We start from the raw sequence: 110963 nt of genomic DNA, 5'->3' as shown, positions 1-110963 counted from the left end.
GGTCGTACGGCGGGGTGCCCTCGACGGCGGCGTACAGGAGTCCGCCCAGCGACCACAGGTCGGCGGCCGGACCCGGCTTGTGGCCGCGGGCCCGCTCGGGGGAGATGTAGGAGGGGGCGCCGACGAGCATGCCGGTGGAGGTGATGGAGGGGTCGCCCTCGACCTGGGCGATGCCGAAGTCGGTGAGCACGACCCGGCCGTCCTCGGCGATCAGCACGTTCGACGGCTTCACGTCGCGGTGCAGGATGCCCTCGCGGTGCGCAGACCGCAGCACGTCCAGGACGGCCAGGCCGACCTCGGCGGCGCGCCGGGGCTCCAGCAGGCCGTCCTCACGGATGACCTCGGCGAGCGACTTGCCCTCGACGAGCTCCATCACGATCCACGGCCGGTCGTCCTCCTCGACCACGTCGTAGACCGTGACCGCGCTGTTGTTGCGGATCCGCGCGATCGCCTTGGCCTCGCGCAGCGTGCGCGTGATCAGGCGCCGCTTCTCCTCCTCGTCGATGTTCCCCGGGAACCGCAGCTCCTTGACGGCGACCGTGCGTCCGAGGGTCTCGTCCTCCGCGCGCCACACCGTCCCCATGCCGCCGCGGCCGAGCACGTCTCCCAGCCGGTACCGCCCGGCGAGGAGACGTGCGCTCTTGTCCGTACGGGATGCTCCCGCCCGCTCCGCCTCCGACATGCGTCCCCTCATGCAACCCGCCCTGACAGAGCCTTCATTGTCCCTCACCCGACAAGTGCTCGACGCCCAGGGTGCCCGGAGGGTTCCCGGCCGCCCCCCTCTACCGTGCCACGATGTCCGGCGCCCCCAGCCGGGCCGCGTCGGCCGTCAGGTCGTCGGGCTGGCGCTGCGACTCCCGCTCGGCCTCGACACGCTTCTCGTAGTGCTCGATCTCCCGTTCCACCTGGCCCTTGTCCCAGCCGAGCACCGGCGCCATCAACTCGGCGGCCTCGCGGGCGCAGCGCGTACCGCGGTCGAAGGTCTCGATGGAGATGCGGGTGCGCCGGGTGAGGACGTCGTCCAGGTGCCGCGCGCCCTCGTGCGAGGCGGCGTAAACGACTTCGGCGCGCAGGTAGTCGTCGGCTCCGGTGAGCGGCTCGCCCAGGGAGGGGTCGGCGGCGACGAGTTCGAGCAGCTCCTCCGTCAGCGAGCCGTAGCGGTTGAGCAGATGCTCCACCCGCACGGCGTGCAGTCCGGTGCGCGCGGCGATCCGGGCCCGCGCGTTCCACAGCGCGTGGTACCCCTCGGCGCCGAGCAGCGGGGTCTCCTCGGTGACGCAGTCGGCGACCCGCAGGTCGAGGGCGTGCACGGCCTCGTCCACGGCGTCCTTGGCCATCACCCGGTACGTGGTGTACTTGCCGCCCGCCACGACGACCAGGCCGGGCACCGGGTGGGCGACGGTGTGTTCGCGCGACAGCTTGCTGGTGGCGTCCGACTCGCCGGCCAGCAGCGGGCGCAGGCCGGCGTACACGCCCTCGACGTCGTCGCGGGTGAGCGGCACCGACAGCACCGAGTTGACGTGCTCCAGCAGGTAGTCGATGTCGGCGCTGGAGGCGGCCGGGTGGGCCTTGTCCAGGTCCCAGTCGGTGTCCGTGGTGCCGATGATCCAGTGCCGGCCCCAGGGGATGACGAACAGCACGGACTTCTCGGTGCGCAGGATCAGGCCGGTGCTGGAGTGGATGCGGTCCTTCGGCACGACCAGGTGGATGCCCTTGGAGGCCCGCACGTGGAACTGGCCGCGCTCGCCCACCATCGCCTGGGTGTCGTCGGTCCACACCCCCGTCGCGTTCACCACCTGCTGGGCGCGGACCTCGTACTCGCCGCCCGCCTCGACGTCCTGCACCCGTGCGCCGACCACCCGTTCGCCCTCGCGCAGGAACGAGGTCACCCGCGCCCGGTTGGCGACCTTGGCGCCGTACGCCGCGGCGGTGCGCACCAGCGTGGCCACGAAGCGGGCGTCGTCCATCTGGGCGTCGTAGTACTGCAGCGCGCCGACCAGCGCGTCCTTCTTGAGGGCGGGCGCCACGCGCAGGGCGTGACGGCGGCTCAGGTGCCGGTGCAGGGGCAGGCCGCGGCCGTGACCGCGGGCCATGGACATGGCGTCGTACAGCGCGACGCCCGAGCCCGCGTACAGCCGCTCCCAGCCCTTGTGCTGGAGCGGGTACAGGAACGGCACCGGCTTCACCAGGTGCGGCGCCAGCCGTTCGAGCAGCAGCCCGCGCTCCTTCAGCGCCTCCCGGACGAGGACGAAGTCGAGCATCTCCAGATAGCGCAGGCCGCCGTGGATCAGCTTGCTGGACCGGCTGGAGGTCCCCGAGGCCCAGTCCCGCGCCTCGACCAGGCCCACCGACAGGCCGCGCGTCACGGCGTCGAGCGCGGTGCCCGCACCGACCACACCGGCGCCCACCACCAGCACGTCGAGCTCGCGCTCGGCCATGGCCGCGAGTGACTCGGCGCGCTGCGCCGGCCCAAGGGTCGCTGTCCTCACTGCTGCCTCCCGCTGTCGGTCGCGTCGGCCGCACCCGTCGGGCGGGCCCGGTTCCTGGTACCCACCATGCCCAGATTCTGACCGTCCTGCCCGACTTCGGCAGCCGCGGGCCTCAGCCTGTGGACAAGCGGGGATCCGACCGGCTCCACCCTGTGGACGAGAAGAGGGCCCGACGGCTCCCCCCTGTGGACAACGCCCCCACCGTCCGACGCCCGCCCCGCCCCGCCCGGTCGACACGGGTCGAAACGCGCCGAAACTCCGCAGATCAATCCCGCAAATCGGTCATATTTACTCCTAGTCTGACGTTGTGCTCGCCCATCCTGTCCACCGGGCTTGCGCACCTGTCCCGCTTCGGCTACTGGGAAGGACGGCCCACGCCATGCCCGCAGATCTCGCCGTCATCGGACTCGGCCCGTACGGCCTGCCCCTGGCCCAGGCCGCCGTCGCCGCCGGCATCCCCACCCTCGGCTACCGCACCGGCCCCGAGGCCGACCCGCTCACCCCCGCCGAGGTGCGGCGGATGCTCGCCACGGGCTTCCGCACCCCGGCCGGACCGGCCGAGCTGGGCCGCGTCCGCACCGCCGTGATCTGCGCGCCCACCCCGCCCTCCCCCGGCGGCGGCCTGGACCTCGGGCAGGTGGAGGCCGCGGCCCGCACCCTCGCCGCGCACATGCGCCCGCACACCACGGTGATCCTGGAGTCGCCGGTGCGGCCCGGGACGACGGAGGAGTTCCTGCGCCCGCTCCTGGAGCAGGGCTCCGGGCTGCGCGCCGGCCGGGACTTCCACCTCGCCTACTCCCCCAGCCGCGTGGACCCCGGCAACCGCGACTTCACCCCGGCCAACACCCCGAAGGTCATCGGCGGCCTCACCCCCGCCTGCACCGAGTCGGCCGCCGCCTTCTACAGCCGCCTCACCGACAAGGTGGTCCGGGCCCGGGGACCGAGGGAGGCGGAGACGGTCCAGCTCCTGGAGACCAACTTCCGGCACGTGAACATCGCCCTGGTCAACGAGATGGCCGTGCTCTGCGACGATCTCGGCGTCGACCTGTGGGACGTCCTGCGCTGCGCGGAGACCAAGCCCTTCGGCTTCCAGGCCTTCCGCCCCGGACCCGGCGTCGGCGGCCACTCCGTCGCCCAGGACCTGACCGGCCGGGCCCCGCACAGCCTGCGCATGGTGGAGCTGGCCCAGCAGGTCAACGCCCAGATGCCCCGCTACGTCGTCCAGCGCGGCGCCGCCCTCCTCAACGAGCACGGCAAGTCCGCCCGCGGCGCCCGGATCCTGCTCCTCGGCGTCACCTACAAGGCCGACCTCGCCGACCAGCAGGCCACCCCGGCCGAGGAGATCGCGACCCGTCTGATGTCGATGGGCGCCGCCGTCAGCTACCACGACCCGCACGTCCCGTCCTGGAACGTCGCCGACCGCCCCGTCCCGCGCGCCGACTCCCTCTACGAGGCCGCGGCCGACGCCGACCTCACGATCCTGCTCCAGCAGCACCGCACGTACGACCTCCAGGGCCTGTCGGTCAAGGCCCAGCTTCTCCTGGACACCAGGGGGGCCACGCCGACGGGGGCGGCGCACCGGCTCTGACCGCGCAGAACGGACACGCGGACACGCCGAGGGGCCCGGAGCGGACGCTCCGGGCCCCTCGGCGTGGCGTACGGGTGACTACCGCCGGTGCTGCGAGTCCGCGACCGTCACCTCGACGCGCTGGAACTCCTTCAGCTCGCTGTAGCCGGTGGTGGCCATGGCGCGGCGCAGGGCGCCGAAGAAGTTCATCGAGCCGTCCGGGGTGCGGGACGGTCCGGTGAGGACCTCCTCGATGGTGCCGACCGTGCCGAGGTCCACCTTCTGGCCGCGCGGCAGCTCCTCGTTGACGGCCTCCATGCCCCAGTGGTGGCCCTTGCCCGGCGCGTCGGTCGCGCGGGCCAGCGGGGAGCCCATCATCACCGAGTCCGCGCCGCAGGCGATCGCCTTGGGGAGGTCGCCGGACCAGCCGACGCCGCCGTCGGCGATGACGTGGACGTACCGGCCGCCGGACTCGTCCATGTAGTCGCGGCGGGCCGCCGCCACGTCCGCGACCGCGGTGGCCATGGGCACCTGGATGCCGAGCACGTTGCGCGTGGTGTGGGCGGCGCCGCCGCCGAAGCCGACGAGGACGCCCGCGGCGCCGGTGCGCATCAGGTGCAGGGCGGCGGTGTACGTGGCGCAGCCGCCGACGATCACCGGGACGTCCAGCTCGTAGATGAACTGCTTCAGGTTCAGCGGCTCGTGCGAACCCGAGACGTGCTCCGCGGAGACGGTGGTGCCGCGGATGACGAAGATGTCCACGCCCGCGTCCACGACGGCCTTGGAGAACTGGGCGGTGCGCTGCGGGGAGAGCGCGGCTGCGGTGACCACGCCCGAGTCGCGCACCTCCTTGATGCGCTGCCCGATCAGCTCCTCCTTGATGGGAGCCGCGTAGATCTCCTGGAGGCGGCGGGTCGCGGTCTCCGCGTCGAGGCCGACGACCTCGTCGAGCAGCGGCTGCGGGTCCTCGTGGCGGGTCCACAGACCTTCCAGGTTGAGGACGCCGAGGCCGCCCAGCTCGCCGATGCGGATGGCGGTGGCCGGGGAGACGACCGAGTCCATGGGAGCGGCCAGGAACGGCAGCTCGAAGCGGTAGGCGTCGATCTGCCAGGCGATCGAGACCTCCTTCGGGTCCCGCGTACGGCGGCTGGGGACGACGGCGATGTCGTCGAAGGCGTACGCCCGGCGGCCGCGCTTGCCGCGCCCGATCTCGATCTCAGTCACGTCTGTGGCCTTTCCCTGATGCGTTGCAGCGCCTCCCAGTATCCCCGACGGGCTCGCCGGGGCACCGCAGAGGGCGGCCCCGGATGGTCCGGAGCCGCCCTCGGGAGGCTGCTGCCTGCTCTGCTTACTTGCTGCGGCTGTAGTTCGGCGCCTCGACCGTCATCTGGATGTCGTGCGGGTGGCTCTCCTTGAGGCCCGCGGAGGTGATCCGGACGAAGCGGCCCTTGGACTCCATCTCCTCGATGGTGGCGGCGCCCACGTAGCCCATGGTCTGGCGCAGACCGCCGACGAGCTGGTGCAGGACGTTGGCCAGTGGACCCCGGTAGGGGACCTGGCCCTCGATGCCCTCGGGCACGAGCTTGTCGTCGGAGGCGACCTCGGCCTGGAAGTACCGGTCCTTCGAGTACGACCGGCCCTGGCCGCGGGACTGCATGGCGCCCAGCGAGCCCATGCCGCGGTAGGACTTGAACTGCTTGCCGTTGATGAACTGCAGCTCGCCCGGCGACTCCTCGCAGCCCGCCAGGAGGCTGCCCAGCATCACGGTGTCGGCACCGGCGGCGAGCGCCTTGCCGATGTCGCCGGAGTACTGCAGGCCGCCGTCGCCGATCAGGGGCACCCCGGCGGCGCGGGCGGCGAGGGAGGCCTCGTAGATCGCGGTGACCTGCGGGACGCCGATGCCGGCGACGACGCGGGTCGTACAGATGGAGCCGGGGCCGACGCCGACCTTGATGCCGTCGACGCCCGCGTCGATCAGGGCCTGGGCGCCGTCACGGGTGGCGACGTTGCCGCCGACGACGTCGACGCCGACGCTCGACTTGATCTTCGACATCCAGCTCAGCGCGTTGCTGTTGTGGCCGTGCGAGGTGTCGACGACGAGGAAGTCCACCCCGGCCTCGGCCAGGGCCTGGGCGCGGTCGAGGGCCTCGGGGCTGGCGCCCACGGCGGCACCGACGAGCAGGCGGCCCTTCCCGTCCTTCGCGGCGTGCGGGTACTGCTCGGCCTTCACGAAGTCCTTGACCGTGATCAGGCCCTTGAGGATGCCGTCGCCGTCGACCAGCGGCAGCTTCTCGATCTTGTGGCGGCGCAGCAGCTCCATGGCGTCCACGCCGGAGATGCCGACCTGGCCGGTGACCAGCGGCATCGGCGTCATGACCTCGCGCACCTGCCGGGAGCGGTCGGTCTCGAAGGCCATGTCGCGGTTGGTGACGATGCCGAGCAGCTTGCCGGCGCCGTCGGTGACCGGGACACCGCTGATGCGGAACTTGGCGCACAGCGCGTCGGCCTCGTCGAGGGTGGCGTCCGGGTGGATGGTGATGGGGTTGGCCACCATGCCGGACTCGGAGCGCTTCACCAGGTCGACCTGGTTGGCCTGGTCCTCGATGGACAGGTTGCGGTGCAGGACGCCGACGCCGCCCTGGCGGGCCATGGAGATGGCCATCCGGGACTCGGTCACCTTGTCCATGGCCGCGGAGAGCAGCGGGATGTTGACCCGCACGTTGCGGGAGATGCGGGACGAGGTGTCGACCGCGTTCGGAAGCACCGCGGAGGCGCCCGGCAGCAGCAGCACGTCGTCGTAGGTCAGCCCGAGTGTCGCGAATTTCTCGGGCACTCCGTCGACGTTGGCAGTCATGACACCTTCCCCAAATGGCCTTGATCGGTGCGGATGTCCATGCTAACGGGAAGTGGAGGTAGGTCATTCCACGATCAAGGAAGCGTGCGACCTTCGTACTTTCGTACGAGGAGGACCGTGGCGCCGACTGCCGGGAGGACGGCCCGGACTACTGCTCCGCCAGCGCCCGCAGCCGGCTCAGCGCCCGGTGCTGGGCGACCCGGACGGCTCCCGGTGACATTCCCAACATCTGCCCCGTCTCCTCGGCCGTGAGCCCGACGGCGATGCGCAGCAGGAGCAGCTCGCGCTGGTTCTCGGGCAGGTTGGCCAGCAGTTTCTTGGCCCATGCGGCGTCACTGTTGAGCAGCGCCCGCTCCTCGGGACCCAGGGAGTCGTCCGGCCGCTCGGGCATCTCGTCGGAGGGGACGGCCGTGGACCCGGGGTGGCGCATCGCGGCGCGCTGCAGGTCGGCGACCTTGTGGGCGGCGATGGCGAAGACGAACGCCTCGAAGGGGCGTCCGGTGTCCTTGTAGCGGGGCAGGGCGAGCAGCACCGCGACGCAGACCTCCTGGGCGAGGTCCTCGACGAAGTGCCGGGCGTCGCCGGGCAGCCGGGACAGCCGCGTGCGGCAGTAGCGCAGCGCCAGCGGATGGACATGGGCGAGCAGGTCGTGCGTGGCCTGCTCGTCCCCGTCCACGGCGCGGTGGACGAGCCCACCGACCGTCCCCTGGTCCGGGGGCGCCTCGTCGTCACGCATCGGTCCATGGTGCCTTGCGGCCGTCCGATCCGTGGCTCCGTGCCCGTTGTTGTGCACCGAAGCGTTATGAGCAGGTGCGCCGGAACTCATCCCCTGCGCCCTCCCCTTCCGCTCGACCGACTCGTCCCCGAGGAACTCCACACCTCAAGGATGCGTCATCGGCGCCGAAACGAGCAGCGGGCACCCGGCGGGTCGCCTTGTCACCCCCGCTCACCTCGCGATAAGCGGGGATCGTCACCTCCCCGACGGGCCTCGTCAGCCTCCCTCGCACGGGGTGCTCTTAGCGGACCAGGCCCCACCGGAAGCCGAGCGCCACCGCGTGCGCCCGGTCCGAGGCGCCGAGCTTCTTGAAGAGCCGACGGGCGTGGGTCTTGACGGTGTCCTCGGAGAGGAACAGCTCACGGCCGATCTCCGCGTTGGAGCGGCCGTGGCTCATGCCCTCCAGGACCTGGATCTCCCGCGCGGTGAGCGTGGGCGCGGCGCCCATCTCGGCCGAACGCAGCCGGCGCGGGGCGAGCCGCCAGGTCGGGTCGGCGAGCGCCTGGGTCACGGTGGCGCGCAGCTCGGCGCGCGAGGCGTCCTTGTGCAGATAGCCGCGGGCGCCGGCGGCGACGGCCAGGGCCACGCCGTCCAGGTCCTCGGCGACGGTGAGCATGATGATGCGCGCGCCGGGGTCGGCGGACAGCAGCCGCCGGACGGTCTCGACGCCGCCCAGGCCGGGCATGCGCACGTCCATCAGAATCAGGTCCGAGCGGTCGGCTCCCCAGCGGCGGAGGACTTCCTCGCCGTTGGCGGCGGTCGTCACGCGCTCGACGCCGGGCACGGTCGCGACCGCGCGGCGGAGCGCCTCTCGGGCAAGCGGGGAGTCGTCGCAGACGAGGACGGAAGTCATGGCCGTCCTCCGCAGCTCTTGCGCGTCACGTTGAGCCTCCAGGCTGGTACGAAATCGTCACCTGTGCGGTCGACCGTCCCGGACGCCCGCCCGAGCACTTGTTCCTTCAACCGCCTCCGCACTCTCAACGACGGTCACTCGAAAGAGTTACGGGGCTGTGTGTCGTCTTCGGCACTCTACGTGAGGGGGCGGCCACGCAGCAGACATGCGCGTGCCACTCACGCCGTTTCCCCACAAGCCATGCCCCATTTAGCCGCTTTTCTTCCGCTTCGCTGGTGTCTGCGGCTAGATTCGCAATGAGTCATATTTTCATCTCCTTAGATCGTAGTTGTACGGTCGTGGACACCGTATCCACCCAGAACGGCTACAAGGGGTCACGCAATGGCAGATTTCTCCCGCCTTCCCGGACCGAACGCGGACCTGTGGGACTGGCAGCTCCTGGCTGCGTGCCGCGGGGTGGACAGTTCGCTCTTCTTCCATCCGGAGGGCGAACGCGGTGCGGCGCGGAGTGCCCGCGAGAACTCGGCCAAGGAGGTCTGCATGAGGTGCCCGGTCCGCGCCGAGTGCGCGGCGCACGCGCTGGCGGTGCGGGAACCGTACGGCGTCTGGGGCGGACTGACCGAGGACGAGCGCGAGGAGCTCATGGGACGGGCCCGCAACCGCCTGGTGGCGACGGCATCGGCGTCGGCCGGCGGGGAGGCGTCCGCACCTCACTGAAGGAACGTTTCTCTGGAAAACGCCTGCCCCGGGGCCACCCCGAGGCGGCAGGTCTTCCGACCCCGCGTCGGCGGGTCTTCGGCCCCGGTCAGCGCGCCGCCGACAGGCGCGCGCCCGCTCGGGCCAGCTCGTCGAGGGTGGCCGTCACCGCCGGAACCTGCGCCAGGTCCGGCAGCGTGAGCGCGACGATCTCCCGCCGCACGGACGGCTCGAGGGAGACCGCCCGTACCCCCCTGGGCCGTACGGACTCGACGGCGAGCTGGGGCAGGACCGCGACGCCCAGACCGGCACCGACCAGGCCGACCACCGCCGGGTAGTCGTCGGTCGCGAAGTCGATGCGCGGGCTGAAACCGGCCCCTTCGCACACCTCGACCAGCTGGCCGCGGCAGCGCGGGCAGCCCGCGATCCAGGACTCCCGGGCCAGCTCCCCGATGGCCACGGCCCCTTCGGCACGGGCGAGCCGGTGCCCCTCCGGGACCAGCGCCACCAGCCGGTCGGTGAGCAGCGGCCGTACGACGAGGTCGTCCCACTCCTCGGCGCCGGCCGCACCCTCGTAGCGGAAGGCCAGCGCCACGTCGCAGTCGCCCTCGCGCAGCAGCTCCACGGACTTCGGCGGCTCGGCCTCCTCCAGGGAGACCCGGGTGCCGGGATGCGCGGCGCGCAGCGCGGCCAGGGCGGTCGGTACGAGGGTCGAGCTGCCGCTGGGGAAGGAGACCAGCCGCACCCGCCCGGCGCGCAGCCCGGCGATCGCGGCGACCTCCTCCTCGGCCGCGGTCAGCCCGGCGATGATGCCGGCCGCGTGCCGCACCAGCGCCTCTCCGGCCTGGGTCAGCCGCATCTCGCGGCCGGTGCGTACGAGCAGCGGGGTGCCGACGGACGACTCCAGGGCCTTCATCTGCTGACTGACGGCGGGCTGGGTGCAGCCCAGCTCGCGCCCGGCGGCGGAGAAGGAACCGGTCGATGCCACGGCGCGCAGCACGCGGAGATGACGAGCCTCGATCACACCGTCGAGGATAAGCGACCCTTTGACCGGACGCCGAATAATGCGTCGCCGCTTTGACGGCGGATGACCTACCGTGCCTCCATGCGTCTTCCCGCCATGAGGCTTCTGTCCGTGAACCTGGGCCGCGCCGAGGCCGTGCCGTACACGGACCAGCCCGAGGGCCGCACCGGCATCGGCAAGCGCCCCACCGACGGTCCCGTGCGCGTGGCGGACCCCGGCCCGAAGGGCGTCGGGGCGAGCGGCCTGGCCGGCGACACCGTGTGCGACATGCGCCACCACGGCGGCGAGGACCAGGCGGTGTACGCGATGGCGCGCGAGGACATGGACGACTGGGCGCGCGAACTGGGCCGCGAGCTGCCGAACGGCTCGTTCGGCGAGAACCTCACCACCACGGGCCTGGACCTCACCGGCGCCCTCATCGGGGAGCGCTGGCGGGTCGGTCCCGAGCTGCTCCTCGAGGTGACGTCCGGGCGCATCCCCTGCCGCACCTTCCAGGGCCACCTGGACGAGCGGCGCTGGGTGAAGCGCTTCACGGAGAAGGGCGCGCCGGGCGCCTACCTCCGGGTCCTCGAACCGGGTGAGATCCGCGCGGGCGACCCGGTGCGGATCGTGCACCGGCCCGCCCACGAGGTGACGGTGGCCCTGCAGTTCCGCGCGGTGACGACTCAGCGGGAGCTGCTTCCGCGGCTGCTCGCGGCGGGCCCGGCGCTGCACCCGGAGTCGCTGGCGGCGGCGCGGAAGTACGTGGCGCAGTACGGCGCCTGAGCGAAGCGGACGTGCTCGGTCCGCACCGGTGATCGCGAGCCCTAACCTTGCGCCATGACAACGGCATTGATTACGGGCTCGACGGCGGGCCTCGGCGCCGCGTTCGCGCGTCGGCTGGCGGCCGACGGACATGACCTGGTGCTGGTGGCCCGGGACACCAAGCGGCTGCGCGAGCAGGCCACCGAACTGCACGACCTGCACGGCATCGAGGCGGAGGTGCTGACCGCCGACCTCTCGACGGACACCGGCATCGAGGCGGTGACCGACCGGCTCGGCTCCCGCAGGAACCCGGTCGACCTGCTGATCAACAACGCCGGTTTCGGCAACAAGGGCCGCTTCCTCGACGTCCCCATGGCCGACGAGCTGACCATGCTCAAGGTGCACTGCGAGGCGGTGCTCCGGCTGACCTCGGCGGCGGTGGAGCCGATGCGGGAACGGGGCCGCGGTGGCGTCGTCAACGTCGCCTCGGTCGCCGCCTTCGTCCCGCGCGGCACCTACGGCGCCTCCAAGGCGTGGGTCGTGCAGTTCACCCAGGGCGTGGCGAAGGACCTGGCGGGCAGCGGCGTACGCCTGATGGCCCTGGCGCCCGGCTTCGTGCGCACCGAGTTCCACCAGCGCGCCGGGATGGGCACGGACAACATCCCGAACTGGATGTGGCTCGACGCGGACAACGTCGTCGCCGCCGCCCTCGCCGACCTCTCCCGCGGCAAGACCCTGTCGATCCCGGACCCCCGCTACAAGACCCTGATGGGCGCGGCGAAGCTGGTACCGCGGGGCCTGCTGGGCGGGCTCACCTCGCGGACGGGACGGAAGTACGGGCCGCAGTGAGGACCGGGGCAGCGCCGCTGGTCCCGGAGTCAGCGCCATGCCCCCGGCTCATGGACCCGCAGGCGGGCCCGGGTCGGGCCCGACCGCTCCAGCTGGGTGGGTGCAGATCGTCGTGGGGGTCTCCGTGAACGCCGCGGTCAGGCCGGCCGCGGCACGGATGTCCGGGTTCCCGGCCGCTGGACCACGTGTGACGACGGCCCGGCGGTTCGCGTCGGGCGGCCTGCCCGGCGTCTTCGCGCCGCGCACCGCCCTGTTCCGTATGCCTGCCCCGGCCTGAGGACAGCACCGCCCCGGTGACCCCGCCCGGATCACCGCATCCGCCTCGCCGCGCGCCCGAGGTCCTCACCTCGGCCGTCCGCTCGCCGCACGGCGCGAGCACCACGGGCGTCACTCGAACGTGTGGTCTATCCCCGTCTGTCCCTTGCCGGGTGCCGAGGCGACTTAGCGTCGGGTGGCTGCGCCCGCAGCGGGCGGGGGTCGCAGATTTCGGCGAGGGAGAGGGCGGCGGCGCGTGAACGCGGGCACTGGTGACCGGGACGGAGAGTTCGTCGACGGCACGGACAGGGGACGTACGGACCGGCTGAAGACGGGCCGGGGGCCGGTGACCGGGGGCGGGGCGGTGCTGTTCTCCGATGCTCCCGGCGGCGGGGTGCCGTCGGGAGCGTCGGACCCGGCCTCCGCCCGCCGCGGTGCCGCCGGGGCCGGGGCTGCCTCCGTCCCGGCCGCCCGGCCCGCCCCGTCCTTCCGGCCCGGCGGTGTCCCCGCCCGGGCTCGGAAGGCGGGGCGATGGACGAAGGTCGCGCAGCGGATCGTGCCGGACGACCTCCAGCCCGAGGTGCTGCGCCTGGAGCTGACCGAACTCGGGGACGCGTTCCGTGCGTACCAGCGGCGGCCCGAACCGGACCTCGCCGTCCTCGCCGGACTCCACGACCGCAAGGCCCGCGCCTTCGCACGGTGGGCCGACGTCACCGGCGACGCGTCCCTGCGCGAGGAGGCGGACCGGGCCGCGGCGGCCGCGCGGACCACCCGCGAGATGGACGCCAACCGGCGCGGCCTCCTGGTGGACGGGGAGGGGCCCGCGATCGAGCGGTTGCTGACCCGGGGGCAGGGAGTCCAGGCCCGCAACGTACTGGAGCACGTCCAGACCCGCTCCCCGCTCCCCGGGGCGGATGCGCGGCTCGCGGTGCTGATGCTCACCCTGCGGGCCGCGCGTACGGGCTCCGGGAACGTCACCGGGCAGGACCTCGGCGGCTGGTTGGCGTCGGACGCCGAGCAGGTGCTCCAGGAGCTGGTCGAGGCCGGCTGGCTGGTGCTGCCGGAGGGGGTCACCGCCGAGGACGTCCTGATGTCCCGGTCCGAGGAACCCACCCAGGTCACGGTGCCCTCGCTGATTCCCACCCAGCCCCGCTCGTTCTTCTTCGGCAAGGTCACCCGGGCCCGGCTCTCGGGGTGGGCGCAGAAGGTGGTGGGCGACCGGAAGCTGCGGAAGAAGAAGGCGGGGCCCGCCACGCGGCTCCTCGCCGTGTACACCGCCGCCCACAGCCGTCCCGACGGGAGCCTCGCAGGTGCGGGCGAGGGCGCGGACGGGCTCGCGCTGGACGTGGTCGCCTCGTTCTGCGGCCTGCGGCCCGAGGACGTCGCCGAGCACGCCGGTCTGCTGGTCGCCGCGGACTGGCTCGTGGGGGACGTCGACACCGCCGGGGAGCGGCTGCGGGGACGGCTCGCCGAGCGGGTACTGCCGCTGAGCGGGCTGCTGTGACGGCGCCTGTCCGAGGTTCGTCAGGTGCAGCGCCCTGAGGGGCACGGGGAACCGCGCGACCGGCCGCAACGGCGCCGCACGCGGCAACGAACCCGACGGGGCGGACGGGATCCCGGCGCCGGCGCCCCGAAGCAACGGCGCCTCGAAACAACGGTGCCCGGCCCCCCGCAGGGGACCGGGCACCGTTCGGTTCAGCTCAGCGCAGCGCTCAGTGGGAGTGGCCGTGGCCGTGGCCCGCGGCGGCCGGCTCTTCCTCTTCCTTCTTCTCGACGACCAGGGTCTCGGTCGTCAGGAGGAGGGAGGCGATGGACGCGGCGTTCTCCAGGGCGGAGCGGGTGACCTTCACCGGGTCGATGACGCCGGCCTTGACCAGGTCGCCGTACTCGCCGGTGGCGGCGTTGAAGCCCTGGCCCTTGTCGAGGTCGGCGACCTTGGAGGTGATGACGTAGCCCTCCAGGCCGGCGTTCTCGGCGATCCAGCGCAGCGGCTCGACGGCGGCGCGGCGGACGACCGCGACACCGGTGGCCTCGTCGCCGGTCTTGCCGAGGTTGCCCTCGAGGACCTTGACGGCGTGGACCAGCGCGGAGCCACCACCGGAGACGATGCCCTCCTCGACCGCGGCGCGGGTCGCGGAGATGGCGTCCTCCAGACGGTGCTTGCGCTCCTTCAGCTCCACCTCGGTGGCGGCGCCGACCTTGATCACGCACACGCCGCCGGCCAGCTTCGCGAGGCGCTCCTGGAGCTTCTCGCGGTCCCAGTCGGAGTCGGTGTTCTCGATCTCGGCCTTGATCTGGTTGATGCGGCCCTCGACCTCGTCGCGCTTGCCGGCACCGTCGACGATCGTGGTGTCGTCCTTGGTGACGGTGATGCGGCGGGCGGTGCCGAGCACGTCCAGGCCGACCTGGTCGAGCTTGAGGCCGACCTCCTCGGAGATGACCGTGGCGCCGGTGAGGACGGCCATGTCCTGGAGCATCGCCTTGCGGCGGTCACCGAAGCCGGGGGCCTTCACGGCGACCGCGTTGAAGGTGCCGCGGATCTTGTTGACGACGAGGGTGGAGAGCGCCTCGCCCTCCAGGTCCTCGGCGATGATCAGCAGCGGCTTCGAGGCGCCCGCCTGGATGACCTTCTCCAGCAGCGGCAGCAGGTCCGCGATGGAGGAGATCTTGCCCTGGTTGATCAGGATGTACGGGTCGTCGAGGACGGCCTCCATACGCTCCTGGTCGGTCACGAAGTACGGCGACAGGTAGCCCTTGTCGAAGGCCATGCCCTCGGTGAAGTCCAGCTCGAGGCCGAAGGTGTTGGACTCCTCGACGGTGATGACGCCGTCCTTGCCGACCTTGTCCATCGCCTCGGCGATCAGCTCGCCGACCTGCTGGTCCTGGGCGGACAGCGCGGCCACGGCGGCGATGTCGGACTTCTCGTCGATCGGGCGGGCGGTGGCGAGGAGGTCCTCGGACACGGCCTTGACGGCCGCGTCGATGCCCTTCTTGAGCAGCGCCGGGGAGGCACCCGCGGCGACGTTCTTCAGGCCCTCGCGCACCAGCGCCTGGGCGAGCACGGTGGCGGTGGTGGTGCCGTCACCCGCGATGTCGTTGGTCTTGGTCGCCACCTCCTTCACCAGCTGGGCGCCGAGGTTCTCGTACGGGTCCTCGACCTCGACCTCGCGGGCGATGGTGACACCGTCGTTGGTGATGGTGGGGGCGCCGAACTTCTTGTCGATGACGACGTTGCGGCCCTTGGGGCCGATCGTCACCTTCACCGTGTCGGCAAGCTTGTTGACGCCGCGCTCGAGGGCGCGACGGGCGTCCTCGTCGAACTTCAGGATCTTCGCCATGGGAGCGTGAGCCCTCTTCCGGAAATCTCGGGGTTATACGGCAACTGCGCCCCCGACGCCCGGCTTTTTATGGTCGCGGGAGCCAGGGGCGCAGCTGGAAAGCAAGGTGCTTCGGTGAAGCGAAGTACTGCTTCTACTTCTCGACGATCGCGAGCACGTCGCGGGCCGAGAGGACGAGGTACTCCTCGCCGTTGTACTTCACCTCGGTGCCGCCGTACTTGCTGTAGAGCACGACGTCGCCGACGCTGACGTCGAGCGGAAGACGGTTGCCGTCCTCGAAGCGGCCCGGGCCCACGGCCAGGACGACGCCCTCCTGGGGCTTCTCCTTGGCGGTGTCCGGAATGACCAGGCCCGAAGCCGTGGTCTGCTCGGCGTCGAGCGGCTGGACCACGATGCGGTCCTCGAGCGGCTTGATGGCAACCTTGGAGCTGGTGGTCGTCACGATCCGACCTCCCCCTTCGGAGATCTCACGGGGTTAACTGTCTGAGGTGGCGACCAGGTGGATCCGTCGTCGCGGGTGCCGGACCTGCCCGTCGCGTAGTTGGCACTCTCCAGTGGGGAGTGCCAGAGCCGAGACTATGACTGTGATTAGCACTCGGTCAAGCGGAGTGCCAATGCCGACGGCGCGTCGGCGGGGTTCCGGGGTGAACGCCGGTGCGTTTCGCACCCTGCGTGGGTGTGGGCGTCGCTGGGAACTGCCGCCCCCGGACCCCCGCTCCGGCCCTGAACGGGCCTCGTCCTCAAACGCCGGACGGGCTGGATGATGCCGGCCGGCGGCAGGAAGGACGGCCACCGGGGGTCAGAGGTAGTCGTCCAGTTCGCCCACGCTCAGCCCCTGCTGCTCGATCGTCCTCAGCAGGCGTTCCGTGCGCGCCGTCAGGTTAGTGGCGCCCGGGTGGTCCGGGTCGACGGCCACGATGTCGCCGGGGCGGAGGCGGTGGGCGCCGCGGGTGTAGGTGAGATCGCCGCCCGGGGCGAGGGCGGCGCGCCACAGGACCAGGGCCGTGACGCCGCAGTCGGCGGCGGCGCGCAGGGTCGTGGTGTCGTACGTGCCGTGCGGCGGACGCAGGAGGTGGGCGCGGACCCCGAAGCGGGACCTGAGCTTGGTCTGCTGGCCGCAGATCTCGGCGCGCTGGCCTGCGCGGGGCAGGCCTCGCAGGGAGCGGTGGTCCAGGGTGTGGTTCTGCAGGCTCGCGCCGAACGGGCGCAGCCGGGCGAGGTCGCCGTACGCCGGTCCGGTGACGGTGTCGGTGAGGAACAGGGTGACCGGCAGGCGCCGTTCGCGCACCAGGCCGGCGAAAGCGGGGTCGCGCTCGGCGCCGTCGTCGTAGGTGAGGAAGACGACCCGGTCGGTGGTGCGGACGTGGTCCACGACGGGTGGCAGGGTCTGACCCCGGCCGCTGTCCCCGCCGGGGGCGCGGCCACCGTCCCCGCGTGCGCTCCGGTCCGTGTCCCGGTCGCCGCCCCCGCCTGCGTTCCGGTCCGCGTCCCGGTTGCCGCCTCCGGCAGGGTCTCCCACCGCCGCGTGGCCGGTGGGGGCGGCGGGTGGGTCGCAGCCGGTGAGCGGCAGCAGGAGGGCGGTGAGGGCGGCCAGGGCGGCGCCGGCCGGGCGGGGCCGCCCTCGCCTCACAGGTAGTCCTCCAGGCGGGCCACCGCGTACCCGTCGGCGGTGATCCGGTTCAGGAACCGGCGGACCATGTCGGTCATCGTGCCGTCCCAGTCGTCGGTGCCCCGGAAGTGGGTGAGGACGATGTCGCCGGGGTGCAGGTCCTGGTCCCACTCGCGGTACTCCCAGTGGTCGACGTACACCTCCTCGCTCCAGATGGGCGCGTACTCGATGCCGCAGGACTTGGCGGCGCGCAGGGTGTCGCGGTTGTAGTTGCCGAAGGGCGGGCGGAAGAGGACGGGGCGCTTGCCGTAGTGCTTCTCCATCACGTCCTGCATGCCGCAGATCTCCTCCTTCTGCTCCTCGTAGGAGAGCGCGGGGAGGTAGGGGTGGCTCAGGGTGTGGTTGTTGAGCGTGACGCCGCGGGCCTGCATCTTCCTGAAGTAGCCGTAGTCGTCCTCGATCTCCTCGTCGGTGAGGAAGACGGTGTACGGGATCTTCAGTTCGCTCATCATCCGCAGGAACGCCGGGTCCTTCTCGGCGCCGTCGTCGATGGTGAGGAAGACGATCTTCTCCTTGGTGGGGATCGTGGTGAAGACCGGCGGGAGGCCGTCCTCCTCCTGGCCGTCGACCTCGAAGCCCTCCCGGGCCTTGATCTGCGGTTTCCTCGCGGGAGGCGCGGGAGCCGCCAGCGGGACCTTCTTGAGCTTCCAGCGCTCGGCGGCGGCGACCAGGGCGGCCCGGGCCTCGCGCGCCTTGGCCGCGCCGTCGACCGCGCGGGCCGGGGCCGCCTCCGGGCCGGCGGCGCCCCGCGCTCCGTGGCCGTCGCCCTGCGCACAGCCGCCGGCGAGGGCGGCGACGGCGAGGACCGCGGCGGCGGTCGCCGCGCGCCTGCCGAGGGCTCTGCGCAGCGCTCCGCGGTGTGCGGGACCGGACGCCCGGGACACGCGACGCGACGCCCGACTTTTGTCATTTTGTACGACTTCTCGCATGGTGCCGGATCCTCGCAGCCACCGGTCGTCGACCCCGGTCCGACACCGCGCCGGAAGCGCACCATCCACCGACTGGCCCACAATGAGGCGGTGAACGACCTCGACTCCCTCCTCACCCTGCTCACCCCCGAAGGCCGCGCGCTCCTCGACGAGGTGCGCGACACCGACCCCGCGCGGGAGTTGGCGGTCGCGACCCGGCTGCGGCGCACGCACCCCGCCGGGCTGGTGTCGGCCGCGCTGGGGCAGGCCCGGCTGCGGCAGCGGGCGGTGGCGAAGTTCGGGGCGGAGGACGCCGGACGGATGCTCTTCACGCCGAACGGGGTCGAGCAGTCGACGCGGGCGAGCGTGGCGGCGTACCGGGCCGGGCGGCTCGCGGCGCTGGGCGTCGGCTCGGTCGCCGACCTGTGCTGCGGGATCGGAGGCGACGCGATCGCGCTGGCCCGGGCCGGGATCCGGGTGCTCGCCGTCGACCGCGACCCGGCGACGGCCGCAGCGGCCCGCGCCAACGCCGACGCGCTGGGGCTGTCCGGCCTGATCGAGGTGCGCGAGGCGGATGTGACGGAGGTGGACACGGGTGCCTACGACGCCGTGTTCGTCGACCCGGCACGGCGCGGCGGACGGGGCAGGATCTTCGACCCGGAGGCGTACTCGCCCCCGCTGTCCTGGGCCGTCGAGGCGGCCCGTACGGCCTCCCGCGCCGCCGCGCTGAAGGTCGCGCCCGGCATTCCGCACGAGGCGATGCCCGAGGACGCCGAGGCCGAGTGGATCTCCGACGGCGGGGACGTCAAGGAGGCCGTGCTGTGGTTCGGCACCGGTGCCTCGGCGGGGGCGGTGCGGGCCACGCTGCTGCCGGGCCCCCGCACCCTGCCCGGCAGCGGCCTGCCCGACCCGGCGGTCCGCACTCCCGGCCGGTACCTGTACGAGCCGGACGGCGCCGTCATCCGCGCCCACCTGGTCGCCGAGGTCGCCGAACAGGTCGGCGGCGGGCTGCTGGACGCCACGATCGCCTACGTCACCGCCGACGAGCTGCGTCCGACGCCGTACGCCACGGCGTACGAGATCACCGACCGGATGCCGTTCAACGTCAAGAAGCTGAAGGCGTTGCTGCGCGAGCGCGGGGTGGGCACGCTGACCGTGAAGAAGCGGGGCTCGGCGGTCGAGCCGGAGGAGCTGCGGCGCAAGGTGAAGCCCCAGGGGCCGAACGCGGCGACGGTGTTCATGACCCGGGTCGCCGGGGCGCCGACGATGCTGATCGGGCACCCCGCGCGTTAGGGGGCCCCGGTCTCCCGTCCCCGGCGCGGCAGGAGAGCACCCCTCAGCGCAGTGATTTCCACAGGTCACCGGCGTCCGGCTGGTCCGCCACCACTCGGTTGGGGTCGAGGGGCGCGGGCCGCACCGGCATCGTCAGGGTGCGTACGTCGTCCGCCGCCAGGTCCCCGAGGCTGCGGCCCAGGTCCGTCAGCTCGCCCAGGGAGTCCAGGCCGGTGTCGGTGGTGAGGCTGCCGGTGAGGGCGTCGGCGACCTGGTAGAGACGTGCGGGGTCGGTGAGCAGGTCGGTGGCGGAGATCTGCTCCAGCAGCGCCTTGACGAGCGTGTGCTGGAGCTCTATCCGGGCGAGGTCGCTGCCGCCCTCGAGGCCGTACCGGGTCCGGGCCAGGCCGAGGGCCTCGGTGCCGTCCAGGTGGTGGGTGCCCGCGTCCAGGTGCAGGTGGCTCTTGTCGTCGTCGATGTCCGCGTCCGTGGTGACGGTGACCCCGCCGAGCGCGTCGACCAGGTCGGCGAAGCCGGAGAAGTCGACCTCGACGTAGTGGTCCATGCGGACCCCGGTGAGGGTCTCGACGGTCTTCACGGCGCAGACCGGCCCGCCCAGTTCGTAGGCGGTGTTGAACATGGCGCTGCTCGCCGCCCTGGTCGTGCCGCCGGACGGCAGCGGGCAGGAGGGCCGCTCGACGAGGGTGTCGCGGGGGATGCTGACCACGGTGGCGGCGCTGCGGCCCGCGTCGAGGTGGACGACCATCGCCGTGTCGGACCGGGCGCCCCCGCTGTCGCCGCCGCCGAGTTCCCGGTTCTCCTCGCCGTCGCGCGAGTCGGAGCCGAGGACGAGGAGGTTCAGGGCGCCGGTGGGCACCGGGGCCGCGGAGGCCGAGGCGGAGGGGCCGGTGACGGGGCGGGCGGGGCGGTCGTCGCCGAGCGCGCTGTCGATGTCGACGCTCGTGATGTTGCCGTTGAGGTGCCAGTAGGCCCAGCCTGCCGCCCCGGCGCCGAGCAGCAGCGCGCCGGTCAGGGCCAGACCGGCCGCCTTCAGCCCTCTCCGGCGGCCGTCCCGGCCGTTCTGACCGTCCCGCGCCGCCATGCGTCAGCCCCCGCCCCGGCCGTCCCGTTCGCGTTCCACCCGAATGCCCCGCCGGAAGGAACGTAAGTCCGAATTATTGAAACTGGAACAGGTGAGTCGGACTTCTGCGGAAATTCTCAGACTGGCGGCTCATCCCTCCCGGGGCGGCGCGGTACTGCTGCGCACCTCCAGGCTGGTGGCCAGCTCGACGCGGGTCGCCGTCGAGGACCCCTCGTCCCGCCCGAGGTCCAGGACCAGCCGGGCCGCCGCCTCGGCCATCTCCATCAGCGGCTGCCGTACGGTCGTCAGCGGCGGTCCCACCCAGCGGGCCACCGGCAGGTCGTCGAAGCCGACCACGCTCAGGTCCTGCGGGATGCGCAGCCCCAGCTCGCGCGCGGCCTCGTACAGGCCGAGCGCCTGGAGGTCGTTGCCGGCGAAGACGGCGGTCGGGCGGTCCGGGCGGCGCAGCAGCTCCAGGCCCTGCCGGTAGCCGGCCTCGTGGTGGAAGTCGCCGGTCACGATCAGGTCCGGGTCGACCGGCAGCCCGGCCGTCTCCAGCGCGGCCCGGTAGCCGTCGATGCGGGCGCGGCTGCACATCATGCGGGTCGGTCCGCTGATCGCGCCGATGCGGGTGTGCCCGAGGTCGACCAGGTGCCGGGTGGCGGCGAGTCCGCCCTGCCAGTTGGTGGCACCGATGGACGGCACGTCGGCGCCCGGGTCGCCGGCCGGGTCCATCACCACGAACGGGATGGACCGGCTGGTGAGCAGGGCGCGCTGGGACTCGTCGAGGCCGGACAGGACGAGGATCACGCCGTGCGGACGGCGGGCGGCGACCTGGTCGGCCCAGGTCCGGCCGGGGGTGAGGCGGCCCGCGCTCTCGGAGAGCACGACGCTCAGGCCGGTGTCCCGGGCCACGTTCTCCACGCCCCGGATGACCTCCATCGCCCAGGCGCTCTCCAGCTCGTGGAAGACCAGGTCGATCAGGGGCGAGCGGGTCGACTCGGCACGCCTGCGCCGGTATCCGTGGGCGCGCAGCAGTTCCTCGACCCGGGACCTGGTCGACGGGGCGACGTCGGCGCGGCCGTTGAGCACCTTCGAAACAGTCGGCGCCGACACACCGGCCTCTCGCGCGATCTCGGCGAGGGTCGCGGTCTGCGCGGACCGCTTTCGCGTGGGGGTCTCAGCAGGCTGCGGGGATGTCATGGCGGCGATCGTAACCCCAGGGGGCCGCCTGGCGAAGGGGACGGTGACGGGCACTCGTCGGAACATTCGACGCGGATACCGAATCATTCGCCCAGGGCGTCGCCGTTCCCGGCCCGGCCGACCGCCCTCGGCTACGTCCCGGCCGCCGACACCGCCGGCTCCGTCACCGCCCGTGTCACCGCCCGCCGACGCCGTCGGCTCCGTCGTCGCCGACCGACTCGAACCGCCACCGGTGCACCGCCCGCGCCACCAGCCGCTCGTCCGGTTCGGGCAGCTCCGGGAGGTCGGCGTCGTAGGCGGCGTCCCACCAGGTGACGACGAGGACCCGGTCCTGCGGGGCCCGCAGGGTCTCCCGGCGGACCGGGTCGGCCGGGAGCCGCTGTGCGCGCGCCCAGGCCAGCAGCTCCTCGCCGCGGCCGGGCAGCGCCCGCGCCTCCCACATCAGCGCGACGGTCACGAGTACAGGTTCTCCTTGCTGACCTCGTGGACGTGGTCGTGGTCGTGCGTATGACCGTGACCGTGGCCGTGGCCCAGCCCCGGTACGTGCGGGTCCGTCACCGGCAGGGAGGAGTCGGCCGAGAGGTCCCAGTCGGAGGCGTCGCGGCCCCGGGCCACCATCTCGGCGCCGAGCGCGGCCACCATCGCGCCGTTGTCCGTGCACAGCTTGGGACGGGGGACGCGCAGCCGGATGCCGGCCGCCTCGCAGCGCTCCTGGGCCAGCGCCCGCAGCCGGGAGTTGGCGGCCACGCCGCCGCCGATCATCAGGTGGTCGACGCCCTCGTCCTTGCAGGCTCGCACCGCCTTGCGGGTCAGCACGTCCACGACCGCCTCCTGGAAGGAGGCCGACACGTCGCGCACCGGCACCTCCTCCCCCGCCGCCCGCTTCGCCTCGATCCAGCGCGCCACGGCCGTCTTGAGACCGGAGAAGGAGAAGTCGTAGGCCGCGTCGCGCGGGCCGGTCAGTCCGCGCGGGAAGGCGATCGCGTCCGGGTCGCCCTCGCGCGCGTACCGGTCGATGACCGGGCCGCCGGGGAAGCCCAGGTTCAGCACCCGGGCGACCTTGTCGAAGGCCTCGCCGGCCGCGTCGTCGATGGTGGCGCCCAGCGGACGGACGTCGGAGGTGATGTCCGTCGACAGCAGCAGGGAGGAGTGTCCGCCGGAGACCAGCAGCGCCATCGTCGGCTCGGGCAGAGCGCCGTGTTCGAGCTGGTCGACGCAGATGTGCGAGGCGAGGTGATTGACGCCGTACAGGGGCTTGCCGAGCGCGTAGGCGTACGCCTTGGCCGCCGAGACGCCGACCAGCAGGGCGCCCGCGAGGCCGGGTCCCGCGGTGACCGCGATGCCGTCGAGGTCGCGCGCGCTCACCCCCGCCTCCTCGAGGGCGCGCTGGATGGTCGGCACCATCGCCTCCAGGTGGGCGCGGCTGGCCACCTCCGGGACGACGCCGCCGAAGCGGGCGTGCTCGTCGACGCTGGACGCGACGGCGTCGGCCAGCAGGGTGGTGCCGCGCACGACACCGACGCCGGTCTCGTCGCAGGAGGTCTCGATCCCGAGGACGAGGGGCTCGTCGCGTGAGTCAGCCATGGTTGTCGGTTCCTCGTTCGGTTCCCGGTACGGAGGTGGAAGGGTCGGTCAGGCGCATCACCAGGGCGTCCACGTTGCCCGGCTGGTAGTAGCCGCGCCTGAAGCCGATGGGCTCGAAGCCGAAGCGCTCGTACAGCCGCTGGGCGCGGGTGTTGTCCACCCGGCACTCGAGCAGCACCTCGGCGGACTCGAAGTCGGTCGCCGCGCGCAGCAGCTCGGTCAGCAGCCGCGCTCCGAGGCCGGTGCCCCAGTGGTCGCGGGCGACGGCGATGGTCTGCACGTCGGCCTGCTCCCCGGCGGTGACCAGGCCCGCGTAGCCGACGATCCGGCCGTCCTCCTCGGCGACCAGGTAGCGCCGGCTCGCGCCGGGTCCGCGCGCGTGCGCCAGCTCGGACCAGAACATCCCCCGCGACCAGGCGTCCTCCGGGAACAGCTCGCGTTCCATGAGCAGCACGGGGTCGATGTCCCACCAGCGCATCTCGCGCAGTACGGCGGGTGCCCTCTCGGCGGTGGCTGACTCGGTCACTTGGGGGTGACCACCTTGTAGTTCTTGGGGACCTGGGCGTCGGGCCGGCGCAGGTACAGCGGGCGGGGCGCGGGCAGCTCCTCCCCCGCCGCCAGCTTCCCGGCGGCCAGCCGGGCCAGGGCGGCGGCGGACACGTGCTCGGGCTCGTGCGCCCGGGGGAAGGTGTCCGGGTACAGCAGCGCGCCCGCGCCGACGGCCGGGAGTCCCGCGACCTGCTCGGCGATCTCGGCGGGCCGGTCGACGGCCGGGTCGGTGAGCCGGGTGCGGGAGTCGGCGTACCGCGCCCAGTAGACCTCCTTGCGGCGGGCGTCGGTCGCCACCACGAAGGGTTCCTCCAGGTCGGCGGCGAAGGCGAGGCCGTCCAGCGTGCACACGCCGTGCACGGGCACGCCGAGCGCGAGCCCGAAGGCGTCCGCGGTCATCAGTCCGACGCGCAGCCCCGTGTACGGACCGGGGCCGGTGCCGGCGACGACGGCGGTGACGTCGTCGAGCCGCAGGCCGGCCTCGGCGAGCACCCGGTCGACGGCGGGCAGCAGCAGCTCACCGTGCCGGCGTGCGTCCACCTGGCTCGACGAGGCGATGACGTCCGTACCGTCGTGCAGCGCGACGGTCACGGCGGGCGTGGCGGTATCCAGAGCGAGCAAGAGCACGCAAACAGCCTACGGCGCCGCGGGCCTCCCGTCGGACGCCCTGTGGACAACCCAGGCGCGCCCGGCCGCCCGGGACCGGCCACCCCGTGTCGCGCACCGCGTCCATCCGGTCACGTACTGCTACCGTCGCCCCGGGGGTACGGCGCGCGGGACGCGCGAGGACGAGGACGAGGTGGTCGCCAGTGCCAAGCAGCAGCGCCGGTATCGTCACCGGCCTCGTCACGGCGGCCCTCGTGACGATCGGCGTCCTGGCCCACCAGGCGTCCGACGGCGTTCCGGGCGACCTCGGCCGGACCCGGGCGACCACCAGCCCCGCCCCGGGCGCCACCAAGGCCCCGCGCGACCGGCGCCACCCCGACGCACTGCCCGCGGGGTCCGGTACGGGTGAACGGGTGGTGTACTCGGTGGACGACGACCGCGTGTGGCTGGTCGGCCCCGGCAACGGGGTGCGGCGCACCTTCGGGGTCTCGCCCGGCACGGTCGACCCGGCGCCGGGCGTCTACACGGTCACGTCCCGCTCCAACCAGGTCACCGGGTCCGACGGCGTCCCGATCGAGCACGTGGTGCGGTTCACCGGGGCCGAGGGGGTGGCCGTCGGGTTCAGCGCGGCGGTCGACGGCTCCACCTCGAAGCCCGACCCGGACCGGCGCACCGGCGGCATCCGCGAGTCACGCGCGGACGGCGACGCGATGTGGGAGTTCGCGACGATCGGACGGCAGGTCGTCGTCGTCCCCTGACCGCGCGCGGGCCACGCGGGGCGCCGCGCGGGGCACGCGGGGCGCCGCGCGGGGCACGCGGGGCGTCAGGCGGCCTCGCGGTGGCCGGGCCGGTCGTGGACCGGTCGGCACGCCTGCGGCTCGGGCGCGCGCGGCGGCGTCGAGACCGCCGTCGCGGCGGCGCAGGAGGCGAGCAGGTCACGCATCGACACCCCGGCCGGCGCGGACGCCCGGGGCGTCGGACGGCCCTGCGGCTGGGCCTGGGACATGGACGACATGGACGCCTCCTGGAACTCGGGGGCGGGCGCAGTAAGGCATGCCTAACTACGAGCTGAGTACCATGTGACCACGCGCAAGTCCCCGAACGCAATCTTTTGCCGACGACTTGTCGGATCCCTGGCCGGAATTCCCGCGTACGGGGCGCCGGAGCCGCGGATGCGGCCGCAGGGCGGCCACGGAGCCGTGCCGGAGCCACGAACGGGGTGGCGTTCCAGCCGCGCACGGGGCGCCGCGGGGCGGCGTCGAGGCTCCGAAGCGCCTTCCGGACCCGCAGGCCGGGCGCCGCCGCCCGGGGGAACGCCGCCCGGGGGGACGCCGGAGCCGCGGCGAAGGGGTGCGCTGCCGCGGGCGATGCGCCGCCGGCGGTGGCTCAGCCGGTGAGGACGGTCACGTCGGTCCGGGCCCACCGCTCGCCGACTCCCGTCACCGTCACGTGCCGTACCTCGTCGGTGGTGTCGCCGACCGCCCGGTCGATGCGGACCCGCAGCCGGTCCTCGGTCAGCTCCTCGACCTTGCCCTCGCCCCACTCGACCACGATCACCGAGTCGGACAGCGAGACGTCGAGGTCGAGGTCCTCCATCTCGTCCAGCCCGCCGGACAGCCGGTAGGCGTCCACGTGGACGAGCGGCGGGCCGTCGCCGAGCGAGGGGTGCACGCGGGCGATCACGAAGGTCGGGGAGGTGACGGCACCGCGCACGCCGAGGCTCTCGCCGAGGCCCCGGGTCAGCGTCGTCTTGCCCGCGCCCAGCTCCCCGCTGAGCATCACCAGGTCACCGGCGCGCAGCAGCTTGGCGAGTCTGCGGCCCAGCTCGCGCATCTGCTCGGGGGAGGTGACGGTGATCTCGACGTCGGAGGACGGTCCGGCGGAGGGACCGGAGGGGCCGGAGGGCTCAGCCGGGCCCTGCGCTGCTGCTGGTGCTTCCATAGCCGTCCACGGTAGCCGCTGCCGGCAGCGCGCCCGCGCGGGCGAGCAGATCGGCGAGGCGGTCGGTGACCAGCTCCGGGTGCTCCAGCATCACGAGGTGCCCCGCGTCGGGGACCAGCACCAGCTCCGCGTCCGGCAGCAGGTCGGCGATGGCCTCACTGTGCTCGCTGGGCGTCACCAGGTCCCGCACCCCGGCCAGCACGAGGACCGGAAGGCCGGCGAAGTGGGCGAGGGCCTCGGTCTTGTCGTGGTCGTTGAAGGCGGGGTAGTACTCGGCGACGACGTCGATGGGCGTCGACTCGATCATCCGCTCGGCGAACCGGGCCACGGCCGGGTCGACGTCCCGGGACGCGAACGAGTACCGCTTGATGATCCCGGCGAACAGGTCGGCCGTCGCCCGCCGTCCCCGCTCCACCAGCTCGGCCCGCTGCCCCAGCGCCCTGAGCACACCCGGAAGCACCCGCCGCACCGCGTTGACGCCGGCCACCGGCAGCCCGAAGTTGACCTCGCCGAGCCGCCCGGACGACGTACCGACGAGGGCGACGCCGACGACGCGCTCGCGGACCAGGTCGGGGAAGGCGTCGGCCAGGGCCATCACGGTCATGCCCCCCATGGAGTGGCCGACCAGCACGATCGGGCCCTCGGGTGCGGCCGCGTCGACGACGGCCTTGAGGTCGCGGCCCAGCTCCTCGATGGTGACCGGCAGGTCGTCCCGTGTCTGGGCCACGCCCCGCCCGGACCTGCCGTGGCTGCGCTGGTCCCAGTAGACGGTGCGGACGACGCCCCTGAGGGCCGCCCGCTGGAAGTGCCAGGAGTCCTGGTTGAGGCAGTAGCCGTGACTGAAGACGACGGTGACGGGCGCGGGCGCCTTGCGTCCGAACAGCCGCCTGCGGCGCCGGGCTCGGTCGGACTCGGCGTCCGGGTCGAGGTCGTCGACCTCGTAGTACAGCTCGGTGCCGTCCTCGGCGTACGCCCTGCCGGGGGTGCCGCGCAGGCCGCCGTACGGGCCCGCGGAGTCGAGGGCGAGCCGGGCCTTCTGGCGCATGCCGCGGCCGACGGTGAGCCGCTCTATCGCCACGCCGGCCGCGGCGCCCGCCGCGACCACGCCTATCGCGAGCCCGGCTATGCCGGTCGTCCGGCGCCAGCCGCCGACGGCGACCTCTGCGGCGGCCTCGGCCGCGGCCTCCGTGGCGGAGACGACGGCCGCGACGGCCTCCCCGTTGCTCTCGCTCACGTACACCGCTCCTCTTCGCCGGGCCGCTGTGCGGATGCGGATACCCGCTGCCGATCGCTGTCTCACCCGGACGCGGGTCCGGAGGGACCTGCTGTCACTCGTCGAGGTAGACGCGCGGGACGCGGCTTCCGATCCGGGTGACGATCTCGTATCCGATGGTGCCGGCGGCCTGGGCCCAGTCCTCGGCCGTGGGCTCACCGCGGTCGCCGGGGCCGAACAGCACCGCCTCCGCGCCCGGTTCGGGCCGGTCCCCGTTCAGGTCGACGACGAACTGGTCCATCGCGATCCGGCCCGCGACCGTGCGCCACTTGCCGCCGACCAGGACGGGTCCGGTGGAGGAGGCGTGGCGCGGGACGCCGTCGGCGTAGCCGAGCGGGACGAGGCCGAGGGTGGTCTCGCCGGGGGTCGTGTAGTGGTGCCCGTAGCTGACGCCGTGCCCGCCGGGGACCTGCTTGACCAGGGCCAGGGAGGCGGCCAGCGTCATCACGGGGCGCAGTCCGAAGTCGGCGGGGACGCCGATCTCGGGGCTCGGCGAGACGCCGTACATCGCGATACCGGGGCGTACGAGGTCGAAGTGGGTCTCGGGGAGGGTGAGGGTGGCCGGGGAGTTGGCGATGTGCCGTACCTCGGGGCGCAGGCCCCGGCGCTCGGCGTAGGCCGTCATCTCCCGGAACCGGGTGAGCTGGGCGGCGATGGAGGGGTGGCCGGGCTCGTCGGCGCAGGCGAAGTGGGACCAGAGCCCGGTGACCCGCAGCGCCCCTTCCGCCTCGGCCCGCAGCGCGGCCCCGACCAGTTCCTCCCAGTCCGCGCCGGGCTGGCAGCCGCCCCGCCCGAGCCCGGTGTCGGCCTTGAGCTGCACGCGCGCGGGGATCCCGGCCGCCCGCGCCGCCGCGGTGACCTCCTCCAGGGCCCACAGGGCGCTGACGGACACGTCGAGACGGGCCTCGACGGCCTCCCGCCAGGGCCCGCCGGGCGTCCACAGCCAGCACATGATCCGCAGGTCGTCCGGCAGTCCGGCCTCCGCCGACCGCAGGGCGAGGGCTTCCTGCGGGGTGGCGGTGCCGACCCAGCTCGCGCCCGCTTCGACGGCGGCGCGGGCGCAGCGGAGCGCGCCGTGGCCGTAACCGTCCGCCTTGACGACGGCCATGAGAGCCGCCCCGGGGGCCCGTTCGCGCAGCGCGCGGACGTTGGCCCGCAGGGCGGCCAGGTCGATCTCGGCCCGGGCGCGCAGTGCCGCGTCCGCGTCCCGCCGAGCAGTTGTCTCGCTCATCGTGCCCCCAGTCTCTCAGAGCGCCCCGTGGCTCCCGCCGCACGGCGCCCGGCGGTGGCCAGGCCCTAGGGTTCTCCGCATGAGCATCATCGGGGTCGGGATCGACGTGGCCGAGGTCGAGCGGTTCGGGGCGTCGCTGGAGCGCACGCCGGCCCTGGCGGGCCGGCTCTTCCTGGAGAGCGAGTTGCTGCTGCCGAGCGGTGGGCGCCGGGGTGTCGCCTCGCTCGCCGCCCGCTTCGCGGCGAAGGAGGCGCTGGCCAAGGCGCTGGGCGCGCCGGCGGGACTGCTCTGGACGGACGCCGAGGTGTACGTCGAGGACAGCGGGCAGCCGCGGCTGCGGGTCACGGGGACGGTGGCGGCGCGGGCGGCGGAGCTGGGCGTGGCGTCGTGGCACGTGTCGCTGAGCCACGACGCGGGCATCGCGTCGGCGGTGGTGATCGCGGAGGGCTAGGGGGTGTCGTTCGGATCGTGCCGCGGTCGCGGGGTCCGGCATGTGCTCCCCCACTGCCTGAAGGGCGTGGGAGGTGCCCCCAGCGGCGTTGTCGTCGGTTGCCAGGGGTCGGTGCCCCGGCCGGGTGGTCAGTCGCCGGTCGGCCGGACCCGGATGTGCATGCGTTCGCCCTGTGCTCCGTACAGGGCGAGCCACTCGACGGGCTGGTCCCCGGCGTTGGCGATGCCGTGCGGGACGCGGGTGTCGAACTCGGCGGTCTCCCCGGCCGCCAGGACCAGGTCGTGCTCCCCCAGGGCGAGGAGCAGCCGGCCGGAGAGCACGTAGAGCCATTCGTGCCCCTCGTGCGAGCCCTGTTCGGGGCGGGGGGTCCACTCGGTCCTGGGGGTGGCCGGGGCGGGGAGGATCTGCTTGTAGGCGTGCAGGCCGTCGTTCGGGTTCCGGGTGAGCGGGACCCAGGTCTGTCCGTGCCGGGTGAAGGGGCGGGGGTGCACGCGGGGGTCGCCGGTGCGCGAGCCGACGAGTTCGTCCAGGGGCAGCCGGTGTGCCCGGGCCAGCGGCAGCAGGTGCCGCAGCCCCGGCTCGCGCTGCCCCGACTCCAGCCGGGACAGGGTGCTCACGGAGATCCCGGTGTGGGCGGCGAGCCGGGCCAGGGTGAGCCCGCGGGCCTGCCGGATGGCGCGCAGGCGGGACCCGAGCGAACCCATCACCTGCGCCGTCTCGTCGTCACCGCCGCTCATGGGACAACTGTCCCCCATCCCGCGCACCACGGGACGCCGGGCCGGGACGACCGCACGCGCCCCGGCGTGCACGCCCCAGGCCCCGCGCGCCGGGGCGGGCGCGACCCGTACGCCGGCGCACGTCTCGGGACCCGGTGATGCCCCGTACGCAGGTGCCCCCCTCCGCAGCGGGTGCTCCCGGCGTGAACGGGTCACGGACCGTACGAGTCCTGAACCGTGCTCTCCCCGCACCGTGCGTGTCCCGGACCGTACGGGGGTCCCGGACCGTGCGTGTTCCCGGTCCACGGGGAAGACTCGACGGCATGCGGACTGCGTACAGCGTGGAAACGGTCAGGAGCGCCGAGCGGGAGCTGATGGCACGGCTCCCGGAGGGGGCGTTGATGCAGCGGGCGGCGGCCGGGCTGGCCGCCGCCTGCGCCGAGGTGCTGGGGCGGGTGGCCGGGCGGGTCTACGGCAGCCGGGTGGTGGTGCTGGCGGGCAGCGGCGACAACGGGGGCGACGCCCTGTACGCGGGTGCGCGGCTGGCCCGGCGGGGCGCGGGCGTGACGGCGGTGCTGCTCGCTCCGGAGCGGGTGCACGGCGGGGGGCTGGCGGCGTTGCGGCGAGCGGGCGGGCGCGTCGCCGGCGCCGCCGTGGAGGAGTCGATCGCGCGGGCCGACCTCGTCCTCGACGGCATCGTCGGGATCGGCGGCAAGGGCGGGTTGCGCGAGGAGGCCGTACCGCTGGCCGGTGCGGCGGCGCGGTCGGGGGCCGCCGTCGTCGCCGTGGACCTGCCGAGCGGGGTCGACGCGGACACCGGTCAGGTGCCGGGGGACGCGGTCCGCGCCGACCTGACGGTGACGTTCGGGGCGCACAAGCCGGGTCTGCTGATCGATCCGGGGCGTGAGTACGCGGGGTCGGTGCGACTGGTGGACATCGGCCTGCCGCTGCCCGCCGAGGCGGCCGAACTGGAGGCGTTGCAGCACGCGGACGTGGCGCGGCTGCTGCCGGTCCCGTCGGCCGAGAGCGACAAGTACCGGCGCGGAGTCGTCGGCATCGCCGCCGGTTCGGCCCGCTACCCGGGCGCGGCCGTGCTGGCCGTCGCGGGCGCGCTGCGGGGCGGGGCCGGGGCGGTGCGCTACGTGGGTCCGGCAGCGGACGCGGTGATCGCCCGGTTCCCGGAGACGCTCGTGTCCGACCGGGGGCCGCGGCGGGCGGGCCGGGTCCAGGCGTGGGTGGTCGGACCGGGCGCCGGTGACGACGCGGCGACGGTGGCGGAGGTGCTGGCGGCCGAGGTGCCGGTGCTGATCGACGCGGACGGGCTGCGGCTGGCCGACGTGGAGGCGGTACGGGCCCGCTCGGCACCGACGTTGATGACCCCGCACGCCGGTGAGGCCGCGGCGCTGCTCGGGGTGGGCCGCGAGGAGGTCGAGGGCGCACGGCTGGCCTCGGTGCGCGAACTGGCGGCGCGGTACGGGGCGACGGTGCTCCTGAAGGGCTCGACGACGCTGGTGGCCGGTGCGCGGGGCGGCCCCGTCCGGGTCAACGCGACGGGGACGTCGTGGCTCGCCACGGCCGGAAGCGGGGATGTGCTGTCCGGCCTGGCGGGGTCGCTGCTGGCGGCCGGGCTGTCGGCGCGGGACGCCGGGAGCGTGGGCGCGTACCTGCACGGCCTGGCGGGCCGCTTCGCGACGCGGGGCGCCCCGGCGGGGGCACACGACGTCGCCGAAGCGGTCCCGCGGGCCTGGCGCGACGTGCGGGGGGTCTGAACGGGCCGGGGGCGGGTCTCTCCGTACGGTGATCACCGGCCGCCCGGGGCCGGCCGCACCGTTCGCTGATCGGTCCTGGAACGCTCCCGGGCCGTCACCGTGCTCCCCGGGCACCGGCCCCGTCCCGCCCTCGGCACCGGCCCCGCCCCGGGCCGCGCCCGACACCGCCCTCGGCCGCGCCCGGCACCGCCCGGCACCGCCCCCGCCTACTCCACCGTCACCGACTTGGCCAGGTTCCGCGGCTGGTCCACCTCGTTGCCCCGGGCGGTCGCCAGTTCGCAGGCGAAGACCTGCAACGGCACCGTGGCCACGAGCGGCTGGAGCAGCGTCGGGGTGGCCGGGACGCGGACGACGTGGTCGGCGTAGGGGACCACCGCCTCGTCGCCCTCCTCCGCGATGACGATGGTGCGGGCGCCGCGGGCGCGGATCTCCTGGATGTTGGACACGATCTTGTCGTGGAGGACGGAGCGCCCGCGCGGGGACGGCACCACCACGACGACCGGCAGGTCCTCCTCGATCAGCGCGATCGGCCCGTGCTTCAGCTCGCCCGCCGCGAAGCCCTCGGCGTGCATGTACGCCAGCTCCTTCAGCTTGAGCGCGCCTTCGAGGGCGACGGGGTGGCCGACGTGGCGGCCGAGGAAGAGCACCGTGTCCTTGTGGGCGAGCGAACGGGCCAGTTCCCGCACCGGCTCCATGGTCCTGAGGACCTGGTCCACGGCGCCTGCGATGCCGGACAGGTCACGGACGACGTCGCGGATCTCGTCGCCGTACTTGTCGCCCCGCACCTGGCCCAGGTAGAGGGCGACCAGGTAGCAGGCCACGAGCTGGGTGAGGAAGGCCTTGGTGGAGGCGACGGCGACCTCGGGACCCGCGTGGGTGTAGAGGACGGCGTCGGACTCGCGGGGGATCGTCGAGCCGTTGGTGTTGCAGATGGCGAGGACCCTGGCGCCCTGTTCGCGGGCGTGGCGCAGGGCCATGAGGGTGTCCATGGTCTCGCCGGACTGGGAGATCGCGACGACCAGGGTCTGCTGGTCGAGGATCGGGTCGCGGTAGCGGAACTCGCTGGCCAGCTCCACCTCGCAGGGGATCCGCGTCCAGTGCTCGATGGCGTACTTGGCGATCAGCCCGGCGTGGAAGGCGGTGCCGCAGGCGACGATGACGACCTTGTCCAGCTCGCGGAGGACTTCCGGCGGGATGCGCACCTCGTCCAGGCTCAGCGTGCCGGAGCCGTCGATGCGGCCGAGGAGGGTGTCGGCGACGGCCTTGGGCTGCTCGGCGATCTCTTTGAGCATGAAGGAGGCGTATCCGGCCTTCTCGGCGGCCGAGGCGTCCCAGTCGACGTGGTAGGAGCGCACGTCGGCCGGGGTGCCGTCGAAGCCGGTGACCCGCACGCCGTCCCGGCGCAGCTCGACGACCTGGTCCTGGCCCAGCTCGACGGCGTCCCGGGTGTGCGCGATGAAGGCCGCGACGTCCGAGGCGAGGAAGTACTCGCCCTCCCCCACGCCCACCACGAGCGGCGAGTTGCGGCGGGCGCCCACCACCACGTCCGGGGCGTCCGCGTGCACCGCGACCAGCGTGAACGCGCCTTCGAGCCGTCGGCACACCAGCCGCATCGCCTCGGCGAGGTCGGCGCAGGCCGAGTACTCCTCGGCGAGCAGGTGGGCGACGACCTCGGTGTCGGTCTCGGAGGGCAGCTCGTGGCCGCGCTCGGCCAGCTCGGTCCGCAGCGGCGCGAAGTTCTCGATGATGCCGTTGTGCACCACGGCCACCCGGCCCGCGTTGTCGAGGTGCGGGTGGGCGTTGGCGTCGGTGGGGCCGCCGTGGGTGGCCCAGCGGGTGTGGCCGATGCCGGTCGCGGCGGCCGGCAGCGGATGTTCGGACAGTTCCTTGTCGAGGTTGACGAGCTTGCCGGCCCGCTTGGCGCTGGCGAGGCCACCGTCCGCGAGCACGGCGACGCCCGCCGAGTCGTACCCCCGGTATTCGAGCCGCTTCAGACCGGCCATCACGACATCGAGTGCCGACTGAGACCCTACGTATCCCACGATTCCGCACATAAGCGGCAGCCTACGAGCAGGAGCGTCCGCGCGGCGGCCGCACGGCGGGCTTCCCGTGCCCGAAATCGGAAATTCCCACCGGGGTACGAACGTCCCCGGTGGGACCGGTGTCAGCCGAGCTTGGCGAGCTGGGCGTCGGAGATCTCCGTGGGGAAGGGGAAGTCCTTGCCGGTGCCGGCGGAGGCCAGGTTCAGCACGGTGAACGAGGCGACGGTGGAGCCCTTGCGGGTGACGTAGACCTTCACCGGGAACGCGTCGCCGTCGTCCCCGGTCATCGTCATCGTCATCGCGACCGCCTCGTCGGCACCGCCGGGCGCCGTCTCCTCGGCCACCTTGGCGACGCGGGCCTTCTCACCCATCGCGGTGAAGGTGAAACCGCCCGCGCACGCGCCGGCCGCCTCCTTCACGTCCTTCAGGACGGCCTCGGCGCCGCCGTCCTCGTACGTCGCCAGCGTCACGAGGGCCTTGTCCAGGTCGAACGCGGCGCCGATCTCCTCCTCGGTGCTCGCGTCCCCGGACGGCTTCTTCGGCCCCTCCGTCCAGCTGCGCTTGACGGACGCGGCGGGCTCGCCGAGCGGCACGCCCGCCTCGGCGAGGGCGAGCGGCTCGCACGCGGCCTTCTCGCCCTTCACCTTGTCCTTGGCGACGTCGTCCGTCGCCGACACCTTGGTGACCTTGCCGCTCTTGACGTCCGCCTGCGCGAGGACGGCCTTCTCCAGTTCGGCGGCGGTGAGCGCCTTGGCCGCCGGGGCGGCACTGCCGCTCTCGCCCTTGCCGTCACCTGCCGCCTTGTCACCGTCGTCCTGCGAGGAGCCGCACGCGGTGGCGAGCAGGGCCAGGGTAGCGACGGACGAGGCGAGGGCAATACGGCGCACAGCGGACAGTCTCACGTCGGCTCTTTCTTCCAGATGTTTTCCAGATGGCGGATACTCCGCACAAACGTGCGAAGACTGTAAGCACAGCCGCCACACAGTTGATCAAGACCGCACCACCCGGTATCCGACCGTGACGCCCGCGTGACCTCCGGGCCCCGCGGCCGGGCGGGCGTGACGCACCCCACCTGCCGCCCCGTTCGTACTCCGTTAACAATGGACTGTGATCTCTCCGGTCCCCTCGATTCCCCGGAGCGCCCACCGGCAGCGGCCGGAGGCGACTCCCTACGTCGACCTCACCCGCCCCGAGTGGAGCGCGCTGCGCGACAAGACGCCGCTGCCGCTGACCGCCGAGGAGGTCGAGAAGCTGCGCGGCCTCGGCGACGTCATCGACCTCGACGAGGTGCGGGACATCTACCTCCCGCTCTCCCGGCTGCTCAACCTCTACGTCGGCGCCACCGACGGCCTGCGCGGCGCGCTCAACACGTTCCTCGGCGAGCAGGGCTCCCAGTCCGGCACCCCCTTCGTCATAGGGGTCGCCGGCTCGGTGGCGGTCGGCAAGTCCACGGTCGCCCGGCTCCTCCAGGCGCTGCTGTCCCGCTGGCCCGAGCACCCGCGCGTGGAGCTGGTCACCACCGACGGCTTCCTGCTGCCGACGCGGGAGCTGGAGGCGCGGGGCCTGATGTCGCGCAAGGGCTTCCCCGAGTCGTACGACCGCCGGGCCCTGACCCGGTTCGTCGCCGACATCAAGGCGGGCAAGGCGGAGGTGACCGCGCCGGTCTACTCCCACCTCATCTACGACATCGTCCCGGACGAGCGGCTCGTCGTCCGCCGCCCCGACATCCTGATCGTCGAGGGCCTCAACGTGCTCCAGCCCGCGCTGCCCGGCAAGGACGGCCGCACCAGGGTCGGCCTCGCGGACTACTTCGACTTCAGCGTGTACGTCGACGCGCGTACCGAGGACATCGAGCGCTGGTACCTCAACCGCTTCCGCAAGCTGCGCGCGACCGCCTTCCAGAACCCGTCCTCGTACTTCCGCAAGTACACGCAGGTGTCGGAGGAGGAGGCCCTCGACTACGCCCGCACCACCTGGCGCACCATCAACAAGCCCAACCTGGTGGAGAACGTCGCCCCCACCCGGAGCCGGGCGACCCTGGTCCTGCGCAAGGGCCCCGACCACAAGGTGCAGCGCCTGAGTCTGCGCAAGCTGTGAGACGGGCGGGGCGCGTGGGGCGGGCGGCACGGTAGAAAGACCGGATGCTGCATCTGCGCCTGATCACTCCGGCCGACCGCACCGACGAGGTGGTCCGCCTGATCGACCGTACGGTCGGCACCACCCACCTCGTCGTCCTGCCGGGCGCCGCCCGCGAACCCGAGGGCGACGTCGTCATGTGCGACGTGGCCCGCGAGGCGGGTGACGAACTCATCAACCGCCTGCGGGCGTTGGGCCTCGACAGCAGCGGCGCCATCACCGCCGAGAACATCGACCTGTCCCTGTCCGAGCGTGCCGACAAGGCGGAACGGGACACACCCGGCGAGGGCGCCGACGCGGTGCTGTGGGAACAGCTGGAGGAGGCGACGCACGAGGAGTCGACGCTCTCCGTCACCTACCTCGCCTTCATCACCCTGGCCACGATGATCGCGGCCTGCGGTGTCGTCCTCGACAACGCGATCCTGATCGTCGGCGCGATGGCCGTCGGCCCGGAGTTCGGTCCGCTCGCCGGGATCTGCACGGCGATCGTCCAGCGCGCCCCGCGGCTGGCCCTGCGCTCGCTGACCGCCCTGCTGGTGGGCTTCGCGGTGGCGATGGCGGTGACGGTGGGCTTCAGCTGGGTCATGGCCGCCCTCGGCCTGTTCACCGAGGGCAAGCTGGAGGGCGACCGGCCCAACACCGGCTTCGTCTACGCCCCGGACGCCTTCTCCTTCGTGGTGGCGGTCCTCGCCGGCATCGCGGGCACGCTGTCCCTGACGTCGGCGAAGTCCGGCGCCCTGGTGGGCGTCGCCATCTCGGTCACCACGGTCCCGGCCGCCGCGAACGCCGCCGTCGCCCTGAGCTTCGGCGACACCACCCAGACGGTGGGCTCCTCCGAACAGCTCCTGCTCAACCTGGCGGGCATCGTGGTGGCCGGAACCCTCACCCTCCTGACCCAGAAGGCGTTGTGGTCGACTCAGCGCAACCGGCTGACCAAACCCGACAACGCCGGATGAGGAGACTCACCTGAGGGGCGCGGGGAACTGCGCGACAAGCCACAGCGAAACCCGCAGCCCGCAACGCGCAGAACCCCCACCCCGAACCCGTCAACGGCTCTTAACCCAGCGCAGACTTCACCACATCGGCCAACCGCCCGGCGACAGACCGGGCCTGCTCGATGTCGGCGGCCTCCACCATCACCCGAACGAGCGGCTCCGTCCCGGAGGGACGCAGCAGCACCCGCCCCGTGCTCCCCAGCTCCCGCTCCGCCTCGGACACCGCGGCGGCCAGCTCGGCGGAGGTCGTCACCCGCGACTTGTCCACGTCCGGCACGTTCACCAGCACCTGCGGCAGCCGCTCCATCACCGACGCGAGGTCCCGCAGCGTACGGCCGGTCTGCGCGACCCGCGCCGCCAGCATCAGGCCGGTCAGCGTGCCGTCGCCGGTGGTGGCGTGGTCGAGGATGATGACGTGGCCGGACTGCTCGCCGCCCAGGGCGTAGCCGTGCTGCTTCATCTCCTCCAGCACGTACCGGTCGCCGACGCCGGTCTGCGCGAACCGGATGCCCTCGCGCTCCATGGCGAGCCTGAAGCCCAGGTTGGACATGACGGTCGCGACGACGGTGTCCGAGCGCAGCGCGTCCCGCTCCCGCATCGCGAGCGCCAGCACGGCGAGGATCTGGTCGCCGTCCACCTCCGCGCCGGTGTGGTCCACGGCCAGGCAGCGGTCGGCGTCGCCGTCGTGGGCGATGCCGAGGTCGGCGCCGTGCTCGACGACGGCGGCCTTGAGCAGGTCGAGGTGGGTGGAGCCGCAGCCGTCGTTGATGTTGAGGCCGTCGGGCACCGCGCCGATGGTGACCAGCTCGGCCCCGGCCCGTGCGAACGCCTCCGGGGAGACCCGGGAGGCCGCGCCGTGCGCCTCGTCGAGGACGATCTTCAGCCCGTCGAGACGGTTCGGCAGGACACCGACGAGGTGGGCGACGTACTGGTCGAGCCCCTCGTCGTAGTCGCGGACGCGGCCCACGCCGGCGCCGGTCGGGCGGTCCCAGGGGGCGCCGGTGCGGTGCTCGGCGTAGACGGACTCGATGCGGTCCTCCAGCTCGTCGGCGAGCTTGTGGCCGCCGCGGGCGAAGAACTTGATGCCGTTGTCGGGCATGGCGTTGTGGCTGGCGGACAGCATCACGCCGAGGTCGGCGCCGAGCGCGCCGGTCAGGTGGGCCACCGCGGGCGTCGGCAGCACGCCGACCCGCAGCACGTCCACGCCGGCGCTGGCCAGACCCGCGACCACCGCCGCCTCCAGGAACTCCCCGGAGGCGCGCGGGTCCCGGCCGACCACCGCGGTCGCCCGGTGCCCGGCGAAGGTGCCCGCCTCGGCCAGTACGTGCGCCGCGGCGACGGAGAGGCCCAGCGCCAGCTCGGCCGTCAGATCCGCGTTGGCGACACCGCGCACGCCGTCCGTGCCGAAGAGTCGTCCCACTTGTCCTCCTGAGGAAACGTCAATTCCGGGAGCGGCTGCCGATGAGCGCGACCCACGCAGCCGGCGCTCCCGAAGACCCGGGCGCACAGCACCCGACCAACGATCACATAAGCCTTAGAACGTCTTGTGCCGTTATACGCCCAACGGCTGGGATAAACGAATGCCCCGACAGCACAGTGGCGTGCCGCCGGGGCGTTCGGAGTACAGGCAGCGAAGCTTAGCGCTTGCTGTACTGCGGGGCCTTGCGGGCCTTCTTCAGACCGGCCTTCTTCCGCTCGACCGCACGGTCGTCGCGCTTGAGGTAACCGGCCTTCTTGAGCGCGCCGCGGTTGTTGTCCACGTCGGCCTCGTTCAGCGCGCGGGCGACACCGAGACGGAGCGCACCGGCCTGACCGGAGACGCCGCCACCCGAGATGCGGGCGATGACGTCGTAGCGGTTGTCGAGCTCGAGCACCTTGAAGGGCTCGTTGACTTCCTGCTGGTGCACCTTGTTCGGGAAGTAGTCCTCGAGCGTGCGCCCGTTGACCTTCCACTTGCCGGTGCCCGGGACGATCCGGACGCGGGCGATGGCGTTCTTGCGGCGGCCCAGGCCGGCGGCCGGCTGGGGCTCGCCGAACGCGGAGGCCATGGACTCCGAGGTGTAGTCACCCTCGACGGGGACCTCGGACTCGGTGGTGTAGCTGTCGATGTCGATCTCTTCGAGCGGCTGCTCGGGAGTGGTCTCGGCCACGATGCTCCTCAGATTCTCTTCAGTCTTAAAGGGTGGCCGGAACTACTGCGCGACCTGGGTGATCTCGAACGGCTGCGGCTGCTGCGCGCCGTGCGGGTGCTGGTCACCCTTGTAGACCTTCAGCTTCGAGAGCATCTGACGGCCCAGGGAGTTCTTCGGGAGCATGCCCTTGACGGCCTTCTCGATGGCCTTCTCCGGGTTCTTGTCCAGCAGCTCGTCATAGCGCACGGAGCGCAGACCGCCCGGGTAGCCGGAGTGGCGGTACGCCATCTTCTGGGTCCGCTTGTTGCCGGAGAGGTGCACCTTGTCGGCGTTGATGATGATGACGAAGTCACCGGTGTCGACGTGGGGCGCGTAGATCGGCTTGTGCTTGCCGCGCAGGATGGAGGCGGCAGTGGTGGCCAGACGACCCAGGACGACGTCCTGAGCGTCGATGACGTGCCACTGGCGCGTCACATCGCCGGGCTTGGGGCTGTACGTACGCACGGTTCGTAGCCTTCGCTTCTTCAGTGAGTGGTCCTGACATGGTCACCGAAGACGATCACGACAGCCCTGACCGCACCGCGGTGACGCAAACCGCGTGCAGATCGCTGGTCATCGGTCCCGGTGGACCGGTGTAAGGGCCCCTCACGTGAGAATGAGCAAGCCAATACACATACAGCTGTGCAGAATACCCGGGCCCCGGCGGCCCGGTCAAAACGGAGCCGCGGGGGCCCGCTCCGGCTCCGGCGCCCGCCCCGGGGGCACACGCTCCCCGGCGCCCGCCGGGGCGGTCCCGGCCTGCCGGGCCACCGTCACCGCGAGGACGCACAGCGTGAACGCGTCCCGGAAGGCCCGCCGCCGCTCCCCCTCCAGCCAGGGCCAGGTCAGCCCCGGTGCCTGGGGCACCAGTGCGACCCAGAACCACACCCCGCGGGCCACCGACCCGGCGTACGGCAGGCCGGCGAGCAGCAGCGGCAGGGCGACCAGGAGGTAGTGGTCGTAGGACGGCCTGGAGATCAGGAACGCCGAGAGCATCAGCCCCGCGCCGGTCTCCGCGAGCCGCAGCGGACCGGGGTCGGCGCGCCTCCAGCGCCGGTACGCGCACAGCACCCCGGCGCAGGCCGCCGCCACCGCGAGCCCCTGCGCGAGCGCCGGAGGCACCCCGAGCCGGGGCAGCACGGCCGCCGGGGAGGCCTCGTAGAGCCGTACGAAGCCGTCGTCGCCGTGCAGCAGGAAGGGCAGGGTGCGGGTGAAGAAGCCCGCCGGGTCGGGCATCGCCAGCGCCGCCGCGGCGGAGGCCAGCGCGGGCACCAGGACGGCCGCGGCCAGCGCCCGCCACCGGCCGGCGAAAAGGAAGAGCAGGACGACCGGCGCGAGCAGCGGCTTGAGCGCCACGGCCGCGCCGATGACCGCGCCCGCGCCCGTCCAGCGTCCCCGGCTCGCCATCAGCAGGGCCAGCGGCAGCGCCACCGTCGCCGTCACCGTCCAGTTGCCGAGCCGCACCAGGTGCCCGAACGGCGCGAAGCCCAGCGCCAGCCCGGTCAGCCCGAGGGCCGCGAGCCGGCTGCCGAGCGGCACCCGGTGCAGGAGCAGCGCGCAGGCCCAGGCCAGCGCCAGCAGGACGGTCACCGCGCACGGCACCAGCACCCGCAGCACCGCCCCGGGCAGCAGGGCCTGCGGCACGGCGGCCAGCACGGCGCTCGGCAGGTAGAGGAAGTGCGGATCGTCGTACGGGGAGCCGCCGTCCAGCCAGGTGCGGGCGGCCCGCACGACGATCGCGTTGTCCATCCCGCCGTCCGGGGTCACCCGCGCCGCGTGCGCGGCGGACGCCGCCAGCACCGTCACGAGCACCGCCCACAGATGCCGTCCCGCCGGTCGCACCAACCACCCGGAGATGTCGCTTTTGCCCGTCCGCATGAACGGAACGCTAGGCCCTGAGGCCCTCAAGTACGCGCACCAGCACGCCCGTCGGCACGTCTAAGATGCGGCCCATGAGCTATGGGCAAGGGGGACCTCAGTCGCAGTGGGATCCCTGGAAACCGCAATCGCAGCAGCCGCAGCAGCAGTCGCAGCCGCAGCAGCCCTGGAACAGCGGCAACGGTGACAACACGCCGGACTGGGCCGCCCTCGCCGAGGCCTCCGAGGCCCGCGCCAAGCGCCGCCGGCTGCTCTTCATAGGCGGCGGGGCGCTGGCCACCGTGGCGATAGCCGGTGCCGTCGCCGTGGCCGTCGTCTCCGCGAACGGCTCCGGCCAGGCCTCCGACAGCCCCTCCTCGCAGCTCCCCTCGACGGCGGACATACCCAGCGCCACGGCCACCCAGCCGTCCTTCGCCCCGACCAGCGCGCCGCCGCCGCTGGACCCGAAGGACTTCGTCTCCAGCGTCAAGAAGGACAAGGCACCGCTCAGCCCGGACCTGCTCTTCCCCGGCACCCAGCTGACCATGGGCGAGACGGTCTACAAGAAGGGCCCGACGGCCGACACCCGCACCTGCGGCTCCGCCGCCCAGGGCACCCTGCCGAAGGTCCTCGACACCAACAGGTGCACGCGTCTGATCCGCGTCACCTACACCAACGGCGACACCGCCGTCACCGTCGGCGTGGCCGTCTTCGACACCGAGGCGCAGGCCGCGAAGGCGAAGAAGGAAGCCGACAAGAAGAGCATCGTGCGCTCCGTGTCCGGTGGCGGCGTCAAGTCCTTCTGCACCGGTGCGGTCTGCCGCTCCACCACCAACTCCTACGGCCGCTACGCCTACTTCACCGTCGCCGGTTTCACGAACGGCAAGGACGTCACGGAGAAGTCCACCGGCGTCTTCCGCGCCGGTGACGACCTGGCCGAGTTCGCCTTCCGGCAGATCCGCCGACGCGGCGAGGCCCAGGCGTCGGCGGCGGCAGAGGGCTGACGCCGCCCCTCAGCAGCAGCCGGCTCCCGGCAGCGACCGCTTGTTGCGCGCCTCCTTGTTCCGGGCCGCCAGCAGCTCGTCGGCCGGGTAGCCGACCTCCTCGAGCGTCAGCCCGTGCGGCCGTACGACGTGCACGGCCGAGTCCCGTACGCCCGCGGCGAGCACCTTCGCCGGCCAGTCCGGCGCCCGGTGGCCGTCTCCGACGAACAGCAGGGCGCCGATCAGGGAACGCACCATGTTGTGGCAGAAGGCGTCGGCCCGCACGGTGGCGGTGACGATCCCGTCCTCCTCGCCCCGCACCAGGCTCAGCTCCTGCAGCGTCCGGATGGTGGTCGCCCCCTCGCGCTTCTTGCAGTAGGCGGCGAAGTCGTGCTCGCCCAGCAGTCCGCGGGCGGCCTCGTTCATGGCGTCCACGTCGAGCGGCCAGTCGTGCCACAGCACGTGCCCGCGCAGCAGCGGGTCGACACCGCCGGGGTTGTCGGTGACCCGGTAGGCGTAGCGCCGCCAGACCGCCGAGAACCGGGCGTTGAACCCGCTCGGCGCCTCCCTGAGCGCCCAGACCCGCACGTCCCTCGGCAGCCGCCCGGCGAGCCGCTTGAGCAGCTTCACGTGGTGCTCGGCCCACACCTCGCGCGGCAGATCGACGTGGGCGACCTGTCCCCGCGCGTGCACGCCCGCGTCGGTCCGCCCGGCGACCGTCAGCTCGTACGTCTCCCGCGACCGGGTGACCGTCCGCAGCGCGTCCTCGATCTCCCCCTGCACGGTCCGCCGCCCCCCGGCCTGCTTGGCCCACCCGGAGAACTCGCTCCCGTCGTAGGAGAGATCCAGCCGCACCCGCACGAACCCGGCCTCAACTTCGTCACTCACCCGCAGATCCTCTCACCCACACGAAAGCGGGCCCGCTCCTGAAAGGAACGGACCCGCCAACACCCTCACGGGGCTGTGCTCGATATGCGGCTCCGCCGCGTGGGCGCGACAAGCGACCACGAACCCGCAGCCGCGGTCACACAGCCCCCGGCGGACGCTTACGCGTCCTTCGACTCCTCGGCCGCGGCCTCGTCGTCGGCCTTGGCCGTGTCGACCTTGGTCTCGGCGGCCTCGGTGCCCTCGGCGTCCTTGGCGGCACGCTTCGTCGCGGCCTCGGCCTCGCCGGTGGCCTGCTGCGCCACGGTCAGCGCCTCGACCAGCTCGATGACGGCCATGGGCGCGTTGTCGCCGCGGCGGTTACCGATCTTGGTGATCCGGGTGTAGCCACCGGGACGGTTCTCGTAGCGCGGGCCGATCTCGGTGAAGAGCGTGTGGACGATGCTCTTGTCCGTGATCACCTGGAGCACCTGACGGCGGTTGTGAAGGTCGCCCTTCTTCGCCTTGGTGACCAGACGCTCGGCGTACGGACGCAGCTTGCGCGCCTTCGCCTCGGTGGTCGTGATCTTGCCGTGCTCGAAGAGCGACTTCGCGAGGTTCGCGAGGAGCAGCTTCTCGTGCGCGGCGCTGCCGCCCAGACGGGCACCCTTGGTGGGCTTCGGCATGGTGTTTCTCCTAGGTGTCTGCCCCGGCCGTATCAGGTACCGGAGTCAGTATCTGAGCAGACGGTTGTCTGTCAGAGATCCGGAGGCGGCCCCGAAGGGGCGTCTCCGGAGTGGGCGCGGGGCGGTTTCGATGTGCGACTCCGTCGCGTGGGCGCGACCAGCCACAGCCCGCCCGCACCCGCACCCGCAGTACGGCCCTCCTCGCGGAGCGCTCAGTACTGCTCGGTCTCCACGAACCCGGCGTCCGCGTCGTCGTCGGCGCCGAAGGCGTCCGCGGCGGCGGTCGGGTCGAACCCGGGAGGCGAGTCCTTCAGCGCCAGGCCCATGCCCGCGAGCTTGGCCTTGACCTCGTCGATCGACTTCGCACCGAAGTTGCGGATGTCGAGCAGGTCCGCCTCGGAACGGGCCACGAGCTCACCCACGGAGTGGATGCCCTCGCGCTTGAGGCAGTTGTACGACCGAACGGTGAGCTCCAGCTCCTCGATCGGCAGCGCCAGATCGGCGGCGAGCGCGGCGTCCGTCGGGGACGGACCCATGTCGATGCCCTCGGCGTCGATGTTCAGCTCGCGCGCGAGACCGAACAGCTCGACCAGCGTCTTGCCCGCGGAGGCCATGGCGTCACGCGGACGCATCGCCTGCTTGGTCTCGACGTCGACGATCAGCTTGTCGAAGTCGGTGCGCTGCTCGACACGCGTGGCCTCGACCTTGTACGTGACCTTGAGGACCGGCGAGTAGATCGAGTCGACCGGGATGCGCCCGATCTCCTGACCGACCTGCTTGTTCTGCACGGCGGAGACGTAGCCGCGACCGCGCTCGACGGTCAGCTCCATCTCCAGCTTGCCCTTGCCGTTGAGCGTGGCGAGGACGAGGTCGGGGTTGTGCACCTCGACACCGGCCGGCGGCGCGATGTCGGCGGCGGTGACCAGACCCGGGCCCTGCTTGCGCAGGTACATCACGACGGGCTCGTCGTGCTCCGAGGAGACGACCAGCTGCTTGATGTTGAGGATCAGGTCGGTGACGTCCTCCTTGACGCCCGGCACGGTGGTGAACTCGTGCAGGACACCGTCGATGCGGATGCTGGTGACAGCAGCGCCGGGGATCGACGAGAGGAGGGTGCGGCGGAGCGAGTTGCCGAGGGTGTAGCCGAAGCCCGGCTCCAGCGGCTCGATGACGAACCGGGAGCGGAACTCGTCGACGACCTCTTCGGTCAACGAGGGACGCTGAGCGATCAGCATGTGGTGATCCTTCAGTCAGGGGCGCCCGCTATTTGACGCCCGACTCTGTGATGCAAGGGTACGGGCGGCACGACCCGAAGGAGCCGTACCGCCCGCGAAACCCTGGTGAAGCGTCGTACCGATGCCGCCGTGAGGCGAGATCAGACGCGACGGCGCTTCGGCGGACGGCAGCCGTTGTGCGGGGTGGGCGTGACGTCCTGGATGGAGCCGACCTCGAGGCCGGTCGCCTGCAGGGAGCGGATGGCGGTCTCACGACCGGAACCCGGGCCCTTGACGAACACGTCGACCTTGCGCATGCCGTGCTCCTGCGCGCGGCGGGCAGCCGACTCGGCGGCCATCTGCGCGGCGAACGGCGTGGACTTCCGGGAGCCCTTGAAGCCGACGTGGCCGGCGGAGGCCCAGGAGATCACGTTGCCGGTCGGGTCCGTGATGGACACGATCGTGTTGTTGAACGTGCTCTTGATGTGCGCGTGGCCGTGAGCGACGTTCTTCTTTTCCTTGCGGCGCACCTTCTTGGTCGCGCCCTGACGTCCCTTGGGGGGCATGTCGTTCTCCTACGGGAGGTGGTCGGTCCTACAGCGAAGACCGCTGGACGGCGAGTCCGCTGCGGACTACTTCTTGCCCGGCTTCTTCTTGCCGGCGATGGCGCGACGCGGGCCCTTGCGGGTGCGGGCGTTCGTGCTGGTGCGCTGACCGCGGACGGGCAGACCGCGACGGTGACGGAGACCCTGGTAGGTACCGATCTCGACCTTGCGGCGGATGTCGGCCTGGACCTCGCGACGGAGGTCACCCTCGGTCTTGATGTTGTTGTCGACGTACTCGCGGATCGCGACGAGCTGCTCCTCGGAGAGGTCCCGAACACGGGTGTTCGGGTCCACGCCGGTCGCGGCGAGCGTCTGCTGCGAGAGGGTCCGGCCGATGCCGAACACGTAGGTGAGGGCGATCTCCACGCGCTTTTCGCGCGGGATGTCAACACCGGAAACGCGTGCCATTCAATGGCTCCAGTTGGTTGTCGGAGGTCTTCCACAGGACCGGTCCCCGGCCGCCGTATGAGGTACGGATCGGGTCCCCGGCCTCCGAACCGGGGGTGTCGGGCATGAGAGCGCCCGGGTCCTGCGTATGAACATGTTCAGCTCGCGTCGCGCGAAGTCCTGCGAATCGCGGAGGGAACGGTCAGGCGTCAGCCCTGGCGCTGCTTGTGGCGCGGGTTGTCGCAGATGACCATGACCCGACCGTGACGGCGGATCACCCTGCACTTGTCGCAGATCTTCTTGACGCTCGGCTTGACCTTCATGGGTGTGAGGTTCTCCGGGTCAGTTGCCGGCGGGCCCGTGCGCGGGGCACACGGGACGTGGGCAAGATCTACTTGTACCGGTAGACGATCCGGCCACGCGTCAGGTCGTACGGAGACAGCTCCACCACGACCCGGTCGTCAGGGAGGATGCGGATGTAGTGCATGCGCATCTTGCCGCTGATGTGTGCCAGGACCTGGTGGCCGTTCTGGAGCTCGACCTTGAACATGGCGTTCGGAAGAGACTCGACGACAGTGCCCTCGATCTCGATGGCACCTTGCTTCTTGGCCACGCTTCGCCCTTCGAATCGACTACCTTGATCGACTCAGCCTGTATCCCGCAGACATGCGGGCACACGTGAGCCGACGAGTCAGTCTACGTCAGGGGACCCGGAAAGGCGAAACGAGGAAGTCTGCCCCGCCTGCGAGATCGTTATGCCAGGGGGTCCGGCGCCGCCGTCACGCCCAGCTCCGCCAGCTTCACCCGGCCGCCGTCCGGCGCCGTCAGGACCAGCGGACCCTGCTCCGTCAGGGCCACCGAGTGCTCCCAGTGGGAGGACCAGGTGCCGTCGGTGGTGATGACCGTCCAGTCGACCGAATTCCTCACGCCCCTCTCGCGGGCTCGGCGCCAGGGGCGCCTCACAAGCTTCGAGCGGCTGCGCCGGCCTCCGACCGGCGGCCGTGGCCCGGGCAGACGTCACGCCAGGGGGTCCGGCGCCGCCGTCACGCCCAGCTCCGCCAGCTTCGCCCGGCCGCCGTCCGGCGCCGTCAGGACCAGCGGACCCTGCTCCGTCAGAGCCACCGAGTGCTCCCAGTGGGAGGACCAGGTGCCGTCGGTGGTGATGACCGTCCAGTCGTCGGAGAGGACCTCGGTGCGCGGGGTGCCCAGGGAGACCATCGGCTCGATGGCGAGGCAGAAGCCGGGGACCAGCTTCGGGCCCTTGCCGCGGCGCCGGTCGACGTAGTTCAGCAGGTGCGGGTCCATGTGCATCTCGGTGCCGATGCCGTGGCCGCCGTAGTCCTCGATGATCCCGTACTTGCCGCCGCCGGGCTTGGGCTGGCGGCGGATGTAGGTCTCGATGGCGCGCGAGACGTCGACGAGTCGGTTGCCCTGCTTCATCGCCGCGATGCCGGCCCACATCGACTCCTCGGTCACCCGGGACAGCTCGACCAGCTCCGGGGAGTGACCCGACCCGACGAAGGCCGTGTAGGCGGCGTCGCCGTGCCAGCCGTCGATGATCGCGCCGCAGTCGATGGAGATGACGTCGCCGTCCTTGAGGACCACGTCGTCGGACGGGATGCCGTGGACGACGACCTCGTTGACCGAGGTGCAGATCGTGGCGGGGAAACCGCCGTACCCGAGGAAGTTCGGCTTGGCGTCGTGCTCCGCGAGGACCTTGCGGGCGACCTGGTCCAGGTCCTTGGTGGTCGCTCCGGGCACGGCGGCCTCGCGGGTGGCCGCGTGGATGGCGGCGACGACCAGCCCCGCCTCGCGCATCTTGGCGATCTGCTCGGGGTTCTTGATCTGCACCATGGGGGCTGCGGCCTTTCTGGACGGGACGGGACCGGTGAGGAGGGGCGGAGGGGGACGGTTCCCACGATACGGGGCCTGGCCGTCCCACCCCACAGCACAGCCGCGGCCCCCTGAGCGAGGGACCGCGGCTGCGAGCCGTGCGGATGACTACTGGTCGTCGCGCTTGAGCGCCTCCAGCGCGCGGCGGGTGACCTCGTCCACGGGTCCCGTCGCGGCGATGGTGGCGACCAGGCCCTGCGCCTTGTAGTAGTCGATGATCGGCTCGGTCTGCGTGTGGTAGACCTCCAGCCGCTTGCGGACCGTCTCCTCGGAGTCGTCGTCCCGCTGGTACAGCTCGCCGCCGCAGACGTCGCAGACGCCTTCCTTCTTCGGCGGGGTGTACGTCACGTGGAAGACGTGGGCCGAGTCGTTGCGGCAGACGCGCCGGCCGGCGATCCGCTTGACGACCTCGTCCTCCGGGGCCTCCAGGTCCAGCACCGCGTCGAGCCTCATGTCCTCGGTCTCGAGCAGCTCGTCCAGCGCCTCGGCCTGGGAGACGTTGCGCGGGAAACCGTCCAGCAGGAAGCCGCCCTCGGCGTCGGGCTGCTCCATGCGGTCCTTCGCCATGGCGATGGTGACCTCGTCCGGCACCAGGTTGCCGGCGTCCATGTAGGACTTCGCGAGCTTGCCCAGTTCGGTCTGCTGGCTGATGTTCGCGCGGAACAGGTCGCCCGTGGAGATGTGCGGAATCTGCAGCGTCTCGGCAAGGCGGGTGGCCTGCGTTCCCTTTCCGGCGCCCGGAGGCCCGACGAGGACGATTCGCATCAGCGGAGGAACCCTTCGTAATTGCGCTGCTGGAGCTGGCTCTCGATCTGCTTCACCGTCTCGAGACCGACACCCACGATGATCAGGATGCTGGTGCCACCGAACGGGAAGTTCTGGTTTGCCCCGAAACCAGCCAACGCCATTGTCGGGACGAGAGCGATCAGGCCCAAGTACAGCGAACCCGGCCAGGTGATCCGGTTGAGTACGTAGCTCAGGTACTCAGCGGTCGGTCGGCCAGCCCGGATGCCCGGGATGAAGCCACCATACTTCTTCATGTTGTCCGCGACTTCCTCGGGGTTGAACGAGATGGCCACGTAGAAGAAGGCGAAGAACACGATCAGGAAGAAGTACAGGATGATGTGCGGCGTCGCCGCGGTGTCCGCGAGGTTCTTCGTGATCCAGGTGGCCCAGCCCGCCGTCGAGTTCGAGAACTGGACGATCAGCGCCGGGATGTAGAGCAGCGACGAGGCGAAGATGACGGGGATGACACCCGCCTGGTTCACCTTGAGCGGGATGTACGTCGACGTGCCGCCGTAGGAGCGGCGGCCGATCATGCGCTTCGCGTACTGGACCGGGATGCGGCGCTGGGCCTGCTCGACGAAGACCACGAGACCGACCATCACCAGGCCGACCAGGATCACCGTGCCGAACTCGATCCAGCCGTCCGCCAGGTCGCCCGACGTCTTGATCGCCCACATCGCGGACGGGAAGGTCGCGGCGATCGAGATGAACATCAGGATCGACATGCCGTTGCCGATGCCGCGGTCGGTGATCAGCTCGCCGAGCCACATGACGACGGCCGTACCGGCGGTCATGGTGATGACCATGACGATCGTGGTGAAGATCGCCTGGTCGGGCACGATCTGGCCGGCGACGGTGCAGCCGGAGAAGAGGGCGCCGCTGCGGGCGGTGGCCACCAGGCCGGTGCCCTGCAGGATGGCGAGCGCGATGGTCAGGTAGCGGGTGTACTGCGTGATCTTCGCCGTACCGGCCTGGCCCTCCTTCTTGAGGGCTTCCAGACGCGGGATGACGACGGTCAGCAGCTGCAGAATGATGCTCGCCGTGATGTACGGCATGATGCCGAGCGCGAAGACCGTGATCTGCAGCAGGGCGCCACCGCTGAACATGTTGACCAGGCCGAACAGGCCCTGGTTGCCGGACGCCTGGTCCACGCACTCCTGGACGTTCTTGTAGTCGACACCTGGAATGGGGATGTGGGTACCGAGGCGGTACACCACGATGATGCCGAGCGTGAAGAGCAGCTTCTTGCGCAGGTCGGGCGTCTTGAACGCCCGGGCGAACGCGGTGAGCACGGTGCCTCCTGCGACCCCCGCGCTACTGCGTCAAGGGTGACGGTCTTGAGGTTCGACGACTGATAAGTGGACGGCTAAGTGACTAACGCTGAGCCGCCGCCCAGAGTGCCTCATGTGACGCACCCGTGAAAGAGGGCAGCGCTGGCCACCTTACCGGCGGGAGTACTCCCCTTGGAACGACCAACCGGGGATACCCCATTTGTGGGGCATCCCCGGTCGGGATCGCTCAAGTCATCGAGACGCCTGAAGGATTCAGACGAGCTCGGTGACGGTACCGCCGGCGGCGGTGATCTTCTCCTTGGCGGAGCCGGAGACGGCGTCGACCGTCACCTGCAGCGCCACGGAGATCTCGCCCTGGCCGAGGACCTTGACGAGGCTGTTCTTGCGAACGGCACCCTTGGCCACGAGGCCCTCGACGGTGACCTCGCCACCCTCGGGGTACAGCGCGGACAGCTTGTCGAGGTTCACGACCTGGAACTCGGTCTTGAACGGGTTCTTGAAGCCCTTCAGCTTCGGAAGACGCATGTGGAGGGGCATCTGGCCACCCTCGAAGCGCTCCGGAACCTGGTAACGGGCCTTCGTGCCCTTGGTACCACGACCGGCCGTCTTACCCTTCGACGCCTCACCACGACCGACACGGGTCTTGGCGGTCTTGGCGCCCGGGGCGGGACGGAGGTTGTGGATCTTGAGCGGGTTGTTTTCCGCCATGATCAGTCGACCTCCTCGACCGACACGAGGTGGCGGACGGTGTGCACCATGCCGCGGAACTCGGGGCGGTCCTCCTTGACGACCTGCGTGTTGATCCCCTTGAGACCAAGGGAACGCAGGGTGTCACGGTGGTTCTGCTTGCTGCCGATGTAGGACTTGACCTGCGTAATCTTGAGCTGCGCCATGATTACGCACCCGCCCCGGCACGCGCACGGAGAAGAGCCGCGGGGGCGACGTCCTCGAGCGGCAGACCACGGCGGGCCGCGATCTCCTCGGGACGCTGCAGGCCCTTGAGGGCCTCCACGGTCGCGTGCACGATGTTGATCTGGTTGTCGGAGCCGAGCGACTTCGACAGCACGTCGTGGATACCGGCGCACTCGAGCACGGCGCGCACCGGACCACCGGCGATAACACCGGTACCGGGGGACGCGGGCTTGAGCAGCACGACGCCGGCAGCCTTCTCACCCTGGATGGGGTGCGGGATGGTGCCCTGGATGCGGGGGACCTTGAAGAAGTGCTTCTTGGCCTCCTCAACGCCCTTGGCGATGGCGGCCGGCACCTCCTTGGCCTTGCCGTATCCGACACCCACGGTGCCGTCACCGTCGCCCACCACGACCAGCGCGGTGAAGCTGAAGCGACGACCACCCTTCACAACCTTGGCGACGCGGTTGATCGCGACGACGCGCTCAACGTAAGCGGTCTTCTCGGCGGCACCTGCGCCACCGTCACGGCCCTTCCGGTCCCGCCGCTCGCCGCCACCGGCACCGCCACCGCGGCGCTGGGGTCCAGCCATTGGAATTACCTCTCTCTGTTTCCGCTAGCGATACGGAACCGGCTCAGAACTTCAGTCCGGCTTCGCGGGCGGCGTCCGCCAGGGCGGCGATGCGCCCGGCGTACTGGTTACCACCACGGTCGAACACGACGGCCTCGACACCGGCGGCCTTGGCGCGCTCGGCGACCAGGGCACCGACCTGCTTGGCCTGCGCCGACTTGTCCGCCTCGCCACCACGGATCGAGGTGTCCAGGGTGGACGCCGACGCAAGGGTGTGACCCTTGAGGTCGTCGATCACCTGGGCCACGATGTGGCGGTTCGAGCGGGTAACGACCAGACGGGGACGCTCCGCCGTACCCGAGAGATTCTTGCGAATCCGGATGTGGCGGCGCTTGATCGCGGCGCGCTTGTAGGCGTCGCCCTTCAGGATCTTCTGTCCGTATGCCATGGCTTACTTACCCGCCTTTCCGACCTTGCGGCGGATGACTTCGCCCTCGTACTTGACGCCCTTGGCCTTGTACGGGTCGGGCTTGCGCAGCTTGCGGATGTTGGCCGCAACCTCGCCGACCTTCTGCTTGTCGATGCCCTCGACCGAGAAGTGGGTCGGGTTCTCCACCTTGAAGGTGATGCCCTCGGGGGCCTCGACCAGGATCGGGTGGCTGTAGCCGAGGGAGAACTCCAGGTTCGAACCCTTGGCGAGCACGCGGTAACCGACACCGCTGATCTCGAGCTTCTTCACGTAACCCTGGGTCACGCCGGTGATCATGTTCGCCACCAGCGTGCGGGACAGGCCGTGCAGGGCCTTGCTCTGACGCTCGTCGTTGGGGCGCGTGACGTTCAGAACGCCGTCCTCACCCTTGGCGATGTCGATCGGCGCCACGACGGTGTGGGTCAGCGAGCCCTTGGGGCCCTTGACCGAGACCGTACGGCCGTCGATGGTGACGTCCACGCCGGCGGGAACCGCGATGGGGAGCTTGCCGATGCGCGACATAGCTGTTTCCTCCGTTCCCTTCCGTTACCAGACGTAGGCGAGGACTTCTCCGCCTACGCCCTTCTTGCCGGCCTGCTTGTCGGTGAGGAGCCCGTGGGACGTGGAGATGATCGCCACGCCGAGGCCACCCAGCACCTTGGGCAGGTTGGTGGACTTCGCGTACACCCGGAGACCGGGCTTGGAGATCCGCTTGATGCCCGCGATGGAGCGCTCACGGTTCGGACCGAACTTCAGCTCGAGGGTGAGGTTCTTGCCGACCTCGGCGTCCTCGGTCTTCCAGCCGGTGATGAAGCCCTCCTGCTGGAGGATCTCCGCGATGTGAGACTTGATCTTGGACGCCGGCATCGTCACGGAGTCGTGGTACGCCGAGTTCGCGTTCCGCAGACGCGTAAGCATGTCTGCGATCGGATCAGTCATGGTCATGAATTGGCCTTCGGCCTCTCTCGCCGGGGTTTCCTGGTGCGCCATCCCTCTCCCCGATCCGAGACGGGACGGGTGCGGCGCGGTGGACCTACGGCGTAGTAAGTCGTACGGGCGGCAGACGCCCAACCCCACAAGCCTAAGGCATGCGGAGCCGGGCCCCTGCCGACCCAGATGCTTACCGAGAGTCTGAATAACCCGGAATTACCGGATTACCAGGAGCTCTTGGTCACGCCCGGCAGCTCGCCACGGTGAGCCATCTCACGAAGGCACACGCGGCACAGGCCGAACTTGCGGTAGACGGAGTGCGGACGGCCGCAGCGCTGGCAGCGCGTGTAGCCGCGGACACCGAACTTGGGCTTGCGAGCAGCCTTGGCAATCAGAGCCTTCTTCGCCATCTCGCTCACGCCTCCTTGAAGGGGAAGCCGAGGTGACGAAGGAGCGCGCGGCCCTCAGCGTCGTTGGTCGCCGTGGTCACCACGGTGATGTCCATACCCCGGGTGCGGTCGATCTTGTCCTGGTCGATCTCGTGGAACATGACCTGCTCGGTGAGACCGAAGGTGTAGTTGCCACGACCGTCGAACTGCTTGGGGGACAGACCGCGGAAGTCGCGGATGCGCGGCAGCGCCAGCGACAGGGTGCGGTCCAGGAACTCCCACATGCGGTCGCCACGGAGCGTGACGTGGGCACCGATCGGCTGGCCCTCACGCAGCTTGAACTGCGCGATGGACTTGCGGGCCTTGGTGACGGCCGGCTTCTGACCGGTGATGGTGGTCAGGTCGCGGATCGCGCCCTCGATCAGCTTCGAGTCACGGGCGGCGTCGCCGACACCCATGTTGACCACGATCTTCACGAGGCCGGGGATCTGCATGACGTTCTCGTAGGAGAACTCCTCACGCAGCTTGCCCGCGATCTCCTCGCGGTACTTCGTCTTGAGACGCGGAGTGGTGGTGGTAGCCATCAGATGTCCTCACCCGTCCGCTTGGCAACGCGGATCTTGTTGCCCTCGTCGTCGAAGCGGTAACCGACGCGCGTGACGACCTTGTTGCCGTCCTTCTCCACGACCAGCTGAACGTTGGACACGTGGATCGGGGCCTCGGTGGTCACGATGCCGCCGGCCTGCGAACCGCGAGCGGTCGGACCGGCCTTGGTGTGCTTCTTGACCCGGTTGACACCCTCGACCAGGACGCGGTCCTCACGGGGGAAGGCCGCGATGACCTTGCCCTGCTTGCCCTTGTCCTTACCGGTGATGACCTGGACCAGGTCGCCCTTCTTGATCTTCATGCTCACAGCACCTCCGGCGCGAGGGAGATGATCTTCATGAACTTCTTCTCGCGCAGCTCACGGCCGACCGGGCCGAAGATACGGGTGCCGCGAGGGTCGCCGTCGTTCTTCAGAATGACGGCGGCGTTCTCGTCGAAGCGGATGTACGAGCCGTCCGGACGGCGGCGCTCCTTGACGGTGCGAACGATGACCGCCTTGACGACGTCACCCTTCTTCACGTTGCCACCGGGGATCGCGTCCTTGACGGTGGCGACGATGACGTCACCGATACCCGCGTAGCGGCGACCGGAGCCACCGAGCACACGGATGGTGAGGATTTCCTTCGCACCCGTGTTGTCGGCGACACGCAGTCGCGACTCCTGCTGGATCACGTCTATCTCCTGAATGTCTGCCGGTTCCCCGGGAGTCGGTCACCTAGGTGAACGACTCCCGGAGCCTGGCGGAACTGTCCTGCGGGGAATGCCTCGCAGGAGATTTCTTACTTGGCCTTCTCGAGGACCTCGACGACGCGCCAGCGCTTCGTCGCGGACAGCGGCCGGGTCTCCATGAGGAGGACACGGTCGCCGACGCCCGCGGCGTTCTGCTCGTCGTGAGCCTTGAGCTTCTCGGTACGGCGGATGACCTTGCCGTACAGGGCGTGGGTCACGCGGTCCTCGACGGCGACGACGACGGTCTTGTCCATCTTGTCGCTGACGACCAGACCCTGGCGGGTCTTGCGGAAGCCGCGCGCGGCCTTCGTCTCTTCAGTCACGTTGCTCTCGCTCATCAGGCGCTCTCCACCGTCTCGATGCCCAGCTCGCGCTCACGCATCAGGGTGTAGATCCGCGCGATGTCCTTACGGACGGCCTTGAGCCGACCGTGGTTCTCGAGCTGACCCGTCGCCGCCTGGAAGCGGAGGTTGAACAGCTCTTCCTTGGCTTCGCGGAGCTTGTTCAGCAGCTCCTCGTCACCCAGTTCGCGCAGCTCGGACGCCTTGGTACCGGCCGACATCACGCTTCACCTGCCTCGCGCTTGACGATCCGGCACTTCATCGGCAGCTTGTGGGCCGCACGGGTCAGCGCCTCACGGGCGATCTTCTCGTTGGGGTAGGACAGCTCGAACATGACCCGGCCCGGGTGCACGTTCGCGATCCACCACTCCGGGGAACCCTTACCGGAACCCATGCGGGTCTCGGCCGGCTTCTTCGTGAGCGGGCGGTCCGGGTAGATGTTGATCCAGACCTTGCCGCCACGCTTGATGTGGCGGGTCATCGCGATACGGGCCGCCTCGATCTGGCGGTTGGTCACGTACGCCGGCGTGAGGGCCTGGATGCCGTACTCGCCGAACGCAACCTGCGTACCGCCCTTGGCCATGCCGCGGCGCTTGGGGTGGTGCTGCTTGCGGTGCTTGACCCTACGGGGGATCAGCATTTCGGTCAGGCCTCCGTTCCGGTGCTCTCAGCCGGAGCGGCAGCGGCGGGCGCGTCGGCCTTGGGAGCCTCGGCGGCCGGAGCCGACTGCTGCTGCGGCTTGCGCCCACGACGCTCGCCACCACCGCGGCCACCGCGGGCCGGGCGGTCGTTGCCGCCACGGGCCGGACGGTTGCCGGCGCGGGCGGCGGCGTTCTCGGCGCGGACCTCGGCGATGTTCTTGACGTCGCCCTTGTAGATCCAGACCTTCACGCCGATGCGGCCGAAGGTCGTCTTGGCCTCGAAGAAGCCGTAGTCCACGTTCGCGCGGAGCGTGTGCAGGGGCACACGGCCCTCGCGGTAGAACTCCGAGCGGGACATCTCGGCGCCACCGAGGCGGCCACCGCACTGGATCTTGATGCCCTTGGCGCCGGCCTTCATCGTGCCCTGCATGCTCTTGCGCATGGCGCGACGGAAGGAGACGCGGGAGGAGAGCTGCTCGGCGACGGCCTGGGCAACCAGCTGAGCGTCGGTCTCGGGGCTCTTGACCTCGAGGATGTTCAGCTGGACCTGCTTGCCGGTGAGCTTCTCGAGCTGACCGCGGATCTTGTCGGCCTCCGCACCGCGGCGGCCGATGACGATGCCCGGACGAGCCGTGTGGATGTCCACGCGGACGCGGTCACGGGTGCGCTCGATCTCGACCTTGGAGATGCCGGCGCGCTCCATGCCGGACGTCAGCATCCGACGGATGGCGACGTCTTCCTTGACGTAGTCCTTGTACAGCTTGTCGGCGTACCAACGCGACTTGAAGTCGGTCGTGACACCGAGCCGGAACCCGTGCGGGTTTACCTTCTGGCCCATTACCGGGTTCCTTCCTTGCTGCTGACGACCACGGTGATGTGGCTGGTCCGCTTGCGGATCCGGTAGGCGCGGCCCTGGGCGCGCGGACGGAACCGCTTCAGGGTCGGGCCCTCGTCGACGTACGCCTCGGAGATGAAGAGGCTGTCGGCGTCGGTGTGGTCGTAGTTGTGCGCGGCGTTGGCAATGGCGCTGTCCAGCACCTTGCCGACCGGCACGCTCGCGGCCTGCGGGGCGAAACGCAGGACCGCCTGAGCCTCCGTGGCATCCATGCCACGGATGAGGTCCACCACGCGGCGGGCCTTCATGGGCGTGACGCGGATGTACCGCGCCTGGGCCCTGGCTTCCATGGTTGTCCCTTCAGTGTTTGTCATGGTCATTCCACCCCGCATTTAGCGGCGCTTCGACTTCCGGTCGTCCTTGACGTGACCCCGGAAGGTGCGCGTCGGCGAGAACTCGCCGAGCTTGTGGCCGACCATGGACTCGGTGACAAACACCGGGATGTGGGTCTTGCCGTTGTGCACCGCGATCGTGTGGCCGAGCATCGCCGGGACGATCATCGAGCGACGGGACCAGGTCTTGATGACGTTCTTGGTACCGGCTTCGTTCTGCGTGTCCACCTTCTTGATCAGGTGGTCGTCGACGAAGGGTCCCTTCTTCAAGCTACGAGGCATCTCAACCCGTCCTTAGCGCTTCTTGTTCGTCTTGCGGCGGCGGACGATGTACTTGTTCGACGCCTTCTTGGGCGAACGAGTACGGCCTTCCTTCTTGCCCCAGGGGGACACCGGGTGGCGACCACCCGAGGTACGGCCTTCGCCACCACCGTGCGGGTGGTCCACCGGGTTCATGACCACACCACGCACGGTCGGGCGAACGCCCAGCCAGCGCTTACGGCCCGCCTTGCCCCAGTTGATGTTGCTCTGCTCGGCGTTGCCGACCTCGCCGACCGTGGCGCGGCAGCGCTGGTCGACCAGGCGGATCTCTCCGGACGGCATGCGCAGGTGGGCCATGGTGCCCTCCTTCGCGAGCAGCTGCACGGAGGCACCGGCGGAGCGGGCGAACTTGGCGCCGCCACCGGGACGGAGCTCGATCGCGTGGATCGTGGTACCGACCGGGATGTTGCGGAGCGCCAGGTTGTTGCCCGGCTTGATGTCGGCCCCGGGACCGTTCTCGACGCGGTCACCCTGCTGCAGGTTGCGCGGGGCGAGGATGTAGCGCTTCTCGCCGTCGGCGTAGTGCAGCAGCGCGATGCGCGCGGTGCGGTTGGGGTCGTACTCGATGTGCGCGACCTTCGCCGGCACGCCGTCCTTGTCGTGCCGACGGAAGTCGATGACACGGTAGGCGCGCTTGTGTCCGCCACCCTGGTGGCGAACGGTCACACGACCGGCGTTGTTACGGCCGCCCTTGCTGTGCAGCGGGCGGACCAGCGACTTCTCCGGCGTGGACCGCGTGACCTCGACGAAGTCGGCGACGCTGGAGCCACGGCGGCCCGGCGTAGTCGGCTTGTACTTGCGGATTCCCATTTCTCAGTCCTCGTCCGATTCCGGACGATCCGGACCTCCGTCAGGAGGTCGGACCGCCGAAGATGTCGATACGGTCGCCCTCGGCGAGGGTCACGATCGCGCGCTTGCTGTCGGCACGCTTGCCGAAGCCCGTGCGGGTCCGCTTCCGCTTGCCCTGGCGGTTGATCGTGTTGACCCCGGTGACCTTGACCGAGAAGACCGCCTGGACGGCCTCCTTGATCTGGGTCTTGTTGGAGCCCGGCGCGACGATGAACGTGTACTTGTTCTCGTCGAGGAGCGCGTAGCTCTTCTCGGACACGACCGGCTTCAGCAGCACGTCACGGGGGTCCGTGAACGCCTTGCTGGCCGGGGTGACGACGGTGTTCTTGCCCTCGGCCTCGTGGCGGCGCGCCTTGGCGACGCGCGCGGCCTTGGCGGCCTTGGCCGCCTTGGAGGCGATGCTCGGGTGACGCGTAGCCATCAGGCTTCGCTCCCTTCGGTGTCAACGGCCTTGTCGGGGCCAGACACGAAGGACTCGAAAGCGGCCTGGGTGAAGACCACGTCGTCCGAGACGAGAACGTCGTACGTGTTCAGCTGGCCCGGCTCCAGGATGTGGATCTGGGGCAGGTTGCGGGCGGACAGCCACGCGGCCTCGTCGGCGCGGTCGACGACCAGGAGCAGGTTCTTGCGCTCCGAGATCTTGCCGAACAGCGTCCGGGCGGCCTTCGTGGACGGGTTGTCGCCCTCGATGACGCCGGTCACGACGTGGATGCGGTTGTGGCGGGCCCGGTCGGTGAGGGCGTGGCGCAGGGCCGCGGCCTTCATCTTCTTCGGGGTCCGCTGCGAGTAGTCACGCGGCTGCGGGCCGTGGACGACGCCACCGCCGGCGAACTGCGGCGCACGGGTCGAACCCTGGCGGGCGCGGCCGGTGCCCTTCTGGCGGTACGGCTTCTTGCCGCCACCACGGACCTCGCCGCGACGCTTGGTCTTGTGCGTGCCCTGGCGGGCAGCGGCGTTCTGCGCGACGACGACCTGGTGGATCAGCGGGATGCTGATCTTCTCCACGCCGAAGATCTCCGCGGGGAGCTCGACGCTTCCGGTCTTCTCGCCGGCAGGCGAAAGGATGTCAACAGTGCTCATCGGTTACCTCAGGCCCCCTTGGCCGCAGTGCGGACCAGGACGAGGCCGCCGTTCGGACCGGGAACCGCGCCCTTGATGAGCAGCAGACCCTTCTCCGCGTCAACGGCGTGGACGGTCAGGTTCTGGGTGGTGACCCGCTCGTTGCCCATGCGGCCGGCCATGCGGAGGCCCTTGAACACGCGGCCCGGGGTGGCGCAGCCACCGATGGAACCGGGCGAGCGGTGCTTGCGCTGGGTGCCGTGTCCGGCGCCGAGGCCCTTGAAGTTGTGACGCTTCATGACACCGGCGAAGCCCTTGCCCTTGCTCTTGCCGGTCACGTCGACCTTGAGCCCGGCCTCGAAGACCTCGGCGGTGACTTCCTGACCGAGGGTGTACTCGGCGGCGTCGGCCGTACGGATCTCGACGAGGTGGCGGCGGGGGGTGACGTCGGCCTTGGCGAAGTGGCCCTTGAGGGGCTTGTTCACCTTGCGCGGGTCGATCTCGCCGAACGCGATCTGGACGGACTCGTAGCCGTCGACGTCGTTCGTGCGGACCTGGGTGACGACGTTGGGGCCGGCCTTGACAACGGTGACCGGAACAACGCGGTTGTTCTCGTCCCACACCTGCGTCATGCCGAGCTTCTCGCCCAGGATGCCCTTGATCTGCTTGGTCATCTTCAGATCACCGCCCTCAGAGCTTGATCTCGATGTCGACACCGGCCGGGAGGTCGAGTCGCATCAGAGAGTCAACGGTCTTGGGGGTCGGGTCGAGGATGTCGATCAGGCGCTTGTGCGTGCGCATCTCGAAGTGCTCGCGCGAGTCCTTGTACTTGTGCGGCGACTTGATGACGCAGTACACGTTCTTCTCAGTGGGCAGCGGCACCGGGCCCGCGACCGACGCACCAGTGCGGGTCACCGTCTCGACGATCTTCTTCGCCGAGGAGTCGATGACCTCGTGGTCGTAGGCCTTGAGCCGGATGCGGATCTTCTGTCCCGCCATGGCTACTCAGTAGTCCTGTCTCTCGTAACGCTCTGGACCCGGTGGTCCTTGTCCATTCCGCTCCCCCTCCGACCCACGCGGTCGGGCGTGTCGCGCTCTCGCTGACACAGATGTCCCTTTTCGGGACTTCCCTGCAGTGGGAGTCGCGGGCCCTTCCGGAACCGCAGACCGGGGGCGAGAGGCCCACCGGGTGCCTGGCCTGCACCCCGCTGACGCTTCCCGGAAGATTCCCGTACGTCCGCCCCTGATCAGGGACGACGAGTACTGTGGGACTCGCTTCCGGTCCCCCCGGCGGGAGGCGCGCAGCATCGGCACTCGACCGAGCAACCCCGCTAGTCTGCCATACGGGGCGCGGGGCTGGCCAATCGAAGCGGATGACTGTACCCCGGGGGTGACGGAGATCAAACCTGGGCGCGTAATGTGACGCCGTCCCGCTGTCCGGAGGGACAGATTCACGGTGCCTTCGGGAACCCCTCTTCCAGGAGCCAGTACTCGCCGCCCTCGGTGCTGGCGGCGAGGGCGAGGTGGCCGCTCAGCGACCTGGCGATGAAGAGGAGCTCGCTCGGTTGATCCGCTGTGGACGAGATCGATGTCCGCTCGGTCAGCCTCACCCGGACCCACCCCAGTTCCATACCGGCAGCGGCCAGGAACGAACCGTCATCGGCCACAAGCCCTCCGGCGCGGGCGCGCGCCCTCCAACGCTCGTCAACGACCGGCCCCGCGTCGCCCCCGCTCCGCGGGATGCGCTCGACGGGTTCCGCATCCAGGTGCACCACGCGGCGGAACACCTCCGTGACGGTCGGCCCACCCTGCCCCTCGTACACTCCCAGCACTTCGAGGCCGGCACCTTCGAGGCGGGATTGCGCTTTCGCATCCATTACGTAACACCTCAATCAGTTCTGAAAAAAGAAATGATGGTCTCCGCCGGGTTTGTCAAGCGCCCGGTAACGCTCCATTGTGCCGTACCCTGCCTGGGTATTGTCCCATCCAAAGTTGACGAGGTTCCGGCTTCGCTCCTCCGGAGTCATCCCCTTGGGGGCACCTGCATGGAAGTGAGGCCCCGCCGGATCGTGAGTATGCTCCACGATCACGCGAGATCCGTTGTCCGTTTCGAATTGTCGAAAGTTTCCCCAGTGCGTCGGGTCCTTCGAATAGACATACCCCGGCATATTCTTGTAACTCTTGTCACCCATAACGAGCCACTCAGCGTCCGGCGTGGACCCGTGCGGGACGCCGGCGACCTCAAAGGCGGCCTTCTCCGCGTCAGCCCTGCTACTGAACGGATTCCCACGCTCTCCCAGAGGGTAATCCGGGGCGAGACCGAGAACGTCCGTGTCTATCAATGGGTTACGGACATAGGTGAACGGGTTCGGAGCCGGAGAAAGACCCAGCGGGTCCGAAGTGACGTATCTACCGGTTTCCGGGTCGTAGTGCCGGAAGTAGTTGTAGTGGAGTCCGGACTCGGGGTCGTAGTACTGACCCGGCCACCGGAGAGGCGTATAGGCGCTGCTCTCCTTCGGCCAGGCAGTAACCCCCCAAAGAGTGCGCCGGGCGCGCCACGCCACCGTGCCCGATTCGTCTACGAGATCGGTGGGGGTACCGATGCCGTCGGTGACGATCGCGAAGAAGCGAGAATCGATCTCCTCCTGAGGCACATGGGCGACGCTGAGGCGCTCCGCTTGTGCGACGACCTGCTGCCCCCGGTGGTCCCAGGTCAGTGTGACTTGGCGCGAGGTGGCGGGGGCCAGCGTCGTCTGTTCACACAGTTTCGACGCGTCCCAGGTGAAGTCGACTCGCTCGATGACGGCCTTCCCGTCAGCTGCCATGCGCGACTTGGCGGTGCGGCGACCCAACGGGTCGTACTCATACCGCCAGAGCGTGCCGTCCGGGGTCGTGACTGAGGTAAGGCGATCCTCTGCGTCCCACACGTACCGCCAAGTGCTTCTTCGGCCGGACAGATGCATCTTCTGGCGTACGACGATCCGACCTAGCGCATCGTGCTGGTATCTCACGCGTCCAGCCCTCAAGAGGCGTGAGCCCCTGTAGACGCGCTCGCCCAGCGCGTCCTCACCCGGGTGGCCTTCCGGCCAGGACGCCGACATCTGATTGCCGGCTCCGTCGTAGGCGTACCGCTCTGTCCACTGATGGGCGTGGACCGCCGTGACCCGTCCCACCGGGTCGAGTCGGAAGCGACGCAGACCGGCATGTCGGTCGTCCACGGCGCTGATGCAGCCGTCCGCGCGGTAGGTGAACACGCGGTGCCGCACCTCCGCGTCCTGTGCCGTCACATGTTGACTCACCAACCTGCCGGAGGCGTCGTACTCGTGAGCGAAGGCCAGGTCTGTGTCGCGGATGTGGCGGGTGAGCTCTCGACCGACTTCATCGAAGGTGAAGTTGATTTCTCGGCCTGCGAACACCATGGCGGTGGGGTTGCCCAAGGCGTCGTACCGCCACGTGCTTCGTACTCCGCCGGGGGTCTCACGACCCGTGCGCCGCCCCACGGCGTCGTAGTCGTACGTGAGAGCGCGCCCGTTGACGGACTCTCGAAGCAGTCGGCCTTGCCTGTCGTATCGGCGCTCGAGCGTGGTTACCGGGCTGACGGCTTGCACCATTCGGCCCGCGGGATCGTAGGCGTACGTCGTGACGAGGCCGTCGGCGTCCTTCCGTACCATCTGGCCCATCGCGTCACGCTCGAAACGAATCCTCTGGCCCTGCGCGTGGTGGCGGGATACGAGCCGGGACGCCGCATCGTATGTGTAGGTGAGCGTGTGGCCGTCGAATCCGGTCTCCGCAACCAGTCTGCCGGCCGCGTCGTACTCGTACCGCCACGTGAGGCCAGTGGGTCCGGTTACGCGTGTGACGCGCAGGCCGGCGTCGTGAGCGAACTCGTAGCGGGCACCATCGGGTGTGGTTCGAGCGGTCAGCAGGTCGAAGTGCGTGAACTCGTAGTGGGTGACCCCGCCCAACGCATCGGTATGGCTGGTGCAATTCCCTTCACCGTCGTACGTCCAGGACTCCGCCGTTCCGTCGGGAGCCGTGCGGCGTAGCAGACGCCCTTCCACTGTCCACTCGAAGCGGGTCTGCGCTCCAGTCGGTTCGGTAATGCCGACCGGACGGCCAAAAGCGTCTCGCTCGTAACGAGTGACTCCGCCATGAGGGTCGGTGATCTCCAAAGGGAGTCCCGCCCGGTCACATCGGACGGCGGTGGCGTGTCCCAGCGGGTCAGCCACGGATGTGAGCCGCCCCGCTTCGTCATAGGTGAAATAGGTGGCGTTTCCGGCTCGGTCGACCTCCGTCGTCCGATTTCCCCGCTCGTCGTACAGATGCTGTTGCACCAGGTCGTCGGCCCCCACGAGTCGCTCCATCAGGGACAACTCGTTGTATTGCGCCCGAATTATGTGGCCGTCGGGGCGCAGGACTCGGAGGGGCTGGCCGTACTCGTTGTTCTCCCATCGCGTCACGTGGTTCAGAGCGTCCGCCCAGGAGACGACATGATGATGGTCGTCGTAACCGGTGCGTTGTATGTGGCCCAGGGCATCAACCTCGGCCACCACTTGACACCTGTCATTGACGACGAATCGACTGGCCGCGCCCTCAGCGGTCGTAAGGGTGGTGACGCGGCAACCGGGCCACTCGGGATCGGAGCCGCCGTAGTCGAGACTCAGGGCGAAATGGCCTGCCTCACCGCCTGCTGTGACGCAGCGGTCACTGTTGTCGTAGGCATACGCGTATGTGTGACCGTTCGTGTCCGTCCACGAGGTGAGGCGCAGTCGTTCGTCGTACGAGAAGAGAAGGGGGAGCCCGGAGGAGTTGATCGTTTCGGTGAGGTTGCCGTCGCTGTACTCGTATCGCTTAATCACGAGGTCCGAGCCGTCTGCAGCGGCACCGGCCAGACTCAGCTCCGTGACCCGGCCGGACGAAGTCGTCACGTTCAGGTGATAGCCGGCGGAATGACGAATCGAGAGAGGACTGCCGTACGGGTCGTGGTCGAACGTGATCGTGTTCTGGTTTCGGTCAGTGATATGTGAGAGCAGGGCGATGCGGTCCGCCCTCGGAAAGCAGAAGTGACGGAACTGTCCGGTCAGCGGGTCCTCGACCCGGTAACCCCCGTCCTCCAGTCGCGTTAGTGGCTGTCGGGGCCCAATCGAAGGCAAGACAGGAATCCCTGCGGCCTCGGGGTGGGGATACTCCAGTAGGAGCCCGTCCTCGGTGACTAGGAGGATGCCCTCTTCATCGACCTCGAGGCGCTGGTCGATGGTGGAGGCCCAGGTTGGTCCGAACCACCATCCGCATCGGTAGTCGGAGGCGACTCGACGGGTGAATGTCAGGGGCAGCAGTCCCGGCAGCGTCACATCTGTCTGCGGCAGGTACACAGCCCCCGTGGCGAAGTCGATGGGGTCGCTGCCCTTGGAACGGACGACGGACTTGACACGGTTGTAAGCGCCCTTGGCTCCGTCGACGACCATGCCGCGGGCGTTCTTGCCCAAGCCGCGCATGGCCAGCCCCATGCCCTTGAGGCCGCCCTTGATCCCCTTCATGGCAGCCATGCCGCCCTTGAGTCCCTTGGCGAGGCCGCCGAGGGTGGTCAGGCCCTTCATGCCGGGTATGCAGTCCAGGGCCGCCAGCCCCACGTCCCACAGGGATGCCTGGCCCTTGCTGTATTTGTAGAGCGTGTCCGCGAGGACGACGAGGGCCGCGACCAGGACGATCGCACCGAGGATCGGGCCGCCGATGACCATCGCGATGATGCCGACGACCGCGACGACGACCTTGCAGACCGCGACGATGGTGTCCCAGTTGTCGGAGAACCAGTCGCCGACGTCCTCCCACCACGACCGGTTCTGGATACCCGCGTCGGACGCCTCGTCGATCTTGTTCTTCGCCTCCCGCGCCGCGTCGTCGCGCATCTTGCGCGCGTCCTCGGCCAGCTTCTTCGCCGCGTCCAGCGCGCCCTGCGCGGAGTCCACCGCCGACCGCGCGTTGGTCTGCGCGGTCCTGGCGTGCTGGGCGTCACGGGTGGCGGCGCGGACCTTCGCCTCGTCCGGCTCGTCAGCGTCCGACTTGCTGCCCGTCGGATCGTCCTTGTACTTGTCCGCCTCCTTCGACGCCCGCGTCACCCACGAGTCCGCCGACGACAGCTTCGACTGCGCCGAGGCCAGGTCGGCACGGGCCTCCCGCGCCTTGATCAGCGCCTTGTCCGCCAAGGCCTGCGCCCGCTCCAGCTTCGGCCAGAAATCCGCGAGCGCGTCACCGCACATCCCGTACGACTTCTCCAGCTTCTTCAAGTTCTTCGGAACACCCGAGAACTCCTCCTTGAAGACCGCCGCCGACTTCCCCGCCCACTCGGCCAGAGTGGACTCCCCCGCCATCCCCTTCACCAGACGCAACGCCTCCGACACGTCGTCGGCGAAATCGTGCAACGTCTTCGCGAGCGTGCGCACCCGCTGCGGATCCCCCGGCGTCGGGTCCTTGTCCAGGTCCAGGACATGCCAGTCACTCGGCCTGTGGCCCACCATCCCCGCAACCCCCGTCGACTCACGTGCCGCACCAGCAACCACCCGTACGCACACGTGAACCTACAAGGCACGCAAGTTCGACGAAAGACGCCTCTGATTTCCGAGTCGACTCGCGGAGAGGCCGGCGGAGGTGCTCAGTCGCGGTCGAGCGTCAAAGGCGCGACGGCATCATCTGCGCACCGCCTTCCAGGCGTCGATCACCGCGTAGGCAAGGCTCAGCCGCCACGCGTCCAGCTTGTTCAGGACCGTTGAGACAACGCTCCAGCACTTCAGCCATGGCGGGAGACTTCGGAACGGTACGAAGGTCAGGGTGTCGTCGATGGCGTCGCCCGCGAGGCTCCTGCGGCCCGGGCCTTCCGCTCGCAGTGCTGAGTACAGCTCCGGCGTCAACGTGCCGTTGAGACGAGCCGCCGTTCCGGCCGCGGTGAAGGCGAATCCTCGCTGGGCGATGTCCGGGAGCTGCGTCGCTCGGACAATCCGGGGTGACGCTTCCTCCAGCGAGCAGTTGAAGGCGAGTCCGATGGCCGCCGTGCCGAGGCTTCTCTCCCCGCGCTCGAACGCGGCGTCCCACTCCGCCGGCTCGTTCAGGGACAGCAGTCCTTCGCCGGTCTCCCAGTTCCAGTGCGTCGACGACATGGTCAGTCCGCCCAGGGGATGCGCACCGGCTCGCGTGCCGGCTCCGGCGGGAGCGTTTCGGTGGGCTCGCGCCGCGTCGGCGTCATCGCGGCAGCGTCCAGAACGCCGAGTCCCGGGGCGGCGCCGGGCGGATCGGCAGTCGGGAGAAGTCGATGTGGGCGTCGGCCTCCGGGTCGCCGGTGGGAGGGAGCAGGTGGTCGCCGCGGTCGTAGTAGGCGGGGAGGGCCCAGAACTCGGGGGCCTCGTGGCACAGGAGGTCCGGGTAGGGGTCGACCTCCAGGTCGGCGTACTGGCGGTTGATCCTCGCCACCGCCTCCGGGCGGCAGATGCCGCAGCGGTCCACGAGGACGTCGGCCATGTCCCGGAAGTACTCCAGCATTCCCTCGTCCAGGTCGAGGACGAACTCGGCGGTCACCGCTCCCCCGCTCCCGTCAGTCCACGAACCGGAACGTCGACGTGATCGCGTCGAAGATGTCGAAGAAGGAGTCCGCGAGGTCGAGGACCTGGCTGCTGCCCGCGACCAGGGCGACCTTGCCCTGCTGGCCGGGGACCGGGATGTAGGTCTGCATGAGGACCGCGCGGACCGTGCGGTTCAGGGCGTCGTCCGGGACCGGGATGTCCTCCACGCCCTGGGTACGGGCGGCGGGGCCGACGCCGGGGATGTCGACCGTGGTGACCTTGCGCCAGGAGTCGCCGGGTTTCCTGGCCTCCTTGACCGCCAGCTGGCCGGCGATGGCGGCCGGGTCGGTGGGGAGGGGGTCGCCGGAGGACGTGCGGCCGCCGACCAGGGAGACCGTGACCGAGCCGGTGATCGGGGTGTCGCCGCCGAAGCTCTCCGCCATGCAGCCGCAGTACAGCGCGCCCGACTTCCAGGCGTCGGACGCCGCCTTCTGGAGGAAGGTGACGTAGGCGGAGCGGGAGGGCTTCAGCTCAGGGTGCCGGCGTATTCGTTCGTCGACCATGCGGCGGATCGAGTCGTCCCGGGACTCCGGACGTACGTCGAACTCCCACCACGACTCCGGGACCTTGATGCGGAAACCGCCCCGTTCGACGGTCAGTGCCTCCGTGTAACGGGCCATGTCGTGCCCGGCCTCCCCGCTCGTCACTCGATCGACTGTTGCGCGCCATCGTCCCATTGCCGGGCGGCCGGGCGTCGTCGCTGTCCGGTGCGTGGGGACGGGGCGGCATGAGGCGCGCGACCCGGTGCAGGTAATCGTTCATCCGTTTGCAGGAAAATCTGTCGTGGCCGCTGTAGACATTCGGCTGCTGCTGTGGTTACTCTTCTCTTGTAGCCAAGAAGTCCGTGAGGCGCGGCAGAGACGAACTGCCCGCATGTGGAAGAGCAACATCAGCAACACCGGCAAGATCGCAGTACCTGGAAGTACGGCACGGAAAGAGAAGGAGGAGGACGCCATCAGGATCGCCCGGGCGAGAACGTTCTCACCGGGTACCGCAGGCCCCGGAACGGAAGGTGGTCCCACGGTCACGCATCCGCGATCCCTCAACTGCCCGCCCCCCGACGAGGGACGGGCGGGAATCAGAAGGCCGGCAGTGCAGTAGGCCGGCAGATGGTGTTACAAATCCCTCGGGGCCCTGGTGCCGTACGGCACCAGGGCCCCTCGACGCATTCCTCCGACAGAGACGCACGACAGAGGTGCACAACAGAGGTGCAGATGACCGCGGACAGACCGCTGGACCGGATCGACGACGACGACTACCCCGCGTACACCATGGGGCGGGCGGCCGAGATGCTGGGCACCACGCCCGCCTTCCTGCGGGCCCTCGGCGAAGCCCGGCTGATCACGCCCCTGCGCTCGGAGGGCGGCCACCGTCGCTACTCCCGGTACCAGCTGCGCATCGCCGCTCGCGCCCGCGAGATGGTCGACCAGGGGACGGCCATCGAGGCCGCCTGCCGCATCATCATCCTGGAAGACCAGTTGGAAGAGGCTCAGCGGATCAACGCGGAGCTGCGACGCGGTGGCGCCGTGGCGTCCGGGGACAAGCCGGGGAGTGCCGTCCGTCCTGCCGGCTAGTGCCGCAGACCGGGCCACCCGGACGGGCGGGCCTGCGGATAAAATCCGTTCTCATGTCGAAGCCTGATGAGCTGCTCATTGACATCGCCGCCCGTGTGGAGTCCGCGCAGAGCAGTCGAATGTCGTTGACCGTGGTCACCCATGGTGCTGTCATCACCGGTCGCCTGGCCCCCGAGTCCGTGTGGCGGCAGAGGGTGTCGGAGGTACTGACCGGCTCCACCGACCTGGGCGCCTTCTCCGCCGTCTTCGACGCTCCGGCGGAGAAGGAGGAAGCACCCACCCACCTGCACTTCCACGTCGCCCGGATCCTCCAGGGCACGATGGGCATCCCGGAGACGGGCGGGATGTACCGGGTGGCGATCGAGGACGTCAGCGCCTGGACCGTGGGGGACTTCAGCTACTCGGACCACTGACGCCCCGTACCGCCGCGCCCTCGCCCTTTCGCCGGGTGTCCCGTACGGCCGACCGGGCCGTACGGGGCACCCCCTGCGCGGTGCCGTCCCTCAGATGACGCCCTGCGCCAGCATCGCGTCGGCCACCCGCTCGAAGCCCGCGATGTTCGCACCGGTGACGTAGTCGCCGGGGGCGTCGTAGCGTTCGGCGGTCTCGTGGCAGGTGGTGTGGATGCTGGTCATGATCGACGCCAGCTCCTCCTCCACGCGCTCCGCCGTCCACGCCGTACGGGCGTGGTTCTGCGCCATCTCCAGGGCGCTGACCGCGACGCCGCCCGCGTTGGCCGCCTTGCCGGGGCCGAAGGCGACGCCGGCCTGCTGGAGGAGGTGGACGGCCTCCGGGGTCGTCGGCATGTTCGCGCCCTCGGAGACCGCCTTCACGCCGTTGCGGATCAGCGCGGCGGCGTCGTTCTCGTCGAGTTCGTTCTGCGTGGCCGACGGAAGGGCCAGGTCCGCCGGGACCTCCCAGACCCGGCCACCCGGCACGAAGCGGGCGGAGGAACCCCGACGCTCGGCGTACGCGTCGACGCGGCCGCGCTCGACCTCCTTGATCTGCTTGAGCAGGTCCAGGTCGATGCCCTTCTCGTCGACGACGTAGCCGGAGGAGTCCGAGCAGGTGATGGCGTTGGCGCCGAGGGCGGTCAGCTTCTCGATGGTGTAGATCGCCACGTTGCCGGAGCCCGAGACGACCGCGGTCTGGCCCTCCAGGTCCTCCCCGCGCTCGCGCAGCATCGCCGCCGCGAAGAGCACGTTGCCGTAGCCCGTCGCCTCCGGGCGGATCAGGGAGCCGCCCCAGCCCCGGCCCTTGCCGGTGAGGACGCCGGCCTCCCAGCGGTTGGTGATGCGGCGGTACTGCCCGAAGAGGTAGCCGATCTCGCGGCCGCCGACGCCGATGTCACCGGCCGGGACGTCCGTGTGCTCGCCGATGTGGCGGTACAGCTCGGTCATGAACGACTGGCAGAACCGCATGACCTCGGCGTCGCTGCGCCCGTGCGGATCGAAGTCGCTGCCGCCCTTGCCGCCGCCGATGCCGAGACCGGTCAGCGCGTTCTTGAAGATCTGCTCGAAGCCCAGGAACTTGATGACGCCCAGGTTGACCGACGGGTGGAAGCGCAGCCCGCCCTTGTACGGGCCCAGCGCGCTGTTGAACTCGACGCGGAAGCCCCGGTTGACGCGGACCCGGCCCTGGTCGTCCTGCCACGGCACCCGGAAGAGCACCTGGCGCTCCGGCTCGACCAGCCGCTCGACGAGTCCCGGCTCGGCGTACTCGGGGCGGGCGGCGATCACCGGTGCGAGGGTTTCCAGGACCTCGTGGGCGGCCTGGTGGAACTCCGGCTGGGCCGGGTTGCGGTGCTCGATCTCGGTGAGCAGGTGGTCGAGGGTGGTCCGCGTCTCGCTTCGCGTCGTCACAGGGGCCCTTTCTCGCACGGCAGGCACCGGTCGCATGCAGCGGCCGGTGAGGGGCGCTCGGCGCCGTTGCCGCGCGCGGGACACTTAAGTGTTACGCGCATGTAAACCCCATGGCCAGCACCCGATCACTGGATGAGACGAAGTCCTCCCGGACCGGCTACGGATACGGATACGGATACGGCGCCACGGGCGTCGGCGTCGGCGTCGGCGCCGACTGCGATCATCACAGCCCGGGGGCTACGGTCGGGGCTGCGGCTCGCCGTTGAGCATCTCGGCGGTCAGGACGTTGCCCGCCACGCCCCAGCCGCCGTCGGGGACCTCGTCGACGAGGACGACGGTCGTGGGACGGGCCCGTTCGCCGTAGATCTCGGCGTAGAGGTCGGTGGTGCGCTCGACGATCTTCTTCTTGTCCTCCGGCGTGATCGTGCCCGCGGGGACCTTGAAGTGGGCGAAGGGCATGTCAGACCAGCCCTCCGTTGGCGCGCAGGACCTGGCCGTTCACCCAGTGCCCGGCGGGGCTGCCCAGGAAGGCGACCACGGCGGCGATGTCCTCCGGGGTGCCCAGCCGCTCCAGCGGCGGTGTCTTCGCGAGCCGGTCGATCTGCTCGGGCGTCTTGCCGTCGAGGAACAGGTCGGTGGCCGTCGGGCCGGGGGCGACCGTGTTCACGGTGATGTCCCGCCCGCGCAGCTCCCGCGCCAGGATCATCGTCATCGCCTCGACCGCGCCCTTGCTCGCCGCGTAGGCGCCGTACGTGGGGAACTGCGCGCCGACCACGGAGGTCGAGAAGCCGATGAACGAACCTCCCGGTCGCAGTCGTCGCGCCGCCTGCTGGGCGACGACGAAGGTGCCGCGGATGTTGGTGCGGTGCATGGCGTCCAGGGCCGCCAGGTCCAGGTCGGCGATGGGCGACAGGGTCATCCGCCCGGCGGCGTTCACGACCACGTCGACGCCGCCGAAGTCCGCCTCCGCCCGGTCGAACAGCGCGGCGACCTCCTTCTCCTCCGCCACGTCGGCCTGTACGGCGACGGCCCGTCCGCCGGCCTCGGTGATCGCCGCCACCGTCTCGTCGGCGGCCGCGGCCCCTCGGGCGTAGTTCACGACGACGGCCAGGCCGTCCTCGGCGAGTTTTTGCGCGACCGCCCGGCCGATGCCGCGCGATCCGCCGGTGACGATCGCCACGCGGGCGTCCGCCGCTGTGTTCTGGTTCGTGTTCGTGGTCATGCGTCCACGATGCGCCCGGTCGGCCGACGCAGCCAGGGGATGTCACCCCATGGGTCACCGTCCCCGGCGGGCGCAGAATGGACCGCATGAGCGCTGTGAAGTACGCCGAGCTGGGGTCGTTCCTGCGGTCGCGGCGTGAGCGCATCCGCCCCGCCGACGTGGGCCTCCCGGCCGGGCCGCGCCGCCGGGTGCCGGGGCTGCGCCGCGAGGAGGTCGCCCAGCTCGCCGGGGCCTCCGTGGACTACTACAACGAGCTGGAGCGCGGCGCCGGGTCCCAGCCGTCCGAGCAGATGATCGCCGCGCTGTCCCGCGCCCTGCGGCTGTCCGCCGACGAGCGGGACTACCTGTACCGGCTCGCCGACCGGCCGGTGCCCGTGGAGGGCGGGGCCGCTTCGCACGTCCACCCCGGCATGCTGGACCTCCTCGGGCGGATGACGTCGACACCGGCGCAGGTGATCACCGACCTGCACGTCACCCTCGTACAGAATCCGCTGGCCGTGGCGCTGCTCGGGGACCAGTCCGGTTTCCGCGGGCCCCGGGCCAGCCTCGTGCACCGGTGGTTCACCGAGCCGGACGCCCGGCGCCTGTATCCGGAGGCCGACCACGAGGGCAAGTCCCGGTCCTTCGTCGCCGACCTGCGGGCCGCCGCCGCGCGGCGGGACTCGAAGGACGCCGAGGTCGGCTCGATGATCCGTACGCTGCTCGGCGTCTCCCCCGAGTTCGCCGCGCTGTGGGCCGACCACGAGGTGGCCTTCCGGCGGCGGGAGGACCGCAAACGCCTCGTGCATCCCACCCTGGGCCTGATCGAGGTCAACTGCCTCAATCTCTTCAGCGAGGACGGGCGGCAGCGGCTCCTCTGGTTCACTCCGGCCGTCGGGACGGACAGCGCGGGGCTGCTGGAGCTGCTCTCGGTGGTCGGCACACAGGAGGTCGTCGAGCCGACGGTCAGCGCTGCGACGCGTACGGCAGGAACGTCGCCCAGGCGGCGGGGGTGAGGGTCAGACGGGGGCCGTCGGTGCTTTTGGAGTCACGGACGTGGACGGTGCCGGGGGTGAGGGCCAGTTCGACGCAGGAGTTGCCGTCGGTACCGCTGCTGTAGCTGCTCTTGAACCAGACCAGTTCGGTCTCGCGGATCATGTTTCTCCCAGCAGTTCTTCGATGAAGGCGAGCGACTCTCTGGGTGGGAGAGCCTGCGCCCGGATGGTGCCATACCGCAGCTCGAGGATGCGTAGCTCCCTCGGCTCAGCGGTCGGCCGACCGTTGAACGCACCGTCGCTGCGCCCAACGGCCGTACCGTCCGGGAACTTCAGCAGCTCGATCTTGCCGTCCACGCCCGGGTGGGCGTCCGTGTTCGTCGGCATCACCTGAAGCGAGACGTGGTTCAACCTCCCCACCTCCAACAGGCGTTCGAGTTGGCACTGCCACACCATTGTGCCGCCAACGGGCCGACGCAGCGGGGCCTCTTCCAGGACGAAGTGGATCGACGGTGCGGGATCGCGCTCGAAGACCGACTGCCGCGCCAGGCGGGCGGCCACCATGCGCTGTACGTCGTCCGAACAGTACGGCGGCTGCGCGGCCTCCATCAGCGCGCGAGCGTGATCCGGTGTCTGCAAGAGCCCGTGGACGCTGTTGCACTCGTAGATGCCGATCTCGACCGCCTTCCCCTCCAGCTTCCCCAGCTCCCGCACCTTCTTCGGGTACCGGACCTTCTTCACGTCCTCCCAGGCCGCCGAGAGGAGCCCGCCGGCCCCCAGCACCTCGTCGGCCCTGTCCAGGTACTCCTGCCGGGGAATCCGCTTGCCGCCCTCGACCTTGTAGACGAGGTCCTCCCCGTACCCGACCGCCACGCCGAAATCGCCCGCCCGCATGCCCGCCGCCTCGCGGCGCAGCCTCAACTGCCGTCCCACCGTGGCGATGACCGCGACACCCCACTCGTCGTCGGGGTCGACCTCCCACCCCGACTCGTCCGTCCGGACCGTCATCCCGCACCCCTTCGTCGCGCTCGCCGTGCTGCCCCCAGCGCCCTACCCGCACGCACCGCCCCGACAGCACCGACACCGCTGGACAACCACCGGACAGTCACCGTACGTACCCGCTGAGTCACTTCTCACGGTACGCACACACCGCCACGCTGAGTGACGTGAACCAGAAATCCCCCGAACTCACGGCCCGTGTCCGCAACTTCAGCGTGCAGCTCTCCCCGACGCCACGCGGAGCCCGGCTGGCCCGCCTGCTCGCGACCGAGCAGCTCCGCTCCTGGGGCCTGCCCCTGGACCCGGCCCGCCTCCTGGTCGCCGAGCTGGCCAACAACGCGGCGGACCACGGGCGGGTCCCCGGTCGGGACTTCCGGCTCACGCTCTACGTCGTCGGCGACACGCTCCGCATCGAGGTCACCGACACCCGGGGCCAGGAACTTCCCCGCCCCCAGCATCCCTCCCCCGACGCCGAGTCCGGCCGTGGCCTGCTGCTGGTGGAGGCGTTGGCGCACCGGTGGGGGGTGACCGAGGGCCGGTTCCCGCGCAAGACGGTCTGGGCGGAGCTGCCCTGTGCGCCACCGGAACCCGCGTTCTGAGGCTCCGGTGCCGTCGGTGCCCTACGAAGAGCCGGACGCGCCCGAAGACATTGCCGCCCCCGTCGTCGAATTCACCGCACACCGGCTGGGCAATCGCCCGGCCAGGCACCTCTGGAGGAATCCGGTGGCCGTGGACCTCTCCTTCTACAAGTCGTACATCTCCGAAGAGATCCGCGACGAAGGCCGCGAACAGGGCCGTGCCCAGCAGGGCGCCCGGGATGTGCTGCCGGTCCTGGAACAGCGTGGCCTCGACATCCCTGACGGTGTCCGTACGCGCATCACGGAGTGCGGCGATCCCGAGGTTCTCCGTCACTGGCTCGCACGGGCCGTGACCGCCCCCTCGGCCGAGGCCGTCTTCGGGGGCGCGTAGCCCTCCTCCCGCTCACGCCACCGTGGACACGCAGAACGGATGCCCCGCCGGATCCAGCAGCACCCGCCAGCGGTCCGGCGACGGCTGGAACTCCGGCTTCGTCGCGCCCAGGGCGAGCAGGCGGGCCTCCCCCGCGTCCAGGTCGGCGACGCCGACGTCGATGTGGGCCTGCTTCTCCTGGCCGGTGCCGGTGCCCGGCCAGGTGGGCGGGCGGTAGCCGGGGAGGCGGTGGAAGCCGAGGCCGGGTGCGCCGTCACCGCCGCCGAGGAGGTAGAAGTCGTCGGTGTGGAAGGCGACGTCCAGGCCGAGGGCCTCGCCCCAGAAGCGGGCCAGCTCGGCGGGGTCGGAACAGTCGAAGGTGACGGCCGAGTAGCGGAAGGCCGGGGCCGTGGGCGCGGGAGTGTTCTCCGTCGTCGTCATGGCAGCGACCGTAGGACGTGACCAGGACAGGTTCGGTCCTGGTCGGCTCCCGGTACGTGGCAGACTTCGCAGCCGTGCTCAGTACTTCCGCCCGGCTGCTGCGGCTGGTCTCCCTGCTCGCCGTCCGTCCCGCCTGGACCTGCGGGGAGCTGGCCGAGCGGATGGAGGTCACGGAGCGGACCGTGCGGCGGGACGTGGCGCGGTTGCGCGAGCTGGGGTACACCGTCGACTCCGACCCGGGCCCGTGGGGCGGGTACCGGCTGCGTCCGGGGACGCGTACGCCGCCGTTGATCCTGGACGACGAGGAGGCCCTCGCCGTGGCCGTCGGGCTGCGGGAGGCCGCCCTGAGCGGGGCGCTCGGCGGGGACCAGGCGGCGCTGTCCGCGCTGCTGAAGCTGCGGCAGGTGCTGCCCAGGCGGCTGGGCGACCGGCTCGGGGACATGGACGCCGCGTTCGTGCAGACGCCGCGGGCCGGTGAGCCGCAGGTCGTGGCGGGGACGCTGCTGGAGCTGGCGGCCGCGTGCCGGCGGGGCGAGCGGGCCCGGATGGCGTACCGGGACTGGGAGGGGCGGGCCAGTGTCCGGGACGTCGACCCGTACCGGCTCGTGCACACCGGGCGGCGCTGGTACTTCGTGGCGCGGGACGTCGAGCGGGGTGAGTGGCGGACCTTCCGGGCCGACCGGGTCGAGCGGGTGCAGCCGACCGGGCGGGCCGTCGAGTTCACCGACCCGCCGCCCGATCCGGCGCTGCTCGTGTCCCGCGCGAGCGCGACCGGGCCGTACGCGCTGCTGGCCACCGTCCGTCTTCCGGTGTCCATGGAGCAGGCGCTGCGGCTGATCCCCGCCACGGTCGGGCTGCACCGGGCCGACGGTCCGGACGCCACCGTCGTCGAGGTCGGCGGGTCGAGCGCGGAGGGACTGGCCGGGTATCTGTTCAGTCTCGCCACGCCGTTGCGCGTGCTGGCGCCGGACTCCGTGCGGGAGGCGCTGGTGCACCGGACCCGGGAGATGCTCGCCGCGAACGACGGCACGGGTACTTGAAGTTTCCTCCACAGGTCCGTACCAACCCCTTGCCCCGGTCCTCACCGCGTCGCAAGCTCCCCTCATGGAGCTGGAGTTGCGGCATCTCAAGACGGTCCGGGCCATCGCCGACGCCGGGAGCCTGACCAGGGCGGCGACGGCACTCGGCCTCGCGCAGCCCGCGCTGAGCGCACAGCTCAAGCGGATCGAACGGGCCCTGGGAGGCGCGCTGTTCGTCCGCGGACGGCACGGCGTCCGGGCCACCGCGCTGGGCGAGCTGGTGCTGGAGCGGAGCCGGATCGTGCTGCCCGCGGTGACCGAGCTGCAGCAGGAGGCGGCCCGGTTCGCCCGGGCGCCGCGCACGGCGGAGCGGCTGCGGATCGGCGGCACCCACGGGCCCTTGCTGGGCGCCCTCCTCGACCGGCTGGCCGGCGTCGCGCCCGACGCCCGGATGACGACGTGCACCTCCTGGTCCGAGCGGGAGCTGGCCGGGCAGCTCGCCGAGGGCAGGCTGGACTTCGCCCTGGCGGGGACGTGCGGCACCGCCTCGCCGCCCGCCGGTGCGGGGCTGGTGTGGCGGGAGGTCGCCGTGGACCCGGTGTTCGTCATGGTGCCGGACGGCCATCCGCTCGCCGACCGCGCCGAGGTCGACCTGACGGAACTGGCCGACGAGGAGTGGGCCTGCGTACCCGGCGACGGCTGTTTCGGCGACTGCTTCACCGCGTCCTGCGCCCGCTCCGGTTTCACCCCGCGCCGCATGTACGAGACGGACACCGCCTCGCTCGTGCACCTGGTGCAGGTGGGGCGGGCGGTCGGGCTGTGCCGGGCGACCTTCCCCACCACGCCCCGGATCGTGACCCGCCCGCTCGCCGGGACGCCGCTGACCTGGCGGCACCTGCTCGGCTGGCACGCGGCGACGCAGCGCCGGGAGACCGCCGACGCCGTGCTCTCCCAGGCGCGCATGGCACACGCGGGCGTGGCGGCGAGCAGCGACAGCTACACGGAGTGGATGTCGGCGCACCGGGTTCCCTGACGCCTCCCGCCGCCCCTGCGGTACGGCATCCATAACGCCGGGGAGGGGGACGACTGAGGTCTTATGGCGGCCGGTCGTCGCTCCCTACGGTTTCGGCACCTCCCCACCGAGACCGAGGAGACCCCCATGCCCCACCGACCCCGACCCCGGCACCACAGAGCCGTGGGTGCCGCCGTCGCCGCGACCGCGGCCCTGCTCGTGGCCGGGCTCAGCGGCTCCGCGAGCGCCGGGACGGCACCCGTCGGCCCAGCCCCCACCGCCGCCGAGTCCCTGCGCACCGACGCCGCGCCGCCCGCTCTGCTGAAGGCGATGCGGCGCGATCTCGGCCTCGACCGGGGGCAGGCGGAGCGCCGTCTCGGCAACGAGGCCGAGGCGGGGGCCACGGCGGCCCGGCTGCGGCTCGCGCTCGGCGGTGACTTCGCGGGGGCGTGGGTGAGCGGTGCCGAGTCCGGCACCCTGACCGTCGCGACGACCGACGCGGGCGACGTCCCCGCGATCGAGGCCCGGGGCGCCGAGGCGAAGGTCGTACGCCACTCGCTCGCCGACCTGGACGCGGCCAAGGCCCGCCTGGACCGCGCCGCGACACGGCGCGACACGGCCGACGCGCCCGTCTGGTACGTCGACACCCGCACCAACACCGTCGTCGTCGAGGCGATACGCCCGGCGGCGGCGCGTTCACTGCTGGCGGCGGCAGGGGTCGACCGTTCCCTCGCCCGCGTCGAGAGCCGCACGGAGCGGCCCCGCACCTTCTACGACCTGCGCGGCGGCGAGGCGTACTACATCAACAACAGCAGCCGCTGCTCGATCGGCTTCCCCGTCACCAAGGGCACCCGGCAGGGCTTCGCGACCGCGGGCCACTGCGGCCGGGCGGGCGCCGGTACGACGGGCGCCAACCGGGTGGCCCAGGGCACCTTCCAGGGCTCGATCTTCCCGGGCCGCGACATGGCGTGGGTGGCCACCGACTCCAGCTGGACGGCGACCCCGTACGTCCTGGGCTCCGGTGGGCAGAACGTCCAGGTCACCGGCTCCACGGCGGCTCCGGTCGGCGCGTCCGTCTGCCGCTCCGGCTCCACGACGGGCTGGCACTGCGGCACCGTCGCGCAGCTGAACACCAGCGTCACCTACCAGGAGGGCACCATCTCCCCGGTGACCAGGACCACGGTGTGCGCCGAACCCGGCGACTCCGGGGGCTCCTTCATCTCCGGGAGCCAGGCGCAGGGGGTCACCTCGGGCGGCTCCGGCGACTGCCGGTCCGGCGGCGAGACCTTCTTCCAGCCGATCAACGCGCTGCTCCAGAACTACGGGCTCACGCTCAGGACGACCGGCGGCGACGGCGGCGAGGACCCCGGCGAGCCGGGCGGCACCTGGGCGGCGGGCACCGTCTACCAGCCGGGAGACACCGTGACGTACGGCGGCGCCACCTACCGCTGCCTCCAGGGCCACCAGGCCTACGCGGGCTGGGAGCCGCCGAACGTCCCCGCGCTCTGGCAGCGGATGTGACACCCCACTGCCCCCCACAGGGGACAACGGGGGACGGGTCCGGGCGTGCGTGAGGGAGAGCGCCCGGGCCCGGTCACGTCGGCGCGTGGCCCCGGGCTCGCGCGCCTCAGGTGCGGGTGACCTGACCGCAGCCTCCCGACCCGGAACCGGTGACGGGCCGGTGGCGGTCGTAGGGGTCGGTCGGGGGGCCGGTGGGCCGCTCGCCGCCGGGACCGTCGTCGTCGGGGAAGCCGGGGTGCAGGTAGCCGTCGTGCACGGCGCAACTGGTGTTGCCGTACTCGGAGAAGTACTTCTCCATCAGGAGCTTGCCCTCGGTCACGTCCCAGCGGGCCGGGTCGTTCAGGGTCAGGGTGATATCGCGGCGGATGACGGTGCGCGCGACCGGTCCGTGGGAGTCGTTCGCCCGCACCAGCGGGTAGACGAAGCTGTAGTCCGCGTTGACCTTCACGACGCCCGGTTCGCCGGCGGCGAGCGTCATCCGGCCGCGGACCTTGACGGCGTCGCCGAGCAGCCGGGTCTCGGCCGGGTCGAAGCGGGTGAAGAGCCGGAGCGGGTCGTGGTCCTCGTCGGGGCTGCTCAGGGAGCGGCGCAGCTTCGGCAGCAGCTCCGGCTGCTTCGGGTCCAGCACGTCCAGCGCGTCGTCCGGCCGTCCGCCGCGCAGGACGGCGGGGTCCAGGTTGGCGGCGACCAGGAGTTCCTTGGTGCGGCGCAGCGCGAAGGCCACGTCGTCCTCGCTCAGGCCGGACAGCGCCTTCGCCTCCGGCACCTCGATGGCGTCGGCGCCCTCGGCCCACCGCTCGGCGGGCGAACCCCGGAACGGGTGCTCGCGGGTGGCCTGCTCCGCCCCGCCGGCCTCGGCGGGAGCGCCGGTCGGCCGCGCCGTCTCGGCCGCGAGCGTCGCCGGCGCGGAGCCGTCGTCGCCGCCGGGGAGCCGGTCGAGGACCAGCGAGGGCCGTACGGCGACCAGGGCGAGCGCCGCCAGCACCACCACGCCGGCGACCGCGCCCACCCGGCGACGGCCGGTGCGGCGGTCACCCTTCGGGGAGCGTGGAGGTGCACGCCAGGGCGTCGGCTCCTCCTGGTCCCGCAGCCGCGCGGCCACCATCCGGGCCCGCGCCGACGGCTCCTTGGGCGCGGGGGCGCCACCGCCCTCGGCGGCCTCCCGCAGGAACGCCTCCAACTGCTCGTCGGATATCGAGGGGGCCGGTTCGTCGCCGGGACGGTCGGAGGGCGGGACGGTGCTCACGGGCTCGCTTTCCTGGTGACGGTGTGCCGGGTGAGGCCCCGGAAGGGGCCCTCGGGGGAGATCCGGCGGTCAATCGTGCCGTCGGACGGAGGTGAGTGCCGGTCGGTGCGGGATCTGTGACCGAATCCGCACACCTGTCACGCAGAGCCGCGTCACCCCCGCAGGTACGCCAGCACCGCCAGCACCCTGCGGTGGGTCTCGGTCGCCGGGGGCAGGTCGAGCTTGGTGAGGATGCTGCCGATGTGCTTGCCCACGGCGGCCTCGGAGACGACGAGTCCGCGGGCGATCGCCGCGTTGGACCTGCCCTCCGCGATCAGCGCGAGCACCTCCCGCTCACGCGGGCTGAGCCGCTCCAGCGGGTCCCGGCGGCGGCGCAGCAACTGGCGTACGACCTCCGGGTCGACGACCGTGCCGCCGGCCGCGACCTCGGCCAGCGCGTCGACGAACTCCTCGACCTGGCCGACGCGGTCCTTGAGCAGATAGCCGACGCCGGTGCCGTCGCCTGAGTCCAGCAGGTCGGAGACGTAGGCGCGTTGCACGTACTGGCTGAGGACCAGGACGGGCAGGGCGGGCCGCTCCCCGCGCAGGCGTACGGCCGCGCGCAGACCCTCGTCCTGGAAGCCGGGCGGCATGCGGACGTCGGTGACGACGATGTCCGGGCCGTGTTCCGCCACGGCCGCGACGAGGGCGTCGGCGTCGCCGACGGCCGCCACCACCTGGTGGCCGAAGCGGGCGAGCAGGCCGCTCAAACCGTCCCGCAGCAGCACGCTGTCCTCGGCCAGTACTACGCGAAGCGTTCGGTCCACTCGCAAGGAATCTCCACGCGCAACAGGGTCGGGCCGCCCGGCGGGCTGGACAGCGAGAGTCTGCCATCCAGGACCGACACCCGGTCGGCCAGACCGGTCAGGCCGCTGCCGGCACGGGCCTCCTCGGCGTCCGCGCAACCGGCACCGGGACCGACACCGGCCTCGGTCCCAGTCCCAGTCCCGGCCTCGGCCTCGGCCTCGGTCCCAGCCCCCGTCCCGGCCTCGGCACCGGGACCGGCCACGGCGCCGCCCCGGCCGTCGTCGCGGACCTCCAGGCGCAGCCGTCCGTCCCGGTGCCCGCCGGTCACCTCGGCCCGGTCGGCACCGCTGTGCTTCGCCACGTTGGCGAGGGCCTCGCAGACCACGAAGTAGGCGGCGGCCTCGACCGCCCGGGGCAGCCGGCCGGGCAGCTCCAGACGGACGTCCACGGGGACGGCGGAGCGGTCGGCGGCGTCCTCGACGGCCGCCGACAGGCCGTGGTCGGTGAGGACCTTAGGGTGGATGCCGCGGATCAGCTCACGCAGCTCCTCCAGGGCCCGGCCCGCCTCCCCGTGGGCCCTGGCCAGCTGATCGGCCAGCGGGCCGGGCGGTGCGTCGAGGCGGGCCAGGCCCAGGGTCATCGACAGGGCGACCAGGCGCTGTTGGGCACCGTCGTGCAGGTCGCGTTCGATCCGGCGGCGTTCGGCGTCGAAGGCGTCCACCAACCGGACGCGGGAGCGGGTGAGTTCGACGACCCGTGCGTCCAGGCCCGCCTCACGCGGGGCGTCCAGCAGGACCCGGGCGAGGGCGGCCCGGGCGCCCGCCGCGAGGCCCAGCGCGTAGGCGCCCAGGACGAGCAGCGGCAGACCGAGCAGGGCCACTCCGAACGCCTCCGGCCAGGTGGTGACCGTCCACAGCTTGAGCACCTTGGCATCCTCGCCGTCGCCGACGGTGGCCATCAGCAGCGGGGTGGCGAGGGTGGCGAGCGGAAGCAGCAGGACGGCGACGGCGACCAGGGCGTCCCACGGCCAGAGCACGAGGGCGAACAGCAGGGCATGGCCCAGGTCACGCCAGGTCGCGGGCTCGCGCAGGCGGGTGGTGAGCCAGGGCCAGGGACCGAAGGCGGTGGGCTGCCGCCGGGGCCGGCCGGGCGCGGGGACACGGTCGGCCAGCCGCAGCCGAAGCCTCTCCAGCCGGGCCACGGGCAGGCCCGCCAAGGCGACGAGCACCAGGATCGGCAGCCCCACGACGACGACCGAGAGGACACCGCCGACGGTCACCACGACCAGCAGCCCCACCAGGGTCACGGCACCGGTCACCGCGCCGGTGAGCAGGTAGGCGGCCGCACGCCAGGGCCAGGCCGACAGCAGGAAGCCGGGGGCGGGCAGGGCCTGCCACACGTTTCGGGGGCGCATGCGGATCACCGTAGGACCACGGTGCGCGGACCGGCCATCGGCCCGGACATAGCAACGGGGGTAGGGCCTGCCATACCCCCGTTCTCTCCCCTGCCGCACTGCGCCGGTGCCGCCCCGCGCGGTTTCGTGAGGGCACCGGACACCCGGCGCCACCCGGCACCGGCCAGGGCGGCCGGCCCTGAAGTACCGGCCCTGAAGTACCGGCCCAGAAGTACCGACCGAGAAGTGGGGACAGATGACCAGCGACGAGGCGATCCGGCTGCACGCCGTCAGCAGGCGGTACGGCGCGGGCGACAGCGCCGTGACGGCCCTCGACGAGGTCTCCCTCGTCTTCCCGCGCGGCTCCTTCACCGCCGTCATGGGCCCCTCCGGCTCGGGCAAGTCGACGCTCCTCCAGTGCGCGGCCGGCCTGGACCGGCCCACTTCGGGGTCGGTCGTCGTCGGCGGCACGGAGCTGACGGGACTGAGCGAGCGGCGGCTGACGCTGCTGCGCCGCGAGCGCATCGGGTTCGTCTTCCAGTCGTACAACCTGCTGCCGTCCCTGACCGCCGCGCAGAACGTGGCGCTCCCCCTGCGCCTGGCGGGCCGCCGCCCGTCCCGGTCCCGGGTGCGCGAGGTGCTGGACCGGGTCGGCCTCGCCGACCGCGCCCGGCACCGGCCGGCCGAGCTGTCGGGCGGCCAGCAGCAACGCGTCGCGCTGGCCCGCGCCCTGATCACCCGTCCCGACGTGCTCTTCGGTGACGAACCGACCGGCGCCCTGGACACGCGGACCGGCCGGGAGGTGCTGGCCCTGCTGCGCGGCATGGTCGACCGCGAGGGCCAGACGGTCGTCATGGTCACGCACGACCCGGTCGCCGCGTCCTGCGCCGACCGCGTGGTCTTCCTGGTCGACGGCCGCCCGGACGGCGAGCTGACCGGTGCGGACGCGGACGCCGTCGCCGCCCGCATGACCCGGCTGGAGGCCCTCCCGTGCTGACCCTGACCCTGCGGACCCTGCGCACCCGCTGGACCACCTTCACCGGCAGCTTCGTCGCCCTGTCCCTGGGCGTCGCGCTGCTCGCGGTGACGGGGCTGGCGCTCGCCTCCTCGCGGGACGCGCCGGACCGCGCGCCGGAACGGTTCGCCGCCGCGCCGGTCGTGGTCCGCGGGCCGGACATACTGCGGGTGGGCACGCCGATCGGCGACCGTACCCAGCGGCTCGCCCAGCCGCGTGCCGTGCCCGCCGGAACGGTCGCCGGCCTGCGGCGGCTGAGCCGGGTCGTCGAGGACCGCTCCTTCCCGGTGCGCAGCGAGGCCGGGCCCGCCGACCTGGTGGGGCACCCGTGGTCCACCGCCGCGTTCGCCCCGTACGAGATCGACACGGGCCGTGCCCCGCGCGCCGCGGGCGAGGTCGTCGTCAGCGGCGACTGGGCCGCGCCCGGCGAGCGGCTCCGCACGGACCGGGGTGCCGTGGAGGTCGTCGGCACGGTGGCCGGCCGCGGCTTCGAGCACGCCGTCTTCTACACCGACGCCCAGGCCGCCCGGCTCTCCCCCGTCAGTCTCCAGCTCGTGGTCGACGCGGACCCGGCGGCGGTGCGGGAGGCGGTACGCGGCAGCGCGGGCGTGCGGGTGCTGACCGGGGGCGACCGCCGGTACGCCGACGCGGACCCCGAACGGGACCGCGAGGCGCTGACCGCGATGAACTCCCTGTTCGGCACGGCCGGCGGCGTCTGCGCCTTCGTGTCGGTGTTCGTCGTGGCGTCCACCTTCGCCTTCGCGGTGGCACAGCGGCGGCGTGAGTTCGGCCTGCTCCGCACCGCCGGGGCGACGCCCGGGCAGGTGCGCCGGACGGTGCTGGCCGAGGGCCTGGCGGTGGGCGTCCTCGCCTCGGCGGCCGGCTGCCTGCTCGGTTCGTACGGCGCCCCGCACCTGGCCTCGTGGGTGGTCGGCGAGGGCCTGGCACCGGCCTGGTTCACCATCGGCGACCACACGTGGCCGTACCACGCGGCGTTCTGGACCGGCCTGCTCGTCGCCCTGGGCGGCGTGACCGCGGCGTCCTGGCGGGCCGGCCGGACCGGCCCCGCGCAGTCACTGCGGGAGGCGTCCGGGGAGCCGGCGGCCATGACCCGGGGGCGGTGGCTGTGCGGCGCGGCGCTGCTGCTGACCGCGCTGGTGACACTCGCCCTCGCCCTCGCCGACGGCCCCGGAGAGCTGCTGCACCGCAAGACGTACGTGCTCCGCCCGATGCTGCTGATCACCGCCGCCGCGCTGCTCGCCCCCGCCGTGGTGCGCCCGCTGACCCGCCTGCTGACCTGGCTGCCGAGTCTGCTCCCGGGGGCGGCGGGCATGCTGGTGCGGGAGAACGCCGCCACCGGCACCCGCCGCACGGCCGCCGTCGCGGCACCCGTCCTGGTCACGGTCGCCCTCGCGGGCTCGCTGCTGGGCGCCACCGCGACGCTGAACGAGGCCGGCGCGAGTGAGACCCGCGAGCGGACCGCCGCGGACTACGTGGTCTCGGCGCCGCACGGCGGCGGCTTCGACCCGGCGACGGTGGACCGGCTGCGCGCCGTCCCGGGGGCGGCTGCCGTCTCCCCCTCCTCCTCGACCGCCGTGTACGTCCTGGAAGAGGGAGTGGCCCTCGTCAGGTCCGGCGCGCGGGCCGTCGCCGACCCCGCGTCCCTCCCCGCCACCACCCGGCTGCCGCTCACCGCGGGCAGCGCGACCGGCCTCGACGACGGCTCGATCGTCGTCAACGAGGAATGGGAGCGGCACACCGTCGGCCAACGGGTGCGGGTGTGGCTCGGCGACGGCACCGAGCGGACCCTGCGCATCGCCGCCGTGATGGCCACCGGAACCGGTGACAACGGCGTCTACGTCACCGCAGCCAACGCCCCGGGCGCCGCGGTCGACCGGGTGGACGTCACGGTCGCGGCCGGCGCCGACGCCGGTGCGGTGGCCGACGCCCTGCGCCAGGCGGCGGGGCCGGCCGGCGGGCAGGTGTCGAGCCGGGACGAGTGGGTCGGGGCCACCTACCCGGCGACCGACGGCCCGACCCGGATCGGCCTCTTCCTGATCCTCGGCATCGCCCTCCTCTACACCGGCATCTCCCTGGTCAACACCATGGTGATGGCCACCTCCGACCGGGCACGGGAGCTGGCGGCACTGCGGCTGGCGGGCGCCGGCCGGGGGCAGGTGCTGCGGCTGGTCGGCGCCGAGTCGCTGACCGTGGTGGCGGTCGGCGCGCTGCTCGGCCTGGCCGCGGCCGGCGTCAACCTGGCCGGCATGTGGAGCGCGCTGCGCCTGCTGTCGGTGCGCAGCGCCCCCCGGCTGCCCTGGACCGTCCTCGCCGGAGTCGTCGGCGGCTGCGCGGTACTGGCCGTCACCGCGTCGGTGATCACGGCCTGGCCGGCCCTGCGCCGCCGCCCCGTGGAACAGGCGGCGCTACGGGAGTGACGCCCACGGGCCGCACCCACGCGAAAGGGCCCGCACGACCGAAGTCGTGCGGGCCCTTCCTCAGGCATCAGCCCATGTCAGGTCAGTGACCGACAAGCAAGCGAACTTACTTGTTGATCTTGGTGACCTGGCCGGCGCCCACGGTCCGGCCACCCTCGCGGATGGCGAACTTCAGGCCCTCTTCCATGGCGACGGGCTGGATGAGCTCCACCTTCATCTCGGTGTTGTCACCCGGCATGACCATCTCGGTGCCCTCGGGGAGGGTCACGACGCCGGTCACGTCCGTCGTACGGAAGTAGAACTGCGGACGGTAGTTGTTGAAGAAGGGGGTGTGACGGCCACCCTCGTCCTTCGACAGGATGTAGGCCTGGGCCTCGAACTCGGTGTGCGGGGTGACCGAGCCCGGCTTGATGATGACCTGGCCGCGCTCGACGTCCTCGCGCTTGATGCCACGGAGGAGCAGACCGACGTTCTCACCGGCCTGGCCCTCGTCGAGGAGCTTGCGGAACATCTCGATGCCGGTGACCGTGGTGGTGGTCTTCTCGGTCTTGATGCCGATGATGTCGACGGTCTCGTTGACCTTGAGGACACCACGCTCGATGCGGCCGGTGACGACCGTACCGCGACCGGTGATGGTGAAGACGTCCTCGATCGGCATCAGGAACGGCTTGTCGACGTCGCGCTCGGGCTCCGGGATGGACTCGTCCACGGCCTTCATGAGCTCGAGGACCGAGTTGCCCCACTCCTTGTCGCCCTCGAGGGCCTTCAGAGCGGAGACCTTGACGACCGGAAGCTCGTCGCCCGGGAACTCGTACTCGGAGAGGAGCTCACGCACCTCGAGCTCGACGAGCTCCAGGATCTCCTCGTCGTCCACCATGTCGGCCTTGTTCAGGGCGACGACGATGTACGGAACGCCGACCTGGCGGGCCAGGAGCACGTGCTCCTTGGTCTGCGGCATCGGGCCGTCGGTGGCGGCGACCACGAGGATGGCGCCGTCCATCTGCGCCGCACCCGTGATCATGTTCTTGATGTAGTCGGCGTGACCGGGGCAGTCGACGTGGGCGTAGTGACGCGCCTCGGTCTGGTACTCGACGTGCGCGATCGAGATGGTGATACCGCGCTGGCGCTCTTCGGGAGCCTTGTCGATCTGGTCGAACGCCGAAGCCTCGTTGATGTCCGGGTACGCGTCGTGCAGCACCTTGGTAATGGCGGCCGTGAGGGTCGTCTTACCGTGGTCGATGTGACCGATGGTGCCGATGTTGACGTGCGGCTTAGTCCGCTCGAACTTCGCCTTCGCCACTGGGGTCCTCCTGTGGAGTGGTTCTGTACGCCTTACTCATCGGCGCCAGGTGATCTTTGCTGGAAAGCCCGGGTGCCGGGGGCATTCCGCCGGTTTCGCGGCGGAATGCCCCATGCAGGCTCCGGGGTCAAGCCTAAAGCGTGTTTGCGGGGTCCGTTAAACGGAGTCCGTTACTCGCCCTTGGCCTTCGCGATGATCTCCTCGGCGACGTTCCGGGGAACCTCGGCGTAGGAGTCGAACTGCATCGAGTAGCTTGCGCGACCCGACGTCTTGCTGCGGAGGTCGCCGACGTACCCGAACATCTCCGACAGGGGCACGAGGCCCTTGACGACGCGGGCACCCGCACGCTCCTCCATGGCCTGGATCTGGCCACGGCGGGAGTTGATGTCGCCGATGACCTCACCCATGTAGTCCTCGGGCGTGGTGACCTCGACGGCCATCATCGGCTCCAGGAGCACGGGCGAAGCCTTGCGCGCGGCCTCCTTGAAGGCCTGCGAACCGGCGATCTTGAAGGCGAGCTCGGAGGAGTCGACCTCGTGGTAGCCACCGTCGATGAGCGTGACGCGGACGCCCGTCATCTCGTAGCCGGCCAGGATGCCGAACTGCATGGCCTCCTGCGCACCGGCGTCCACCGAAGGGATGTACTCCTTCGGGATGCGGCCACCGGTGACCTTGTTCACGAACTCGTACGAGGCGTCGCCGCCCTCGATCGGCTCGATCGCGATCTGCACCTTGGCGAACTGACCGGTACCACCGGTCTGCTTCTTGTGGGTGTAGTCCACGCGCTCGACGGTCTTGCGGATCGTCTCACGGTAGGCGACCTGCGGCTTGCCGACGTTGGCCTCGACCTTGAACTCGCGCTTCATCCGGTCGACCAGCACCTCGAGGTGAAGCTCGCCCATACCGCCGATGACGGTCTGGCCGGTCTCCTCGTTGGTGTGCACCTGGAAGGAGGGGTCCTCCTCCGCGAGACGCTGGATGGCGACACCCAGCTTCTCCTGGTCGCCCTTGGACTTGGGCTCGATCGCGACCTCGATGACCGGCGCCGGGAAGTCCATGGACTCCAGGATCACCGGGTTCTTGTCGTCGGACAGCGTCTCACCGGTGGTGGTCTGCTTCAGGCCCATGACGGCGACGATGTCGCCGGCGCCCACCGACTCGATCTCCTCACGCTTGTTGGCGTGCATGCGGTAGATCTTGCCGATGCGCTCCTTCTTGCCCTTGACGGAGTTCAGCACCGCGGTGCCGGACTCCAGGCGGCCCGAGTAGACCCGGACGAAGGTGAGCTTGCCGAGGTGCGGGTCGCTCATGATCTTGAACGCGAGCGCGGCCAGCGGCTCGTCCTCGGACGGCTTGCGCTTGACGACGACCTCGGGGTCCTTGACGTCGTGGCCCTCGATGGCCTCGACGTCGAGCGGGGTCGGCAGGTAGCGCACGACCGCGTCGAGCAGGGGCTGGACGCCCTTGTTCTTGAACGCGGTGCCGCAGAACACCGGGGTGACCGTGGTGTCGTCGGACTTGCCGGACGCGATGGTGATGCGACGGATCGCGGCGTACAGCTGCTCCTCGGTGGGCTCCTGGCCCTCCAGGAACAGCTCCATGATCTCTTCGTCGTTCTCCGCGACGGCCTCGACCAGCTTGCCGCGCCACTCCTCGGCGGCCTCGGTGTGCGTGGCCGGGATGTCGACGGTGTCGTACATCTCGCCCTTGGCCGCCTCGGCGGACCACACGAGCGCCTTCATGCGGACGAGGTCCACGACGCCCTGGAAGTCGGCCTCGGCACCGATCGGGAGCTGCATGACGAGCGGCTGGGCGCCCAGGCGGTCCGAGATCATCTCCACGCAGCGGTGGAACTCGGCGCCGGTACGGTCCAGCTTGTTGACGAAGCAGATACGCGGCACGCCGTAACGGTCGGCCTGACGCCACACCGTCTCGGACTGCGGCTCGACACCGGCGACACCGTCGAACACGGTCACGGCACCGTCGAGCACGCGCAGGGAACGCTCCACCTCGACGGTGAAGTCGACGTGCCCCGGGGTGTCGATGATGTTGATCGTGTAGTCGTTGTCCTCGAGCGGCCAGTGACAGGTGGTCGCAGCAGACGTGATCGTGATGCCACGCTCCTGCTCCTGCTCCATCCAGTCCATCGTGGCGGCGCCGTCGTGGACCTCACCGATCTTGTACGACACACCGGTGTAGAACAGGATCCGCTCGGTGGTGGTCGTCTTGCCCGCGTCGATGTGGGCCATGATCCCGATGTTGCGGACCTTGGCCAGGTCAAGTGAAGTGGTAGCCATAAGGCTTCAGTCTTCTCTCGGTCTCGATGTGGGTAGCGACTACCAGCGGTAGTGCGCGAAGGCCTTGTTGGACTCGGCCATCTTGTGCGTGTCCTCGCGCTTCTTCACAGCGGCACCCAGGCCGTTGGAGGCGTCGAGGAGCTCGTTGAGCAGACGCTCGGTCATGGTCTTCTCGCGACGGGCGCGGGAGTATCCGACCAGCCAGCGCAGGGCGAGCGTGTTCGCACGGCCCGGCTTGACCTCGATCGGGACCTGGTAGGTCGCACCACCGACACGGCGGGACTTGACCTCGAGGGTCGGCTTGATGTTCTCGAGAGCGCGCTTGAGCGTGATGACCGGGTCGTTGCCGGTCTTCTCGCGCAGGCCCTCCATGGCGCCGTAGACGATGCGCTCGGCGGTGGAGCGCTTGCCGTTCAGCAGCACCTTGTTGATCAGGGAGGTCACCAGAGGAGAACCGTAGACCGGGTCGATGATGACCGGGCGCTTCGGGGCGGGGCCCTTACGAGGCATTCTTACTTCTCCTTCTTGGCGCCGTAGCGGCTGCGGGCCTGCTTGCGGTTCTTGACACCCTGGGTGTCGAGGGAGCCGCGGATGATCTTGTAGCGAACACCCGGCAGGTCCTTCACACGGCCGCCGCGCACGAGCACGATGGAGTGCTCCTGCAGGTTGTGCCCCTCACCCGGAATGTAAGCGGTGACCTCGATCCCGCTGGTCAGACGCACACGCGCGACCTTACGCAGGGCCGAGTTCGGCTTCTTCGGGGTGGTCGTGAACACACGCGTGCAGACGCCACGGCGCTGAGGGGAACCCTCGAGTGCGGGCGTCTTGTTCTTCTCGACCTTGTCCTGCCGGCCCTTGCGGACCAGCTGCTGGATCGTAGGCACTACTTCTCCGGTTTCTGTGTGCCGAATGGTGAAGCTAACCTGGAACGTCGCCGACCCACGCGGTCGGGTGTGTCGAAGCCGCTAACCCCCGCCGCGAGGCGGAAGGAGACGCGATTTTCGGTGGTCGCACACGGCCCCGGTGCGGTCGTAGGCACGCACGAGGGCCAGGGCACACCCCAGGCACAAGGTCTGAGCGTACCTATCGCATTCGCTGCGGTCAAAACAAATGGGCGACACCGGCCTCCGCGCCCGTATGGCCCCGTATTGCCCCGGTCGGCAGAGTGACGCACCGGACGGTGCCGGCCCGGCCGCGCCGCCTCGGCACCGGCTCCCCGCGGGCCCGTACGCCCCTGTGCGGGCCCGGCACGCCCAAGGGCGGCCACCCCTGCTCGGGGTGACCGCCCTTCGGTCGTAGCGGCCTTCTCAGGCGACCCGCCTACTGGTTGTACGGACCGTAGTCGTAGTCCTCCAGCGGGACGGCCTGGCCGGAGCCCGTGCCGAACGGCGAGTAGTCGATGTCGTCGTAGCCGACGGCCGAGTACATCGCGGCCTTGGCCTCCTCGGTCGGCTCCACCCGGATGTTGCGGTAGCGGGACAGGCCCGTACCGGCCGGGATGAGCTTACCGATGATGACGTTCTCCTTGAGGCCGATGAGGCTGTCGGACTTGGCGTTGATCGCCGCGTCCGTCAGCACTCGGGTCGTCTCCTGGAAGGAGGCGGCCGACAGCCAGGACTCCGTCGCCAGCGAGGCCTTGGTGATACCCATCAGCTGCGGACGACCGGAGGCCGGGTGACCGCCCTCCTGGACCACACGACGGTTCTCGGTCTCGAACTTCGTCCGCTCGACCAGCTCGCCGGGCAGCAGCTCGGCGTCGCCGGACTCGATGATCGTCACGCGGCGCAGCATCTGCCGGATGATGATCTCGATGTGCTTGTCGTGGATCGACACGCCCTGCGAGTTGTAGACCTTCTGGACCTCGCCGACCAGGTGGACCTGGACGGCACGCTGACCCAGGATGCGCAGCACGTCGTGCGGGTTGGTGGCACCCACGGTGAGCTTCTGGCCCACCTCGACGTGGTCGCCCTCGCCCACCAGCAGACGGGCACGCTTCGAGATCGGGAACGCCGTCTCGTCGCTGCCGTCGTCCGGGGTGACGACGATCTTCTTCGTCTTCTCGGTCTCCTCGATCCGGACGCGGCCGGAGGCCTCGGAGATCGGGGCGACACCCTTCGGGGTACGGGCCTCGAAGAGCTCGACGACACGCGGCAGACCCTGCGTGATGTCGTCACCGGCCACACCACCGGTGTGGAAGGTACGCATCGTCAGCTGGGTGCCGGGCTCACCGATGGACTGGGCGGCGATGATGCCGACCGCCTCACCGATGTCGACCAGCTTGCCGGTGGCCAGCGAGCGGCCGTAGCACATGGCGCAGGTGCCGACCTGGGACTCGCAGGTCAGGATCGAGCGGGTCTTGACCTCCTCGACGCCGTGGGCGACCAGGGCGTCGATCAGGACATCACCGAGGTCGACGTTGGCCGGCGCGATCACCTTGCCGTCGATGACGACGTCCTCGGCGAGCATGCGGGCGTACACGCTGGTCTCGACGTCCTCGGCCTTGCGCAGCGTGCCGTCCGCGTCGCGCGTGGCGATCGGCAGCTTGAGACCGCGCTCGGTGCCGCAGTCCTCCTCGCGAATGATGACGTCCTGCGAGACGTCGACCAGACGACGCGTGAGGTAACCCGAGTCGGCGGTCCGCAGCGCGGTGTCCGCCAGACCCTTACGGGCACCGTGCGTGGAGATGAAGTACTCCAGCACGGACAGGCCCTCACGGAAGGAGGCCTTGATGGGACGCGGGATCGTCTCGTTCTTCGCGTTCGACACCAGACCACGCATACCGGCGATCTGACGCATCTGCATCATGTTGCCTCGTGCGCCCGAGTTCACCATCATGAAGATCGGGTTGGTCTTCGGGAAGTTGTCGTTCATCGCCTCGGCGACCTCGTTGGTCGCCTTGGTCCAGATCGCGATGAGCTCCTGCGTGCGCTCGTCCTTGGTGATCAGACCGCGCTCGTACTGCTTCTGGACCTTCTCGTCCTGCGCCTCGTAACCCTTGACGATCTCCTTCTTCGCCTCGGGAACGACGACGTCGGAGATGGCCACGGTGACGCCGGAACGGGTCGCCCAGAAGAAGCCGGCCGCCTTCAGGTTGTCGAGCGTCGCCGCCACGATGACCTTGGGGTAGCGCTCGGCGAGGTCGTTGACGATCTCGGAGAGCTGCTTCTTGCCGACCTCGTAGTCGACGAACGGGTAGTCCTCGGGCAGCAGCTCGTTGAAGAGCGCGCGGCCCAGCGTGGTCTTCAGGGTGAAGGTGTCACCCTGCTGCCACTCCGGCTCACCCTCCTCGCGGGCCGGGGGCTCCCAGCCGCGGGGCGGGATGGTGCCCACCGGGAAGCGGATGTCGACCTTCGACTGGAGCGACAGGTCGCCCGCGTCGAACGCCATGATCGCCTCGGCGGCGGAACCGAAGGCACGGTCCTCGCCCTTGAGGTCGCGGCCCTCGCCGTCGGTGGTGAGGAAGAACAGACCGAGGACCATGTCCTGGGTCGGCATCGTCACCGGACGGCCGTCGGCCGGCTTGAGGATGTTGTTCGAGGACAGCATCAGGATGCGGGCCTCGGCCTGCGCCTCCGCGGAGAGCGGCAGGTGGACGGCCATCTGGTCACCGTCGAAGTCCGCGTTGAACGCGGTGCAGACGAGCGGGTGGATCTGGATGGCCTTGCCCTCGACCAGCTGCGGCTCGAAGGCCTGGATGCCGAGGCGGTGCAGGGTGGGCGCACGGTTCAGCAGAACCGGGTGCTCCGCGATGACCTCTTCCAGCACGTCGTACACGACCGTGCGGCCGCGCTCGACCATGCGCTTGGCGCTCTTGATGTTCTGCGCGTGGTTCAGGTCGACCAGGCGCTTCATCACGAACGGCTTGAAGAGCTCCAGCGCCATCGCCTTCGGCAGACCGCACTGGTGCAGCTTCAGCTGCGGACCGACGACGATCACGGAACGCGCGGAGTAGTCCACGCGCTTGCCGAGCAGGTTCTGACGGAAACGGCCCTGCTTGCCCTTGAGCATGTCGCTCAGGGACTTCAGCGGGCGGTTGCCCGGACCGGTGACCGGGCGACCACGACGACCGTTGTCGAAGAGGGCGTCCACGGCCTCCTGGAGCATGCGCTTCTCGTTGTTCACGATGATCTCGGGCGCGCCGAGGTCGAGAAGCCGCTTCAGGCGGTTGTTGCGGTTGATGACACGGCGGTACAGGTCGTTCAGGTCGGAGGTCGCGAAGCGGCCACCGTCCAGCTGCACCATCGGACGCAGGTCCGGCGGGATGACCGGCACGCAGTCGAGCACCATGCCCTTGGGGCTGTTGCTGGTCTGCAGGAACGCGGAGACGACCTTGAGGCGCTTGAGCGCACGGGTCTTCTTCTGGCCCTTGCCGGTGCGGATGATCTCGCGGAGGCGCTCGGCCTCCTCGTCGAGGTCGAAGGACTCCAGGCGCTTCTGCAGCGCGGCGGCGCCCATCGAGCCGTCGAAGTAGGTGCCGAAGCGGTCGCGCAGCTCGCGGTAGAGCAGCTCGTCGCCCTCCAGGTCCTGGACCTTGAGGTTCTTGAACCGGTTCCACACCTCGTCGAGGCGGTCGATCTCGCGCTGCGCACGGTCGCGCAGCTGCTTCATCTCGCGCTCGGCGCCCTCGCGCACCTTGCGGCGCACGTCGGCCTTGGCGCCCTCGGCCTCCAGCTCGGCCAGGTCCGTCTCGAGCTTCTTGGCGCGGGCCTCCAGGTCGGAGTCGCGGCGCTGCTCGATCTGCTGGCGCTCGACGGAGACGTGGGCCTCCAGCGAGGGCAGGTCGCGCGTGCGGCGCTCCTCGTCCACGAAAGTGATCATGTACGCGGCGAAGTAGATGACCTTCTCGAGGTCCTTCGGCGCCAGGTCCAGCAGGTAGCCCAGGCGCGACGGGACGCCCTTGAAGTACCAGATGTGGGTGACGGGAGCGGCCAGCTCGATGTGGCCCATCCGCTCACGGCGCACCTTGGCGCGAGTGACCTCGACGCCGCAGCGCTCACAGATGATGCCCTTGAAGCGGACGCGCTTGTACTTGCCGCAGTAGCACTCCCAGTCCCGGGTCGGACCGAAGATCTTCTCGCAGAAGAGTCCGTCCTTCTCGGGCTTGAGGGTGCGGTAGTTGATGGTCTCGGGCTTCTTGACCTCGCCGTGGCTCCACTGACGGATGTCGTCAGCGGTGGCCAGACCGATCCGGAGCTCGTCGAAGAAGTTGACGTCGAGCACTATGCGTCAATCCCTCTCAGGGTTGTAAGTCTGTGGTCTGAAACGGGGGTCGCGGGATCGGCGGGGCCTCCGGGTGGGAGGCCCCGCCTGACTCCCGTCAGACCTCTTCGACGCTGCTCGGCTCGCGCCGTGACAGGTCGATGCCGAGCTCCTCCGCTGCGCGGAAGACGTCCTCGTCGGTGTCACGCATCTCGATGGACATGCCGTCCGAGGACAGCACCTCCACGTTGAGGCACAGGGACTGCATCTCCTTGATGAGCACCTTGAAGGACTCGGGGATGCCGGGCTCAGGGATGTTCTCGCCCTTGACGATGGCCTCGTAGACCTTCACGCGGCCGGTCACGTCGTCGGACTTGATCGTCAGCAGCTCCTGGAGGGCGTACGCGGCGCCGTAAGCCTCCAGCGCCCACACCTCCATCTCACCGAAGCGCTGGCCACCGAACTGGGCCTTACCACCCAGCGGCTGCTGGGTGATCATCGAGTACGGGCCGGTCGACCGGGCGTGCAGCTTGTCGTCGACCAGGTGGTGGAGCTTGAGGATGTACATGTAGCCGACCGAGATCGGCTCCGGGAACGGCTCACCGCTGCGGCCGTCGAACAGCCGCGCCTTGCCGGACGGGAGCACCATGCGCTCGCCGTCGCGGTTCGGGATGGTGTGCTGGAGCAGGCCGGCCAGCTCGTCCTCGCGCGCACCGTCGAAGACCGGGGTGGCGACGTTGGTGCCGGGCTCGACCTTGTCGGCGCCGATGGCCTGGAGGCGCTGCGCCCACTCCTCCGCGAGGCCGGAGACGTCCCAGCCGCGGCTGGCGAGCCAGCCGAGGTGGATCTCCAGGACCTGTCCCGGGTTCATTCGGGACGGGACACCCAGCGGGTTCAGGATGATGTCGACGGGCGTGCCGTCCTCCAGGAACGGCATGTCCTCGATCGGGTTGATCTTGGAGATGACGCCCTTGTTGCCGTGCCGGCCGGCGAGCTTGTCACCGTCGGTGATCTTGCGCTTCTGCGCGACGTAGACGCGGACCAGCTGGTTCACGCCCGGCGGCAGCTCGTCGCCCTCTTCGCGGTCGAAGACGCGGACGCCGATGACCTTGCCGATCTCGCCGTGCGGCACCTTCAGGGAGGTGTCGCGGACCTCGCGCGCCTTCTCACCGAAGATCGCGCGGAGCAGGCGCTCCTCCGGGGTCAGCTCGGTCTCGCCCTTGGGGGTGACCTTGCCGACCAGGATGTCGCCGGCGACGACCTCGGCACCGATGCGGATGATGCCGCGCTCGTCGAGGTCGGCGAGGACCTCCTCGGAGACGTTCGGGATGTCCCGGGTGATCTCCTCGGGGCCGAGCTTGGTGTCACGGGCGTCGACCTCGTGCTCCTCGATGTGGATCGAGGAGAGGACGTCGTCCTGCACGAGGCGCTGCGACAGGATGATCGCGTCCTCGTAGTTGTGACCCTCCCACGGCATGAACGCGACCAGCAGGTTCTTGCCGAGCGCCATCTCGCCGTTCTCGGTGGCCGGACCGTCGGCCAGGACCTGGCCCTCGATGACCCGGTCGCCCTCGGCGACGATGACCTTCTGGTTGACCGAGGTGCCCTGGTTGGACCGGGAGAACTTGGCCAGGCGGTACGTGATGTACGTGCCGTCGTCGTTGGTCGTGGTGATGTAGTCCGCGGAGACCTCCTGGACCACACCCGCCTTCTCGGCCTTGACCACGTCGCCGGCGTCGGCGGCGGAGCGGTACTCCATGCCGGTGCCGACGAGCGGGGACTCGCTCTTGATGAGGGGCACGGCCTGACGCATCATGTTCGCGCCCATGAGGGCACGGTTGGCGTCGTCGTGCTCCAGGAACGGGATCATCGCGGTCGCGACCGACACCATCTGGCGCGGCGAGACGTCCATGTAGTCGACGTCGTCACCGGGGACGTAGTCGACCTCGCCGCCACGACGGCGGACCAGGACGCGGGCCTCGGCGAACCGCATGTCGTCGTTGAGCGTGGCGTTGGCCTGCGCGATGACGAAGCGGTCCTCCTCGTCGGCGGTCAGGTAGTCGACCTCGTCGGTGACCTGGCCCTCGACGACCTTGCGGTACGGCGTCTCGATGAAGCCGAAGGGGTTGATGCGGCCGTACGAGGCGAGCGAGCCGATCAGACCGATGTTCGGGCCTTCGGGCGTCTCGATCGGGCACATGCGGCCGTAGTGCGACGGGTGCACGTCGCGGACCTCGAAGCCGGCCCGCTCACGGGAGAGACCACCCGGGCCGAGGGCGTTCAGACGACGCTTGTGCGTCAGCCCCGACAGCGGGTTGTTCTGGTCCATGAACTGGGACAGCTGGCTGGTGCCGAAGAACTCCTTGATGGAGGCGACGACCGGCCGGATGTTGATCAGGGTCTGCGGCGTGATCGCCTCGACGTCCTGGGTGGTCATGCGCTCGCGCACGACGCGCTCCATACGGGCGAGACCCGTACGGACCTGGTTCTGGATCAGCTCGCCGACGTTGCGGATGCGGCGGTTGCCGAAGTGGTCGATGTCGTCGGTCTCGACGACGATCTCCCGGCCCGACTCGCCAACCGTCTCGGTCTCACCGGCGTGCAGCTTCACCAGGTACTTGATGGTGGCGATGATGTCGTCGCTGGTGAGCACGCCGGCGTCCAGCGGCTCGTCGGCGCCGAGCTTCTTGTTCACCTTGTAGCGGCCGACCTTGGCGAGGTCGTAGCGCTTCGGGTTGAAGTAGAGGTTCTCGAGCAGCGTCTGCGCGGCCTCACGCGTGGGGGGCTCGCCCGGACGCAGCTTGCGGTAGATGTCGAGCAGCGCGTCGTCCTGGCCCTGGGTGTGGTCCTTCTCCAGGGTGGCGCGCATGGACTCGTACTCGCCGAACTCCTCCAGGATCTGCTCGGTGGTCCAGCCGAGGGCCTTGAGGAGGACGGTCACGGACTGCTTGCGCTTGCGGTCGATGCGCACACCGACCATGTCGCGCTTGTCGATCTCCATCTCCAGCCAGGCACCCCGGGACGGGATGATCTTGGCGGAGAAGATGTCCTTGTCGGACGTCTTGTCGATGGAGGAGTCGAAGTAGACGCCGGGCGAACGGACCAGCTGCGAGACCACGACACGCTCGGTGCCGTTGATGACGAAGGTGCCCTTGTTGGTCATGAGCGGGAAGTCGCCCATGAAGACCGTCTGGGACTTGATCTCGCCGGTCTCGTTGTTGGTGAACTCGGCGGTGACGAAGAGCGGCGCCGCGTACGTGAAGTCGCGGTCCTTGCACTCGTCGATGCTGTTCTTCGGGGGCTCGAAACGGTGGTCGCGGAACGTCAGCGACATCGACCCGGAGAAGTCCTCGATCGGGGAGATCTCCTCGAAGATCTCCTCCAGACCGGACTTGGTGGGGACGTCCTGACCGGACTCCAGAGCCGACTCGACGCGAGCCTTCCAGGCGTCGTTGCCGAGGAGCCAGTCGAAGCTCTCGGTTTGCAGCGCGAGAAGGTTCGGAACCTCGAGGGGCTCCTTGATCTTTGCAAAGGAGATGCGCAGCGGGGCGGTGCTGGCAGCGTTGTTCGTATTCGCGGTCGAGGCATTGCGCGAGGCGGCCAAGAGGGGGTCCTTCCGAGGGCTCGGACTCACTACGCGCGTACCGGCCCCTCTTCCGTGCACGAAGACAGGGGGTGCCTGATGTGGCTAAAGAGCCAGGTCGGGCATGCTCTGGTCGTCAGTGCTCGGGCGAGGGTAGACCCCTGGTGACGGGCAGGGGGCAGCTAACAGGCAGCGCAAAGGGTCAGTGTAGCCACTTGGCACACTGATGTCCAGTGCGGTTCTCGGGGACCGTGTTCACTCCTCGTTGTTCTCACCACCTGTGCGGCAAGGCCTCGCCCTCAACGCACCCAGATACTGCCCTCTTCGCCGTCGATCCATGCCTCGGATTCGGATCCTTGTGACGACGCCCTGAGAATTGCGCGCTGCGTGCGGTTCGTCAAGGCCCCCCTTGGCCCGAACCGGTGTCTCCAGCGGCTCTCAGGGCCCTGGAGACGGCACGACGAAGATCACCCTACTCTTCGCCGTCACGCGTGCAAGGCAGCCGCCGCCGGACCCCCGGTACGCCGAAGAGCGACCACCCGGATGGATGATCGCTCTTCGGTGCTACGGCGTTACAGACCCTGACGGATCCGTCGAGCCGGTGCGGTCTTACTTGACCTCGACGGAGGCGCCGGCGCCCTTGAGGGACTCGGCGGCCTTCTCGGCGGCGTCCTTGGCGACCTTCTCGAGGACGGGCTTCGGGGCGCCGTCCACGAGGTCCTTGGCCTCCTTCAGACCCAGGGAGGTCAGCTCGCGCACGACCTTGATGACCTGGATCTTCTTGTCGCCGGCACCGGTGAGGATGACGTCGAACTCGTCCTTCTCCTCAGCGGCCTCGGCACCACCGGCGGCGGCACCGCCACCGGCGACGACGACCGGGGCGGCCGCGGCGGCGGTGACGTCGAACTTCTCCTCGAAGGCCTTCACGAACTCGGAGAGCTCGATGAGGGTCATCTCCTCGAACTGGGCGAGCAGGTCGTCCTGGCTGAGCTTCGCCATGATGGCGGTCCTTCCACTAATTCGGCAGGTGCCGGATGTACGGGGTGAGGCGGGCGTACGTCGGCCCGCTGCGATCCGTGCCGCGCTCAGGCGGCCCGGATCAGAAAGCGAGCCGAGTTACTCGGCACCGCCCTGCTCGTCCTGCTTGGCACGGAGCGCGTCCACGGTGCGGACGAGCTTCGAGGGCAGCGCCTGGAAGACGGAGGCAGCCTGCGACTGCTTCGCCTTGAAGGCACCGGCCAGCTTGGAGAGCAGAACCTCGCGGGACTCGAGGTCCGCAAGCTTCTTGATCTCGTCGGCGGACATCGCCTTGCCGTCAAGGACACCGCCCTTGATGACGAGATTCGGGTTGTCCTTGGCGAAGTCGCGCAGACCCTTCGCCGACTCCACCGGGTCACCGGTGACGAAGGCGACGGCCGTCGGACCAGCGAAGAGCTGGTCGTCGAGCGTGATCCCGGCCTCGTTGGCCGCAATCTTGGTCAGCGTGTTCTTCACCACGGCGTACTGGGCGTTCTCACCGAGCGACCGGCGCAGCGTCTTGAGCTGCGCCACGGTGAGACCGCGGTACTCGGTCAGCACGGCGGCGTTCGAGCTGCGGAACTTGTCCGTCAGCTCGGCAACCGCGGCAGCCTTTTCGGGCGTCGCCATAGAGCCTCGGCCTCCTTCCGGGTGATTCGGACCGCGCGGACCCGAAGGAGGACTGGGGAAAACGAAACGCCCCGGCGCAGGCGCACGGGGCGTGGCTCGACCGATGTCACCTGCACGAGGCACGGACTCGGGAGCTCATCCACAGTCACCTGCGCGGGTCGTCCGCAGTTCAGCGGATCCTTCGGCCACCGTGTCCTCTCGCGAACACACGGCAACGACCAGCGGTCTTTGGCTTCTGTGGAAGCGTACGGGAACGGGGCACTGTCAAGCAAATCCGCCCTCGCGGCAACCCGGCGGGGCCGCGCGGTCACGTGTTCCCCCTGCTTCCGCGCGGCCGTCCGCTCGGTCTAGTTCCCCTGTGACGCCAGCAGTTCCTTGAAGTCGGCCGTGTCCTCGGCCGGCGGGCGTTCGGCGGGGACCGCGACGCCGTAGTCGCTGTAGTGGGCGGTCTGGGTCAGCTCACCGGTCTTCGTGCGCCCCCGCTCGACCTTCTTGACCAGCAGGTCCCGGTCGTCGACCCAGATGTCGACGCGCTGGGCGCTCTCCCCGCCCACCGTGCCGGACCAGTGGGTGGTGCGCCGTCCGCGCGTCGTCTCCTCGCCCACCTTGCGGACGTCCCCGGCGGTCAGCAGCAGCTTCACCGCCTGGTTGGGCGTGGTCTTGCGCATCTGGTCGGCGAACCCGGCGCCCGCGTCGCCGCCGAGTTCCTCCAGGTCCTCGTACACGTACCTGATCCAGTGCCGGCCGCCCACCCGTTCGGCGAACTCGTCGCCCACCTCGGCGTAGTAGGCGTCGGGCAGGTAGCGGGCCTCCATCGCGGTGGTGCCGAGGCGGCGCATGGTCTCGGCGGTCGTACCGCCCGTGTAGGTGATCGTCAGGGTGCCGGTGAGGCCGTCGCGCCAGCCGAGGACGCCCGCGGCCTCCAGGGACAGCTCGCGGCCCATCACGGTCGTGGACTCGACCCGCGCCGAACCCGCCCGTCCGGTCGCCCGCTCGACGGCCCGCAGGGCGTCCGCCGCCGGGCCGGCCGGCGCCGGGGCGCGGGAGGAGGCCGGGGCGGAGCCGGACGGCGGGGCGGCGGGCTCCTCCTCGGCGGTGCACGCGGTGGAGCACGCCAGCGCGGCCGACACCGCCAGCGAGACGACCGTACGGCGTGCCCTCGTGCCCGTCATCCGCCCACCCCTAGCGCCCCGTACGGCCCCTGCGCCCCGTGCGCGAGTCCGCTGCCCGCACGCTAACCCAGGGCGCCGGGAAAAGGGACGGGCCCCGCACCTCGGAAGGTGCGGGGCCCGTGAACCGGTGGGGCGAGCTGCTCGCTCAGACCGCGGCCGGGTCCTCCTCGACGAGGAGGTTGCGGGTGCGGTTGGAGTCGAGCGGGATGCCCGGGCCCATCGTGGTGCTGAGGGCGGCCTTCTTGATGTAGCGGCCCTTGGCGGCGGACGGCTTCAGACGGAGGATCTCCTCCAGCGCCGCGCCGTAGTTCTCCACCAGCTTGGTGTCGTCGAACGACGTCTTGCCGATGATGAAGTGCAGGTTCGAGTGCTTGTCGACGCGGAACTCGATCTTGCCACCCTTGATGTCGTTGACAGCCTTGGTGACGTCCGGGGTCACGGTGCCGGTCTTGGGGTTCGGCATGAGACCACGGGGACCGAGCACGCGGCCGAGGCGGCCGACCTTGCCCATGAGGTCCGGGGTGGCGACGACGGCGTCGAAGTCCAGACGGCCCTTCGACACCTCGTCGATCAGTTCGTCGGCGCCGACGATGTCGGCGCCCGCGGCACGCGCGGCCTCGGCACGGTCACCGGTCGCGAAGACCAGGACCCGGGCGGTCTTACCGGTGCCGTGCGGGAGGTTCACGGTGCCACGGACCATCTGGTCGGCCTTGCGCGGGTCGACACCCAGACGGAAGGCGACCTCGACGGTGCCGTCGAACTTGGACGTGGAGGTCTCCTTGGCGAGACGGACGGCCTCGAGCGGGGCGTAGAGCTTGTCCCGGTCGATCTTGGCGTCCGCAGCGCGGAGAGACTTGCTGCGCTTGCTCACTACTGCTCCTGTGGCTTCTTAGGAGTTGTGGTTAGGGCCGAGCAGGCCCCGCCACTTCTGCTGCTGGAAGGTGGGGTTCAGCCCTCGACCGTGACGCCCATGGAACGGGCGGTACCGGCGATGATCTTCTCCGCCTGGTCCAGGTCGTTGGCGTTGAGGTCGGGCATCTTGGTGGTGGCGATCTCACGGACCTGGTCGCGCGTGATCTTCGCGACCTTGGTCTTGTGCGGCTCGCCGGAGCCCTTCTCCACGCCCGCGGCCTTGAGGATCATCTTGGCGGCCGGCGGCGTCTTGGTGATGAAGGTGAAGGAGCGGTCCTCGTAGACCGTGATCTCCACCGGGATCACCCAGCCGCGCTGCGACTCGGTCGCGGCGTTGTAGGCCTTGCAGAACTCCATGATGTTGACGCCGTGCTGACCCAGCGCGGGGCCGACCGGCGGGGCCGGGTTCGCGGCACCGGCCTGGATCTGGAGCTTGATGAGCCCCGTGACCTTCTTCTTCTTGGGAGGCATAGCTCTCCGGGTCCTTTCGGTTCGGGTCCTGCCTGGGTTCGGGAGCTACCCGGACACAGGCATACCGCACAACGATAACGGGTATAGATGCGCGGCCAAAAACCGAGCAGGTCAGACGACGCGTGAGCATCGCCTGACCTGGTCGGAAGCAGTACGTCCAGAGAGGTACCGGTGCGGTACTAGTTCTTCTGGATCTGGTCGAAGCTCAGCTCGACCGGGGTCTCGCGGCCGAAGATCTCGACGAGGCCCTTGACCTTCTTCGAGTCGGCGTTGATCTCGTTGATCGTGGCCTGCAGCGTCGCGAACGGGCCGTCGGTGACGGTGACCGAGTCGCCGACCTCGAAGTCCAGCACCTGGACCTCGACCTTGCGCTGCGGAGCCGGCTTGCCCTCGGCCTCGGCGGCCTCGCGGGCTGCCTTCTCCTCGGCCTCCGGGGCGAGCATCTTGACGATCTCGTCCAGGGTCAGCGGGTACGGGTCGTAGGCGTTGCCCACGAAGCCGGTGACACCGGGGGTGTTGCGGACGACGCCCCAGGACTCGTTGGTCAGGTCCATGCGGACCAGGACGTAACCCGGCAGCTTGTTCTGGCGGATCGTCTTGCGGTCGCCGTTCTTGATCTGGACGACCTCTTCCTGCGGCACCTCGGCCTGGAAGATGTAGTCCTCGACGTTGAGCGAGACGGCGCGCTGCTCGAGGTTGGTCTTCACGCGGTTCTCGTAACCGGCGTAGGTGTGGATGACGTACCACTCGCCGGGCAGGACGCGCAGCTCCTGGCGGAGCTTCTCGACCGGGTCGACGTCGGGCTCCTCGGCCTCTTCCTCGACCTCGGCGGTCTCTTCCTCGGCCTCGGCGGTCTCGGCGTCGACCTCAGCGGTCTCGGCGTCGGCCGCCTCGGCGGCCTCGTCCGACTCCGCCTCGTCCGCGTCGTCCGACTCTTCCGCCTCCGCGACGACGGCGTCGTCGGCAGCCTCGGCCTCGACGGAGGCCTCGGTGTCCTCGTTGTCGGCGCCCTCGACGGTGCCGGGCTCGTCCTCGACGGACTCGACCGGCTCGATGGCGTCGTTCACGTTCGGGTCAGACACTGTGGCTGCTTCTTCCTGGATACATAGGGGTGGAACACGCGAAAGGGGCGCCGGGTACCTCGGCGCCCTTCGCTCTCGACTCAGCCGAAGACGTACTTGGCGGCGTGAGAGAAGCCATAGTCAATCAGAGTCACCAGGCCGATCATGATGACCACGAAGATGATCACCACGGTGGTGTACGTCGTCAGCTGGTTGCGACTCGGCCAGACGACCTTGCGCAGCTCCGCGATGATCTGGCGGTAGAAGAGCGCGAGCCGCTTCAGCGGGCCCTTCTTGCCTCGCTTGCCGCCCTTGCGGGACTTCTTCTGGGAGTCCGGCGCCTCGTCCTGGGCATCAGGCATGTCGATGGAGCCCACGGCGTCCGTCACTCGTCCTCACCTGATTCCGGGTCGTGGCCGTGCCGCGCCCGGTTGGAGCCGCACGGCGGTGCATTGCTGTACGTACATGCGCACACATCCTGGCGATGGTGTGTGTAGCAGGGCCGGAGGGACTTGAACCCCCAACCGCTGGTTTTGGAGACCAGTGCTCTACCAATTGAGCTACGACCCTTTGTTCGTCCCCCAACGTACCGCATCCGCCCAAGTGCTTGGTGTGCACCGGGTGACCGCGGGCCGCTGAAGGCCAACGAGGTGAGAGTGTACGTGCTCACGGGCCGGGCGTCGAACAGAAAGGACGCCCGGACTGATGTTCAGGGCGTGCACCGGACTGGCGTTCAGGTCCTGGACCGGTCCGGTTCAGTCCGTGAAACCCCTGTGCCCGGGAAGTTTCCGGTCTGGAACGATGGGGTCATGAGCGCTGCAACCCCTCCCACCGAGCGCCGGGTCTCCGCCCGAGTCGGCGCGATCTCCGAGTCCGCGACCCTCGCCGTGGACGCCAAGGCGAAGGCCCTCAAGGCCGCCGGGCGTCCCGTGATCGGCTTCGGCGCGGGTGAGCCCGACTTCCCGACGCCGGACTACATCGTCGAGGCCGCCGTCGAGGCGTGCAAGAACCCGAAGTTCCACCGCTACACGCCGGCCGGCGGGCTGCCCGAGCTGAAGGCCGCCATCGCCGCGAAGACGCTGCGCGACTCGGGCTACGAGGTCGACCCGTCGCAGATCCTCGTCACCAACGGCGGCAAGCAGGCCATCTACGAGGCGTTCGCCGCGATCCTCGACCCGGGCGACGAGGTCATCGTCCCGGCGCCGTACTGGACCACATACCCGGAGTCGATCCGGCTGGCCGGCGGTGTGCCCGTCGACGTGGTCGCCGACGAGTCGACCGGCTACCGGGTGACGGTGGAGCAGCTGGAGGCCGCGCGCACCGAGAAGACCAAGGTCGTCCTCTTCGTGTCGCCGTCGAACCCGACGGGCGCGGTGTACAGCGAGGCCGAGACCGAGGCGATCGGCCAGTGGGCCGTGGAGCACGGTCTGTGGGTGCTGACGGACGAGATCTACGAGCACCTGGTCTACGGCGACGCCGTCTCGGTGTCCCTGCCGGCGCTGCTGCCCGAGCTGCGGGACAAGTGCGTCGTGGTCAACGGCGTGGCGAAGACATACGCGATGACCGGCTGGCGGGTCGGGTGGGTCATCGGCCCGAAGGACGTCGTCAAGGCCGCGACGAACCTCCAGTCGCACGCCACGTCCAACGTGTCCAACGTGTCCCAGGCGGCGGCGCTGGCCGCGGTCTCCGGCGACCTGGACGCCGTGGCGAAGATGCGGGAGGCGTTCGACCGGCGCCGCCGGACCATCGTGCGGATGCTCAACGAGATCGACGGCGTGCTGTGCCCGGAGCCCGAGGGCGCGTTCTACGCCTACCCGTCGGTGAAGGAGCTGCTCGGCAAGGAGATCCGCGGCAAGCGTCCGCAGGACACGGTCGAGCTGGCCGCGCTGATCCTGGAGGAGGCCGAGGTCGCGGTGGTGCCGGGTGAGGCGTTCGGCACGCCCGGTTACCTGCGGCTGTCGTACGCGCTCGGGGACGAGGACCTCGTCGAGGGCGTGAGCCGGATCCAGAAGCTGCTGGCGGAGGCACAGGACTGACCGCCGCGTCCGCCTGCGGGGCCGCCTCTCGACGTCGAGGGGTGGCCCCGTTTGTTTGTGCGAGCAAGACCACGTCCGGGGAAAGTGCTGTTCCGCCGGGCGTGTCGTACGGCAGGATCACGGAATGGAGCGTGTACGTGATCTATCTGCCCTGCCGAAGGCCCATCTCCACCTGCACTTCACCGGGTCGATGCGGCCCACCACCCTGCTGGAACTGGCCGACAAGCACGGCGTGCGGCTGCCCGAGACGCTGACCGAGGCGCTGGGCCGGGGGGAGTCGCCGAAGCTGCGGGCGACGGACGAGCGGGGCTGGTTCCGCTTCCAGCGGCTGTACGACGCCGCGCGGTCGTGCCTCCAGGAGCCGGAGGACATCCAGCGGCTGGTCAGGGAAGCCGCCGAGGAGGACCTGCGGGACGGCTCGCGGTGGCTGGAGATCCAGGTCGACCCGACGTCGTACGCGCCGCGGCTCGGCGGGCTGATCCCGGCCCTCGAGATCATCCTCGACGCGGTGGAGACGACCGTGCGGGACACCGGGATCGGGATGCGGGTGCTGGTCGCCGCGAACCGGATGAAGCACCCGCTGGACGCGCGGACGCTGGCGCGCCTCGCGGTGCGGTACGCGGAGCGGGGCGTGGTCGGCTTCGGGCTGTCGAACGACGAACGGCGCGGGATGGCCAGGGACTTCGACCGGGCGTTCGCGATCGCCCGGGAGGGGGGCCTGCTCTCCGCGCCGCACGGGGGCGAGCTGACCGGCCCCGCGTCGGTGCGGGACTGCCTGGACGACCTGGAGGCCGACCGCATCGGGCACGGCGTGCGGGCGGCCGAGGACGCTCGGCTGCTGAAGCGGCTGGCGGACCGGCAGGTGACCTGCGAGGTGTGCCCGGCGTCGAACGTGGCGCTGGGCGTGTACGAGAAGCCGGAGGACGTGCCGCTGCGGAGGCTGTTCGAGGCCGGGGTGCCGATGGCGCTGGGCGCGGACGATCCGCTGCTGTTCGGGGCGCGGCTGGCCGCGCAGTACGAGATCGCGCGCGAGCACCACGGGTTCACGGACGCGGAGCTGGCGGAGCTGGCGCGGCAGTCGGTGCGCGGCTCGGCGGCACCCGAGGACGTGAAGCAGGGACTGCTGGCGGGCGTCGACGCCTGGCTCAGCGCCCCGGCCGTCTGAAGTGGGCGTACGGCGGATACGGCTTGAAGGCGATCACGATCTCGGGATGCCGCCGCAGGCCCGGGTCGGGGGCCAGTTCGCCGCTCAGGCAGGTCACGAACGCCGCTCGGCCCTCGGCGGCGCACGGGTGCCGGGGTCCCCGGCCGGCCGCCAGGGCGAAGGCGGTCGCGGCGGAGGCGAAGGCGCTCCGGCCGCCGATCAGGAAGTACGTGCACGCGTGTGTGGTGTGCCGCAGGGTCGTGGCGGCGTACGGGCGGTCGAGGCGGGCGCGGGCGGTGCGGGCCTCGTCGGTCCGGACGGTGAGCGGTGTGCCGCGTCCCAGCCTGCGGCGCAGCTCGGGCCATCCGCCGGGCCTCAGGCCGGCCTCCGGGTGCGCCAGCACCAGGTCGACCGGCTCGCCCCGCCCCTCGTCGGGCGGTACGCCGTCGCGCAGCGGGACGTGCACGATCGTGTGGCGTGAGCAGGCGGCGAAGGAGAACAGTCCGGCGAGCCGGTTCAGCCCGTCGTGGTCGCCGATGAGCACGCCGTACGTGTCCTCCGGGTCGCGGAGCGAGGTGTGGCGCAGGGGGGTGCGCGGCTGGACGACACGGTGGGTCCGCGGGCCCGTTCGGGGGCGGAACTCGGTGAGTCTCAGCCGCATGGGGGACGCCTCATGGTCCGAGCGTGCCGGTCAGGAGGGGCCGTCCGCAACGGAGATCGCGGCCAGCAGCGTGGTGACGAGCCGGCGCGCGAACGCGTCCGCCGGTGGCCGGTCGCCGTCCGGAGCGGCGTCGTAGGCGAAGGCGCGCTGCGCGCAGGCGCCCAGGAGGAGCGAGGCGGCGGCGAACGTGTCGGCGTCGGCGCGGATCCGACCTGCGTCCCGTTCGGCGCGGAGGTAGGCGTCCAGGTCCTGGATCGGCACGTGCGGCCCCCTTCCCAGCTGCCGCAGCACGTCGTCGTGCCGCCGCTTGAGCTGCGTCTCCGCGTAGAGGGAGGCGGCGATCGGGAAGCTCTGCTCGTAGAACAGGGTGGCCTCGCGGGCGATGTCGGTGAGGTTGTCGCGCAGGGTGCCGCGGGCGGGATCGGCGGCGAGGGAGCCGAGCAGGGGCGTGAGCCGGGGCAGCCGCTCGGCGAGGACCTGGATGAACAGCTCCTCCTTGCCGGCGAAGTGCTTGTAGAGCGCGGCCTCGGAGCAGCCGGCCGCCTTGGCGATCTCCTTGGTGGTGGCGCGGGCGAGGCCGACGCTGAGCATCAGCTCGTGCGCGGCGTCCAGGATGCGCTCGCGGGTCGGCGTACCGGACGGCATGGCGGCTCCCAGCAGGCTTGACGAATGGGTGAGTACTTACTCACCCTAGAGGAAGCCGGGGTGAGTGAGTACTCACCCACCGAAGTGTGGTAGCGGAACGGAGTACGTCATGAGACTGACGGTTTTCGGGGCCACGGGTGGGATCGGACGGGAAGTGGTCCGGCAGGCGCTGGACGCGGGGCACCAGGTCACGGCGGTCGTCCGGGACCCCGCGCGGCTGCCGGTCACCGGCGAGGGCCTGGAGGTGTTCCGCGCCGACCTGAGTGATCCGGCGGCGGTCCGGCCCACGGTGGCCGGCCGGGACGCCGTGCTGTCCGGGCTCGGCGCGCGCAGCCGGAAGGACGCCGGCATCGCCACCCGGCTGACGCGCACGGTGCTCGGCGCCGTGGAGGCGGAGGGGGTGCGCAGGCTGCTGGTGGTGAGCGCCGCTCCGGTCGGGCCGCAGCCGGAGGGCGCGGGTCTCCTGGAGCGCGGGGTGCTCGGCGCCGTGTCGCTGGCCCTGAGGGACGTCTACGCCGATCTGCGGGAGATGGAGGCCGAGGTGGCCGGCAGCGCCACGGACTGGACGGTCGTACGTCCGCCGCGCCTGCAGGACAAGCCCGTCACCGGCCGGTACCGCACGGTGGTGGGCGGCTTCCCCGGCAAGGGCCGTCTCATCGGGCGGGCCGACGTGGCCCACGCGATGCTGGCCCTGGTCGCGGACCCGGCCGCGCTGAAGCAGGGGGTGGGCGTGGCCTACTGACACCCCGGGCCGCCGCGGCGCGGCCCCCAGAGGCCGAGGCGTCCCCAGAGGCCGACGCGTCCCCAGAGGCCGACGCGTCCATAGAGTCTGACGCGCCCCCTGAGGCCGACGCGTCCCTAGAGGCTGACGCCCACCGTCACCGGCTCGTTGACCAGCGTGACGCCGAAGACCTCGTGCACACCGGCGACGACCTCACGGGCCAGGGCGAGCAGATCCTCCGTCGTCGCCTCACCGCGGTTGGTGAGGGCGAGCGTGTGCTTGGTGGAGATGCGCGCCGGGCCGGAGCCGTACCCCTTGGTGAAGCCGGCCTTGTCGATCAGCCAGGCCGCGGACGTCTTGACCCGCCCCTCCCCCGCCGGGAACGCGGGCGGCTCGATCCCGCTCCCGAGCCGCTCGTCCACCCGGGCACGGAAGGCCGCGAACTCCTCGTCGGTGAGGATCGGGTTGGTGAAGAACGACCCGGCCGACCAGGTGTCGTGGTCCTCGGGGTCCAGCACCATGCCCTTCCCGGCGCGCAGCTTCAGCACCGTCTCGCGGGCGGCGGCCAGCGGCACCCGGCCGCCGGGTTCGACCCCGAGGGCACGGGCCGTCTCGGCGTAGCGCAGCGGCGCGGAGAGCCCGCCGGCGTCCTCCAGCTCGAAGCGGACGCGCAGGACGACGTACCGGTCGGGTTCGGCCTTGAAGCGGCTGTGGCGGTAGGCGAAGGCGCAGTCGGCGTTGGCGAGGGCGACCGTCTCGCGGTTCCTGCGGTCGTACGCGATCACTTCGGTGATCGTGGCGGAGACCTCCTGGCCGTACGCCCCCACGTTCTGGATGGGGGTGGCGCCCGCCGAGCCGGGGATGCCGGCCAGGCACTCGACACCGGCGAGCCCGGCCTCGACGGTCCGGGCGACGGCGTCGGTCCACACCTCGCCGGCCGCGAGTTCCAGCGTCGTGCCGTCGAGGCGGACGCCGCGGGTGGCGATGCGCAGGGCCGTGCCGTCGAAGCCCTTGTCGCCGATGACCAGGTTGGATCCGCCGCCGACGAGCAGCAGGGGGGTGCCGGTGTCGTCGGCCTCGCGGACGGCGGCGATCACCTCCTCGTCGGTGGTCGCCGTGATCAGCCGGGTCGCGGGGCCGCCCAGCCGGAAGGTGGTCAGCGGGGCGAGGGGGGCGTCGTGGAGTACCTGCACGCGCCCAAGACTACGAGACGGGGCGGGGCCGGCGGCCCGGGGCGGCGGGGAACGCCGGAACGCCGGAACGCCCCGGCCGGTCGGCCGGGGCGTCGCCGGGCGGATCGGCCGGTCCGTGCCCGGGCGGCATCGTCGGCGGGTGCCCGGGGGTGCCCGCGCACCTCACGTCAGGCGCCTGCGCACCTCCGCCCAGCTCACCGGGAGATCGTCGCTCGACGCCGGCCAGGAGGCGAACTTCGAGTCCCGCATCTGCGCCGACAACCCCTGGGAGGCCGGCGCGTGGGCGCCGGAGCGGGCAAAGGTCTTGAGGGCCTCGGGCGACTCCCAGGCGGACAGCGTCCAGAAGGTCCGCTTGAACGGTTCCGCCTTCAGCGAGGCGCCGTACGCGCCGGGCGCGCTCCCGACCTGCCGCCACACGCCCGGCGTGCGCGCCAGGAACTTCATCGCTCCCCACAGGGTCCGGGTCTCGAAGCGCGAGGCGAAGACGTGGACCTCGGTGGCCCGGGGCGGCCGGTTCGCCGCGGTCCAGGGAAGGGTGGGCATGCCGTGCTCCTCTCGTGTCCGTGGGCGTTCCGTGTCGTGCGGGTCAGCGTGCCCTCGCCGGCGCCGGGCCGGCGAGGGCGGGTCCGGCCGCCTCGGCCGGCTCCCTCGACGGTGCGGCCGAGAGTGCCTGTCCCCCGCTGCCGCTCCCGCGGCGGGCCGGGAGCAGCAGGGCCGCGACGCCACCGAGGGCCACCACCGCGGCGCCCACCGCGACCGCGGGCCGCAGTCCGTCCACGAAGGTCTGCGCGGACCCGTAGCCGCCCTGCGCCGCGAAGATCGACGACATGACCGCGATCCCGAGCGCGCCGCCCACCTCGCGCAGCGCGTTGTTGGCGCCGGAGGCGATGCCCTGTTCCTTCGCAGCGACGCTGGACATCACCAGCGCGGAGGCGGGGGCGAAGTAGAGGGCCATGCCGATCCCGCTGATGATCAGGCCGGGCAGCTGGACCGCGTAGGAGGCGTCGGCCGTGATCACGGAGGCCAGGTAACCGAGGCCGGCCGCCTGGAGGAAGAGCCCGGCCGCGACGACCGGGCGGCCCCCGACCCGGTCCGAGAGGATGCCGGCGATCGGTGCGACCAGCATCGGCATACCGGTCCAGGGCAGCATGCGCAGGCCCGCCTCGGTGGGCGAGTAGCCGAGCACGTTCTGCATGTACTGGCTGAGCAGGAAGATCGAGCCGAACATGCCCAGGAACATCAGCAGGCTCGCCGCGTTGATGCCGGCGAAGGCCCGGGAGCGGAACAGCCGCATGGGCAGCATGGGGTTCTTGGCGCGGGTGCTGTAGAGGACGAAGCCGACGAGCAGCGCGGCCCCGGCGAACAGGGCGGTCAGCACCACGGTGCCGGTCCAGCCGTCGACGGGCCCGCGGACCAGGCCGTAGACGACGCCGAAGAGTCCGCCGCTGGCGAGCAGGGTGCCGGGCACGTCGAGCGGGGCGCCGGTGCCGTGCGACTCGGCGAGGCGGAGGCGGGCCAGGGGCAGCAGGGCCACCCCGAGCGGAACGTTCAGCCAGAAGATCCACTGCCACGAGACGTGCTCGGTGAGGCTGCCGCCGACCAGCGGCCCGGAGGCCACGGCGAGCCCGTTGACGGCGCCCCAGATCCCGTACGCCATCCCACGGCGTTCGGCGGGTACGGCGGCCGTGAGCAGGGTCAGCGTCAGCGGCATCATGATCGCCGCGCCGACGCCCTGCACCGCGCGGGCGGCGATCAGCGAGTCGATGCCGGGTGCCATGGCCGCGGCGGCGGAGGCCGCGGTGAAGACGGTGAGGCCGACGAGGAAGAGCCTGCGGCGGCCGAAGCGGTCACCGAGGGCGGCGCCGAACATCAGGAGGACGGCGAAGGTGAGCGTGTAGGCGCTCACGGTCCATTCCAGGTCGTGCAGCGCGCCGCCCAGGTCCTGGCGGATGGAGGGCAGGGCGGTGGTGACGACGAGGTTGTCCAGGGCCGCCATGAAACCGGCGACGCCGGTGATGACGAGGGCCCAGGCGGCGCCCCCGCGACGTGCGTTCTGCTGTGACATCTCTCCCCCAGAGTGATGCTCGGCATCAGGCTTCAAGTAGTTATCGATCACTAACTTCCGCGGGCGCACGAACGCGAGGCGAGCACCCGCCCCGATTCCCCTACTCCCGCGGTCCGCCCGTCGGCCGCCCGGACGGGTAGATCCCCT

116 protein-coding genes, 1 tRNA gene and 2 pseudogenes (2 of these 119 cut by a window edge) are annotated in these 110963 nt (G+C 70.8%); 25 read left to right on the top strand and 94 right to left on the bottom strand.

Annotated elements, in window-relative coordinates; genetic code table 11:
* Together EV562_RS17580 and EV562_RS17575 are read right to left on the bottom strand one after the other, a co-directional pair.
* Positions 1 to 682, bottom strand: partial view of a serine/threonine-protein kinase gene (locus tag EV562_RS17580; RefSeq protein WP_133887871.1) — the beginning only. The gene continues 1418 nt to the left of window position 1, outside the view; only the first 682 of its 2100 coding nucleotides appear in the window; it begins with the start codon at positions 680 to 682; its stop codon lies off the left edge, out of view.
* 100 nt (positions 683 to 782) lie between these two features.
* A complete protein-coding gene (locus tag EV562_RS17575) occupies positions 783 to 2489 on the bottom strand; it encodes a glycerol-3-phosphate dehydrogenase/oxidase (protein ID WP_133887734.1) in 1707 nt (568 codons plus the stop codon).
* A 379-nt stretch (positions 2490 to 2868) separates the two neighbouring features.
* Between EV562_RS17575 and EV562_RS17570 the strand changes: the two genes are divergently transcribed.
* A complete protein-coding gene (locus EV562_RS17570) occupies positions 2869 to 4077 on the top strand; it encodes a nucleotide sugar dehydrogenase (RefSeq protein WP_133887733.1) in 1209 nt (402 codons plus the stop codon).
* 78 nt (positions 4078 to 4155) lie between these two features.
* Here EV562_RS17570 and EV562_RS17565 read toward each other — a convergent pair whose 3' ends face one another.
* The 4 genes from EV562_RS17565 to EV562_RS17550 form a co-directional block, all read right to left on the bottom strand.
* On the bottom strand, positions 4156 to 5280 hold the full coding sequence (locus tag EV562_RS17565; RefSeq protein ID WP_133887732.1) for a GuaB3 family IMP dehydrogenase-related protein: 1125 nt from the start codon (positions 5278 to 5280) through the stop codon (positions 4156 to 4158).
* 124 nt (positions 5281 to 5404) lie between these two features.
* Positions 5405 to 6910, bottom strand: a complete 1506-nt coding sequence (guaB, locus tag EV562_RS17560) for an IMP dehydrogenase (protein WP_133887731.1) — start codon at positions 6908 to 6910, stop codon at positions 5405 to 5407.
* Positions 6911 to 7058: 148 nt separating this feature from the next.
* Positions 7059 to 7646 (bottom strand): sigma-70 family RNA polymerase sigma factor, encoded by a 588-nt coding sequence (locus EV562_RS17555; protein WP_031034860.1) that lies wholly within the window; start codon positions 7644 to 7646, stop codon positions 7059 to 7061.
* Positions 7647 to 7926: 280 nt separating this feature from the next.
* Positions 7927 to 8538: a response regulator transcription factor gene (locus tag EV562_RS17550; RefSeq protein ID WP_003948568.1), complete on the bottom strand. Its 612-nt coding sequence runs from the start codon at positions 8536 to 8538 to the stop codon at positions 7927 to 7929.
* A 381-nt stretch (positions 8539 to 8919) separates the two neighbouring features.
* Here EV562_RS17550 and EV562_RS17545 point away from each other — a divergent pair, with 381 nt between their 5' ends.
* A complete protein-coding gene (locus EV562_RS17545; RefSeq protein ID WP_133887730.1) occupies positions 8920 to 9255 on the top strand; it encodes a WhiB family transcriptional regulator in 336 nt (111 codons plus the stop codon).
* Positions 9256 to 9343: 88 nt separating this feature from the next.
* Here the strand turns inward: EV562_RS17545 and EV562_RS17540 are convergent, their stop codons facing one another.
* A complete protein-coding gene (locus EV562_RS17540) occupies positions 9344 to 10258 on the bottom strand; it encodes a LysR family transcriptional regulator (RefSeq protein WP_133887729.1) in 915 nt (304 codons plus the stop codon).
* Between the two features lie 96 nt (positions 10259 to 10354).
* Here EV562_RS17540 and EV562_RS17535 point away from each other — a divergent pair, with 96 nt between their 5' ends.
* From EV562_RS17535 to EV562_RS17525, 3 genes are all read left to right on the top strand, one after another.
* The gene (locus tag EV562_RS17535) at positions 10355 to 11023 is read left to right on the top strand and encodes an MOSC domain-containing protein (protein ID WP_208298372.1); all 669 of its coding nucleotides are present in this window, start codon (positions 10355 to 10357) and stop codon (positions 11021 to 11023) included.
* A 54-nt stretch (positions 11024 to 11077) separates the two neighbouring features.
* Positions 11078 to 11851 carry an SDR family oxidoreductase gene (locus EV562_RS17530; protein WP_133887727.1) on the top strand — a complete coding sequence of 258 codons (774 nt, stop codon included), beginning with the start codon at positions 11078 to 11080 and terminating at the stop codon, positions 11849 to 11851.
* Between the two features lie 511 nt (positions 11852 to 12362).
* On the top strand, positions 12363 to 13610 hold the full coding sequence (locus EV562_RS17525; protein WP_133887726.1) for a hypothetical protein: 1248 nt from the start codon (positions 12363 to 12365) through the stop codon (positions 13608 to 13610).
* Positions 13611 to 13818: 208 nt separating this feature from the next.
* Here EV562_RS17525 and groL read toward each other — a convergent pair whose 3' ends face one another.
* The 4 genes from groL to EV562_RS17505 all read right to left on the bottom strand — a co-directional run bounded on the left by groL (position 13819) and on the right by EV562_RS17505 (position 18042).
* Positions 13819 to 15444 (bottom strand): chaperonin GroEL, encoded by a 1626-nt coding sequence (gene groL, locus EV562_RS17520; RefSeq protein WP_133887725.1) that lies wholly within the window; start codon positions 15442 to 15444, stop codon positions 13819 to 13821.
* Positions 15445 to 15577: 133 nt separating this feature from the next.
* Positions 15578 to 15886 carry a co-chaperone GroES gene (groES, locus tag EV562_RS17515; protein ID WP_003974211.1) on the bottom strand — a complete coding sequence of 103 codons (309 nt, stop codon included), beginning with the start codon at positions 15884 to 15886 and terminating at the stop codon, positions 15578 to 15580.
* A gap of 357 nt (positions 15887 to 16243) precedes the next feature.
* A complete protein-coding gene (locus EV562_RS17510; protein ID WP_133887724.1) occupies positions 16244 to 17074 on the bottom strand; it encodes a polysaccharide deacetylase family protein in 831 nt (276 codons plus the stop codon).
* Positions 17071 to 18042, bottom strand: a complete 972-nt coding sequence (locus EV562_RS17505) for a polysaccharide deacetylase family protein (protein ID WP_133887723.1) — start codon at positions 18040 to 18042, stop codon at positions 17071 to 17073. The genes EV562_RS17510 and EV562_RS17505 overlap by 4 nt, the downstream gene beginning before the upstream one ends.
* On the opposite strand from EV562_RS17505, the gene EV562_RS17500 reads away from it, so the two are divergent.
* Complete coding sequence (locus tag EV562_RS17500; RefSeq protein ID WP_133887722.1) at positions 18025 to 19314, top strand: methyltransferase domain-containing protein; 1290 nt, start codon at positions 18025 to 18027, stop codon at positions 19312 to 19314. The two genes, EV562_RS17505 and EV562_RS17500, sit on opposite strands and share 18 nt — an antisense overlap.
* Before the next feature lie 43 nt (positions 19315 to 19357).
* On the opposite strand, the gene EV562_RS17495 is transcribed toward EV562_RS17500, so the two are convergent.
* From EV562_RS17495 to tsaB, 6 genes are all read right to left on the bottom strand, one after another.
* Positions 19358 to 20395 (bottom strand): LCP family protein, encoded by a 1038-nt coding sequence (locus tag EV562_RS17495; RefSeq protein WP_133887721.1) that lies wholly within the window; start codon positions 20393 to 20395, stop codon positions 19358 to 19360.
* A 129-nt stretch (positions 20396 to 20524) separates the two neighbouring features.
* Positions 20525 to 21577 (bottom strand): LacI family DNA-binding transcriptional regulator, encoded by a 1053-nt coding sequence (locus EV562_RS17490; protein ID WP_133887720.1) that lies wholly within the window; start codon positions 21575 to 21577, stop codon positions 20525 to 20527.
* A 175-nt stretch (positions 21578 to 21752) separates the two neighbouring features.
* Entirely contained in the window at positions 21753 to 22034 is a 282-nt protein-coding gene (locus EV562_RS17485) for a hypothetical protein (RefSeq protein WP_133887719.1), read from the bottom strand.
* A complete protein-coding gene (tsaD, locus tag EV562_RS17480; RefSeq protein WP_133887718.1) occupies positions 22031 to 23161 on the bottom strand; it encodes a tRNA (adenosine(37)-N6)-threonylcarbamoyltransferase complex transferase subunit TsaD in 1131 nt (376 codons plus the stop codon). Before tsaD ends, EV562_RS17485 begins: the two co-directional genes overlap by 4 nt.
* Positions 23154 to 23639, bottom strand: coding sequence for a ribosomal protein S18-alanine N-acetyltransferase (gene rimI, locus EV562_RS17475; protein ID WP_166661852.1), 486 nt, complete (start codon positions 23637 to 23639; stop codon positions 23154 to 23156). Before rimI ends, tsaD begins: the two co-directional genes overlap by 8 nt.
* A 44-nt stretch (positions 23640 to 23683) precedes the next feature.
* On the bottom strand, positions 23684 to 24337 hold the full coding sequence (gene tsaB, locus EV562_RS17470; protein ID WP_133887716.1) for a tRNA (adenosine(37)-N6)-threonylcarbamoyltransferase complex dimerization subunit type 1 TsaB: 654 nt from the start codon (positions 24335 to 24337) through the stop codon (positions 23684 to 23686).
* Positions 24338 to 24519: 182 nt separating this feature from the next.
* Between tsaB and EV562_RS17465 the strand changes: the two genes are divergently transcribed.
* On the top strand, positions 24520 to 25074 hold the full coding sequence (locus EV562_RS17465; protein WP_133887715.1) for a hypothetical protein: 555 nt from the start codon (positions 24520 to 24522) through the stop codon (positions 25072 to 25074).
* A gap of 65 nt (positions 25075 to 25139) precedes the next feature.
* Here EV562_RS17465 and EV562_RS17460 read toward each other — a convergent pair whose 3' ends face one another.
* The 4 genes from EV562_RS17460 to alr form a co-directional block, all read right to left on the bottom strand.
* Positions 25140 to 25322 carry a hypothetical protein gene (locus EV562_RS17460; protein WP_243860090.1) on the bottom strand — a complete coding sequence of 61 codons (183 nt, stop codon included), beginning with the start codon at positions 25320 to 25322 and terminating at the stop codon, positions 25140 to 25142.
* 380 nt (positions 25323 to 25702) lie between these two features.
* Entirely contained in the window at positions 25703 to 26257 is a 555-nt protein-coding gene (gene tsaE, locus EV562_RS17455; RefSeq protein ID WP_166661836.1) for a tRNA (adenosine(37)-N6)-threonylcarbamoyltransferase complex ATPase subunit type 1 TsaE, read from the bottom strand.
* Positions 26223 to 27491 (bottom strand): alpha/beta hydrolase, encoded by a 1269-nt coding sequence (locus tag EV562_RS17450; protein WP_166661835.1) that lies wholly within the window; start codon positions 27489 to 27491, stop codon positions 26223 to 26225. The genes tsaE and EV562_RS17450 overlap by 35 nt, the downstream gene beginning before the upstream one ends.
* A gap of 94 nt (positions 27492 to 27585) precedes the next feature.
* Positions 27586 to 28761 (bottom strand): alanine racemase, encoded by a 1176-nt coding sequence (alr, locus tag EV562_RS17445; RefSeq protein WP_133887712.1) that lies wholly within the window; start codon positions 28759 to 28761, stop codon positions 27586 to 27588.
* Positions 28762 to 28840: 79 nt separating this feature from the next.
* On the opposite strand from alr, the gene EV562_RS17440 reads away from it, so the two are divergent.
* Positions 28841 to 29212, top strand: coding sequence for a holo-ACP synthase (locus tag EV562_RS17440; protein WP_133887711.1), 372 nt, complete (start codon positions 28841 to 28843; stop codon positions 29210 to 29212).
* 128 nt (positions 29213 to 29340) lie between these two features.
* Here EV562_RS17440 and EV562_RS17435 read toward each other — a convergent pair whose 3' ends face one another.
* Entirely contained in the window at positions 29341 to 29949 is a 609-nt protein-coding gene (locus EV562_RS17435) for an XRE family transcriptional regulator (RefSeq protein ID WP_133887710.1), read from the bottom strand.
* Positions 29950 to 30251: 302 nt separating this feature from the next.
* Here EV562_RS17435 and EV562_RS17430 point away from each other — a divergent pair, with 302 nt between their 5' ends.
* Complete coding sequence (locus tag EV562_RS17430) at positions 30252 to 31697, top strand: NAD(P)H-hydrate dehydratase (protein WP_133887709.1); 1446 nt, start codon at positions 30252 to 30254, stop codon at positions 31695 to 31697.
* 206 nt (positions 31698 to 31903) lie between these two features.
* On the opposite strand, the gene glmS is transcribed toward EV562_RS17430, so the two are convergent.
* Positions 31904 to 33751 carry a glutamine--fructose-6-phosphate transaminase (isomerizing) gene (gene glmS, locus EV562_RS17425; RefSeq protein ID WP_133887708.1) on the bottom strand — a complete coding sequence of 616 codons (1848 nt, stop codon included), beginning with the start codon at positions 33749 to 33751 and terminating at the stop codon, positions 31904 to 31906.
* A 110-nt stretch (positions 33752 to 33861) separates the two neighbouring features.
* Positions 33862 to 34641, bottom strand: coding sequence for a hypothetical protein (locus EV562_RS17420; RefSeq protein ID WP_133887707.1), 780 nt, complete (start codon positions 34639 to 34641; stop codon positions 33862 to 33864).
* Between the two features lie 205 nt (positions 34642 to 34846).
* On the opposite strand from EV562_RS17420, the gene coaA reads away from it, so the two are divergent.
* Together coaA and EV562_RS17410 are read left to right on the top strand one after the other, a co-directional pair.
* The gene (gene coaA / locus EV562_RS17415; RefSeq protein ID WP_133887706.1) at positions 34847 to 35836 is read left to right on the top strand and encodes a type I pantothenate kinase; all 990 of its coding nucleotides are present in this window, start codon (positions 34847 to 34849) and stop codon (positions 35834 to 35836) included.
* A gap of 44 nt (positions 35837 to 35880) precedes the next feature.
* Positions 35881 to 36831, top strand: coding sequence for a DUF389 domain-containing protein (locus EV562_RS17410; protein ID WP_133887705.1), 951 nt, complete (start codon positions 35881 to 35883; stop codon positions 36829 to 36831).
* Positions 36832 to 36931: 100 nt separating this feature from the next.
* Here the strand turns inward: EV562_RS17410 and glmM are convergent, their stop codons facing one another.
* From glmM to EV562_RS17390, 4 genes are all read right to left on the bottom strand, one after another.
* A complete protein-coding gene (gene glmM / locus EV562_RS17405) occupies positions 36932 to 38290 on the bottom strand; it encodes a phosphoglucosamine mutase (protein WP_133887704.1) in 1359 nt (452 codons plus the stop codon).
* Between the two features lie 217 nt (positions 38291 to 38507).
* Complete coding sequence (gene rpsI, locus EV562_RS17400; RefSeq protein WP_133887703.1) at positions 38508 to 39020, bottom strand: 30S ribosomal protein S9; 513 nt, start codon at positions 39018 to 39020, stop codon at positions 38508 to 38510.
* A 42-nt stretch (positions 39021 to 39062) separates the two neighbouring features.
* Positions 39063 to 39506, bottom strand: a complete 444-nt coding sequence (rplM, locus tag EV562_RS17395; protein WP_064729367.1) for a 50S ribosomal protein L13 — start codon at positions 39504 to 39506, stop codon at positions 39063 to 39065.
* 207 nt (positions 39507 to 39713) lie between these two features.
* Positions 39714 to 40919, bottom strand: a complete 1206-nt coding sequence (locus EV562_RS17390) for a glycosyltransferase family 87 protein (protein ID WP_243860076.1) — start codon at positions 40917 to 40919, stop codon at positions 39714 to 39716.
* A gap of 74 nt (positions 40920 to 40993) precedes the next feature.
* On the opposite strand from EV562_RS17390, the gene EV562_RS17385 reads away from it, so the two are divergent.
* Positions 40994 to 41902 (top strand): hypothetical protein, encoded by a 909-nt coding sequence (locus EV562_RS17385; RefSeq protein ID WP_133887701.1) that lies wholly within the window; start codon positions 40994 to 40996, stop codon positions 41900 to 41902.
* 9 nt (positions 41903 to 41911) lie between these two features.
* Here the strand turns inward: EV562_RS17385 and truA are convergent, their stop codons facing one another.
* The 37 genes and pseudogenes from truA to EV562_RS17195 all read right to left on the bottom strand — a co-directional run bounded on the left by truA (position 41912) and on the right by EV562_RS17195 (position 66879).
* A complete protein-coding gene (gene truA / locus EV562_RS17380) occupies positions 41912 to 42769 on the bottom strand; it encodes a tRNA pseudouridine(38-40) synthase TruA (RefSeq protein WP_133887700.1) in 858 nt (285 codons plus the stop codon).
* A 158-nt stretch (positions 42770 to 42927) separates the two neighbouring features.
* Entirely contained in the window at positions 42928 to 43431 is a 504-nt protein-coding gene (gene rplQ / locus EV562_RS17375; RefSeq protein WP_133887699.1) for a 50S ribosomal protein L17, read from the bottom strand.
* A gap of 212 nt (positions 43432 to 43643) precedes the next feature.
* On the bottom strand, positions 43644 to 44666 hold the full coding sequence (locus EV562_RS17370; RefSeq protein WP_003966937.1) for a DNA-directed RNA polymerase subunit alpha: 1023 nt from the start codon (positions 44664 to 44666) through the stop codon (positions 43644 to 43646).
* 140 nt (positions 44667 to 44806) lie between these two features.
* On the bottom strand, positions 44807 to 45211 hold the full coding sequence (rpsK, locus tag EV562_RS17365; protein ID WP_007443997.1) for a 30S ribosomal protein S11: 405 nt from the start codon (positions 45209 to 45211) through the stop codon (positions 44807 to 44809).
* A 66-nt stretch (positions 45212 to 45277) separates the two neighbouring features.
* Entirely contained in the window at positions 45278 to 45658 is a 381-nt protein-coding gene (gene rpsM / locus EV562_RS17360) for a 30S ribosomal protein S13 (RefSeq protein WP_003974244.1), read from the bottom strand.
* Between the two features lie 188 nt (positions 45659 to 45846).
* Positions 45847 to 45960: a 50S ribosomal protein L36 gene (rpmJ, locus tag EV562_RS17355; RefSeq protein ID WP_003974245.1), complete on the bottom strand. Its 114-nt coding sequence runs from the start codon at positions 45958 to 45960 to the stop codon at positions 45847 to 45849.
* 68 nt (positions 45961 to 46028) lie between these two features.
* A complete protein-coding gene (gene infA / locus EV562_RS17350; protein ID WP_003948620.1) occupies positions 46029 to 46250 on the bottom strand; it encodes a translation initiation factor IF-1 in 222 nt (73 codons plus the stop codon).
* Between the two features lie 140 nt (positions 46251 to 46390).
* Positions 46391 to 46549 (bottom strand): annotated as a pseudogene (locus EV562_RS17345) (type I methionyl aminopeptidase); the annotation flags it as partial.
* A gap of 105 nt (positions 46550 to 46654) precedes the next feature.
* The gene (map, locus tag EV562_RS17340) at positions 46655 to 47491 is read right to left on the bottom strand and encodes a type I methionyl aminopeptidase (RefSeq protein ID WP_133887698.1); all 837 of its coding nucleotides are present in this window, start codon (positions 47489 to 47491) and stop codon (positions 46655 to 46657) included.
* Between the two features lie 147 nt (positions 47492 to 47638).
* Positions 47639 to 48295 carry an adenylate kinase gene (locus EV562_RS17335; RefSeq protein ID WP_133887697.1) on the bottom strand — a complete coding sequence of 219 codons (657 nt, stop codon included), beginning with the start codon at positions 48293 to 48295 and terminating at the stop codon, positions 47639 to 47641.
* Positions 48295 to 49608, bottom strand: coding sequence for a preprotein translocase subunit SecY (secY, locus tag EV562_RS17330; protein ID WP_133887696.1), 1314 nt, complete (start codon positions 49606 to 49608; stop codon positions 48295 to 48297). Before secY ends, EV562_RS17335 begins: the two co-directional genes overlap by 1 nt.
* A 252-nt stretch (positions 49609 to 49860) precedes the next feature.
* A complete protein-coding gene (gene rplO, locus EV562_RS17325; protein ID WP_031041533.1) occupies positions 49861 to 50316 on the bottom strand; it encodes a 50S ribosomal protein L15 in 456 nt (151 codons plus the stop codon).
* 2 nt (positions 50317 to 50318) lie between these two features.
* Complete coding sequence (gene rpmD, locus EV562_RS17320) at positions 50319 to 50501, bottom strand: 50S ribosomal protein L30 (RefSeq protein WP_006140898.1); 183 nt, start codon at positions 50499 to 50501, stop codon at positions 50319 to 50321.
* A gap of 2 nt (positions 50502 to 50503) precedes the next feature.
* The gene (gene rpsE / locus EV562_RS17315; RefSeq protein ID WP_133887695.1) at positions 50504 to 51109 is read right to left on the bottom strand and encodes a 30S ribosomal protein S5; all 606 of its coding nucleotides are present in this window, start codon (positions 51107 to 51109) and stop codon (positions 50504 to 50506) included.
* Positions 51110 to 51152: 43 nt separating this feature from the next.
* Positions 51153 to 51536, bottom strand: coding sequence for a 50S ribosomal protein L18 (rplR, locus tag EV562_RS17310; protein WP_121748663.1), 384 nt, complete (start codon positions 51534 to 51536; stop codon positions 51153 to 51155).
* A gap of 3 nt (positions 51537 to 51539) precedes the next feature.
* Positions 51540 to 52079 (bottom strand): 50S ribosomal protein L6, encoded by a 540-nt coding sequence (rplF, locus tag EV562_RS17305; RefSeq protein ID WP_003974253.1) that lies wholly within the window; start codon positions 52077 to 52079, stop codon positions 51540 to 51542.
* 24 nt (positions 52080 to 52103) lie between these two features.
* Positions 52104 to 52502, bottom strand: coding sequence for a 30S ribosomal protein S8 (rpsH, locus tag EV562_RS17300; protein ID WP_003974254.1), 399 nt, complete (start codon positions 52500 to 52502; stop codon positions 52104 to 52106).
* Between the two features lie 209 nt (positions 52503 to 52711).
* Positions 52712 to 52897 carry a type Z 30S ribosomal protein S14 gene (locus EV562_RS17290; protein ID WP_003948630.1) on the bottom strand — a complete coding sequence of 62 codons (186 nt, stop codon included), beginning with the start codon at positions 52895 to 52897 and terminating at the stop codon, positions 52712 to 52714.
* A 5-nt stretch (positions 52898 to 52902) separates the two neighbouring features.
* Positions 52903 to 53460, bottom strand: coding sequence for a 50S ribosomal protein L5 (gene rplE / locus EV562_RS17285; RefSeq protein WP_003974255.1), 558 nt, complete (start codon positions 53458 to 53460; stop codon positions 52903 to 52905).
* Positions 53460 to 53783 (bottom strand): 50S ribosomal protein L24, encoded by a 324-nt coding sequence (gene rplX, locus EV562_RS17280; RefSeq protein ID WP_003992365.1) that lies wholly within the window; start codon positions 53781 to 53783, stop codon positions 53460 to 53462. Before rplX ends, rplE begins: the two co-directional genes overlap by 1 nt.
* Before the next feature lie 2 nt (positions 53784 to 53785).
* The gene (gene rplN / locus EV562_RS17275) at positions 53786 to 54154 is read right to left on the bottom strand and encodes a 50S ribosomal protein L14 (RefSeq protein ID WP_003974257.1); all 369 of its coding nucleotides are present in this window, start codon (positions 54152 to 54154) and stop codon (positions 53786 to 53788) included.
* A 107-nt stretch (positions 54155 to 54261) separates the two neighbouring features.
* Positions 54262 to 54549 (bottom strand): 30S ribosomal protein S17, encoded by a 288-nt coding sequence (gene rpsQ / locus EV562_RS17270; RefSeq protein WP_003974258.1) that lies wholly within the window; start codon positions 54547 to 54549, stop codon positions 54262 to 54264.
* Positions 54549 to 54773: a 50S ribosomal protein L29 gene (rpmC, locus tag EV562_RS17265; protein ID WP_005481220.1), complete on the bottom strand. Its 225-nt coding sequence runs from the start codon at positions 54771 to 54773 to the stop codon at positions 54549 to 54551. The genes rpsQ and rpmC overlap by 1 nt, the downstream gene beginning before the upstream one ends.
* Positions 54773 to 55192 (bottom strand): 50S ribosomal protein L16, encoded by a 420-nt coding sequence (gene rplP, locus EV562_RS17260; RefSeq protein ID WP_003974260.1) that lies wholly within the window; start codon positions 55190 to 55192, stop codon positions 54773 to 54775. Before rplP ends, rpmC begins: the two co-directional genes overlap by 1 nt.
* Positions 55193 to 55197: 5 nt before the next feature.
* Positions 55198 to 56031, bottom strand: a complete 834-nt coding sequence (gene rpsC / locus EV562_RS17255) for a 30S ribosomal protein S3 (protein WP_133887694.1) — start codon at positions 56029 to 56031, stop codon at positions 55198 to 55200.
* Positions 56031 to 56378, bottom strand: coding sequence for a 50S ribosomal protein L22 (gene rplV, locus EV562_RS17250; protein ID WP_003974262.1), 348 nt, complete (start codon positions 56376 to 56378; stop codon positions 56031 to 56033). The genes rpsC and rplV overlap by 1 nt, the downstream gene beginning before the upstream one ends.
* Before the next feature lie 42 nt (positions 56379 to 56420).
* Complete coding sequence (rpsS, locus tag EV562_RS17245; RefSeq protein ID WP_003974263.1) at positions 56421 to 56702, bottom strand: 30S ribosomal protein S19; 282 nt, start codon at positions 56700 to 56702, stop codon at positions 56421 to 56423.
* 12 nt (positions 56703 to 56714) lie between these two features.
* The gene (rplB, locus tag EV562_RS17240; protein ID WP_003974264.1) at positions 56715 to 57551 is read right to left on the bottom strand and encodes a 50S ribosomal protein L2; all 837 of its coding nucleotides are present in this window, start codon (positions 57549 to 57551) and stop codon (positions 56715 to 56717) included.
* Positions 57552 to 57591: 40 nt separating this feature from the next.
* Positions 57592 to 58011 (bottom strand): 50S ribosomal protein L23, encoded by a 420-nt coding sequence (rplW, locus tag EV562_RS17235; RefSeq protein WP_007443985.1) that lies wholly within the window; start codon positions 58009 to 58011, stop codon positions 57592 to 57594.
* Complete coding sequence (gene rplD, locus EV562_RS17230; protein ID WP_133887693.1) at positions 58011 to 58670, bottom strand: 50S ribosomal protein L4; 660 nt, start codon at positions 58668 to 58670, stop codon at positions 58011 to 58013. Before rplD ends, rplW begins: the two co-directional genes overlap by 1 nt.
* An 8-nt stretch (positions 58671 to 58678) precedes the next feature.
* On the bottom strand, positions 58679 to 59323 hold the full coding sequence (rplC, locus tag EV562_RS17225) for a 50S ribosomal protein L3 (RefSeq protein WP_133887692.1): 645 nt from the start codon (positions 59321 to 59323) through the stop codon (positions 58679 to 58681).
* Positions 59324 to 59339: 16 nt separating this feature from the next.
* Positions 59340 to 59648, bottom strand: a complete 309-nt coding sequence (rpsJ, locus tag EV562_RS17220; RefSeq protein WP_003948644.1) for a 30S ribosomal protein S10 — start codon at positions 59646 to 59648, stop codon at positions 59340 to 59342.
* Between the two features lie 452 nt (positions 59649 to 60100).
* Positions 60101 to 60526 carry a hypothetical protein gene (locus EV562_RS17215; RefSeq protein WP_133887691.1) on the bottom strand — a complete coding sequence of 142 codons (426 nt, stop codon included), beginning with the start codon at positions 60524 to 60526 and terminating at the stop codon, positions 60101 to 60103.
* 15 nt (positions 60527 to 60541) lie between these two features.
* Positions 60542 to 65164 (bottom strand): DUF6531 domain-containing protein, encoded by a 4623-nt coding sequence (locus EV562_RS17210; protein ID WP_133887690.1) that lies wholly within the window; start codon positions 65162 to 65164, stop codon positions 60542 to 60544.
* A gap of 168 nt (positions 65165 to 65332) precedes the next feature.
* A complete protein-coding gene (locus tag EV562_RS17205) occupies positions 65333 to 65800 on the bottom strand; it encodes a hypothetical protein (protein WP_133887689.1) in 468 nt (155 codons plus the stop codon).
* 82 nt (positions 65801 to 65882) lie between these two features.
* Positions 65883 to 66215: a hypothetical protein gene (locus EV562_RS17200; RefSeq protein ID WP_133887688.1), complete on the bottom strand. Its 333-nt coding sequence runs from the start codon at positions 66213 to 66215 to the stop codon at positions 65883 to 65885.
* A gap of 16 nt (positions 66216 to 66231) precedes the next feature.
* Complete coding sequence (locus tag EV562_RS17195) at positions 66232 to 66879, bottom strand: hypothetical protein (protein ID WP_133887869.1); 648 nt, start codon at positions 66877 to 66879, stop codon at positions 66232 to 66234.
* Positions 66880 to 67473: 594 nt separating this feature from the next.
* Here EV562_RS17195 and EV562_RS17190 point away from each other — a divergent pair.
* Positions 67474 to 67833 carry a MerR family transcriptional regulator gene (locus EV562_RS17190; protein WP_133887687.1) on the top strand — a complete coding sequence of 120 codons (360 nt, stop codon included), beginning with the start codon at positions 67474 to 67476 and terminating at the stop codon, positions 67831 to 67833.
* A 53-nt stretch (positions 67834 to 67886) separates the two neighbouring features.
* Positions 67887 to 68246 (top strand): hypothetical protein, encoded by a 360-nt coding sequence (locus EV562_RS17185; protein ID WP_133887686.1) that lies wholly within the window; start codon positions 67887 to 67889, stop codon positions 68244 to 68246.
* 90 nt (positions 68247 to 68336) lie between these two features.
* Here the strand turns inward: EV562_RS17185 and gdhA are convergent, their stop codons facing one another.
* The 3 genes from gdhA to EV562_RS17170 form a co-directional block, all read right to left on the bottom strand.
* Positions 68337 to 69695 carry an NADP-specific glutamate dehydrogenase gene (gene gdhA, locus EV562_RS17180; RefSeq protein WP_166661834.1) on the bottom strand — a complete coding sequence of 453 codons (1359 nt, stop codon included), beginning with the start codon at positions 69693 to 69695 and terminating at the stop codon, positions 68337 to 68339.
* A gap of 237 nt (positions 69696 to 69932) precedes the next feature.
* The gene (locus EV562_RS17175) at positions 69933 to 70154 is read right to left on the bottom strand and encodes a 4-oxalocrotonate tautomerase family protein (RefSeq protein WP_133887684.1); all 222 of its coding nucleotides are present in this window, start codon (positions 70152 to 70154) and stop codon (positions 69933 to 69935) included.
* Position 70155: 1 nt separating this feature from the next.
* Entirely contained in the window at positions 70156 to 70917 is a 762-nt protein-coding gene (locus EV562_RS17170; RefSeq protein WP_133887683.1) for an SDR family oxidoreductase, read from the bottom strand.
* Between the two features lie 95 nt (positions 70918 to 71012).
* On the opposite strand from EV562_RS17170, the gene EV562_RS17165 reads away from it, so the two are divergent.
* On the top strand, positions 71013 to 71912 hold the full coding sequence (locus EV562_RS17165; RefSeq protein WP_133887868.1) for a helix-turn-helix transcriptional regulator: 900 nt from the start codon (positions 71013 to 71015) through the stop codon (positions 71910 to 71912).
* Here EV562_RS17165 and EV562_RS17160 read toward each other — a convergent pair.
* Together EV562_RS17160 and EV562_RS17155 are read right to left on the bottom strand one after the other, a co-directional pair.
* On the bottom strand, positions 71863 to 72054 hold the full coding sequence (locus EV562_RS17160) for a DUF397 domain-containing protein (protein ID WP_133887682.1): 192 nt from the start codon (positions 72052 to 72054) through the stop codon (positions 71863 to 71865). The two genes, EV562_RS17165 and EV562_RS17160, sit on opposite strands and share 50 nt — an antisense overlap.
* Positions 72051 to 72899, bottom strand: coding sequence for a helix-turn-helix transcriptional regulator (locus tag EV562_RS17155; protein WP_133887681.1), 849 nt, complete (start codon positions 72897 to 72899; stop codon positions 72051 to 72053). The genes EV562_RS17160 and EV562_RS17155 overlap by 4 nt, the downstream gene beginning before the upstream one ends.
* Positions 72900 to 73057: 158 nt before the next feature.
* Here EV562_RS17155 and EV562_RS17150 point away from each other — a divergent pair, with 158 nt between their 5' ends.
* The gene (locus tag EV562_RS17150) at positions 73058 to 73489 is read left to right on the top strand and encodes an ATP-binding protein (protein WP_133887680.1); all 432 of its coding nucleotides are present in this window, start codon (positions 73058 to 73060) and stop codon (positions 73487 to 73489) included.
* 34 nt (positions 73490 to 73523) lie between these two features.
* Positions 73524 to 73859 (top strand): annotated as a pseudogene (locus EV562_RS17145) (hypothetical protein); the annotation flags it as partial.
* A gap of 12 nt (positions 73860 to 73871) precedes the next feature.
* Here the strand turns inward: EV562_RS17145 and EV562_RS17140 are convergent.
* Complete coding sequence (locus EV562_RS17140) at positions 73872 to 74279, bottom strand: VOC family protein (RefSeq protein ID WP_133887679.1); 408 nt, start codon at positions 74277 to 74279, stop codon at positions 73872 to 73874.
* Between the two features lie 56 nt (positions 74280 to 74335).
* On the opposite strand from EV562_RS17140, the gene EV562_RS17135 reads away from it, so the two are divergent.
* The 3 genes from EV562_RS17135 (at position 74336) to EV562_RS17125 (ending at position 77831) form a co-directional block, all read left to right on the top strand.
* Entirely contained in the window at positions 74336 to 75319 is a 984-nt protein-coding gene (locus EV562_RS17135) for a YafY family protein (protein WP_133887678.1), read from the top strand.
* A gap of 64 nt (positions 75320 to 75383) precedes the next feature.
* On the top strand, positions 75384 to 76331 hold the full coding sequence (locus tag EV562_RS17130) for a LysR family transcriptional regulator (protein ID WP_133887677.1): 948 nt from the start codon (positions 75384 to 75386) through the stop codon (positions 76329 to 76331).
* Between the two features lie 126 nt (positions 76332 to 76457).
* Positions 76458 to 77831, top strand: a complete 1374-nt coding sequence (locus EV562_RS17125; protein ID WP_133887676.1) for an alpha-lytic protease prodomain-containing protein — start codon at positions 76458 to 76460, stop codon at positions 77829 to 77831.
* Between the two features lie 106 nt (positions 77832 to 77937).
* On the opposite strand, the gene EV562_RS17120 is transcribed toward EV562_RS17125, so the two are convergent.
* From EV562_RS17120 to EV562_RS17110, 3 genes are all read right to left on the bottom strand, one after another.
* Positions 77938 to 79077 (bottom strand): hypothetical protein, encoded by a 1140-nt coding sequence (locus tag EV562_RS17120; protein WP_133887675.1) that lies wholly within the window; start codon positions 79075 to 79077, stop codon positions 77938 to 77940.
* 152 nt (positions 79078 to 79229) lie between these two features.
* Positions 79230 to 79883, bottom strand: coding sequence for a response regulator transcription factor (locus EV562_RS17115; protein WP_133887674.1), 654 nt, complete (start codon positions 79881 to 79883; stop codon positions 79230 to 79232).
* On the bottom strand, positions 79862 to 81277 hold the full coding sequence (locus EV562_RS17110; protein ID WP_133887673.1) for a sensor domain-containing protein: 1416 nt from the start codon (positions 81275 to 81277) through the stop codon (positions 79862 to 79864). The genes EV562_RS17115 and EV562_RS17110 overlap by 22 nt, the downstream gene beginning before the upstream one ends.
* A 235-nt stretch (positions 81278 to 81512) precedes the next feature.
* Here EV562_RS17110 and EV562_RS17105 point away from each other — a divergent pair, with 235 nt between their 5' ends.
* Both EV562_RS17105 and EV562_RS17100 read left to right on the top strand, forming a co-directional pair.
* The gene (locus tag EV562_RS17105; protein WP_133887672.1) at positions 81513 to 82253 is read left to right on the top strand and encodes an ABC transporter ATP-binding protein; all 741 of its coding nucleotides are present in this window, start codon (positions 81513 to 81515) and stop codon (positions 82251 to 82253) included.
* On the top strand, positions 82247 to 84709 hold the full coding sequence (locus EV562_RS17100) for an ABC transporter permease (RefSeq protein ID WP_133887671.1): 2463 nt from the start codon (positions 82247 to 82249) through the stop codon (positions 84707 to 84709). Before EV562_RS17105 ends, EV562_RS17100 begins: the two co-directional genes overlap by 7 nt.
* A gap of 106 nt (positions 84710 to 84815) precedes the next feature.
* Here the strand turns inward: EV562_RS17100 and tuf are convergent, their stop codons facing one another.
* From tuf to EV562_RS17025, 14 genes are all read right to left on the bottom strand, one after another.
* The gene (gene tuf, locus EV562_RS17095; protein WP_133887670.1) at positions 84816 to 86009 is read right to left on the bottom strand and encodes an elongation factor Tu; all 1194 of its coding nucleotides are present in this window, start codon (positions 86007 to 86009) and stop codon (positions 84816 to 84818) included.
* 170 nt (positions 86010 to 86179) lie between these two features.
* A complete protein-coding gene (gene fusA, locus EV562_RS17090) occupies positions 86180 to 88306 on the bottom strand; it encodes an elongation factor G (RefSeq protein WP_133887669.1) in 2127 nt (708 codons plus the stop codon).
* A 39-nt stretch (positions 88307 to 88345) separates the two neighbouring features.
* Positions 88346 to 88816, bottom strand: a complete 471-nt coding sequence (gene rpsG / locus EV562_RS17085) for a 30S ribosomal protein S7 (protein ID WP_003974303.1) — start codon at positions 88814 to 88816, stop codon at positions 88346 to 88348.
* Positions 88817 to 88818: 2 nt separating this feature from the next.
* Complete coding sequence (rpsL, locus tag EV562_RS17080; RefSeq protein WP_003948652.1) at positions 88819 to 89190, bottom strand: 30S ribosomal protein S12; 372 nt, start codon at positions 89188 to 89190, stop codon at positions 88819 to 88821.
* A gap of 436 nt (positions 89191 to 89626) precedes the next feature.
* Positions 89627 to 93526: a DNA-directed RNA polymerase subunit beta' gene (locus EV562_RS17075; protein ID WP_133887668.1), complete on the bottom strand. Its 3900-nt coding sequence runs from the start codon at positions 93524 to 93526 to the stop codon at positions 89627 to 89629.
* Positions 93527 to 93623: 97 nt separating this feature from the next.
* Positions 93624 to 97109 (bottom strand): DNA-directed RNA polymerase subunit beta, encoded by a 3486-nt coding sequence (gene rpoB / locus EV562_RS17070; RefSeq protein ID WP_133887667.1) that lies wholly within the window; start codon positions 97107 to 97109, stop codon positions 93624 to 93626.
* A gap of 588 nt (positions 97110 to 97697) precedes the next feature.
* Positions 97698 to 98087, bottom strand: a complete 390-nt coding sequence (gene rplL / locus EV562_RS17060) for a 50S ribosomal protein L7/L12 (RefSeq protein ID WP_115743686.1) — start codon at positions 98085 to 98087, stop codon at positions 97698 to 97700.
* 117 nt (positions 98088 to 98204) lie between these two features.
* Positions 98205 to 98735 (bottom strand): 50S ribosomal protein L10, encoded by a 531-nt coding sequence (gene rplJ / locus EV562_RS17055; RefSeq protein WP_052839547.1) that lies wholly within the window; start codon positions 98733 to 98735, stop codon positions 98205 to 98207.
* A 347-nt stretch (positions 98736 to 99082) separates the two neighbouring features.
* Positions 99083 to 99907, bottom strand: a complete 825-nt coding sequence (locus EV562_RS17050) for a hypothetical protein (RefSeq protein WP_133887666.1) — start codon at positions 99905 to 99907, stop codon at positions 99083 to 99085.
* A gap of 145 nt (positions 99908 to 100052) precedes the next feature.
* Positions 100053 to 100778 (bottom strand): 50S ribosomal protein L1, encoded by a 726-nt coding sequence (gene rplA / locus EV562_RS17045; RefSeq protein WP_133887665.1) that lies wholly within the window; start codon positions 100776 to 100778, stop codon positions 100053 to 100055.
* Between the two features lie 77 nt (positions 100779 to 100855).
* Positions 100856 to 101290, bottom strand: coding sequence for a 50S ribosomal protein L11 (rplK, locus tag EV562_RS17040; protein ID WP_003974315.1), 435 nt, complete (start codon positions 101288 to 101290; stop codon positions 100856 to 100858).
* 179 nt (positions 101291 to 101469) lie between these two features.
* On the bottom strand, positions 101470 to 102372 hold the full coding sequence (gene nusG / locus EV562_RS17035) for a transcription termination/antitermination protein NusG (RefSeq protein WP_133887664.1): 903 nt from the start codon (positions 102370 to 102372) through the stop codon (positions 101470 to 101472).
* A gap of 80 nt (positions 102373 to 102452) precedes the next feature.
* Positions 102453 to 102740: a preprotein translocase subunit SecE gene (secE, locus tag EV562_RS17030; protein ID WP_133887663.1), complete on the bottom strand. Its 288-nt coding sequence runs from the start codon at positions 102738 to 102740 to the stop codon at positions 102453 to 102455.
* Positions 102741 to 102848: 108 nt separating this feature from the next.
* A tRNA-Trp gene (locus EV562_RS17025) sits at positions 102849 to 102921 on the bottom strand.
* Positions 102922 to 103160: 239 nt separating this feature from the next.
* Between EV562_RS17025 and EV562_RS17020 the strand changes: the two genes are divergently transcribed.
* Together EV562_RS17020 and EV562_RS17015 are read left to right on the top strand one after the other, a co-directional pair.
* Positions 103161 to 104387 carry a pyridoxal phosphate-dependent aminotransferase gene (locus EV562_RS17020; protein ID WP_133887662.1) on the top strand — a complete coding sequence of 409 codons (1227 nt, stop codon included), beginning with the start codon at positions 103161 to 103163 and terminating at the stop codon, positions 104385 to 104387.
* A gap of 124 nt (positions 104388 to 104511) precedes the next feature.
* Positions 104512 to 105552: an adenosine deaminase gene (locus tag EV562_RS17015; RefSeq protein WP_133887661.1), complete on the top strand. Its 1041-nt coding sequence runs from the start codon at positions 104512 to 104514 to the stop codon at positions 105550 to 105552.
* Here the strand turns inward: EV562_RS17015 and EV562_RS17010 are convergent.
* Positions 105533 to 106192 (bottom strand): hypothetical protein, encoded by a 660-nt coding sequence (locus EV562_RS17010; protein WP_133887660.1) that lies wholly within the window; start codon positions 106190 to 106192, stop codon positions 105533 to 105535. The two genes, EV562_RS17015 and EV562_RS17010, sit on opposite strands and share 20 nt — an antisense overlap.
* A 30-nt stretch (positions 106193 to 106222) precedes the next feature.
* On the bottom strand, positions 106223 to 106837 hold the full coding sequence (locus EV562_RS17005; RefSeq protein ID WP_133887659.1) for a TetR/AcrR family transcriptional regulator: 615 nt from the start codon (positions 106835 to 106837) through the stop codon (positions 106223 to 106225).
* Between the two features lie 109 nt (positions 106838 to 106946).
* Between EV562_RS17005 and EV562_RS17000 the strand changes: the two genes are divergently transcribed.
* Entirely contained in the window at positions 106947 to 107579 is a 633-nt protein-coding gene (locus EV562_RS17000; protein WP_133887658.1) for an NAD(P)H-binding protein, read from the top strand.
* A gap of 116 nt (positions 107580 to 107695) precedes the next feature.
* Here the strand turns inward: EV562_RS17000 and EV562_RS16995 are convergent, their stop codons facing one another.
* From EV562_RS16995 to EV562_RS16980, 4 genes are all read right to left on the bottom strand, one after another.
* Positions 107696 to 108751, bottom strand: coding sequence for a UDP-N-acetylmuramate dehydrogenase (locus EV562_RS16995; RefSeq protein ID WP_133887657.1), 1056 nt, complete (start codon positions 108749 to 108751; stop codon positions 107696 to 107698).
* A gap of 162 nt (positions 108752 to 108913) precedes the next feature.
* A complete protein-coding gene (locus EV562_RS16990; RefSeq protein ID WP_133887656.1) occupies positions 108914 to 109294 on the bottom strand; it encodes a DUF3291 domain-containing protein in 381 nt (126 codons plus the stop codon).
* A 43-nt stretch (positions 109295 to 109337) separates the two neighbouring features.
* On the bottom strand, positions 109338 to 110816 hold the full coding sequence (locus EV562_RS16985) for a DHA2 family efflux MFS transporter permease subunit (protein WP_133887655.1): 1479 nt from the start codon (positions 110814 to 110816) through the stop codon (positions 109338 to 109340).
* A gap of 100 nt (positions 110817 to 110916) precedes the next feature.
* On the bottom strand, positions 110917 to 110963 hold the end of the coding sequence (locus EV562_RS16980; RefSeq protein ID WP_208298366.1) for a TetR/AcrR family transcriptional regulator. Its footprint extends 523 nt past the window's final position; 47 of the gene's 570 nt are visible here — the last part of the coding sequence; its start codon lies beyond the right edge, outside the window; its stop codon occupies positions 110917 to 110919.

This window comes from Streptomyces sp. BK208, from assembly GCF_004364245.1.
Taxonomy (GTDB): Bacteria; Actinomycetota; Actinomycetes; order Streptomycetales; family Streptomycetaceae; genus Streptomyces.
The sequence above is the reverse complement of the archived record's forward strand: the minus strand, read 5'-3'. Positions and strand labels throughout refer to the sequence as shown.

What these genes read in the sequence shown, in the direction of transcription:
- EV562_RS17570 (WP_133887733.1), top strand. Translation starts at nt 2,869, where the DNA reads ATGCCCGCAGATCTCGCCGTCATCGGACTCGGCCCGTACGGCCTGCCC.
- guaB (WP_133887731.1), bottom strand. Translation starts at nt 6,910, where the DNA reads ATGACTGCCAACGTCGACGGAGTGCCCGAGAAATTCGCGACACTCGGG.
- EV562_RS17555 (WP_031034860.1), bottom strand. Translation starts at nt 7,646, where the DNA reads ATGCGTGACGACGAGGCGCCCCCGGACCAGGGGACGGTCGGTGGGCTC.
- EV562_RS17550 (WP_003948568.1), bottom strand. Translation starts at nt 8,538, where the DNA reads ATGACTTCCGTCCTCGTCTGCGACGACTCCCCGCTTGCCCGAGAGGCG.
- EV562_RS17545 (WP_133887730.1), top strand. Translation starts at nt 8,920, where the DNA reads ATGGCAGATTTCTCCCGCCTTCCCGGACCGAACGCGGACCTGTGGGAC.
- EV562_RS17535 (WP_208298372.1), top strand. Translation starts at nt 10,355, where the DNA reads ATGAGGCTTCTGTCCGTGAACCTGGGCCGCGCCGAGGCCGTGCCGTAC.
- EV562_RS17530 (WP_133887727.1), top strand. Translation starts at nt 11,078, where the DNA reads ATGACAACGGCATTGATTACGGGCTCGACGGCGGGCCTCGGCGCCGCG.
- groL (WP_133887725.1), bottom strand. Translation starts at nt 15,444, where the DNA reads ATGGCGAAGATCCTGAAGTTCGACGAGGACGCCCGTCGCGCCCTCGAG.
- EV562_RS17505 (WP_133887723.1), bottom strand. Translation starts at nt 18,042, where the DNA reads ATGCGAGAAGTCGTACAAAATGACAAAAGTCGGGCGTCGCGTCGCGTG.
- EV562_RS17495 (WP_133887721.1), bottom strand. Translation starts at nt 20,395, where the DNA reads ATGGCGGCGCGGGACGGTCAGAACGGCCGGGACGGCCGCCGGAGAGGG.
- EV562_RS17490 (WP_133887720.1), bottom strand. Translation starts at nt 21,577, where the DNA reads ATGACATCCCCGCAGCCTGCTGAGACCCCCACGCGAAAGCGGTCCGCG.
- tsaD (WP_133887718.1), bottom strand. Translation starts at nt 23,161, where the DNA reads ATGGCTGACTCACGCGACGAGCCCCTCGTCCTCGGGATCGAGACCTCC.
- rimI (WP_166661852.1), bottom strand. Translation starts at nt 23,639, where the DNA reads ATGCGCTGGTGGGACATCGACCCCGTGCTGCTCATGGAACGCGAGCTG.
- EV562_RS17460 (WP_243860090.1), bottom strand. Translation starts at nt 25,322, where the DNA reads ATGTCCCAGGCCCAGCCGCAGGGCCGTCCGACGCCCCGGGCGTCCGCG.
- tsaE (WP_166661836.1), bottom strand. Translation starts at nt 26,257, where the DNA reads ATGGAAGCACCAGCAGCAGCGCAGGGCCCGGCTGAGCCCTCCGGCCCC.
- alr (WP_133887712.1), bottom strand. Translation starts at nt 28,761, where the DNA reads ATGAGCGAGACAACTGCTCGGCGGGACGCGGACGCGGCACTGCGCGCC.
- EV562_RS17440 (WP_133887711.1), top strand. Translation starts at nt 28,841, where the DNA reads ATGAGCATCATCGGGGTCGGGATCGACGTGGCCGAGGTCGAGCGGTTC.
- EV562_RS17435 (WP_133887710.1), bottom strand. Translation starts at nt 29,949, where the DNA reads ATGAGCGGCGGTGACGACGAGACGGCGCAGGTGATGGGTTCGCTCGGG.
- EV562_RS17430 (WP_133887709.1), top strand. Translation starts at nt 30,252, where the DNA reads ATGCGGACTGCGTACAGCGTGGAAACGGTCAGGAGCGCCGAGCGGGAG.
- glmS (WP_133887708.1), bottom strand. Translation starts at nt 33,751, where the DNA reads ATGTGCGGAATCGTGGGATACGTAGGGTCTCAGTCGGCACTCGATGTC.
- EV562_RS17410 (WP_133887705.1), top strand. Translation starts at nt 35,881, where the DNA reads ATGCTGCATCTGCGCCTGATCACTCCGGCCGACCGCACCGACGAGGTG.
- EV562_RS17390 (WP_243860076.1), bottom strand. Translation starts at nt 40,919, where the DNA reads ATGCGGACGGGCAAAAGCGACATCTCCGGGTGGTTGGTGCGACCGGCG.
- EV562_RS17385 (WP_133887701.1), top strand. Translation starts at nt 40,994, where the DNA reads ATGAGCTATGGGCAAGGGGGACCTCAGTCGCAGTGGGATCCCTGGAAA.
- rplQ (WP_133887699.1), bottom strand. Translation starts at nt 43,431, where the DNA reads ATGCCGAAGCCCACCAAGGGTGCCCGTCTGGGCGGCAGCGCCGCGCAC.
- EV562_RS17370 (WP_003966937.1), bottom strand. Translation starts at nt 44,666, where the DNA reads ATGCTGATCGCTCAGCGTCCCTCGTTGACCGAAGAGGTCGTCGACGAG.
- rpsK (WP_007443997.1), bottom strand. Translation starts at nt 45,211, where the DNA reads ATGCCCCCCAAGGGACGTCAGGGCGCGACCAAGAAGGTGCGCCGCAAG.
- rpsM (WP_003974244.1), bottom strand. Translation starts at nt 45,658, where the DNA reads ATGGCACGCGTTTCCGGTGTTGACATCCCGCGCGAAAAGCGCGTGGAG.
- rpmJ (WP_003974245.1), bottom strand. Translation starts at nt 45,960, where the DNA reads ATGAAGGTCAAGCCGAGCGTCAAGAAGATCTGCGACAAGTGCAGGGTG.
- map (WP_133887698.1), bottom strand. Translation starts at nt 47,491, where the DNA reads ATGGTGCAGATCAAGAACCCCGAGCAGATCGCCAAGATGCGCGAGGCG.
- EV562_RS17335 (WP_133887697.1), bottom strand. Translation starts at nt 48,295, where the DNA reads ATGCGAATCGTCCTCGTCGGGCCTCCGGGCGCCGGAAAGGGAACGCAG.
- rplO (WP_031041533.1), bottom strand. Translation starts at nt 50,316, where the DNA reads ATGGCGGAAAACAACCCGCTCAAGATCCACAACCTCCGTCCCGCCCCG.
- rpmD (WP_006140898.1), bottom strand. Translation starts at nt 50,501, where the DNA reads ATGGCGCAGCTCAAGATTACGCAGGTCAAGTCCTACATCGGCAGCAAG.
- rpsE (WP_133887695.1), bottom strand. Translation starts at nt 51,109, where the DNA reads ATGGCTGGACCCCAGCGCCGCGGTGGCGGTGCCGGTGGCGGCGAGCGG.
- rplR (WP_121748663.1), bottom strand. Translation starts at nt 51,536, where the DNA reads ATGGCATACGGACAGAAGATCCTGAAGGGCGACGCCTACAAGCGCGCC.
- rplF (WP_003974253.1), bottom strand. Translation starts at nt 52,079, where the DNA reads ATGTCGCGCATCGGCAAGCTCCCCATCGCGGTTCCCGCCGGCGTGGAC.
- rpsH (WP_003974254.1), bottom strand. Translation starts at nt 52,502, where the DNA reads ATGACCATGACTGATCCGATCGCAGACATGCTTACGCGTCTGCGGAAC.
- EV562_RS17290 (WP_003948630.1), bottom strand. Translation starts at nt 52,897, where the DNA reads ATGGCGAAGAAGGCTCTGATTGCCAAGGCTGCTCGCAAGCCCAAGTTC.
- rplE (WP_003974255.1), bottom strand. Translation starts at nt 53,460, where the DNA reads ATGGCTACCACCACCACTCCGCGTCTCAAGACGAAGTACCGCGAGGAG.
- rplX (WP_003992365.1), bottom strand. Translation starts at nt 53,783, where the DNA reads ATGAAGATCAAGAAGGGCGACCTGGTCCAGGTCATCACCGGTAAGGAC.
- rpsQ (WP_003974258.1), bottom strand. Translation starts at nt 54,549, where the DNA reads ATGAGCGAGAGCAACGTGACTGAAGAGACGAAGGCCGCGCGCGGCTTC.
- rpmC (WP_005481220.1), bottom strand. Translation starts at nt 54,773, where the DNA reads ATGTCGGCCGGTACCAAGGCGTCCGAGCTGCGCGAACTGGGTGACGAG.
- rplP (WP_003974260.1), bottom strand. Translation starts at nt 55,192, where the DNA reads ATGCTGATCCCCCGTAGGGTCAAGCACCGCAAGCAGCACCACCCCAAG.
- rpsC (WP_133887694.1), bottom strand. Translation starts at nt 56,031, where the DNA reads ATGGGCCAGAAGGTAAACCCGCACGGGTTCCGGCTCGGTGTCACGACC.
- rplV (WP_003974262.1), bottom strand. Translation starts at nt 56,378, where the DNA reads ATGGAAGCCAGGGCCCAGGCGCGGTACATCCGCGTCACGCCCATGAAG.
- rpsS (WP_003974263.1), bottom strand. Translation starts at nt 56,702, where the DNA reads ATGCCTCGTAGCTTGAAGAAGGGACCCTTCGTCGACGACCACCTGATC.
- rplB (WP_003974264.1), bottom strand. Translation starts at nt 57,551, where the DNA reads ATGGGAATCCGCAAGTACAAGCCGACTACGCCGGGCCGCCGTGGCTCC.
- rplW (WP_007443985.1), bottom strand. Translation starts at nt 58,011, where the DNA reads ATGGCTACGCGTCACCCGAGCATCGCCTCCAAGGCGGCCAAGGCCGCC.
- rplD (WP_133887693.1), bottom strand. Translation starts at nt 58,670, where the DNA reads ATGAGCACTGTTGACATCCTTTCGCCTGCCGGCGAGAAGACCGGAAGC.
- rplC (WP_133887692.1), bottom strand. Translation starts at nt 59,323, where the DNA reads ATGACCAAGCAGATCAAGGGCATCCTGGGCGAGAAGCTCGGCATGACG.
- rpsJ (WP_003948644.1), bottom strand. Translation starts at nt 59,648, where the DNA reads ATGGCGGGACAGAAGATCCGCATCCGGCTCAAGGCCTACGACCACGAG.
- EV562_RS17215 (WP_133887691.1), bottom strand. Translation starts at nt 60,526, where the DNA reads ATGGATGCGAAAGCGCAATCCCGCCTCGAAGGTGCCGGCCTCGAAGTG.
- EV562_RS17210 (WP_133887690.1), bottom strand. Translation starts at nt 65,164, where the DNA reads ATGGTGGGCCACAGGCCGAGTGACTGGCATGTCCTGGACCTGGACAAG.
- EV562_RS17205 (WP_133887689.1), bottom strand. Translation starts at nt 65,800, where the DNA reads ATGTCGTCGACGCACTGGAACTGGGAGACCGGCGAAGGACTGCTGTCC.
- EV562_RS17195 (WP_133887869.1), bottom strand. Translation starts at nt 66,879, where the DNA reads ATGGCCCGTTACACGGAGGCACTGACCGTCGAACGGGGCGGTTTCCGC.
- EV562_RS17190 (WP_133887687.1), top strand. Translation starts at nt 67,474, where the DNA reads ATGACCGCGGACAGACCGCTGGACCGGATCGACGACGACGACTACCCC.
- EV562_RS17185 (WP_133887686.1), top strand. Translation starts at nt 67,887, where the DNA reads ATGTCGAAGCCTGATGAGCTGCTCATTGACATCGCCGCCCGTGTGGAG.
- EV562_RS17175 (WP_133887684.1), bottom strand. Translation starts at nt 70,154, where the DNA reads ATGCCCTTCGCCCACTTCAAGGTCCCCGCGGGCACGATCACGCCGGAG.
- EV562_RS17170 (WP_133887683.1), bottom strand. Translation starts at nt 70,917, where the DNA reads ATGACCACGAACACGAACCAGAACACAGCGGCGGACGCCCGCGTGGCG.
- EV562_RS17160 (WP_133887682.1), bottom strand. Translation starts at nt 72,054, where the DNA reads ATGATCCGCGAGACCGAACTGGTCTGGTTCAAGAGCAGCTACAGCAGC.
- EV562_RS17155 (WP_133887681.1), bottom strand. Translation starts at nt 72,899, where the DNA reads ATGACGGTCCGGACGGACGAGTCGGGGTGGGAGGTCGACCCCGACGAC.
- EV562_RS17140 (WP_133887679.1), bottom strand. Translation starts at nt 74,279, where the DNA reads ATGACGACGACGGAGAACACTCCCGCGCCCACGGCCCCGGCCTTCCGC.
- EV562_RS17130 (WP_133887677.1), top strand. Translation starts at nt 75,384, where the DNA reads ATGGAGCTGGAGTTGCGGCATCTCAAGACGGTCCGGGCCATCGCCGAC.
- EV562_RS17125 (WP_133887676.1), top strand. Translation starts at nt 76,458, where the DNA reads ATGCCCCACCGACCCCGACCCCGGCACCACAGAGCCGTGGGTGCCGCC.
- EV562_RS17110 (WP_133887673.1), bottom strand. Translation starts at nt 81,277, where the DNA reads ATGCGCCCCCGAAACGTGTGGCAGGCCCTGCCCGCCCCCGGCTTCCTG.
- EV562_RS17105 (WP_133887672.1), top strand. Translation starts at nt 81,513, where the DNA reads ATGACCAGCGACGAGGCGATCCGGCTGCACGCCGTCAGCAGGCGGTAC.
- fusA (WP_133887669.1), bottom strand. Translation starts at nt 88,306, where the DNA reads ATGGCTACCACTTCACTTGACCTGGCCAAGGTCCGCAACATCGGGATC.
- rpsG (WP_003974303.1), bottom strand. Translation starts at nt 88,816, where the DNA reads ATGCCTCGTAAGGGCCCCGCCCCGAAGCGCCCGGTCATCATCGACCCG.
- rplL (WP_115743686.1), bottom strand. Translation starts at nt 98,087, where the DNA reads ATGGCGAAGCTCAGCCAGGACGACCTGCTCGCCCAGTTCGAGGAGATG.
- rplJ (WP_052839547.1), bottom strand. Translation starts at nt 98,735, where the DNA reads ATGGCGACGCCCGAAAAGGCTGCCGCGGTTGCCGAGCTGACGGACAAG.
- EV562_RS17050 (WP_133887666.1), bottom strand. Translation starts at nt 99,907, where the DNA reads ATGACGGGCACGAGGGCACGCCGTACGGTCGTCTCGCTGGCGGTGTCG.
- rplK (WP_003974315.1), bottom strand. Translation starts at nt 101,290, where the DNA reads ATGCCTCCCAAGAAGAAGAAGGTCACGGGGCTCATCAAGCTCCAGATC.
- EV562_RS17020 (WP_133887662.1), top strand. Translation starts at nt 103,161, where the DNA reads ATGAGCGCTGCAACCCCTCCCACCGAGCGCCGGGTCTCCGCCCGAGTC.
- EV562_RS17015 (WP_133887661.1), top strand. Translation starts at nt 104,512, where the DNA reads ATGGAGCGTGTACGTGATCTATCTGCCCTGCCGAAGGCCCATCTCCAC.
- EV562_RS17010 (WP_133887660.1), bottom strand. Translation starts at nt 106,192, where the DNA reads ATGCGGCTGAGACTCACCGAGTTCCGCCCCCGAACGGGCCCGCGGACC.
- EV562_RS17005 (WP_133887659.1), bottom strand. Translation starts at nt 106,837, where the DNA reads ATGCCGTCCGGTACGCCGACCCGCGAGCGCATCCTGGACGCCGCGCAC.
- EV562_RS17000 (WP_133887658.1), top strand. Translation starts at nt 106,947, where the DNA reads ATGAGACTGACGGTTTTCGGGGCCACGGGTGGGATCGGACGGGAAGTG.
- EV562_RS16990 (WP_133887656.1), bottom strand. Translation starts at nt 109,294, where the DNA reads ATGCCCACCCTTCCCTGGACCGCGGCGAACCGGCCGCCCCGGGCCACC.
- EV562_RS16985 (WP_133887655.1), bottom strand. Translation starts at nt 110,816, where the DNA reads ATGTCACAGCAGAACGCACGTCGCGGGGGCGCCGCCTGGGCCCTCGTC.